The organism is Ruminococcus bovis (genome assembly GCF_005601135.1).
In the GTDB taxonomy this organism is placed as follows: Bacteria; Bacillota; Clostridia; order Oscillospirales; family Acutalibacteraceae; genus Ruminococcoides; species Ruminococcoides bovis.
This window is the reverse complement of sequence record NZ_CP039381.1, coordinates 980,417-1,095,759: the sequence shown is the minus strand read 5'-3', so window position 1 is coordinate 1,095,759 and position 115,343 is coordinate 980,417. Positions and strand designations below refer to the sequence as shown.

Below are 115,343 nucleotides of genomic sequence, written 5' to 3'. Positions count from 1 at the left end.
AACCTCATGACCTAGACCAATCTTTGTGTTAGGATCTTTAGGTGGGATAAATGGACCAAACTCAAAACCATGGATGTCAGAACCACACATTCCGACATATTCAACTTTCATTAATATTTCATTATCTTTTGGCTCCGGAACAGGACATTCCTGGATTTCAAACTTCTTAGGAGTTACCAAAATTGCTTCAGAATTTTTCATAATTATTACTCCTTTTCTTTACCGGAGCCTAGTTGCCTAGGCTCCGAACTCATAAAGATTTACTCAACTTGAGCTTTTGCTCAAGACCTGCTTTTTAATATTTTCTCTCTTAATAAATTTTAATTAGTCAACATTACCGATTTCTTCAACAGATTCGCCTCTTGTTTCAACACCTAGGAAGATGATAGAAACTGCGATTACTGCTGCGATAACTGCGATAACGATAAATACATTACCAGGTGTGTTGAATGATGCTGTACCGTCAGCATTACTTACTGTACCTGCGATTGTTGGGATAAGTGATAGGAAGATAACATTACTTACACGACCCATTGCATTACAGAAACCTGAACCTGATAGCTTAGCTGATGTTGGCCACATTTCTGGAACATAAACTGCTGATGCGTAGCAAACATACATATAAATAACTGTGTTTAGGATGAATGTCATAACGATGATACCTGTAACACCTAGAGATGGAGCTAAAGTACCTGTAGCAATACCTAAACCGGCCATTAATACTAGTAAAGCAACACCGGTAACCTTACGAGGTAGCTTATCCATAATTAGAGAAGCGATGAAGATACCGAATGGAGCACCGAATAGACCAAACATTGTCATAAACTGTGAGTCTTTTGTATCATAGCCCCAGCTTGATAGTAGAGTAGGCATCCAGTTCATTAGTGTGTACTGGATTGTGTTCATACCGATAAGTACAAGTGAACCAACGATTGTTCTCTTAAGTAGTTTGCCCTTGAATAGAGCTGTATAAGGAAGCTTCTTAACTGGCTTTTCTGATACTTCCTGTACTGGAGGAAGAGCCTTGCCTGTTGACTTTTCGATTTCCTTTTCGATCTTTGTCATAATAGCATCTGCTTCTTCTACTCTACCCTGAGATTCTAGCCATCTTGGAGATTCTGGGAATTTAACGTAGATGATGATTGATGCGATAATTGATAGGATTGATGGAATCATAAACTGGATTCTCCAGTTCATAGCCTGGCTAACACCGGCTGAAACGATTAGAAGTGCAATACCATTGCAGATTGGGTGAGCCCAGTTGCCGATGAATGATGTACGGCTTGACCATGTACCACGGTTCTTACCAGGAACATATTCTGTAAAGCCGGCAAATAGAACAACTAGAAGAGCACCAAGAGCCAGACCCTGAATTACTCTGAATACGAATAGAACGTAGATGTTAGGTGAACATGCACCACCGATCATAGCTATGATGTGAATTGCTTCGTAAAGAAGAATACTTTTCTTTCTACCGATCTTGTCACCGATTGGACCACCAATAAGTGCACCGAATAACTGACCAATAGTGTAAGAAGTACCCCACATAGCAAGTAGTCCTGCACTACCTTCAAACCAGCCTAATTCGTTCAAAATATTTTGAACTGCGCCACCGATACCGTTTGACCAGCATACTAGAAGTGCGAATGCTGTAACTAGCCACATTTTGATATGCCATTTAGATTGAGGTAAACGGTCTAACCTCGCACCAATGTTTGCATTTGTTTTTTTACCCATTATTTTCTCCTTTTTATTTTTTAAAAGTTTCCGTAACTTTTAATTCCTCATTTAGATTGCGTCCCTTTCGACACCCTGAAGTTCTGTTTCAACTTCATTTTCCATAATTTCCCAAGCCTTTGAGAAATCTTCATCCTTGTTCCAAAGAGCAGGAGGTCCAAGAATAACCATATCAGCACCTGCTTTATAAAGTGGAGCATATAGTTCCTTGTTCATTGAACCGTCTGCTTCAATTAAGAAGTTTAGATTTCTTTCTTTTCTAATCTTTGCCAACTTCTTAATCTTAACAAACATCTGAGGATCAACTTTCTGTCCTGAAATGCCGGGATCAACAATCATTATCGTTACCTTATCAAGTAATGGAAGATAAAACTCGATTGCTTCCAGTGGAACTGATGGACTTAAAGCAACACCGGCTTTACATCCTAACTCTTTAATCTTGTTGATTGTTACGAAAGCATCACCTTCGATACAATCTGTGTGAGGTGTAATGTAAGTAGCACCTGCTTTAGCGAATGTTTCAAGATACTGTTGAGGATGTTTAATCATTAGGTGAGCATCCATTGGCTTTAGGTTATCAATATGTTTATTAAGATAATCTAAGTAATCAGGTCCAATACCATAACTTGGAACATATACGCCATCTTTAATATCCATATGAAGAAAATCTGATTTTTCATTGATTATCTTCATTTGTTCTTCAACATGAAATAAATCACAGCATCCAACTGAAGGAGCAATCAAAAGTTTTCTCATTTTTATACCCTCTATATAAACCTTATATAAATACCTTTTTAATTAACTATTAGTCGTTGTAATCGTAATGGAAGATAACCTTAATAGCTTTCTTCTTTGCCATTGCATCGAAGCCTTCCTTCCACTGTGAAAGACCAATTCTGTGAGTGATCATTGGCTGAACCTTAATCTGACCTGACTGAAGAAGTCTGATACAGTTTCTCCAAGAAGTTGAGTCATAAGCCATATGACCGATAATGCTCTTGTTCCAAGATGTTACATCGTTGATTGAGAATTCAAGTGGCTTAAAGCCCATACCAACTCTAACGATTTCTGCGTTTGGTCTTGTCATTTCAAGAGCCTGCTTAAGAGCTACATTAGCACCTGAACATTCAATAACTAAACCTAGGTTATCTCTGCCACAGATTTCTGTACATCTAGCAACAACATCTTCCTTAGAACCGTTAACACAATGTGTAGCACCAAGTTCCATAGCAACAGGGAATCTAACTTCTACATCATCGTCAAGACCAACCATAACAATGTTTACAGCACCCATTAGCTTTGCAATCTGTACTGAGAATAGACCAAGAGGACCTGTACCGAATACTACAACATCCTGACCAGGAATTAGGTGAGACTGCTGAGCAACTGCCTTGTAAGCATTACAGATAGGATCAAGAACTGCTGCTTCTTCATACTTAACACCTTCTGGGATTTCCCAAATTGCGTGTTTGTGAATTGCTAGGATTTCACCAGGTACTTTACAGTACTTTGAGAAACCACCACCCCATGTGTTGTTGTCTAGACCAAGGTTAACCTTGTGTTCACAACATAGGAAGTCACCCTGTTCACAAGCTGGGCAAACACCACAAACATGAGCACTGTTGTCTGATACAACTCTCTGACCTACGTGCCAGTCTTTTACATTTTCGCCAACCTTTACGATTTCACCGGCAAATTCATGACCACGAACTGACTGCTGTTGACCTTCACAGTTTGTATCATCATAACCGTTGTCAACACCCCAGTGTTTCATGTCAGCACCACAAATTGCTGCTGCCTTGATCTCAAGGATAATGTCGTCTGGACCACATTCTGGTTCTGGATAGTTTTCCATCATCTTGTAGCCACCAAATGCTGTTCCGAATCTTTTTAAAGCATGCATAAATAAATCTCCTTTATGAATTAATTTTTTGCCCTTTACCGAAGGGCTTTATTTATTTGACACCTATATAATACACCCACTATTTGTTGATTTCAAACATTATTTTCTTTTTTTCGGACTTTTGTAGGCTTGTACAACAAAAGGTTCTTTCGTTTGTGCATTGTGCCAATATAAATATAATAGTTTCCACATATCTGACTATTTTTATACTATTATGACTATGTATTTTTCTGTTAATGAACTAACTGTTAATAAAGTTACCCCTATATTACCTGTATTTAGCAATTTGGATTTCCCACATTTTACCTTTGCTTATTTGTTTTACACAGATTAAATGTTGGAAAACAAAAAGCTAACAATTATTTAACATTCATTTGTATAATTGAACAGTTTAATTATAAACCCCATAAATACTGACTTTTTAATTCTTATATACAATATAAATGCAAGTTGTGGATTTCCCACATTGTATAAATAAGAACTTTAAATCAAACTTTACTTTGTATATATGTCAATTGAATTTTCATATTAAATGTATTATAATAAAACGGTATTAAAATTTAGCCTAAGATATATAGGAGAGTAAGAAATGAAAATTGTAGTATTAGCCGGTGGACTATGTAGTGAAAGAAATGTATCCATAGTTTCCGGTAAGCAAGTATATAACGCATTAAGAAAGAAAGGTCACAATGTTGTTCTTCTTGATGTATTTATGGGTTATGAGGAATCACCTTGTAATATTGACGAACTATTTGAAAACAACTATTCATTTGCCGGTGATATAACCGTTGATGAACTTGTACCTGATTTAAAAGCTGTTAAGTCATCAAGAAAGAATCAGAGTGACTGTTTTCTTGGTGACAATGTTGCTGATATTTGTAGAAAAGCAGATATTACTTTCTTAGCTTTACACGGTGGTGTTGGTGAGAATGGTCAAATTCAAGCTACACTTGATATGCTTGGAATTAAATATACAGGTCCTAACTACCTTGGTTGTGCAATTGCAATGAACAAGGGTGTTACAAAAAGCGTTCTAAAGCAAAACAGAGTTTCTGTTCCTGAAGGTGAAATCTTTACTCCTGCAGATAAGGAAAACGGTGCAATTGATAAGTGGAACAACTTCCCTTGTGTTGTAAAGCCTTGTAATGGTGGTTCTTCTGTTGGTGTTTCTATTGTTGAAGACAAGAAAGACTTTGACAAAGCTATGGCTGATGCTTTTGCTTGGGAAGATGAAGTTGTTGTTGAAGAATATATTAAAGGTAGAGAATTTTCTATCGGTTTAATCGAAGGCAAAGCTCTTCCTATTATTGAAATTATCCCTGAAAGTGGTTTCTATGATTATGTAAACAAGTATCAGGCAGGTAAAACTAAGGATGTATGTCCTGCCGAATTATCAGAAGAAGTTACAAAGAAAATGCAAAGTGAAGCTGAAAAGGCATTCAAGGCACTTAACCTTGACTCTTATGCAAGAATTGACTTCCTACTAGATAAAGATAACAATACATACTGTCTGGAGGCTAATTCACTACCGGGTATGACACCTACAAGTCTACTACCACAGGAAGCATTAGTTCTCGGTACAAATTACGAAGACCTATGCGAACAGATTATTGAAGTATCATTAAAGAAGTACAAGTAATATGAAAGCTATAACTATAAAAGAAATACTAGATAGCTGTAACGGTAACTTTATCGGTGCAGAAGAAAAACTAAATACTAAGGTAACTTCTATTGTTACTGACTCAAGACAAGCAAAAGAAAATTCTATGTTTGTTGCTATTAAAGGTGAAAAGGTTGACGGTCACAAGTTTGTACCTATGACATACAATCAAGGTGCAGTTTGTGCATTAGTTGAAGAAAAAATTGATTGTGATATTCCTCAAATTGTTGTAGAAAGTACATTACAAGCAGTTAAGGATATTGCAGAATACTACAGAAGCCTTTTCACAATTCCTTTCATCGGTGTAACAGGCAGTGTAGGTAAAACCTCCACTAAAGAAATGTTGGCATCAGTATTAAAGGAAAAATTTAAGGTACACAAAACACAAGGCAACTTTAACAATGAGCTTGGTGTACCACTTACACTATTTGCTATGGAAGAAGATACAGAAGTAGCTATTATTGAGATGGGTATTTCCGATTTTGGTGAAATGACCAGACTTTCTAAAATAGTTAAACCTAATATTTGTGTTATCACTAACATTGGCTGTTGCCACCTAGAAAATTTAGGTGACAGAGATGGTGTACTAAAGGCTAAAACAGAAATGTTTAAAAATATACAGAAAGACGGCAAAATCTTCTTGTGTGGCGATGACGACAAGTTAAATACCGTTAAAGAGTACAAAGGCATTGTCCCTACTTTCTACGGTCTAAATGACACCAACAAATATTACGGTGAAATTATAGAAAACAATAGTGAAAATGGCATCAAGTGTAATCTGCATTTTGATGGCAAAAGTATTCCTGTTACTGTACCTGCTATCGGTAACCATATGGTAGCAAATGCAATGGCTTCAGTTGCTATCGGTAAATACCTTGGAATGACTGATGAAGAAATTGTCAGAGGTATCGAAAGCTACAGTACAATCGGTGGCAGAAACAATGTTATCAAAACTGACAAATACACAGTAATTGATGACTGTTACAACGCTAACCCTACTTCAACTAAAGCATCTATTGACACAATTGCTAACTTTAGCAATCCAAGAAAGGTATGTATCCTTGGTGATATGAAGGAACTTGGCAAAGATGAAATCCTCTTGCACAAGGAAGTTGGTGCTAAAGCTGAAGAATGTAAGATTGATGTGCTGATTACAGTTGGTGACTTAGCAAAAGAAATGCAAAGTCAGTTAAAGAATACTAAGGGTTATCACTTTGATAATAACGAAAGTTTGATTAAAGAATTACCAAGTATTCTGAAAGACAATGATGCAATCCTTATAAAAGCAAGTCATTCTATGCACTTTGAAGAAATTGTAGAAGCAATTACAGAATAAATTAACTATCAGCCCTTAGGGGCTGATTTTTTTATTACTTTTTACATACATATAATAATAAGCACATTTATATATCAATGTTGTAACAAGTATTGATATTATATATTGTATAGTGGTATAATTCTATTATGGAATTTTGCTAAAATTCAAGGAGGGTAATTTGATAATATGGGTAAAAAATCTAAAATAATACTTTTCTCTGTAATAGGGGTAGTGGTTGTTGCAGCTATTGCAATAACACTTTATTTTGTATTGAGAAATCCTATGTCACTTAGCGAGTCAAGAATGATAAAGGATTTACAGAATGATAAAGGTCTATCAAGTCAGAAGATTAGTGGTTTTAACTTTGACTTTAAAGTTGATAGTATTGACTATGACAAAGACAAAGCAAATTCAGGTGATGAGGAACTTTCTCTAACTGCAAAGGCTGATTTGACAAATGAAACTTATGAAGTAAAGGGCTTTCCTGTTGACTTAAAATACACTAAAGAAAAGGATTCTAAAGATTCTTACAAGCTAGACTCTATAAGCTATGACTTAAAAAGTATTGAATATACTGCTGTAGGTGGTTTTCCTGAGGATTATGCAAAGGAAGTTGTAAACAAAACTTACAAAAATGCAAAGCTAGATTCTCATACTACAGACCTACCAAAGAAAACAGATAAATTCACTTTTAAAATCAGCAATTCCGATATGTCAGGTAAATTATACTTAAACTACACATTTGACAGTAAAACCGGTTGGCACAACGGTAAGTTCGATACAACAGGTCTTGACATTAAGAGAGGCAAAACTACTACTGTAAAGGTTGATGGTGTTAAGTGCTACACTAACCCTGCAGTTAAAAATATTATTCTGCTAGGTACTGATGCACCTGACAATGGCACCAGCCGTTCAGACTCAATGATTCTTGTATCTATTGACAGCAACAACAAGGAAATTAAGTTCAGCTCATTTATGCGTGACACTTATGTTGATATTGACGGCTACAACAAAGATAAACTAAACGCAGCATTTGCCTATGGTGGTCCAAAGTTAGCAGTAAAAACTATTGAAAAGAACTATGGTATCAAAATTGATAACTACATTTCAGTAGGCTTTAGCAAGTTTAAAGATATTGTAGATGCCCTTGGTGGTGTTGATGTTCAGCTTGATCAGGATGAATGTGGTTACATTAACTGGCAGTTAAACAAGAACGGTCAAGCCGGTACTTATGGCGAAGTACAGGTTAAGGACGGTTCACAGAAATTAAACGGTCAACAGGCACTTTGGTTCTGTCGTGACAGAGGTTCAGAACAATTCTCAGGTTCAGACTTTACAAGAACATCTCGTCAAAGAAGAATGTTAATGGGACTTGTTGAGTCATACAAAGATTCTTCAGTTAAGGAAATTAAGGACATTACAAACAAGCTAAAGAAATATATTCTAACTGATTTAAGCAAGAATGATTTAAACTGGCTAATTAAGTACAGCTACAAATTCTTCACCTACAAAACCAGTGATAAGTGTTATCCGGAAGAAACCTCAGGTTGGACAGATGGAACAACTGATGCAGGTGCATGGATTATCCAAATGAACAGTTGGAAAGACACAAGAAAAGATATTTCTCACTACATTTACACAGATTTAAAATAAAATCTAAAGAAGTTGCCTGACACCTTGTCGGGCAATTTTTTATATGTTATAATAATATGGATAATAAATAAAAAGGAAAGTTTTAATATAAAGGTGATTATATGTCATTTCCACAAGACAAAATTAGAAATTTCAGCATAATTGCTCATATCGACCATGGTAAATCCACACTTGCCGACCGTATTCTTGAACAGACAGAATCAGTTGCAAAGAGAGAAATGGAAGACCAAATTCTGGACGATATGGACCTTGAAAGAGAAAGAGGTATCACCATTAAGGCTCACGCAGTAACACTACTGTACAAAGCAGATGATGGTGAAACTTATCAGTTTAACTTAATTGATACTCCCGGTCATGTTGACTTTAACTATGAAGTATCTCGTTCACTTGCAGCTTGTGAAGGTGCTGTGCTTGTTGTTGATGCCAGTCAAGGTATTGAGGCTCAAACCCTTGCTAACACATATCTTGCAGTTGACGGTGGTCTTGAGATTGTACCGGTTGTTAACAAAATCGACCTACCAAGTGCCGATCCGGACAGAGTAATTAAAGAAATCGAAGATGTTATCGGTATTCCGGCAGAAGGTTGTCCTTGTGTATCAGCAAAGACAGGACTTAACATTCACGATGTTATGGAAAGAATTGTCAGTGATGTACCTGCTCCAACAGGTGACTACAACGACCCACTAAGAGCATTAATCTTCGATAGTTACTACGATAGCTACAAGGGCGTTATTATTTATGTTAGAGTTAAAGACGGTCAAATTCATCCCGGTGATCAATTTAAATTAATGGCAACAGGCAGTACATTCCAAGTTGTTGAATGTGGTTATATGAGAGCAACTTCTCTTGAACAGAGAGATGGTCTATATGCCGGTGAAGTTGGTTATATTGCAGCATCTATCAAAAGCCTACAGGATGCCCAAGTTGGTGATACAGTTACTCTTGTATCCAATCCGGCAGAAGAACCACTACCGGGCTACAGAGCAGCACAGTCAATGGTATTCTGTGGTATTTATCCGGCTGACGGTGCAAAGTACGGCGACTTACGAGATGCACTTGAAAAATTAAAGCTAAATGATGCATCACTAACATTTGACGCAGAAACTTCTGTTGCTTTGGGCTTTGGTTTTAGATGTGGTTTCTTAGGTCTGCTTCATATGGAAATTATCCAAGAAAGACTTGAAAGAGAATACAACCTTGACCTTATTACAACTGCACCATCAGTTAGTTACAGAATTACAAAAACCGATGGTACTGTTGAAATGATTAGTAACCCTACCAACTACCCTGACCCTGCACTTATTGCAAAGGCTGAAGAACCTATGACTGATGCTCATATTTATGCACCATCAGAATATGTAGGTAACATTATGGAGCTTTGTCAGGATAGACGAGGTATCTTTGTTGGTATGGATTACATTGACTCAGACAGAGTTGATATTCACTATGAAATGCCACTTGCTGAAATTATTTATGATTTCTTCGACACACTAAAAAGCAGAACAAGAGGCTATGCATCCTTTGACTATGAACTAAAGGATTACAGAGAAAGTCAGCTTGTTAAACTTGACATTATGCTAAACGGTGAAGTAATTGACGCACTATCATTTATTATTCACGCAGATAAAGCATATGGCAGAGCAAGAAAAATGGCAGAAAAACTAAAGGAAAAAATTCCAAGACAGTTGTTTGAAGTGCCAATTCAGGCTTGTATCGGTGGCAAGATTATTGCCAGAGAAACTGTTAAGGCTATGCGTAAAGATGTTCTTGCTAAGTGTTACGGTGGTGACATTACTCGTAAAAAGAAACTACTTGAAAAGCAAAAAGAAGGTAAGAAGAGAATGCGTCAGCTTGGTTCTGTTGAAGTTCCACAAGAGGCATTTATGGCAGTTCTTAAACTTGATTCAGACTAATTTACAACATTATATAAAGCTAAAAGCCTAGGGTTTTATTCCCTAGGCTTTTTGCTGTAATAGTAGATATATGTTAAATACTTATGCTCTCTTTAATACGCTGACTGTGTCTTTTCTAAAGTCAAGAAAAAGTGCAACAAGTACACCAACAACAATTGTTACGATAGTTTCAGGTATCATATATGTTGCGTTGTATGTTACTGAATATAGCCAAGCAGGTTGTCCCTCAGGTGCCCAAATATACCATACTGCCCAACCTGAAATAAAGTGACAGATATATCTTAATGCACAAGCAAGAAATGAACCTAAAGCAATTTCAAGTGGTTGGTTGTGGAATTTATCTCTAAAAATACCGGCAAAACCTATTACACCAAAAGCTACAAGGTAGTCAAACATAATAATTAATATAACTGCTAAAGCCGATGTACCGTAAGAAAGGTTGTTTGCTCCAAGTACCATTTGTACAAGTCCATAAACAACACCGGTAAGTACTCCCCACTTCCACTTATAACGGTAAGCAATCAGTACTAGTGGCAACATACTGCAAAGTGTTACACTGCCACCAAAAGGTAAGTTCGCAAACTTAATCATACTTAACACAGTAGCAAGTGCAATCATAATAGCACTTTCACACAATCTTAAGATAGTCTTTTTTCTCATTTCCATTATTGTTCCTCCCAAAATAAAAAAGCACTATGCAGACGCACAGTGCCATAAAAATCCTATCTTAAAGCTCCCTACGCCGGCATTATCCGAATCAGGTTAAGGGTCTAAGGCACACACCTTACTCTCAGCCACTTTTGTAGCTCCCCTGTTTGATTTGCAACTATAATATCATTAAAAATAATATTTGTCAAATACTTTTTGTAAAAATATTTAGAAACACAAAAAGGAACATACCTTGTTGGGTATGTTCCTTATGTCCTTCCAAATTAAAATTAAAATTTTATCCGTAAGTATTACATCTTAGTAAGCCACCTATATTTATCACATATGTGACAATGGAATTATAATAAAAGTTAAAATAAAAATTCTTAATTAATTTTTCGTATTAATTAAATTATTTAATTTGTTTGTGTAGATACTTTGAACAATTAAGTTCAATTTTTTAAATATTCAATTGTAATTTACTTGATAAAATTAGGCTTTTTTACCGAACAAAGCCACCATATCAAGGTTTTCAATGTCGGGAATTGGTTGTTTCTTCTTAACATTATCGTTATTTGATTTGCTAATTGTTGGTTTGCTAGATCTATTCATATATAATACAATCCCAACACATGTAGCTAAAAGTAAAGTCATTAAAACCAAAACTACGGCAAGAACTATAATCCCATGGTACATCGGTAATACCTCCTTGTAATACACTGTACGCTTATATAATAACACTCTAGAATGTTTATATCTTGTTTACTATTTCTTTTCTTCTTTAATTAAATAATACCACATAAATATAAAATGTCAATGGTTTTTTTGAAAAAAGTTAAAAATTTTTATATCAAATTCACTAAAGGCTTATAATAGTAAATTTATTCATAGTAAATCTATATTTTGTTCATAAACTAAGCCTTGCAATGGTAGTTCTTCAATGCCATAAGCAGTTGCAACAAGTTTTCATAACCACAGAACTGATATTCAGTCAGCTTACCCATCTTCTGTAATCTTATAGCCAAAATCTCCTTAGTTACACCAAACATATCAGCCATTGCGTTAAACTTTATAAAGTTTCCTTTATCCACAACAGGATTGATAACATTCAACTTATCAACACCATAAACCTTGTTAAAAACTAAGTTGATAGTTTCCTTTGGCATCAATATTTCTAATGCTAAAGTAGAAGTGATACCTTCAACAATATCATCACTTGGTGCATCTCTCAAAGTGATAGACTTTTTACGGTACTTTTCACCATACAAGTCACTATTAATACGGTTAAGAATTAAGAAAGAAATTCCACACATTGTTACAAAGTTTCTGTGACCACTACTGCCCTTTAGCAACTGTTTATTCATATAAACAGTCTTGTTGTTAAGGGTTACTTCCCTTTCACCTATTTCGTCTTTCACATTACACAAAGCAACTTTGCCCAGAACTTCTTTATCGTTAAAGTCAACATACTGAATCTTAATACCCAACATATTTGCTACATTCTCAGGACTAACCTTAAAGACTTCATTACTGCTAATGTTATAAACATTCATATACTGCTGTACAATACTATATGCAATTGTTTCTATATTCTTCTCTGTTAAATAAGCCATAATAATCTCCTTTACAATTTTACTATATAATAAGTTAATTAATTTCTATATTTTTCTAGCTTGGTTATAGTATAGTTCACCACTTTGTTATTACTGTTAGTAACAGTTGAATTATAAATGTGTTTTGTGTGAAAAGAAAAAACACATTACAAAAGGCAAAACACCGAACCTAATGTTCGGTGTTTTTGACTTAATGAAAAAAATGAGGGGTTTTTCAATGTTTTATTTGAGGAGATAAAACAATGTATCTAAAGCTCTGTATCTCTTTAGTACGCTTATAGTATATAAAGTCAATATGTTTTTCATTTTACAAATAATTGAAATATACTTGTAATTTATGTGAAAAGTATTAGAAAAACTATCTGTAAAAATAACAAAGCACTGAGCTTGTGGATAACTCAGTGCTTTGTGTCTTTCATTAAAAATGAGGGGTACAATGTAAATCTTATTGATTACATTGAGGAGGGTAGAACAATATACTGAAATGGTTGCGGCTCCATTTCTTTAGTACGGTTATAGTATAACCCTACAATTTGTTTTTACTGTTATAATAATTTGAAATATATCTGTCAGTTATGTGAAAACTATGAGAAAATTTCATTATTCATCTATGCTAACTTAAAAATATCAATTAAGAATATCCACACCATACCATAGTAAGTTACTACTGCAACAAGGTCATTTATTGTTGTAATCAGTGGACCTGAGGCTACTGCAGGGTCAACCTTAATCTTGCTAAAGAACATAGGAACTAATGTACCTACCAAACTTGAAATAACCATTGAGGCTAAAAGTGAAAATCCAACACAACCGGATACTAAGAAAGAATATCCAAATGTATTACCTTTAAACAAGAAAATATACAATCCTACAAAAATAAATGACATAGTTCCAAGTAAAAGACCATTAGAAAAACCTACTCTTACTTCCTTAAACATCAGCTTAACTTTGTCAGATGCTTTTAAGTTTTCATCCATAAGTACACGAATTGTAACAGCCAGTGACTGTGTACCTACATTACCTGCCATATCAAGGATTAGTGACTGAAAACATATTACAATAGGAATAACTGCAACAACTGTTTCAAACATACCTACAACTGAAGAAACACCCATTCCTAAGAATAACAAGATTATTAACCAAGGCAATCTTTTCTTTGTACTTTGCAAAGTTGTTTCGTTTAAATCTTCTTCAGCAGTCAAACCACCTAGCTTTGCATAATCTTCACCAAGTTCTTCATCAACAACTTCAACAATATCATGGGCAGTAATTACACCTAAGATATGTTTGTTGTCATCAAGTACAGGGATTGAGTCTTCTGCATAGTCCTTTAGTTGTTCAATACAATCAACTATTTTTTCATTGGCCTTTACATATGGGTAGGACTTTATAATCAGTTCATCAAGGGACTGATATTCCCTTGCAACAATCAAGTCCTTTAAGTCGATAGCACCGTAGAAACTGTCATTATCATCAACAACATAAATAGTATTAATGTTGTCATTTTCTCCTGCTTGAGTAATTAGCTGATGGGTAGCCTCTTTAATAGTAAGATTTTTGTTTACAACAATATAGTTAGTTGTCATCTCACTACCGATTTCATCATCTTCATATGACAAAATCATACTAACATCTTGTTTTGCATCATTGTCAAGTAAAGCAACAATTCTCTTTCTGTCAGTATCACTTAACTTCTCCAGAATATCAACAGCATCATCTGAGTCCATTTCTGAAATCAAGTTAGCTACTTTATCGGAATTAATTTCCTTGATATATTCTTCTGAGTCCTCAATATAAGAGAATATCTCAGCCACCATTTCAACACCCAACACAGGGTATAGTGACTTTCTTTCTTCCGATGTCATTTTCTCAAATGCATCGGCAATATCACCCATATGGTAATCGGAAATTTTTTCTATTAGTTCTTCCTTAGGAAGATTACTTCTAAAAATCTTTAGTACTTCATCAGAATACATTGGCTTAGTTACTTTATTCATTATTATTACCTCCTACTACCTAAAAATAGGCATAAAAATACCACCACTATCCATAGCAGTTTCACAAATTATCGTTGCGTAGTATTAGGATAAATACGGTGGTACAGAATAATATTAAATTAAAGTAAACTATCGAAATCAACAGACAGTGCTACAACTTTAACTTCCATATCACCATAAACAATACACCCACCAAAACTATCACAACTGTCCATTAACTTCACCTCCAATATTTTCTTATATCAATTTAGCACCAAAAGTGCATAAAGTCAAGAAGTCACAATACTTTTAACTTAATTTTTACCTAAATTTATCCTACCAAATAACCTCCTTACACAGCAAAGCACCGAGCCTTGTGGATAGCTCGGTGCTTTGTTTTCATTAAAATGAGGGGTACAATGTAAATCTTTTTGTGGATTAACATTGAGGAGGGTAGAACAATGTACTGAAATGGTTGCGGCTCCATTTCTTTAGTACGCCTATATTATATACCCAAAAATCAGTTTTGTTGTTATAGAAAACTGAAAGGTTTTTGTTGGTTGTGTGAAAATTCACTTTGTTTTTCACCTTTTAGTTATCTATTATGTACATTCTAATTATAAATGTACATAAATTCACAATAAAATTATTGGTGTACTTTTAGGTTGTGAATCATTTTAATAAAGTCAGGGTTAGTGTGGTCAACAATTTCACTATGACCTAAATCCAACTTACCGATTTCATTCATATCTTCATTTGAAAGTTCAAAGTCAAATACATCAAAGTTCTGTTCCATTCTTTCCTTATGAGTAGACTTAGGAATAACTACAACACCTCTTTGGATATTCCAACGAAGAGCAACCTGTGCAGGAGTTTTGCCATACTTTTCGCCGATAGCACTTAGAACAGGATGAGTAAAGATACCGTGATTACCTTCGGCAAAAGGACCCCAAGCCTCAGGAGTAACACCATATTCTTTCATAACCTTTAGTGCATTTTCTTGTTGGAAGAATGGATGTAGCTCAACCTGATTTACTGCCGGTTTAACAGAAACAGTTTCACAGAAATCAGTTAAAATATGAGGATAGAAGTTACATACACCTATAGCCTTTAGCTTACCCTCTTTGTACATTTCTTCCATAGCTCTATAAGCACCGTAGTAGTCACCCATTGGCTGATGAATTAAATATAAATCAAGGTAATCTGTACCTAGTTTCTTTAGTGAAGTTTCTACTGCCTTTTTAGCAGATTCATAACTTGCATCCTGTACCCATAATTTAGTTGTAATGAATAGTTCTTCTCTAGGCACACCACACTTTGCAATAGCCTTGCCTACTGCTTCTTCGTTAAAATAAGCAGCTGCTGTATCAATTAGACGATAACCACTGTTAATAGCATCAAGGACTGCTTGTTCACAAACTTCAGGATCAGGCACTTGGAAAACACCAAAACCCAACATAGGCATTTTTACACCATTATTTAAAGTAATATATTCCATAGATAAAACCTCCAAAAATTTTATTAAAACCTTAGTTTCACCTTTATTATATATATTTAAATTTAAAAAGTACAATATTAATTTTGAATTCTACTATTCACTATATGAATAGTAATATTGATTTTTCTCAGAAAAATGTTACACTAATAACAGAGGTGATAAAGATGATTGAAATATACCAACTTGAACAACTGATTGCTTTCCATAAATACGGTACTTTGTCTAAAGCAAGTCAGGTGTTACATATCTCTCAGCCATCATTAAGCAGAACTATGCAACAGCTTGAAAAGGAATTTCAAGTTACACTTTTTGATAGGCACAAAAACAAAATTACATTAAATGATAACGGTATTGTAGCAGTAGAAAATGCCAAGAAAGTTATTAATGAAATGAATAGTATGTATGATAATGTTCGCAATTATAACAGAATACATAACTGTATAAATATCGGTTCTTCTGCTCCAATGCCAATAACCATCCTTACTGAGAAATTCCATAACGCTTTTCCCGATATGGATATTTCATCAGAAATAAATTCAACAGAAAATCTAATCAATGGTTTACAAGATGACACCTACAACATTATTATACTACCCTATGAGCCACAAACTACTGAGGGTATATTTGTGAAAAAGTTTCTTGATGAGCACCTAATGTTTTCTTTACCAAAGGACCACCCAAAAGCAAAAGAAGAAACACTATACCTTTCGGATATTGACGGTCAAAATATGATACTTATGCCTAACTTAGGATTTTGGCAAGATATTATTGACAAGAAAATGCCTAACACTAGGTTTATCACCCAAACTGACAGAATAGCATTTGAAACTTTAATTAGAGCATCTACCCTACCTTGTTTTGCTACTGACCTTGGAATGAGGGAATTTTCTTATCCTGATGGGAGAGTTTTCATTCCTATACTTGACAAAGAGGTTAATGTTTCTTTCTACATTGCTATTAAAAATAGCAACAAAGATAAATTTTTAACTGTTTTAAAGTGAGATAAGTACAAATAATGGGACTTTGACTAGAATTAATCAAACATTTGTTTGATTTTTCTATAATTATATGTTACAATATGTAAAACAGTTGTGAGGTGATTACTATGAAACCACTAACAAAAAGTCAGCAAAAAGTTTTTGACTATATAAAAGAATGTAGTGAAGAAGGCAGAGTGCCATCTGTTAGAGAGATTTGTGAACATACAGGACTAAAATCTACTTCAACAGTTCATCTTCACCTAAAATCCCTTGAGGAAAAGGGTTTAATCGAAAGAGATAAGGGTCTTAACCGTAGTATTAGAATTGCCGGTGAAGAAAAGGTAAATCAAATTCCTATTATGGGTAGAGTTACTGCCGGTTTACCGGTCTTAGCAGTTGAAGATATTGAGGGATATGTACCTGTAACAGAGAACCTAAAAAGAGGCAGAGAGCTTTTTGCCCTAAGAATTGACGGTGAATCTATGATTAATGCCGGTATTCTAGACGGTGATATTGTTATTGTACATAGAACACCTGTAGCAAATAATGGTGACATTGTAATTGCACTTATTGAAGATGAGGCAACTTGCAAAAGATTTTATAAGGAAAACGGTCACTACAGACTTCAACCGGAAAATGAACTATTTGAACCAATTATTGTTGATGAAGTTGTACTGCTTGGTACAGTTATCAGCTTAGTTAGAAATTACGAATAATAGAGGTTATTATGTTTAGAGAAATGCGAAGAAAAAAGCAACAAATTCCTGATAATGAGGCTATTGCTATTCTTGAAAACGGCAAAACAGGAATTTTAGCAGTTAACGGAGATAACGGTTATCCATATACTGTTCCACTTAACTATATGTTTTATAATGGCAAAATTTATTTTCACGGTGCAAGTGAAGGTCACAAATTTGACAGTATCAAGAACAACTCAAAGGTAAGTTTCTGTGTAATTTCTCAAGACAAGATTATTCCTGAGAAATATACAACTGCTTATGAAAGTGTTGTTGTTTTCGGTAACGCAAAGATTATGGATGATAAAGAAGAAATCAGAAAAGTTATTTATGACTTTGCAAAGAAATTTCATCCAACAGATACAGAAGAAAACAGAATGTTTAACATTAATTCCGACATTAAAACAATGGCTATGGTTGAAATAACACCGGAACATATTACCGGTAAAGAAGGACTTGAACTTTACAAAAAAAGAAACAAGTAATTTTATAATCTAATAAACATAAAAAAGGTGTTGCAATAGCAACACCTTTTCTTTATGCATTAATTTGTATTTTAATCTCTTTCATCCATAGGAACATAATCCTGTCTATCGTGAACATTCTGATAAGCAGGACGAATAATCTTACTTGGGTTTACAAGTTCTTCCAGTCTATGAGCAGACCAACCACTAACTCTGGCAATAGCAAAAAGTGGAGTAAACAACTTTGTTGGTAAGTCAAGCATACTGTAAACAAAGCCACTGTAAAAGTCAACATTAGCAGAAATCTTCTTATTTGTCTTTCTTCTCTGCATAATAAGTTCTGCTGCAATTTCTTCAACATTACTGTATAGCTGATACTCTGCCTGTCTGCCTTTTTCTTCAGAAAGAGACTTAACAAAGCCCTTAAATACTCTTGCTCTTGGGTCAGAAATTGTATAAATTGCGTGACCCATACCATAGATTAAACCTGTCTTATCAAATGCTTCTTTGTTAAGAATTTTAATTAGGTATTCACGAATCTGGTCTTTATCGTTATAGTCTGTAACATGTCTTTTAATATGGTTAAACATTTTTACAACCTTAATATTTGCACCACCATGCTTAGGACCTTTTAGAGAACAAAGTGCTGCTGCAATAGCTGCATATGTATCTGTACCTGATGATGTTACAACATGAGTTGTAAAGGTTGAGTTGTTACCACCACCATGTTCTGCATGAAGAACAAGTGCCATATCAAGTAGCTTAGCCTCTAACTTTGTATATTGACAGTCAGGTCGTAGCATATACAAAATATTTTCTGCTGTAGATAGGTGAGGCTGTGGTGAATGGATAAACAAACTTTGCTTGTTGTGGAAATAGTTAAATGCCTGATAGCTATATACTGCAAGTACAGGTAAAAGTGCAATTAACTGAATACACTGACGAAGAACATTAGGAACAGAAGTATCCTCTGCTTTTTCGTCATAACTGTAAAGTGTAAGTACTTCCTTAGACAAAGCATTCATAATATTTCTTGAAGGAGCTTTCATAATAATATCACGAACAAATGTATCAGGTAAAGTTCTGTAGTAACCAAGTAACTGATTAAATTCATCAAACTGTTCTTGATTAGGCAAATCCCCCATTAGTAGCAAATAAGAAACTTCTTCAAATCCATAATGCTTATCATGGATAAAGCCATTTACTAAGTCCTCAATGCTATAACCTCTGTAGAAAAGTTCACCGGGAATAGGAGTTCTGTTTCCGTTTTCATCTTCAATAACAGAGTTAACCTCTGAGATTTCTGTTAAACCTGTAAGAACACCTTTACCGTTAGAGTCTCTAAGTCCTCTCTTAACATCGTACTTATCATAGTTGCTAGGGTCAATAAGACTGTTTTTGCAACAAATTTTACTTAGTTCTATAATTTCAGGAGTAAGGTCGCTATATTTACCCATGAAAATCACATCCTTTAAAATGGTATAGTAATCTAATTTTTAATATGTATATCTTTCATTTTATCACAACTTTTTAACTTTAGCAAGATAAACTCCTATTAATTCTATATGAATAACAAATTTAATTTATGACAAAATGACAGAAAGGTGCTTATCATAAGACAAGCACCTTTGCTAATAATAAATTTATATTTAATTAATCCATTGAAGTAACAATTTCGTTTACTGTTTTTCCCGGAGGAATCATTGGTAATACATTTTCATCAGGACTGATTACACAATCAACAACTACAGGTTCGTTCATATCATATGCCTTCTTTAGCACATTATGAATTTCCTCAGGCTTAGTAATTCTTAAGCCCTTAATACCGTAACCCTGGGCAACCTTTACAAAGTCAGTTGCTCTGTGTGGGTCTGTGTTTGAGAATCTGCAACCGTAGAATAGCTTTTGCCATTGACGAACCATACCAAGAACTGAGTTGTTCATAACGACAACTACAACAGGAATGTTGTATGACTTCATTGTTACAAGTTCGTTAATATTCATATGGAAAGAACCGTCACCTGTTACTAAGAAAACTCTCTTGTCCATATTACCCATACTTGCACCGATAGCAGCACCCATACCAAAGCCCATTGTACCTAAACCACCTGAAGTTAGGAATGTTCTTGGTTCAAAGAAATCTGTTTTCTGTGCAACCCACATTTGGTGCTGACCAACATCAGTTGCAACAATGTCTTCTCTAGCCTTAATCTTGTTCATTTCGTCAAGAATCTGATATGGATGGCAGTAACCTTCTTTGTTAATATCGCTGATAGTGATTTTCTTCTTCCAATCCATAATTTGTTCAATCCAAGTAGGATTGCTCTTCTGTTCTAATCCATCAACAACCTTTACAAGTGAATCCTTTAAGTCGCCGATAACCCAGTTGTCAACCTTAACATTCTTGTGAATTTCGTGAGCATCAATATCAAGCTGAATAATAGTAGCTTGTTGACCAAACTTTTCTCTATCCCCTGCAACTCTGTCAGAGAATCTAGCACCACAAGCAATGATAACATCAGCATTGTCTGTTGCCATACCTGTTTCGTAACCACCATGCATACCGATATTACCAACAAATAGTGGATGGTCGGCAGGCATACAACCTAAAGCCATTAGTGAACAACATACAGGAGCGTCAATTCTCTCTGCAAACTTAACAAATTCATCACAAGCATTTGCAGAAATAATACCACCACCGGCATAAATCATTGGTCTTTTAGCATTTCTTAGAATTTCTTGAGCTTCCTTAATTGCATCATCCTGAGCCTTAAACTCATTATTAGGAACAAACTTTTCCTTTGGAGTGTATTCACACTTCATAGCAGTAATATCCTTAGGTACATCAATAAGAACAGGACCTTTTCTGCCACTTTGAGCAATTTCAAAAGCCTTACGGATTGTAGGAGCTAAGTCCTCCATTTCCATTACTAGGAAAGAAGCCTTTGTAATTGGCTTAACAACTTCTGAAATATTAACTTCCTGAAAAGCATCTCTGCCAAGTAAATCTCTAGAAACATTACCACAGATAGCAACCATAGGAATTGAGTCGATATTTGCAGTAGCAATACCTGTTACAAGGTTAGTAGCCCCAGGACCTGATGTTGAAAATACAACACCAACCTTGCCGGTTGAACGAGCATAACCGTCAGCAGCATGAGCAGCACCCTGTTCATGAGCAGTTAGGATATGAGTGATTTTGTCGCTATACTTGTAAAGAGCATCATATGTATTTAGTGCTGCACCACCGGGATAACCAAATACTGTGTCAACACCCTGTTCAAGTAAACATTCGCATATAATTTCTGCACCTGTTAATTGCATATTCTTTTCCCCTATCTCTTTATTTTTCAAAATAACTAAAAGTTCCTGAAATAAAAAAACACCCCGTCTCATAAGAGACGAAGCTAATAAACCCCGTGGTACCACTCTACTTCGCTTATAAAAAATAAGCCTTACACATCAGGCAACAACCGAATGCTGTTCTGTTAACGGAGAACTACCGTAACACTCTACTGAGTTTCCCTTTGGAATGTTAAGTTCACAGGTTACTTTCACCAGCCAATCATATTGCCTTGCACCATCCGACAACTCTCTGAAAAGATTTTGCTGCTTACTTCTCCTGATCATTACTTTTAGTATCATTAAATTATTTAGAAAAAGCCTTGGTTTTCTGTATAATATTCTACTTTAAAAATATCAACTTGTCAAGTCGTTTCATTTTATATATAATGATTATACATATATTTTTTATTGGGAGTAACTAATGGAACGAAAATTATCCAAAAATGCAAAGAAAGTTTGGCGTACAAGATGTGCTATGGTTTGCTTACTTTTTGCATTTATTAGTGGTGGCATATATATTTTTTCACCTTTAATAGCCTTTATTGTTGCCGGAGTGGATTTGTTAACATTCTTAATTATATACCTTATTGCTGTACCTCTTGTTTATCATGTTACAACACTGGTTGTTAGGAAAGACGGTATCACCATAACCAAAGGTATATTGATGAGAAAAAGAATGAACATAATGGCAAAGAAAATTCAGTATGTTGAACTTATCCAAACACCGGTACAAAGACTTTTCAAAGTTTATACTGTAGCATTCCATACTGCAGGTGCTACTGCTTATGTCAGTCAGGTAGATGCTGACTTAGGAAGATTATTTAGAGCATACAAAGAATAAAGAAAGGATATAGTTGTGAAATTTAGGAACAGAAAGCTATACAAGAAAGCTCACTTCTATACAATTTTATATGACTTAACAAGGCTATTTCCTTTGCTTGTTGTTCCTGTGCTACAAAACTTTTTGTATAAGCCAACAACAACTGCTGCTTTTATCACTAACTTCTCTATTTCTGCTTTGTGTGTTATTTTCTTATTTGCGTATATTATCCTTGAATACAGAAGTACAATGTACCTTGAGAAAGAGAAAAGTGTCTATACAAAGAAAGGATTTTTCTTTAAGAAAAGAGCTGATATTCCCTACAACTGTATTCAGTCGGTTTATGTTGAAAGGGCTTTTACTTACAGAATTTTCAGAGCAAGGAAGGTTATTATAAACACACCGGGTTCTTACACTGCTAAAGGTGACTACAACCTTTTTCTAAGTAAAAAGAACGACCTTGCACTAAAGGCTGAGATTTTCGGCAAACAAGATGTTGACCTAAAGTATAAAGGTGGTTTCCTTAGAATAATTCTAATGGCTGCAACATGGAGTAACGCACTTACAGGTTTGCTTATTATAGCACCTGTCCTATACAAAACTTCCGATATTGTTGTTGACCTTTTCAAAAATTACTTTGTGAATAAGCTGGATATTTCTTCTTATATTATTAAGATTGGTGTACCTCCTGCTGTATCGGGTCTTGCAACATTACTGATAATTTGTTGGGGTATTGCCTATGTGTATCAGCTTTCAAGCAATGCATTTTTCTCAACAAAGATAAGGAATAATATAATCCACATTTCAAGAGGACTACTGAACAGATATGAATTTGTTACAACTACAGATAAGTTAAATGCAATTCAAATAAAGCAAAGTGTACTGATGTTACTTCTTCGTCTAAAAAGTGCCTACATTCAAACAATAGGCAGTGGTGCACAAAAAGGTGACAGAAGTTTGCTTATACCTGCTGACAGAGAAGAAAATATCAACAAAATCCTCAGCAAAATCACTACCCTACCAACAGAAGAAAACTACAAAGTTAAACCTAAAAAGACAGAATTTATGTCCTACCTATGGTTTCCTTTCTATTGTATATTAGGTACTGTTGCAGCAATGCTAATACTTCACTACCTAGGTTATTTTGCAGAGATTGTTAGATTTCCTTTATTCGCTATCCTTGGAGTATTTGTTTACTGGCTATTTTTTAGAATTTATTCCTACACAAAAAGCAGTATAACCATTTGTGACAAGGCAGTACAGATTGATTACTTTGATAGGCTGAACATTACAAGAACTTACATTCCGTATGACAAAATTCAGTATGTACAGATTAGACAAAGTCCTTTCCAAGTTTTTTACAAAACTGCTCACCTAAGAGTTTATGTTTATTCAAACAAAAGAAAATTCTACAAAATCAAGTACCTAAAATACAACAAAGTCCTTGAAGCTGTAGATATAATAGAAACAAAAATGAAATACAAATACTAAAGTAAAAGCCTTACAGGACTCTGTAAGGCTTTCTTAATGCAATGATTATTTTAAAAATTCTTTCATAACTTTAATTGAATGTTCAGCAGCCAAAACCTTAAACTTCTCAAAATCTAAGAATTCATTGTGGTTCATATCGTCACTTATTGAACGAAGAACTGCATATGGCACTTTGTTTCTGTAACAAACATGGCCAACTGCACCACCTTCCATTTCACAACATAAAGCACCAAATTCATCTGCAATAAACTTTCTCTTATCAACATCGGCAATAAAAATATCACCTGTTGCCACTCTACCCACAACAACATTAATGTCATCAATAGTTTTGCAACATTCATATAACTTTTCATATGTAGCCTTATCTGCCGGAATGTCAATTCTTCTTTCATCTGTGTACCAGATTTCACCTCTAGGATCACCGGTTGCAGTACCGTTCATATCATGTTCAACACAATCCTTAGAAATAACAATGTCACCAATCTTTAAGTCTTTACTTAAGCTACCTGCAATACCTGAATTGATAATTACATCAGGCTTGTAGTAGTCAATCATAATCTGAGTACCGATAGCAGCATTTACTTTACCGATACCACATTCAAGAAGTACAACATCCTTACCGTTGATTTTACCACTGATAAAATCAAGACCTGCAATTGTTTTCTTTTCGCTACTATCCATTGCTGACTTTAAACCGTCAACTTCAATTTTTAATGCACAAATAATTCCTGTCATTTTTATTACCTCATTCCATATTGTCTGTTTCATACATAATTAAAGTTAATGCAACCAAAGGTGCAGTTTCTGCCCTTAAAATTCTTTTACCTAGGGTAGCTTTTCTGCCACCGTTTTCTGTAACTAGGTTAACTTCCTCAGAACTGAATCCACCTTCACTGCCAATAAACATACTGATTTCACTTGGCTTATCTTTTAGAATAGTTTTTACACTTTCTCCACCAAGTTCATAAAAAATAACTTTATCACCCTTAGCACTTTTAACTGCATCATTAAAGGAAATGCATTCCTTTACTTTTGGTACAATTCCTCTGCCACTTTGCATAGCAGCTTGTTTTGCAATTTTCTGCCATCTGACTGTTTTTTTGCTTAATGATTTTTTGTCAGGTCTGCTGACACATCTTGAAGAAATAACAGGTACAATCTCACTTACACCGATTTCAACTGCCTTTTGAATAATAAGTTCCATTTTGTCACCTTTAGGTAGTGCTTGATAAAGTGTTACCTTTACATCAGGTTCAGCTTCGGAAATTTTGCTGGAAAGAACATTCACCTTTACCATATCACCGCTGATTTCTTCAACTACACAATTATGAACAGTACCACTTGGTGAACACAAAGTTAGGGACTCACCCTTATTCATTCTAAGACTTTTTGATATATGGCGACCATCTTCACCAAAAAGCGAATATTCCTTTGACTCAATTTCTTCATCAACAAAAAAATGTGGCATAGCTTTGCTCCTTGTATCCTATATTATAAGAGGTAGAGGCAAACAATGTTTGCCCAAATAAAATTACCGTAAAGTTATTTTAGTCTATAACTAATATAACAAAACACAACTGTAATTGCAATAGATAAGGTTTTTTGATAAAATAATAACGAGGTGATAAAATGGCTACTTTAATCACAGATAAAAATTATTATAACTTAATGAAAGATATAGATACTTCTACTTTAGAAAACACCCTTGTAAAGGAACTGACAGAAAGAAATATGAAAATCAGTTCTGCCGAAAGTTGTACCGGTGGTATGATTTCTCAGAGAATTACAAATGTCAGTGGTGCAAGTAATGTTTTTGAACTGGGGGTTTGTTCCTATGCAAACAGAATTAAGAACAAAGTCCTTGGTGTTAAGAATGAAACATTAAACACAGTAGGTGCAGTTAGTGAAGAAACTGCCACACAGATGTGTGAAGGAATCAAGGAACTTGCCTCTTCTGATATAGGGGTATCAACAACAGGCATTGCAGGACCTACCGGTGGAACAGATAAAAAGCCTGTTGGACTTGTTTTTATAGGAATTGCAACAAAAGAAAGTACCACAATATATAGGGCTGAACTTTGCCACTATACACCACATTCTAGGAATGAGGTACGAACAATGACTACAAACCTATGTATGCTACTTGCAATCAAGGCTACTAAGAATTCAGAAGAATAGAAATGTATGTGCTAAAATGATATGACCCAATAAAAAAGAGGAGTAACTTCAAAATATGGTATAATGGAATCGCTAAAAAACATTAACCTAAGAAAGAAGTACTCCTCATGAATATGATAACACAAGAAGCAAAGAAAAGCAAGCCATAGTAAAATACGCACTAAGAAAAGGAAAAAGCAAAGCAAGTAGAGTGTACGGTGTAAGTCTTTCAAGCGTAAAGAGATGGTGTAACCAATATGACGGTACCTGGCAATCGCTATTGCCTAAATCACACAGACCACATAGTCATCCTAACAGGCACACAAAAAGAGAAGAAAGACAAATTAGAAATTCTTTCAAAAAGTGCTATGAAAGATATGGATGGGATGGAGTATACAGTGATTTAAAGAGAAAAGGATATACAAGAAGCTACTCAGGAATGATATATGCAGCTAAAAGAATGGGCTTAGTAAAATATAAAAAGACCAAGAAAAAGAGCCGTAAGCATAGAAGATATCCGGAACTGTTAATACCTGGAGAAAAGGTGCAGATAGATGTAAAAGAAGTGCCATATAATTGCTTAAGAGGTAAGGCTTTAAGGGACGGAAAGCATTTTTATCAATGGACTGCAATAGATGAATGTACAAGGATGAGATTTGTATATGGGTTTGAAGAACATACACGAAAACTCAACCAAATTTTGAACATGTTATTGAAAGAATTTCCGTTTAAAATACAGACTATTCAAACAGATAACGGAAGAGAATTCACATATAAATATCAAAGCAGTGAAGTGAAAAGTCCTTTTGAAATAGAATTAAACAAACTAGGTATAAATCATAAATTAATACCACAACGAACACCTTGGCACAACGGAAAGGTAGAAAGAAGTCATAGAAACGACCAAAGATATTTCTATGAATGGGAAACATTCAGAAATATTGAAGAATTAAACACAAAATTAAAAGGACATTTGGAATGGAGTAATAACAAAACAATGAGAACACTTGATTACAAAAGTCCAATGCAGTTATTGAGTGAAAAGTTAGAATTGAAATCCATTCATTAATTAATATTCATAATCAAAAGTCAGTAAAACAAGCGAAATATTAAATCGTATTTTATTTTTACCCTAAAACGGGTCATATCTATTTACAACACAGACTACTAGGAACTCAGTAGAATAGAAAATACTTGATTTTTGTCAAGATTTATGGTAAAATTTTAGAAGTTGGTTTTTGCCTAAGTTGTGTAGGCAACCGAAACAAACACAACATTTTTAATATTGGTATTCCATTAAACGGAAAATAGACAACTAAATATTAACGAACGGAGTTGACATTATGGCAAGAGAAGCCGGCATTTTAATGCCTATTACTAGCTTACCATCACCTTACGGTATTGGTACACTAGGTAAAGAAGCTCGTGAGTTTGCAGACTTTTTGAAGAAAGCAGGTCAGAAGATCTGGCAGATTCTTCCTGTTGGTCCTACAAGCTACGGCGACTCACCTTATCAGTCTTTTTCAACTTTTGCAGGTAATCCATATATGATCGACCTTGATACTCTCAAGGAAGAAGGTTTACTTACTCAAGAAGATATTGACAAGGGTTACTGGGGCGACTCAGAATTTGAAATCGACTATGCTACTATTTACTGGTACAGATTTGATGTACTAAGAGTTGCATTTGAGAATTTCAAGAAGAATTGCGACAGAAAGCCTTTTACTGCTTTTAAGAGAAAGAACAGCAAGTGGCTAAAGAACTATGCCCTTTATATGGCTGTTAAGAAAAACTTTGATATGAAAGCCTGGACAGAATGGCCGGACGAAGAAATCAAACTTCGTGAGCCTGAGGCTATTAAAAAATACGAAAGAAAGTTCAAGGATGAAATTGACTTCTGGAGTTTCCTACAGTACAAGTTCTATGAACAGTGGGAAGCATTCAGAAAGTATGTAAATGACCTTGGCATCAAGATTCTTGGTGATATGCCAATCTATGTTGCTATGGACTCAGCAGATACTTGGGCAAATCCTGAAATTTTCTGGTTTGACGAAAACAATCAACCTGTAAGAGTAGCTGGATGTCCACCAGACTATTTCTCTGCAACAGGTCAGCTATGGGGCAATCCATTGTACGACTGGGATTATCTAAAAGAAACAGATTATGAATGGTGGTTCAATCGTATTGCTGCTGCATCAAAGCTCTTTGATATTCTAAGAATTGACCACTTTAGAGCTTTTGATACTTATTATGCCATTCCTTATCCGGCCGAAAATGCTATCGGTGGTGACTGGTATGACGGTCCTGGCATTGAATTCTTCAATATGATGAAGGAAAAGCTAGGGGATCTACCAATCGTTGCTGAAGATTTAGGCGACCTTTTTGACAGTGTAAAGGAACTTCTAAAAGAAACCGGTTACCCTGGAATGAAGGTATTGGAGTTTGCTTTTGATAGTGGTGAGGCTAACGATTACTTACCACACAACTACACAGAAAACTGTGTTGTATATTCTGGTACACACGACAACGATACCCTTATGGGTTGGATGGCAGAAGCTAAGCCTGAAGATGTTGCTTTTGCTAGACAATACTGTAAGATGCCTGAATGGGAAGCATTTAACTGGGGTATCATCAGAACAGCATACGAAAGTGTTGCTAACACAGCTATTATCCAGATGCAGGATATTCTTGGTCTTGGTACAGAGGCAAGAATGAATGTTCCATCAACACTTGGTGGTAACTGGGTTTGGAGAATTGATGGCAGTGTGCTAACAGATGAACTAGCAGACCAGCTAAAGGAAATGGTAATCAACAGTTCAAGACTGGAGGAAAATTAAAAAATGAGCATTATTGAAAATCTTGAATTAACAGCAAAAAACGACTACTGTAAGACTCTTAAGGAACTTACACCGGCAGAACTTCACCTTTGCCTAGGTAAAGCAATGATGGGTGAAATCGCTGATACTTGGGAAAAGTGTCAGAAGAAGGAAGCTTCTAAGAGAAGAGCATATTACTTCTCAGCTGAATTCCTAATGGGTAGAATGATGTACAACAATCTATACTGCATGGGTATTCTTGACACAACTAAGAAGCTACTAAAGTCTAAGGGTATTGACATCAATGTATTTGAAGATATTGATGATGCAGCTCTTGGTAACGGTGGTCTAGGTAGACTAGCAGCTTGTTTCCTAGATTCAGCAGCTACTCAGGAAGTTCCACTAGACGGTTATGGTATCCGTTATAAGTACGGTCTATTTAAGCAGTTAATCGAAGACGGTTATCAGGTAGAAATTGCTGATAACTGGCAGAGATTTGAAGATCCATGGTGCATCCGTAGAGAAGAAGATGCAGTTGAAGTTAAGTTCCAGGATCAGACAGTTAAGGCTGTACCTTATGATATGGCTGTTATCGGCTATGGTGCAAAGAGCATTAACACTCTTCGTCTATGGCAGGCAGAAGCAGTTGACGAATTCGACTTCCTAGCATTTAACGCATCACACTATGATGAAGCTGTAAAGGCTAAGAACGATGCAGAAAACATTTCTTCTGTTCTATATCCAAACGATGGTACTCACGAAGGTAAGCTACTTCGTCTAAAACAGCAGTATTTCTTCTGTTCAGCTTCACTACAGGATATTATTAAGAGATATAAGGCTAAGTACGGCAATGACTTCAGCAAGTTCTCAAGTCATGCAGCTATTCAGCTAAACGATACTCACCCAGTTATTTCTATTCCTGAACTAATCAGACTTCTAGGTCTAGAAGGTATTGGTTTTGAAGAAGCTCTTGATATTGCACAGAAGACATTTGCTTATACAAACCACACAGTTCTTGGTGAAGCACTTGAAAAGTGGGACAAGAACCTAATTAGAGAAATTCTACCTGAAATTCTTACAATTATCGAAAGAATTGCTATTCACGAATACAACGATATGCACGCTAAGGGTGTTAGCGATGAACAGTTTGCTAAGAAAATGGCTATCATTGACGGCGACCTAGTTCATATGGCTAGACTAGCTTGTTATGTTGGTTCTTATGTAAACGGTGTTGCTTGGATTCATACAGAAATCCTAAAGGACGATGTTCTAAAGGAATGGTATGAACTATATCCTGAAAGATTCCAGAACAAGACTAACGGTATCACACAGAGAAGATGGTTAGGTCTATGTAACCCAGAACTATCTGACTTCATCACAGAAAGAGTTGGCGATGGTTGGTTAAAGGATCTATCAGTTCTTAAGGGTCTTGAAAAGAACATTGACGCTAAGACTGTTCGTGCATTTAACACAATTAAGAAGAAGAAGAAGACTCAGCTAGCTAACTACATCAAGGATACTGAAGGTGTTGAAATTGACCCATCATTCATCTTTGACATTCAGGTTAAGAGACTTCACGAATATAAGAGACAGCTACTAAACGCATTCTCAATTGTTATGATTTATAACAAGCTAAAGAAGGGCGAACTAAAGGATTGGCAGCCAACAGCATTTATCTTTGGTGCTAAAGCAGCTCCTGGTTATGCTAGAGCTAAGGCTATCATTAAGTACATCAACGAAGTTGCTAAGCTAGTTAACAACGACCCTGATACTAAGGATAAGCTAAAGGTTCACTTTGTACAGAACTACAATGTTTCTTATGCAGAAAAGATTGTTGTTGCAGCTGACTTCTCAGAACAGATTTCTACTGCAGGTACAGAAGCATCAGGTACAGGCAACATGAAGTTTATGCTAAACGGTGCAGTTACACTTGGTACTTATGACGGTGCTAATGTTGAAATCGCTCAGCAGGCAGGTATCGAAAATGAATACATCTTCGGTGCTAGAGTTGAAGAAATTGACGAACTAAAGGCTAACAAGTCTTACAACCCAAGAGAAGTATATGATAACAACCCAGAAATCAAGGCAGTTCTTGATACTCTAGTTGACGGTACATTCTCTGACGGTGGTGCAGTTGGTGAAGGTTCATTTGCTGAACTATACACAGCTATCCTAAATGGTACTGCTTGGCATGACCCAGACCATTACTTCCTACTACTTGATCTTCAGGATTATGTTGATACTAAGATTAAGGGCAACAAGGATTATCAGGATAGAACAGCATTCGGCAAGAAGTGCTTAATCAACATTGCTAATGCAGGTATGTTCTCATCTGACAGAACAATCCTAGAATATGCTAAGGATCTATGGCACGTAAAGTAATTTAAAATTACTTTTCTACTATAAAAAATTATCCCTACTCTTTTGAGTAGGGATTTTTTGTACCTATTTTTTCTATTATCAATTCTATTTATCCACTAAAAGTTTAAAATAATTTAATTTTAGTAAGAAATAAAGTTTATTTTAACTTAAATAAAAAAATAAAAATCTATAATAAATTTAACTTACATTAAAATACCGTTTAGGTTTTTGCCCTTTACTGCTATACTATAGTCACAGTCAAGGAAAGCTTGACAGATATTAAAAAAACAAAAAAACAGAATTGATTATTAAGGAGAAATTATCATGAAAAACACAACAAAGAGATTTACAACATTAGCAGCAACAGCATTAATCGCAGTTTCAACATTAGGTGCAGCAGCAGTAACAGCAAGTGCAAAGAGTGTTGATGTACAACCAAGCACAACTCAGTACGGTGTAGTTCAACAGGTTAAGAATGCAAGAGCTTTTAAGTATAACGCATATGGTATAACATCATACGGTTATGATTACACATACAAGGCAACTAACAACAACATTGATGTTAAAGTTAACTACGATTTCAAAACTAACAAGTATGAATTCAATGTTTTGGGTAAGAAAGCCGGTAATGTTCAGGTAACACTAATCTGGAATGTTAACGATAAGAGAACTAACTCAGCTACATTTAACCTAAAGGTTGATAATAAGGGTAATGTTAATGCTCTAGGTAAAGTAACACCTTCAAACACAAACAATACATCTGTAATCAACAACACTAACACAAATGTTAACAACAAGCAATTCAACAATGCTAAAGCATTTAAGTATTATGCAAAGGGCAAAACAACTTACGGTTATAACTATGACTACAAAGTAACTAACAATATCGTTGATGTTAAAGTTAACTATGATTTCAAAGCTAACAAGTATGAATTCAATGTTTTGGGTAAGAAATCCGGTAACACTCAGCTAACATTAATCTGGAATGTTAACAACAAGAAAACTAACTCAGCTACATTCAACCTAAGAGTTGATAATAAGGGTAATGTTACTGCTCTAGGTAATGTAGTACGATAATTACCTAACACAACAAAGAAAATTTAAATTTCTGAAAAATCCTTTTAAATTAAAAATTTTTTCATAAAACTCCCTCATAAGCTAACCTTTATGGTTAGCTTTTTCCTTTTGTTTTCCACATAAAAAGGCACTTACAAAACTGTAAGTGCCTAAAGTTTATTTTAAAAGACTGTTAAATTCTTTAACAGTTACATCAGCATAACCACTGACTTCTGTATTCTCATCCTTTGCAAATTCTTTGCCAAGCATATAAACCTTGTTGTCAATAATATAAACAAAGAAGTAGTTATTATCATAGTTTTTGTTAACCAATTCAACTTCATAAATCTTGTCAGCATCAGACGCCTTAAAGGTCTTTTCTTTACCCTCACCTGACTTAGTAATAACATTGTTTGTATGTAACATACTATTGATTGTAGTGATTTTGGACTTATCACTCCACTTAATAGCACATAGTTTTTTGCCTTGTTTCTCGCCTGTACCATCATAAACATTGGCAGCAACACTTGTGTTAGCAGATTTAGTAGTTGTTGTTGTGGTTGTTACTGTTGTTGTACTTGAACTTGTATCCGTACTACTGCCACAACCTGTAATACCAATCATCATTGTTGCAAGTAGTGCAATAACAATTAATCTCTTCATATTATACATTCCTTTTTAATTTTTTCTTTATTATAACACAAATTTATGAATTTTAAGTGACAAAACACAAATTATTTCCCCTTTCCCTTAAAAAGTTTAAAATAATTTAATTTTAGTAAGTGGTAAAGTTTATTTTAACTTAAATTAAAAATATAAAAATCTATAATAAATTTAACTTGCATTAAAATACCGTTTAGGTTTTTGCCCTTTACTGCTATACTATAGTCACAGTCAAGGAAGACTTGATAGATATTAAAAAAACAGAATTGATTATTAGGAGAATTTACTATGAAAAACACAACAAAGAGATTTACAACATTAGCAGCAACAGCATTAATCGCAGTTTCAACATTAGGTGCAGTAGCAACTGCAAGTGCAAAGAGCGTTGATACAAACAAAACACCTGTTCAGTACGGTGTAGTTCAGCAAGTAAAGACAGGACAGGTTAAGACTGCTAAGGCTTTTAAATATTATGCATATGGCAAGACATCATACGGTTATGATTACACATACAAAGCAACTAACAACAACCTAGTTGTTAAAGTTAATTACAACTTTAAGACTAACAAGTATGAATTTAATGTTATCGGCAAAAAAGCCGGTACTGTTAAGCTAACACTTATCTGGAATGTAAATGATAAGAAGACCGATTCAGCAACATTTACTTTAAATGTTGACAAGAATGGTAATGTTACTAATATGGATGATGTTCATTCTCCATCAATGAGAGGCTAATTAATAAGTCATTTAGCCCATTGCTCACTTAACAATACACTCTACACTCAACTCAAGCAATGGGCATAAATATATATTTCTGAAAACACCTTTTAACTTAAAAATTTTTTCATAAACTTCCTCATAAGCTAACCTTTATGGTTAGCTTTTTCCTTTTGTAAAACAAAATTGACCCTGCATAAGCAAGGTCAATCTGTATGAGTATTTTAATATTAGGAGAAAGCAGTTTTTATCAATATTATTTAACAACAACTTTGCACTTTAGTACAATGCCATTAGTATAGACTGTAATATAAGCAACACCCTTTTTCTTTGCAGTTACTTTACCTGTAGCACTTACAGTAGCTACCTTAGTATTGCTTGACTTAAATTTAGCAGTACCGATTTTTCCTGTAATTTTAAGTGTAAAGGACTTTTTAGCTTTTAGAGTTACAATATTCTTATTAAGTGTTGGGTTGCTTACAGTGAATTTAACAGTACCGGAAACACCATTATTAGTTACTGTAACAGTTGCAGTACCTTTCTTTAGTGCAGTTACCTTACCTGTTGAAGATACCTTTACAACCTTACTGTTACTTGACTTATAAGTTGTTGCACCTTTACCGTTACTTACATTAGCTTTAATCTGATAAGTACCCTTTACATATACTTTTGCAGATTTATTAACAGTAACGGTTGTAGGTAGTTCCTTGTAACTTACTACACAATATGTACCACCTGATGTTGTAAATGATAGTTTACCGTCACTATATGTTGTATCAACCTTAGTTAACTTACCGTCAACTACAGAATATACTTCTGATGTGCTATCGCCTACTACAGATGCAGTAACATTTGATAGTTTCTTGTAAATTGAGTCACCATAGAATGGTGTTGTTAAACCTGTTTCAACATTATATACTTTACTTTCAAGTGAGTAACCTGACTTTTCAAGTGAAGAAGTATCTACTGTTTCAGTTGACTCACTGACAATTGCTGAGTCAGTAGCAGTAATTTCACTAACATCCTTAGTACCGGCTAATACACCGTACATTGTTGAATAAATGCTTGGGTTAAATCCTGCAATGCTAAAGCCAATGCTATATTTTTTAGATGCAGTATTGATTCTACCAATGCTCATTCCAACATTTTCAGGATCATACTTTGATGAACCTGCTACATAGTCAACATAACTACTGTTCTTTGCACTTCTTAGTGGAGCAATTACACAACTACCACCTGGGAATGTTGAATGTGCAGTACCTTCATTATCATACTGAGTACCACATAGGTCAGCAGAAACAACAACAAGTTTATCTCTATCAACAATACTTTCAAGTCTTCTGCTATAGTACCAGCTCCATCTTGATGCACCACCACGAGAAGTAGCTGTTGGGTTTACAATAAACTTACAGCCCTTAGCACCATAGTATCTTTCCAGTTCAGGATAAGAATAAGTATCTTTACAAATACTTAAACCAATTCCACCGTAAGGAGTTTCGATAATTACCGGATTTGTACCACTCTTACACCATGCACCTTCAACCGGTTGAATCTTTCTGTATGTAGTTACTGTACCGTCAGGACTACAACAGAATGCTGAGTTATATGCCTTGTCAAGTTCATCAGGATTTTCAGATGCCGGAATTTTTTCAGAAGCACCGAAGATTACATACATATCATATTTCTTTGCATATTCAGAAAGTGTCTTAGCATAGTAGCCTTTCTTTGTAATAGCCTTGTCAACTGCAAGTCTATATGTAGCACTTTCAGGATTGCTTGATGAACAATAACCTTGTAGAGCCATTTCAGGGAATACTATAATGTCTGTATCACTCTTACTTGCAGTTACAATATAGTTTTCCATCTGTTCTAGGTTCTTGTCTAAGTCACCCCATACTGCTTGGAAATTAACTGTAGCAATTGTAGGGTCACTTACTGTACCGGAAGAAACTTTGTCTTCCTTAGTGTCATCAGCTAAATCTTTATACCATTCTGTATATAGGTTAGGTTGGAAGATTGAACTGTTTACATCACCACCACGAGCTGATGATAAAGTAATTTCTCCTGTGTACATTCCCGGTTCTTGAACTGATGCACCACCGGCATAGTCCTTTGAATATTTACCTGAGTCACTTGTACCACCTGGGCCAATTACAACACTACCACCCGGGAAGTTGTAAAGCAACTCGCCATTTTCATCATATTCTTTACCGGCTAAATCAGCACTTGCAATGTACATTCCATCTCTATCAACAATAGACTCAAGTCTGTTTTCATAATACCATTGCCAATTAGTTGTATTTAATGAACCATCTTCTTCATCATAGCTACCTCTTGATGTAGCAGTTGGGTTTAAAAGAACTCTACAACCCTGAGCATCATAATATCTTTCAAGTTCAGGAACTGCATATGTATCGTAACAAATACTAATACCTACTTTACCCTCAGCAGTATTTAGAATTGTTGGAGTTGAACCTGCTTTGCACCATATACCCTCAACAGGATGCATCTTCTGATAAGTTGTTACTGTGCCATCAGGAGAACAAGCAAATACTGAGTTATAAGCATGTTTGCTATCATTAGGAACAACCTCTGTTGCACCATAAGCAATCCACATATCGTATTCATCAGCTAACTTTGCAATCTTTGTAGCTGTTGGGCCATCTACAGTTTCGGCAGTTTTAACTGCCATTTTACTTTGTGCATCATCAAGGTCATATGAATAACAATAACCACTGACACACATTTCAGGGAAAACTAAAAATTCAACATTATCTTCCTTTGCCTTTTCAATGTAGTCAACCATTTTTGCTACATTAGCATCAACATCGCCCCATTTTGAGTCAAAGTTAACTACAGAAATTTTTAACTTTCCATCACCACCGGTTTCATCAGCTGAAACATTAATAACAGCCACACTGCATACCATTAAAACAGTTAGCAGTATTGAAACACATCTCTTGAGAAATTTACTTTCCACTTTTTACTCCCTCTTTCTATCTGAACAATATTTCTGACACATTCAGATAAGTAAAAAAGAGGTTATGCACATAGCATAACCCCATTGTCAGCAACAATATACAAGAAAGCAGAAAAGGCATCACACTTCAATGTGTGACGCCTTTGTCATTTCAGTTTCTTGATTTGTCCCTATTATATTCGTGTATTTTGGAAATGTCAACTAAAAAATTGTATTTTAGAGACATTTACATAATAAAAAAATAATGTGAAAAATTTATTAGTGGAAATAAATAAATGTAGTTTATTTATAATATTTTACAATTAAATCACTCAACAACCTGTTCAGAAACCTCAGAATTAATCTCAAGTCCCCAACCATAGTACCATTTGCCATCAATACAGGTATAGTATTCATCAGTTGGAACTAACTCAGAATCATCAAGTCTCTTATCAGAATAGTTAGTATATTTGTAGGATACATTAGCCAGAACTACTTTCTCAATATTAACATCAATATCGTAATATTCCTTAATTTCCTTAATACACTTCTCAGCATACTTGTCTGTCATATCTTTAATTGAATTAATCTTATACTCAGTATCACAAGTATAAAAGTCCTTGATAGCTTCTTTTAGTCCTGCATTGCCACCATATTCGCCCTTAATAAAGTAATCAGGATACATAGCAGCTCTCTCATTAAATGACCTTGTCTTGTATGCCTTTACCATTGTTTGAATTGCACTGTCAATATCGTTGTAATACTTATTACTTTTTACTGAGTCAACAGTAGTGGATACAGTAGTTGAAGTATTTGAACTTGAATTACTTTCAGTTCCACAACCAACAAAAGTAAAGATTGTAACAATAACAAGTGAAATTATAATTAGTCTTTTCATAAATAACATCCTTTATTTTTTTAATTATTATACCATAGAATTATAAGTAATAAAAACAAAAGAACAGAAATAATTAGTATAAATTATTAAAATAATCAATAAATTATTCAGATATAAGTATATTGTATTTTGAAAATGGTGTATATCAGCACCACTCCATTTATATATACCATAATCGCTTCACCAATAACTTAATCGATTATTCTTGCAGATGTAACCCACATAGTTATAAGAGAATTTAAATAATCAAGAATATCTTCCATTATATTAGTGATGTACTAAAATGAATATTAGAATCTTTTTCTATATTCACTTTAACCACGCTTAAAACAATTGAGTATACATAACACAACTAACCTTATACAAAATACCGTTACAAACATATATAACAAAAAAGGCACACTAAGTAGTGTGCCATAATTTATTCAGTAGTGGTTGCTTGGCAACCTATTTAAAAGGGGTTACACCCTGAAAACTGAATAAAGAATTTCTAGCTAACTTAGCTGACCAAAAAAGACTCTTGTGGTCAAGCCCTCGACCTATTAGTACTGCCAAGCTGAACATGTCACCATGCTTACACACGCAGCCTATCAACCTCGTAGTCTACAAGGGGTCTTACTCAGTAAACTGATGGGATATCTAATCTTGGAGTCGGCTTCACGCTTAGATGCTTTCAGCGTTTATCCGTTCCGTACATAGCTGCCCAGCTGTGCCACTGGCGTGACAACTGGTGCACCAGAGGTACGTCCATCCCGGTCCTCTCGTACTAAGGACAGAGCTCCTCAAATATCCTGCGCCCACGACAGATAGGGACCGAACTGTCTCGCGACGTTCTGAACCCAGCTCGCGTACCACTTTAATCGGCGAACAGCCGAACCCTTGGGACCGAATACAGCCCCAGGATGTGATGAGCCGACATCGAGGTGCCAAACCTCCCCGTCGATGTGGACTCTTGGGGGAGATCAGCCTGTTATCCCCAGGGTAGCTTTTATCCGTTGAGCGACGGCATTTCCATTCACATACCGCCGGATCACTAACTCCAACTTTCGTTACTGCTCGGGCCGTCACCCTCGCAGTTAGGCTGGCTTACGCGTTTACACTCTGATGCACGGTTTCCGTCCGTGCTGAGCCAACCTTTGAGCGCCTCCGTTACTCTTTCGGAGGCGACCGCCCCAGTCAAACTGCCCACCTGACAATGTCCCCTGACCAGTTTCATGGCCACAGGTTAGAATTCCAGCAATCTAAGTGTGGTATCCCAACATCGACTCCATTATGGCTGGCGCCATAACTTCCCAGTCTCCCACATATCCTGTACATAAATTACCGAAACCCAATATCAAGCTACAGTAAAGCTCCATGGGGTCTTTCCGTCTTGTCGCAGGTAACCGGCATCTTCACCGGTACTACAATTTCGCCGGGCGGGTAGTTGAGACAGTGCCCAGATCGTTACACCATTCGTGCGGGTCGGAACTTACCCGACAAGGAATTTCGCTACCTTAGGACCGTTATAGTTACGGCCGCCGTTTACTGGGGCTTCAATTCGGAGCTCTCACTCCTCCTCTTAACCTTCCAGCACCGGGCAGGTGTCAGCCCCTATACTTCATCTTTCGATTTGGCAGAGACCTGTGTTTTTGCTAAACAGTCGCCTGGGCCTATTCACTGCGGCTCTCTCGAGAGCACTCCTTTTCCCGAAGTTACGGAGTCAATTTGCCGAGTTCCTTAACTACCCTTCTCCCGCTGGCCTTAGAATTCTCTTCCTGTCCACCTGTGTCGGTTTGCGGTACGGGCACCAACATTACATTCACAAAACTTTTCTCGCCTCTATCTAAGCTTGCTTCCCTACTATTTTTCGGTCCCTTACGCCCGGATTACCAGCACCCGGGTCAAGCCCTTCTAAAGTGTCATTTTGTTTAAGTTGTCAGTGGTTACGGAATATCAACCGTATGTGCATCGACTACGCCTTTCGGCCTCGCCTTAGCTCCCGACTTACTTGGAGCGGACGAACCTTCCTCCAAAAACCTTAGACTTTCGGCCATTAAGATTCTCACTTAATTCTCGCTACTCATTCCGGCATTCTCACTCATGTAAAGTCCACCACCGCTTTCGCTATGACTTCACCCCTTACATGACGCTCTCCTACCATACCTTACGGTATCCCAAGCTTCGGTTTATAGTTTAGCCCCGTTAAATTTTCGGCGCGGAATCACTCGACCAGTGAGCTATTACGCACTCTTTTAATGAGTGGCTGCTTCTAAGCCAACATCCTGGTTGTCTATGCAATCCCACATCCTTCTCCACTTAACTATAATTTGGGACCTTAGCTGTGGGTCTGGGCTGTTTCCCTTTTGACGATGAAACTTATCTCCCACCGTCTGACTCCTGAAAAACGATTATCTGGCATTCTGAGTTTGATAAGGTTCAGTAACCTTTCGGCCCCTAGCCAATTCAGTGCTTTACCTCCAGTAATCTATTTCAAGGCTAGCCCTAAAGCTATTTCGGAGAGAACCAGCTATCTCCGGGTTCGATTGGAATTTCTCCGCTACCCACAACTCATCCGCTACCATTTCAACGGGAGTCGGTTCGGCCCTCCATGAAGTTTTACCTTCACTTCAGCCTGGCCATGGGTAGGTCACCCGGTTTCGGGTCGTATACATCTAACTTGTCGCCCTGTTCAGACTTGCTTTCGCTTTGGCTTCACACCTTAAGTGCTTAACCTTGCTAGATACATACACTCGCCGGACCATTCTACAAAAGGTACCCGATCGTCCTTTGATGGACTTTCGGTGCTTGTAAACACAAGGTTTCAGGTTCTCTTTCACTCCCGGGTGCTTTTCACCTTTCCTTCACAGTACTTCTTCTCTATCGGTCACTAGGTAGTATTTAGGCTTGGAGGATGGTCCCCCCGTATTCCCACCGGGTTTCACGTGTCCGGCGGTACTCTGGATTCAACTGACTGACTCTTCCTTTCGCTTACAGGACTCTCACCTTCTTCGGTTAGCTTTCCCACACTATTCAGCTAGAAATTGTCAATATCGTATGTTGTCCGAACCCCAAAGGTATTTCTACCTCTGGTTTGGCCTCTTCCGCGTTCGCTCGCCACTACTAGCGGAATCTCGGTTGATTTCTCTTCCTCGCCCTACTTAGATGTTTCAGTTCAGGCGGTTCCCTCATATACCTATGTATTCAGTATATGATGACTGTGCATGACCACAGCCGGATTGCTCCATTCGGATATCTACGGATCAATGTTTACTTACAACTCCCCGTAGCTTATCGCAGTTAGTCACGTCCTTCTTCGGCTCCTAGTGCCAAGGCATTCCCCTTGTGCTCTTTATAGCTTGACCATTGAGATATCTTTTTGGTTCTTTCGTTTAAGTAAATTAATTTACTCTACTCGCAGATAAATAGGCTTTATTTCCTATTTACCCTTTTTCAGCTTAATTGTAGTTTTATTACCTGTTAGTTTAAATAAATACTTGAGTTTTATTTTCCTGTTTGTAATAAACTATCTCGCTATCTTTTCTTTATTCAGTTTTCAAGGTGCATTTTAGAGGATCACTGACTTTTAGTCGGCTTTTCCTCTTTGGTGGGCTTAAGTGGACTCGAACCACCGACCTCCCGCTTATCAGGCGGACGCTCTAACCAGCTGAGCTATAAGCCCATATTCTCTGGCTTGGTGCTTCTATTACTCAAGCCTTTGGTGGAGATAAGCGGGATCGAACCGCTGACCCCCTGCTTGCAAAGCAGGTGCTCTCCCAGCTGAGCTATACCCCCATATCTCTTTAGGGTCGGACCCTGAAAATTAAACAACAAACTTGAAATCCATTCTGACCTTGGATATGAGTTACTTACTTTCACTCATTTCTCCATAGAAAGGAGGTGATCCAGCCGCACCTTCCGATACGGCTACCTTGTTACGACTTCACCCCAGTCGCCAATCCTACCTTCGACAGCGCTCTCCTAAGGTTAAACTACTGGCTTCGGGTATTACCGGCTCCCATGGTGTGACGGGCGGTGTGTACAAGGCCCGAACGTATTCACCGCGGCATGCTGATCCGCGATTACTAGCAATTCCAACTTCATACAGGCGAGTTGCAGCCTGCAATCTGAACTGGGAATGCTTTTAGGGTTTGCTCCATATCGCTATTTTGCTTCCCTCTGTTAACATCCATTGTAGTACGTGTGTAGCCCAGGTCATAAGGGGCATGATGATTTGACGTCGTCCCCACCTTCCTCCGTTTTGTCAACGGCAGTCCTATTAGAGTGCTCTTGCGTAGCAACTAATAGCAAGGGTTGCGCTCGTTGCGGGACTTAACCCAACATCTCACGACACGAGCTGACGACAACCATGCACCACCTGTCTTCGTGTCCCGAAGGAAAAATCTATCTCTAGATTCGTCACTCGATGTCAAGACCTGGTAAGGTTCTTCGCGTTGCTTCGAATTAAACCACATACTCCACTGCTTGTGCGGGCCCCCGTCAATTCCTTTGAGTTTCAACCTTGCGGTCGTACTCCCCAGGTGGATTACTTATTGTGTTAACTCCGGCACGGAAGGGGTCAGACCCCCCACACCTAGTAATCATCGTTTACAGCGTGGACTACCAGGGTATCTAATCCTGTTTGCTACCCACGCTTTCGTGCCTCAGCGTCAGTTAAAGCCCAGTAGGCCGCCTTCGCCACTGGTGTTCCTCCCTATCTCTACGCATTTCACCGCTACACAGGGAATTCCGCCTACCTCTACTTCACTCAAGCTCAATAGTTTCAAATGCAGTTCATGGGTTGAGCCCATACATTTCACATCTGACTTACCAAGCCGCCTACGCACCCTTTACACCCAGTAAATCCGGATAACGCTTGCTCCCTACGTATTACCGCGGCTGCTGGCACGTAGTTAGCCGGAGCTTATTCATTTAGTACCGTCATTGTTCGTCCTAAATAAAAGAAGTTTACAATCCGAAAACCTTCATCCTTCACGCGGCGTTGCTGCGTCAGGGTTGCCCCCATTGCGCAATATCCCCCACTGCTGCCTCCCGTAGGAGTCTGGGCCGTGTCTCAGTCCCAATGTGGCCGTTCAACCTCTCAGTCCGGCTACCGATCGTCGCTTTGGTGGGCCGTTACCCCGCCAACTGGCTAATCGGACGCGAGTCCATCTTTGAGCGATAAATCTTTGGCATAAAAGCCATGCGACTTCTATGCTTTATGCGGTATTAGCATCCCTTTCGGGAAGTTATTCCCTCTCAAAGGCAGGTTACTCACGCGTTACTCACCCGTCCGCCACTAAACTTAATCAACTTCCTTCCGAAGAATTCTGTCAAAGAAGTTCCGTTCGACTTGCATGTGTTAGGCACGCCGCCAGCGTTCATCCTGAGCCAGGATCAAACTCTCTAATAATTTGTATATTAGACCTTTCGGTTTAACATCTTATTAAATCGTCAAGCTCATTTCTGAATACTTGCGTGTTTGTGTTTTTTTAGTGTTCACATTCACTATCCTCAACTTGAGTCATTTAACTCAAAGTCATTTTCGGGTTTCTTGTTCGTTGTTTAATTTTCAAGGTCCGTTGTTCCTTCTGACTGAACTTCTTACTCTCGATTTCTCTTAAGTTTTTCCGTTCCCTCAGCGGAACGTGTTTTATTATATGCCTTTTTTCCCCTCTTGTCAACACTTTTTTGAAAAAATTTTCAATTTTTTTAAATTAATTTTAACATTACTATAACTTGTGGTTAATATATTATAACACCACAATATACAGAACATATGATTTTAATTATAGTTGATTTATTAACTAATATCATATATAATTAAGATAAATTCTAAAAAATATTTAGAAAAAATTTTTTAAAGGAGTTTTTTATGTACAATCAAATTAATGTTCAACACATTAAGAACTATTTTAGAAAGCCATCTATATTAGTTCTTACTGTCTGCAAGGCTGTCACCGTTTTTATTTCTTGCTTTTTAGGTATATTTACCGTTGGAGCAGTTAACGACCTTTTGAGAACTTTGGCCACCGTATCCCATGATGCTGATTTATATGAGTTCTCATCTTTATCAGTTGCATCATCCATTCCCAGTGTAATTATTAATTCAGTTATTGCACTTATACCTGCTGCACTTTGGTTATGGATTTACCTTTCAGCAAAAAGTAACAATATTAATAGAAAGCCTGACACAGTTTTTACAGTTAACTTTGTATTCGCAGTTTTAGGTATTGTCGGTTCAGCTCTTTCAATTATTTGTTCCGGACTATTTTTCTTACTTGGTATCGGTATGGCATTACCTTATGATGATATGACTAGTTCTGAACAGGAAATGATGTCCTTTATTTCAGCTTTATTAATTGTTGTTTCTATTATACTATTAATCAATTCTGTTATTTCATTAATCTATAGTATTGCTAAAGCTAAGTTCTTCAGTTCAGCTAAGAAAAGTATGTCCAGTGATAGAGTATATCCATCAGGTACTGTTTACGGTATTTTTTCTATTATCCAAGCTGCAATTAATTTATTAGTATGTTTGGGAACTATTTTCTTCGGTTTTGTTCTATATAACAGTAATGATTTTGCAACTGATATTACTGCTTTATCAGACCTATTACCTTTTATTGCTATTTCAAAGAATATTCCTCTTATCATTATTATTTCCGGTTTTACAGGATTTATCACTGTATTTGCTTTAGTACTTGAAGGTATCATTGCTCTTGGTTACAACAAAATGGCAAAGACAGTACCACCTACACCTGACTTTAACCCTTATAATAATGGTTTCAATCAATTTAATCAGTATAACCAAAATCAGTACAATCCTAATTTCAACGGTCAGTACAATAACTTTAATCAACCTTACCCAAACAACCAAGGTTATAACAATCAAAACTTTGTAAATCAGCAACCTATTCCTAATCAACAAACTACAGTACCAAATCAGCCTATTGATAATAACGCTTATTTTGATGGTTTTGAAAATCCAAGTCAGCAGTTAAGCAATCAAATGAATATGGAAAACCAAATCAACAACGATTTAAACAACAATCCTTACGAATAATCCATAAACTACATAAGCCACTATCAGCTAGATAGTGGCTTTCTTTTTGTCTTATTATATTTATATCCGATAATATTTATCATAGGAATTATATCTTTATACCTATTATATATCATTTAGTACAATGGAAATTTCAGCATATTAAAGGTACAACAATAGGCATTATAAAAGAAAAACCTCTCAATGTAATAAACATTAAGAGGTTAAGTAAATTATTTTGCTTTGTATTCTTTGAAGAACTTTTCAGCATCTGCCTTTTTATTTTCATTCTTCTTTTCTGTACTAGAGTCCTGATAGATAAGTAGGAAATTATCATCAGCACTTAAAGTAGCATCAACCTTTTCATCAGTACCTTCATAAGTAAAGTAACCATGATTCTTAACTTCATCAATAATTCTCTTAGAAAGGTCTGTATTCTTCTTACTATCGTAACGATAAAGTTCAACATTTACATCACTATTGTTGTATTTGAAAGCATATCTTACACCTTCAACTGCACCGATTGATAAGTAGCCACCATATTCATTTTCTTTACCATCAGTACCCTTCTGCTTTACAGGGGACATTTCTGTATTAGTAACATCTTTCTTAGGAATATAACCCTTATCTACCATTTTATCTTTTAGTGTCTGTAAAGTATCAGATAGCTTTACCTTTACATCTTTTTGCTGAGTTGTTGTTGCACAACCTGTAATACATAATGCTAACATTAAAATTGCAGCAACTAGTGTCATTGTTCTTTTCATAAAATCACCTATTTTTTTCAAAGTGTTTTTATTATACCCTATTTCTTTTTTATTTTCAATAGTATATAATAAATGTTATGGATAAGATACTAGGAAAATTTAGAGCTTGTATTGATAAATACAATATGATTGAAGAAAATGACTGTATTGCAGTTGGTGTATCCGGTGGAAAGGATAGTCTTGTACTTCTGTGTGCATTAGCAAGGTTAAGGGACTTTTATCCAAAAAAATTTACGGTAAAAGCAATTACTGTTGACCCTTACTTTGAAAATAAACCGGGTAACTACCAATCAATCAAAGAACTTTGCGAAAAAATTAATGTTGAATATATTATAAGAAAAACTTCCTTATACAACATTATCTTTGAGGACAGAAAAGAACCTAACCCTTGTTCCCTATGTGCCAGAATGAGGAGAGGAATTATTCACAACTGTGCAAAAGAAAACGGTTGTAACAAAATTGCTTTAGGACACCATGGTGATGATGCAATTGAAACTTTCCTTATTAACCTATTTAACGGTGGCAAGATTGGTTGTTTTAGTCCGGTAACATATCTTTCAAGAAAAGATATTACCCTTATAAGACCTATGCTTTACTTATGGGAAAATGAAGTTGCCAATGCTTGTAAAAGAGAAAATCTTCCGATAGTCAAAAGCAAATGCCCTGCCGATGGTGTTACAGAAAGGCAAAATACCAAAGAATACATTACAAATCTTGAAAAAACTTACCCGGATATTAAAGCTAAGCTATTTGGTGCTATGGAAAGAGGTAATGTTTCCGGTTTTCATCAGTAAGTTTTGATTTTTTACTTTATGTTAGATATGTAAATTGGGGTTTTTCAATTTAAATTGTGAGCAACGGTGAATTCGTAAATTAGGGTTTGTAGTGCTATTTGATAGTTTTAACTAATATGGAATTGTAAATGAATTTACAATTCCAATCACTCCTTCCGTCACCATTCGGTGACACCTCCCTCAGCGAGGGAGGCAAAATAGTTTGTGCAAAATTAGAATTAGTACGAAAATTTTTAAATAGTACAGACTAATAAATAATTAAAAATATTAGTAAAGTCAAAGGCTCCCTCGCTGAGGGAGCTGTCGATTGTAAATTGACGGTACGGCAATTTACCTTTTATAAATCGACTGAAGGAGTGGTTGATATTTTAAACTTGTTTAAAATATCATCATAGCTGAAACTTTCCTTTATTTCTAACTACAAAATACAAGAAAAATTATGAATTACAAGTTTCAAATTTATCTTTATATAGGTACTTTGCCCTGTGTAGATATTTTAAATTAGCAGAGATTAGTCAGTCGCCCTTGTGTAAAGGGCGACTGGCGAATGTGTACAAATTCAAAGTAACTACATAGGGCAAAATACCTATATAAATTGCTAATTTGCTCGGTCCAACAGTGTTGGACCCTACACCTGTTAGCCACACTTTTTTAATAATATAAAGAATGATAATTTTGCAGATTTTCCTTTATACTCAACTAAATTTATATCAGTTTCACCTTTATCCACAATCAAAATTAAAAAGACAAACCCAAATTTATCGAACTAACTTTTACCCACAGACAAAAATTTAAAAAGAAAGTTTTCCACATTATCATTTGGTAATGTGGATTTTTATTTTCATCATAAGGTGGTGCAGGTATAAGAAAGTCATTTTCCAAAGTTTTCTATATAACAATTTTTGCCAATAATTTACCCTAAAGGGAACTTTAAATAATGAGGTGCATATACCTGCACTTTTTTATTCCGATTATTTTGTGAAATGAAAATGCTTTTAATAAATATATTTTCTCCCATATTATTGATGATATTGTGTAAAACTTTATGAGTGATGAATAATAAATTAAATAATATAAATTGATAAAAATTTTTGGAAATAAAAGACTCCCCAACCGAAGTTAGGGAGTTTGAAAAATGGAAGTTTTTCCGAAATAATCTTAAGCCTTGTTAACAGAACCGAATAGTTCCATCTTTTCTTTTACTGTAGCCTTGATTGCTTCAAAACCAGGAGCAAGAAGCTTTCTTGGGTCAAAGCCCTTACCTTCTAGATCCTTACCAGCTTCAATATATTTTCTTGTTGCATCAGCAAATGCTAACTGACATTCTGTGTTAACATTAACCTTGCTTACGCCAAGAGTGATAGCCTTCTTAACCATTTCATCAGGGATACCTGAACCACCGTGAAGAACTAGAGGCATATCACCTGTCTTCTGCTGAACAGCGTCTAGTGTTTCAAATGATAGACCCTTCCAGTTTGCTGGGTACTTACCGTGGATATTACCGATACCTGCTGCAAGCATTGTTACACCTAGGTCAGCAATTCTCTTACATTCTTCAGGATCAGCACATTCACCGGCACCGATAACGCCATCTTCTTCGCCACCGATTGAACCAACTTCAGCTTCAATTGATAGACCCTTTTCGTTACAGATGTTAACTAGTTCAGTTGTCTTTGCAACATTTTCGTCAATATCATAATGAGAACCATCAAACATTACTGATGAGAAACCAGCTTCGATACAAGCCTTTGCACCTTCGTATGAACCATGGTCTAGGTGAAGTGCTACAGGAACTGTAATGTTAAGTTCTTCTAGCATACCGTTTACCATACCAACTACTGTCTTGTAGCCACACATATACTTACCTGCACCCTCAGATACACCAAGGATTACAGGGCTGTTTAGTTCTTCTGCTGTTAGAAGAATAGCCTTTGTCCATTCTAGGTTATTAATGTTAAACTGACCAACTGCATAATGACCAGCTTTTGCTTTTGTAAGCATTTCTTTTGCATTTACTAATGGCATTTTGAATTCCTCCGTAAATTAAATTGTGACATAATAATTTATTGTCTTACAATGGTATTATACAATATAGAAAATACATTATAAATCATTTAAAGAAATATAAGTACAAAAAGGGCCTTATTTCGATATTTTTTTAACAAACTTACATATTTCTAAAAAATGTTGAATAATACACACTATATTGTTTGACTTAACATACTTTAATATGCTAAAATTATTTAAGTATAAAAGAAGTATATTTAATTTCGGGAGAATATTATGGATAATGTAACATTTACACCTCCTGCAATAGCTAATTTGAAAGATATGCTTAACAAATCAGCTATGCTCTACGGTGAAAAAGACGCTTATCAAATAAAGAACAGTGATGGTACTTTTACACATTACACATATAAAGATGTACTGAATATGGTACAGGGTCTTGGAACAGGTCTTATAAATATGGGACTTAAAGGTCAGAAAATTGCAATTATCGGTGAAAACCGTATTGAATGGGAAATTGCTTACCTTGCCATTGTATGTGGTGTGGGCATTGTTGTTCCTATTGATAAGACTTTACCGGAAAATGAACTTAAAAGTGTTATTGAGCGTTCAGAAGTCAGTGCAATTTTTTATTCAGAAAAATATAAGGATGCATTGACCAGAATTAAGTTTGGTGGACAAAACAACCTAAGACACCTTATCTCTATGGATCAAGAAAAGCATAGTGGTGGTGTTTATAGTCAAAAAGAATTGACTGAATACGGTAATCACCTAATTGATGCCGGATTTAATGAATACATTGATGCAAAAATCAATCCTTACACAATGAACATTATGTTGTTCACATCCGGTACAACCAGTCAATCAAAGGTTGTTGCACTTTCTCAGTACAATATTTGTTCTAACCTTTTAGACATTGACAAAATTCTGGATATTAGTTATGAAGATATTTTTCTATCTTTCCTACCATTAAACCATGTTTTTGAATGTACAGTAGGTTTTCTGTTCCCTATTTATAAGGGTGCAAAAATTGTTTTTGCTGATAGTGCAAGAAGGATTGTTAAAAACTTACACGACTACAAGGTTACTTTCCTTGCTTGTGTACCGGCTATGTATGAAAAAATCTTTGAACATGTTAACAAAGCACTTGATAAAGCCGGTAAGCAAAAGAACATTGTTAAGCTAAAGAAACTACATAAGCATGATTCTATGGAAAAGAAAAAGGAAATTTTCAGCTACATACACGATATGCTTGGTGGTAATATTAGATACCTAATCAGTGGTGCTGCACCACTTGATAGGGATTATGAAAGAAGATACAGAGAACTTGGTCTTAACCTACTACAAGTTTATGGTCTAACAGAAACTTCACCTGTTGTATCTATGGCAAATGAAGAAAACTATAAACTTGGTTCAGTTGGTAAACCTGCTCCCAGTGTTGAGGCTAGAATTGCTAATCCTGATGCTAACGGTATTGGTGAATTAGTGGTAAAAGGTCCTAATGTTATGATGGGCTATTACGCCAATGCTGAGGCTACTGCACAAGTTTTGCAAAATGGTTGGTTTCATACCGGTGACCTTGCAAAAATTGATGAGGATGGATTTATCTTTATTTGTGGTCGTCAGAAGAATGTTATTGTTCTTAAGAACGGTAAAAACATCTTCCCTGAAGAAATGGAAGCTATCGTAAACAAAATTGAAGGTGTACAAGAATCACTAATCTACGGTAAACAACATGGTGCTGACAAGGATGACCTTCGTATTCATGTTAAGATTGTTTACGATCCTGAAACTATGGAAAGAGTTTACCACCTAACTGATGAAAAAGAAATCCAACAAGCATTGTTCCAAGAAGTTAAAGCCATTAACAGAACATTGCCTGTATATAAAGCAATCAGAGGTGTTGTGGTTTCTAAAGAACCACTAATCAAAACTGCAACTAACAAGGTTAAAAGACTTGAAGAAATGAAAACACTTTAATTTTCCACATATAAATAAGGACTCTTAGATTACTAATAATCTAGGAGTCCTTTTCTTTGCTTAAAAAGTTTTCCACATAAAAAACAGAGTAACCATGAGCTACTCTGTAATCAGTTATAAATTATAGAACATAAATTGTTACATTTCTTCTACCAAATGCAGCGCAGTCAGCATAGGAATCCATAAATAAGTCAACAATTGCTGAACCATCCATTAAAGCACCACCTGTATCAATAGCAGTTGCATAACCATATACATAACTACCGTCAGATGCTTTAATATAAAGCTTACTGCCATAAGGGATAATGTTAGGGTTAACTGCTACACCACCAACCTGTGCTAGGTTACCTGTTGCAGTACCTGAACCTGCAGGAGCAGTATAAGCAGTACCTGAACCTGTGATAATCTGTTTGTAAGAAACTGTGTTACCGTTGTTATCTACGAATGTATTACCACCGTTGTTACTACCACCACTTGTGTATGAGTTAGTTTTCTTAGTAGTTTTCTTCTTAGTAACCTTAGTACCAACTGTCTTTTTCTGTGGTACAGGTTTCTTTGTTACCTTAGTTGAAACAACCTTTGAAGAAACAAGAACACCATCTTCATATGTACATTTCTTAGTAACTACCTTTTTGCCTTCAACACCATACTGAGTGATAACTGATGTTCCCTTTTTCATTGAACTATCCTTAGTTACCTTAGTATCAAAGTCAATAGTCTTTGTTTCCTTTACATTCTTAACAGTAACCTTAGTTACATTAACTTCCATACCGTCATAAACTTTTGCATTAGCCTTTACATTTAGCTTGTCAGCCTTCTTATAACCAAGGTCAAGACTTTCTAATGCTTCCTTAACTGTACCCTCAGGTACTTCGTAAGAATCAGTTTCGCCACTTACTGTTACAGTAATGTTTACTGTTTTGTTAATAACAATCTTAGTATTCTTATCAACTTCTGTTGTAAGTGAAGGGCTAACCTTCTCGTCATTTGCTACTGTAATACCGGCTTTATCAAGTGCATCGGCAACTGTACCACTTGCCATAGTAACTGATGTTGTCTTTCCATTGTGTTCAATAGGAAGTTGAAAAGCCTTTAAAATAGTAATACTGATAAGACCGTTGTTGTCTGTTCTGATAACTTCATCATCATCTGAAAGCTGAAGACTGGCCTTATCCAAAATGTTATCTGTATTAATGTCTGATGTGGTAGGAGTATTCATATCTGTGCCATAAGTTGCTTCATCATTAGTAAGAGCAGCAACTGAAAGAACTGTTGCAAAAGTAATAACCAATGTTAACACTATTGAAACTAATACAAACAAGCTCTTCTTGTTAATAGCCATAATAATTAACTCTCCTTTTCTTAATTTTTCATAGACGCAAATTGCCTACGGTCTATAGTATATCCGTTTGATTTGTTTATGTCAAACATATAACGACCCTTGAATTTGTGCATAATATACAACAAAGAGGGTAAATCCTTTGGACTTGCTAAAATTATATTCTTTAAAAGAATTATTAATGGCTTTTTGTTGTGCAAAATAGAGAAAGTTATCTGTAACTTTTCTGTAATCTTTAGTTCTGATTTAGAAACAAATTTATTACAAAAATTTGAGAAAGCCCATTAAATCTAGGTTTTCTCCATTTAATTTATTAAATGCAAGAAAAATATTTGTTACAACTCTGTAACAAATACTGTTTTCTCCCCTATTTTGGGCTGATTTTTTATTCTTTTTCTGCAAAAAGAGCTATTTTTATTGAATTTTTCGTATAGACTTTTAAGGTAAATGGGTATATAATGAAGTTGATTTTTGGGTGTTTTTATGACAAGAAACACTCACAATTTTATAAGACATTTTTCTATTACTTTTATCGTAGAAACGAACATTATTAATCTAATTTTCTTTCTATTATATATAGTATATAGAGGGTGTTAAAAACGGGGGTTAAAAAATGGATTTTATTGATCTAACAAGTTTGCATAGTTACAGCTATCTTTTAGTTTTAGCTGCAATTTTGCTAACTACAAAACTACTTGGACTTTTCTCACGATGGGTTCGTTTGCCACAGGTTCTTGGTGCATTGGTTGCCGGTGTTATTCTTGGTCCTGTTGTAAATGCTATTGTAGGTTGGAGTACAGGTGATGGTTTCTTCTCACAAGCAGCCGGTTCTGATCAGCTATTCGGTATGCTTTCCGAACTTGGTGTTATTGTACTGATGTTTGGTGCAGGTCTTGAAACTGATGTTCAGGAAATGAAAAAATGTGGTAAAGCCTCATTGATTATTGCAGTTATCGGTGTTGTCACACCACTTATCTTTGGTGCTTTTGCAAGTTACTTCTTTATTGACGACCCTAATAGCCAAGAAAGATTACTAAAATCTATTTTCATTGGTGTTGTTCTAACTGCTACTTCTGTTTCAATTACTGTTGAAACACTAAAGGAACTTGGCAAGTTAAACACTCCTGCAAGTAATGCAATTCTTGGTGCTGCTATTATAGATGATGTTCTTGGTATTATTGCTTTAACAATCATCACAAGCTTTAAGAGTAAGGATGTAAACATTTGGTTCGTACTAATCAAGATTGTTCTATTCTTTATCTTTGCTGCAATTCTTGGTTTCATTATGCTAAAGATATACAAGTGGATGAATAAGCATACTTCAAGAGATAGCAGAAGACATGTTATTATTGCTTTTGCTTACTGCCTGGTATCTTCATTCGTAGCTGAAGTATTCTTTGGTGTTGCTGATATTACAGGTGCTTATGTTGCAGGTCTTGTACTTTCAATGACTAACCGTAAGAGATACCTGGTAAACAGATTCTCAACACTATCATATATGTTACTTTCTCCAATCTTCTTTGCTTGTATCGGTCTGACAATCGAAATGCCTGAATTAACAGTTTCGCTACTGGTATTTGCAATTCTAATTACTATTGTTGCTGTAGCAACTAAGTTATTCGGTTGTGCTTTAGGTGGTAAGATTTGTGGCTACTCAACAAGAGAATGTTTCCAGATTGGTGCAGGTATGATTTCAAGAGGTGAAGTTGCTCTTATCGTAGCCAAGAAAGGTGAAAGTTGTGGTCTAATGGATCCTAAGCTATTTGGTCCACTTGTTATTGTTGTTGTACTTACAACTATCATTGCTCCTATTATCCTAAAGGTTCTATTTGCTAAGGATAAAGATAATGGCGAAAACGGTCCTCGTCTAGAGGATAAACAACCTGCTTAAAACATATACTACTAAAGCCTTCTAGTGATAGAAGGCTTTACTTATACTAATATATAAAGACTAACTATTAAAAGTCAAGGCTATAATGAAGATATTTTGAATTAATCAAAAAAATCCTTTAGATCGTATTGGAATCGTAAAAATAGCATGACAAAAAAGAGCATCATAAATGGTGCTCAAAAATAAGATATTTATGAAAAGAATTAAACTGTTGGTTGGTATGGTTGTTTAGATTTCTCCATTGCAAAAATTAAGCGAACAAGTTTCTTTGTTGCATGGGATAATGCAACATTGTAATGTTTGCCTTCTGAGCGTTTCTTACCAAGATATACACCGAAAGATTCATCCCAGTAACAAACATATTTTGTTGCATTGTACAGAGCGTATCGTAAGTACCTTGAACCACGCTTTTCCATATGAGAATGGCAGTTCTCTAATTGACCGGATTGGTAGGTAGAAGGTGACATACCTGCATATGCAAGTATTTTATCAGCTGAATCAAAGCGATTGAAATCTCCAATTTCAGCGATAATCATAGCTCCTGTATTATAACCGATACCTGGGATTGTAAGTATTGGAGAATCAATTTTATCCATAATAGATTTGATTTCTGTTTCAATTTCATTAATTTCAGTAGTTAATTCTTTGATAAGCTTAATAGTGTGTTTTAGTTCTAAGGATTTTGCCGGCATATGTGAACCAATAGAATTTCTGGCAGCATTACGAATTAGATTGGCTGTATCTTTACCATATCGTCCATGTGAATTTTCAGATAGCAAATTGGTAAGTCTGGTAAGGTGTGAAGATGCAATAGCATTAGCAGATGGAAATTCAGATAATAAGGCATAAACTGAAGCCATATGAAGTGTAGGAACGAGTTTTTCTAATTCAGGAAAAAGGATACATACAAGTCTAGAAATAGAAGATTTTAATTTTGCTCTTTCTTTTACTTTATCAAAACGGTATCTAGTTAGTGACTTTAGCTCCTCATTGTGGTATGATGTATTTGTGTAGGACTTTAAGTTCACATCAGACATAATCATAGAAGCAATTGTACGGGCATCAACTTTATCTGTTTTCGTCTTTCTAAGACTTAAACTTTTTCTGTATAGATTTGTATGTAATGGATTGATAATGTAGGTCGGCAAACCTTTATCAAGAAGAAATCCCAGAAGATTGTAACTATAGTGTCCGGTAGCTTCAAGTCCTACTTTTACTTTTGTTAAATCATCTGAAATGGATTGTACTTTTGAAATAAGGTTTCAAAGCCTTCACGATTGTTAGAGATAGTAAAAGATTTAAATAAGACTTCACCATCTGAATTGGTAATAAAACAGTCGTGTTTATCTTTAGCAACATCAATTCCAATATAAATCATAATGAAAACTCCTTGTGAGTGTATTTTTGATACTGTTTAGACCACTGGTACTCCTTGCGATTGTAACCTCGTTCTAAATAAACCGTCATGCGGTATCTAACTAATTAACAAATATACAAAGAGACTGTGGTTGTAGCCTTTATTAAACCATCAAGTGGTAGGAGATTGTAAACAATCCACAGTATCTCTATCATTATAGCACACAGACCTTGGAGAGGGTCTATAAATACTACTACTTTATTATACGAGGAGATTTGATATGTTATATAATCTTCATACACATACATTCAGATGTAATCATGCTACAGGTGAGGACAAGGCATATGTTGAATATGCTATACAATCAGGTGTTAAGGTTCTTGGTTTTTCCGACCATTGTCCTCAATTCTTCAAAAAGCCTAACTACTACAGTCACTTCCGTATGCGTCCTATTTTTGTGGAAAAATATGCACAGTCAGTTAGAGATTTAGCTGAGGAATACAAGGATGACATTAAAATTCTTTTAGGCTTTGAAACTGAGTATTATCCTGAAACTTATGATGAACTTATTAAAACTATTAGAGATTTAGATACAGATTACTTAATTCTTGGTGAACACCTAATCGGTAATGAATATGATGAAGAACAGTTTTATACCGGTGAGCGTGGTGGTGATGATTACCTAAAGAAATACACTGACCAAGTAATTGAAGGACTTGAAAAAGGTGTATTCACCTACCTCTGTCACCCTGACTTAGTTAATCATAAAGGCAGTAAAGAAGTATATATTAAGGAAATGACAAGACTTTGTGAAAAAGCAAAGGAACTTAATATTCCTTTAGAATACAATATGCTAGGTAAATATTACGGTAGGAACTATCCTAACAAGGTATTTTGGAATATTGCTAAGGAAGTTGGAAATACTGCTGTAATCGGTTTTGATGCACATACACCTACATTTATGTTAAAGACAGATTTACGGGATGAATGTGTAAATGAGCTTAACGACTTAGGTATTAAGCTACTTGATTTTGATGAAATCAACATTATTAAACCATAATAAGATATAGAAAAGGTGGGTACTTTAATTAGCACCCACCTTATTTTTATTTAAAAATTTCTTTAGCTACCTTAGGTAAATCAGAGAACTGTTCCAGTACAAACTCACTATCAGTATCACCAAAACCATACTTAGCATAGATAAATGGAACATTAGCAATAACAGATGCCTCTTTATCCATAACAGTATCACCAACATAACAAGCCATATCAAGGTTGTTTCTTTCTGCAACCATCTTAATATTTTCACCTTTACATTTACCGGTTCTACCTGCCATTTCAAAGTCCTCAAACAAATAACCTAGGTGAGAAACCTCCATAAAAATTTGAACATAACCATTCTCACTATTACTTACACAATAGAAAGAATATTCATCCTTCATACTGTTAAGTGTTTCTTCAACCTTAGGGTAAATTTCTCCACAACTTGAGTTTAGCACCTTATAACTGTTTTTGTCACACTCTTTAGCTATTTTCATTCTTGTATCATAGTCAAGGTCAGGCATATGAAGTTCTGCAATTTGCTCCAAAGTTTTGCCCATATAACTTTCCATTAGTGGTCTTGTTAATAATTTGCAAAAGTCATATTTGCTTAAAACTTCATTCCAACCCTTTACTGTAAGGTTAACGGTATCCCAAAGTGTACCGTCTAAATCAAATATTATCCCTTTCTTCATAACATTCTCCTATTCTCCTTGACTGCCAAAATTGTTTTCTATATCAACACCTGTTTCGGCATAATCATATAGTTCTTTGTCAATTTCCATATCTCTAAAATAATAATTTCTGTCTTCCTCGGTAATTTTCCTTATTACTCTACAAGGATTACCAACTGCAACTACATTGTCCGGAATATCCTTAGTTACAACACTCCCTGAACCAATAACAACATTACTACCGATAGTAACACCCGGATTAATTACTGTCTGAGCACCTACCCATACATTGTCACCAATAGTTACAGGAAAATTGTATTCAATCCCTAAATTTCTTGGATGAGGATGAACAGGATGACCTGCAGTATAAATACCTACATATGGAGCAAGAAACACATTATCACCGATAGTAACCTTTGCACCATCAAGAATAGTTACGCCTGTGTTGGCATAAAAGCCTTCTCCTACATATGTATTCTTGCCATAATCAAAGTAGATAGGTCTTTCCATCCATACTCTTTCACCTGTTCCCCCTAGCATTTCTTTAAGAAGTGCAATTCTACCTTTAAAATCATCAGGGTCAAGGTTGTTAAACTTAAACTGCAATCTCTGTTGATGCTGTCTTTCTTCTGCTAATTCTTTTTCGAATGTTAAACAAGGCTTACCGTTTAGCATTCTTTCTTTCATATCTAAACTCATAATTATATCTCCTAAGTTTTCCACATTAATATGGTTTTATTATTAATCATCAATAACAGTTTAACAACTCTAAACAGTAAATGTCAAGTTATAAAAACTAAAAAGTTTTCCACATAAAAAGGCATCCTCTCTGAGAATGCCTTTAGTGTTATATATAAATAATTAAATTACTGTTGTTCCATCTTTTTAGGAAGGATAAGGTTAAGAATAATTGCAGTTACAAACACAAGAGCAACACAGTTCTCGGCAAATACTGTCTTAACAAGTGTTGGGAAAATATCGAAAATTTCCGGACACTGAGTAAAGCCAAGACCTACACTAAGGGATAGTGCTGCAATAGTAATGTTACGCTGAGAGAAACCACATTTACCAATCATCTGTACACCACTGATAACAATTGTACCGAACATCATAATAGTACAACCACCAAGAACTGCACTAGGTAAAGTAGCAAGTAGTGTACCGATATAAGGGAAAAATCCGGCAAGAATCATAATCCCTGCACCTGTAGCAATAGCATATTTATTAACAACCTTAGTCATAGCTACAAGACCAACATTCTGGCTAAATGATGTGATAGGTAAGCAACCAAATACTGAGGACAAAGAACTTACAAAGCCATCACAAGCAATAGAACCGGAAGTTTCTTTAGTTGTTGCATCTCTGTTTAAACCTGAAGATGCAAGTGCTGATGTGTCACCGATAGTTTCTGTAGCTGAAACCATAAAGATTAGTACGAATGCAATAATTGCGTTTATATTAAATTCAGGTTTAAATGGAAGAATATGAGGTAATGAAACAATACTAACATCCTTAAATGCTGAGAAGTCAACCATACCCATACATAAAGCCAAAATATAGCCTACAACAAGACCGAATAAAACTGAAAGTTGCTTTAAGAAACCTTTTGCAAAAATGTTGAACAAAATACAACTTACAAGTGTAACCATACCAAGAATCCAATGTTCAACTGCACCAAAGTTATCAACACCTGAACCACCACCAAAGGACTGAGCACCTACTGATAGAAGTGAGAAACCAATGGCAGTAACAACTGTGGCTGCAACAATAGGAGAAACTATCTTAATCCAATACTTAGCAAATAGTCCCAACACACCTTCTACCAAGCCACCAATAAGTACAGAACCGATAATAGTGCCGTAACCATACTGTGCACCTACTGTACAAGCTAGGGAAACGAATGTAAAGCTAATACCCATAACAATAGGAAGTCCCGAACCTACTTTCCAAAGTGGAAATAGCTGAATAAGTGTACCGATACCGGCAATTATCATTGCACTTTGAAGTAACATACTGGCATCTTTAGTGGATAAACCTGAAGCACCGGCAACAATAATAATAGGTGTAATATTTGCAACAAACATTGCAAGGATGTGTTGTAGTCCAAATGGAAAAGCTTTTAAAAGACTTATCTTTCCATCAAGGGTGTATATTGCATCCATTTCTTTATTATTAACTTTTTCTTTAGTCATTATGTACCCCTTACTGTTCTCTAAAAGTAATCTTGCCTGTTTTTTCATCCATATCTTCAACAATAGCAAGTGACTCCAGCTGATAACCAAGATTACGAATAATATTGCCACCAACCTGGAAACCTTTTTCAATAGCAATACCGATACCTTCAACAGTACCACCGGCTTGGTTAATAATAGATATAAGTCCCTGTAATGCACAACCGTTAGCTAGGAAGTCATCAATAACAAGTACATGGTCATCTTCGTTTAAAAACTTCTTAGAAACAATAACTTGGTTCTTACATTTATGTGTGAAAGACTCAACCTCAGCAATATACATTTCACCCTCAATGTTAATGCTCTTAGACTTTTTAGCAAAAACAACCGGTACACCAAAGTGCTGAGCTACTACACAAGCAATACCGATACCGGAAGCCTCAATAGTAACAATCTTGTTGATGTTCTTGCCTTCAAATCTTCTCTTAAATTCTTCACCCATCTGATTAAATAGGTCAATATCCATTTGGTGATTTAAGAAACTGTCAACCTTAAGAACATTACCCTCTTTTACAATACCGTCTTTAACTATTCTTTCTTCTAAAAAATTCATAGTATATTATCCTTTTCCCATAATCCTTATATTTATAAACAATTCTTTATAAAAGAAATTCCCTTGGAATAACTCCAAGGGAAAATAATATTTGTTGTGCAAAAATTATCTCTTTGAGAACTGTGGTGCACGACGAGCAGCCTTTAGACCGTACTTCTTTCTTTCCTTCATACGAGGGTCACGAGTTAAGAAGCCAGCTTTCTTAAGAGCTGATCTTAGGTTTTCGCTATCGTACTGTAGAAGTGCTCTTGAAATACCGTGACGGATTGCACCGGCCTGACCGGTAACGCCACCACCTGCAACTCTACATACAACATCGAACTTTTCGCCTGTCTCTGTTAGTTCAAGAGGCTGACGAACGATTAGCTTTAGTGTATCAAGACCGAAATATTCGTCGATATCTCTGTCGTTGATTGTGATCTTACCAGTACCCTGATATAGTCTTACACGAGCTACTGATGATTTTCTTCTACCTGTGCCATAGAAAAATGGTGTCTTATCGTACATTATAATAGCCTCCTTCCTTAAATTTCATATGCTTCTGGTGACTGAGCAGCATGATTGTGTTCTGCACCAGCAAATGGTCTTAGTCTTAGAATCTGTGCTCTACCTAGTGAGTTATCAGGTAGCATACCCTTAACAGCAAGTTCAACAGCCTTTTCTGGGCGTGTAGCCATAAGTGTATCATAGCGTGTAGCTTTTAGATGACCGATATAACCTGTGTGTCTGTACCAAACTTTCTGAGTTAGTTTATTACCAGTTAGAACGATGTCCTTGCAGTTTACAACGATTACGTGATCACCGCAGTCAACATGTGGTGTGTATGTTACTTTGTGCTTGCCTCTTAGAAGAGTAGCAGCTTCAGCAGCAACCTTACCAAGAGTCTTGCCCTTAGCGTCAATTACATACCACTTGCGTTCAACTTCGCCTTTTTTAGCCATATAAGTTGACATAAAATTGTCCTCCTTGTTCGTTAATCTTTAATTGCAAAGATGATTTTATCACCTTTGTAAAGAGAAGTCAACACTTTTTTGAAATATTTTAATTTATCTTTATACAATCTCTTAAATACTCCTTTATTCTCTCGTATACTCACTTATACTCATTTGCTATTTTAAAAAATAATTCAGCATTTATCCCATTTTCTGATGATTACCATTGAAAATAGTACCTATTTGTGGTATAATTCTTAGCATAAATAATAGGAGGTTAATTCCCATGAACGAATATAAAATAGGTATCGACCTTGGTGGTACAAATATTGTTGCAGGTGTTGTAGATAAAGAATTTAACATTATTGCAAGAGCAGAGTGTAAAACTGCTATTCCTAGACCTGAAAGTGAAGTATGTGACTCAATGGCAGAAATCGTTAGAGAAGCTATTGCAAGAGCAAATCTAACAATGGATGATATTGCACACATTGGTATCGGTGTACCGGGTGCAGTAAATCCTGAAACAAGAATTGTAGAAACTTGTCCTAACTTGCGTTTCCAAAACTGGGAAATCAGCAAGATGCTAGAAGAAAGACTTCATAAGTATGTAAAGATTGAAAATGACGCTAATGCTGCTGCTTGGGGTGAATTCCTAGCAGGTTCAGCAAAGGGCTGTAAAAATGCTGTAGCTATTACACTTGGTACAGGTGTTGGTGGTGGTATCATCATTGACGGTAAGCTATACAGTGGTAGCAACTATGCCGGTGCAGAACTTGGTCATATGGTAATCGTTAAAGATGGTCAAGAATGTGGTTGTGGCAGAAAAGGTTGTTGGGAAGCATACGCATCAGCTAATGCACTAATCAGAATGACTAAAGAAGCTATTATGAATGAAAATGCTGAATTCTCATATATGCTAAAGTCTGTTGGTGGTGACATTAACAAGGTTAACGGCAAGACACCATTTGACGCAATGCTTGCAGGTGACTCAACAGGTAAAGAAGTTATTAACAAGTATGTTGGCTACTTAGCAACAGGTCTTGTAAATATCGTAAACATCTTCCAGCCTGATATTATCTGTATCGGTGGTGGCGTTTGCAGACAAGGTGAAAACCTACTTGCTCCTGTAAGAGCTATTGTTGAGAAAGAAAGAATCACAAAATACAATGAAAAGCAAACTGTTATTTGTACTGCATCTCTAGGTAATGATGCCGGTATTATCGGTGCAGCAATGCTATAATTTTTGAAACCTAAATAACACTAAGCCATCCATAATTTTGGATGGCTTTTTTATTGACTTATATATTCTAAGATTGTACAATATAATCAAAGTACCTTATGAGGTGAGTATATGAAAAGACAAGATTATATAAGCTGGGACGAATACTTTATGAGTATTTCTTTACTTGCAGCACAGAGAAGTAAAGACCCTAATACTCAGGTAGGTTGCTGTATTGTCAGTGGCAAGGACAGTCCTTATCCTGAAAATGTTATTATATCAACAGGCTACAACGGTTTTCCTTACGGTTGTTCAGATGATGAATTTCCTTGGGACAGAACCGGTGCACCAAATGCAACAAAATATCCTTTCGTAGTACATTCTGAGTTAAATGCAATTCTTAATGCCGGTGGCAAGTCTCTTGTTGGTGCAAAGTTATATGTATCACTATTCCCTTGCAATGAATGTGCAAAGGCTATTATTCAGTCAGGCATAAAGGAAATTGTATATCTATCTAATAAATATAAAGATACCGATGCAACTAAGGCATCAGAAAGAATGTTAACATCAGCCGGTGTTAAGCTGACACAGTTTAAACCTACTAAGGACAAGATTGTTCTTGACTTTAACATTGAATAAAAATAGGCAGTTCAAGTTTTCCACATTTGAACTGCCTTTTTATTTATAATTTATGGTTTTTCTTTAGTTAAGAATTCGATGTTTCTTTCAATAACATTGATACTCTTTCCCCAATCCTTGCCTTGGTTACGATAATCAAACATACTGCAAAAATATGTTGTATCTTCTTTTAATTCAAGAAGATAGTTTTTGAAAAGATTTGTTGTTGTTTCGTAGAAATCGGTTAAATCCTTACCCTTTAACTTTCCACTTGCATTTTCAAGTACCTTTCCGTAATGTTCAAGACAAATAAAATCTTGGTCTTTGTAAAGATTTTGAAGGTCATTGCCCTTTTTCCATTCTGTAAAAACAATTTGGATAAGATGATTCATATTGCTTTCTATTCTGTCACAAACATAACAACTGTGAGTCAGCTCTTTTATCTTTGCTAAGAACTTTTTGTCAGGCTTTTTACCTTTAGGCAATGCATCAATAATTTCTTGTAGGTGGCTTTCCATAATAAGTGCATTAGGTAGCTTTTTACCTGACTGTTGCATCATTGAAAAGTGTCTATGACAAAAACCTTTTTTGTTGGTTTCTATTCTGGTATTAGGCTCCATCATAGCGTCACCTATAATATAGTCAACTTGAATTTTCTCAAGCATTTTTTCCATAGTGCAAAAAGGACAACCCTTTTTCTCCATAAAAATATCATTAATTGGTATTGTGCGAATATCTTCTTTCATAGCTTACATCCTTAATTTAAGATACATTAAGTATATCATATAACTTTTATTTATGCTATAATAATTGTGGTGAATATAATGATTTATGAATTAATTAACAATAATGTTGTGGTACATAATGTTACTGCACTAAATTTAGCTGAAACTTTAGATTGTGGTCAGTCCTTTAGATGGGTTGAAAACTCTGACAAATCTTTTACAGGTGTTGCCTATGGCAAGGTCGTTACTGTTAGACTTAAGGGCAATGACTTTATAATTGAAAACAGTAGTATAGAGGACTTTGAAAATATATGGAAAAGGTACTTTGATCTTGAACTTGATTATGACAAAATCAGAAAAGAAGTTAGTGAAATTCATCCTATATTAAAGGAAGCCTCAGAATATGCATCAGGTATTAGAATTTTGCAACAAGACTCTTGGGAGGCACTTTGCACCTTTATAATAAGTCAAAACAACAATATAAAACGAATTAAAGGTATTGTAGAAAGGCTATGTGAAACCTTTGGTGATAGGATTGGTGATACAGGTTACTTTTCCTTTCCTACTGCTGAAAGGCTGTCACAACTAACACCTGAGGACTTATCCCCTATTAGAGCAGGATTTAGAAACAAATATATAATTGATGCAAGTAAAAAGGTTGCAACCGGTGAAGTTGACCTTGATAAATGCAGAGAAATTTCCTATGATGAGGCAAAGGCTGAATTGTGCAAAATCAAGGGTGTTGGTGTTAAGGTAGCCGATTGTACTTTACTTTTTGGCTTTCATAGGATTGAGGCATTTCCTATTGATGTGTGGATGAAAAGAGCAATGGAAAAGCTATTTCCTAATATGACAGGTAGCGACTTTGGACCTTATGCCGGTATTGCACAACAATATATTTTCCACTACTCAAGAATGCATCCGGAATTATTTGAATAAAAATTTAGAGTGTGACTAATAATAGCCACACTCTTTTTTTAATACAATGTATTTGTCTTTACATAATAGTAATTATTCTTATAGCACACATAGGAGTAACCTTTTTTCTTACCCTTATTGATAGCAGAAACAAGTTGTACTCTTGTGTTGTATGATAGGAACTTTACTTTATATTTATTACCACAAGGCTTAGTATATAGATAAGTACCCTTATAATTTACCTTTTTATTAACATACTTTGAGCCATATGCAAGGTTAGTAAGGTTGTTTTGTACATAGCCTTTTTTGTTGGAAATCTGTACATATGACCAACCGTTAAAGTTATCTCTTAAGAAAGTAACCTCTTGACCTTTAGATATTTTCTGAAGTTTCTTGCTACTGTTTCCATATTCATCAACTATATCTTTAGACCATACATACAAATCACTTTTAGCCTTGATTTTCTTATGATATGTACCGGACTTTAGGTCAGGGTTTTTATCAATTTCATAAATCTTTTTCTTTACGGTATTTCTAAAGTCATTCATATTCTTACCGTAAATTTTTAGCCAATGGTCAATGTCACCATGGGCACTACCATAACCCTCTGCACAAGCACCTGCATGACTGGTAACCTTAGTATATGGCAAGCTATATCTTAAGCATAAATATGCACAGAAGTCAGTTGCCTCATCATACACTTGATTAAAGTATGTTCTGTTGTACTTACTATCTTCGCAACATTCAAATTGAATATACCCAGGGTCATAGTTGTATGAACCTTTAGGTCCACCACCTACACCCCAACAAGCCATTTCAAAAGGCAGTACTTGCCATACTTCTAACTTTCCCTTAGAATTTTTACCTAGAAATGCATGAACACAAACCTCTCTACCTCCGGGAGTTGGAACATTCCAAGCCGGTACATAAGTTCTTAGGTATGGTGCATTAACGCCTGTTGAATGAACTACAATGCCCTTAGGGTCAATAGCCGTTCTCTCCTTATAACAATTATTGTTTGTAAAAATGTATTGGTATAGCTGAAATGATGTAACTATAATTTTCATCTTATTTGATGTTTTGTTACTACCATCTGTTGACTTGCAATAAACATAGCAAGTACCCTTTTTCTTAGCTTTTACTTTACCATTACTATCAATTGTTGCAATATTCTTATTTGTGGTAAACCACTTTACCTTTTTATTTGTAGCAATACTAGGATTTAAATTAGCCTTAACTGTAGTAGTCTTTTCCTTGCAAACAACTTCCTTAGTATTTAAAGTAATACTGCTAATCATTAAGATAACATTATTACCGTTTACTCTGGCATACTTATAAATAGGAGTGTTTGTACCATAACATTGAATTTTAGTAGTTTTAGGAATTGTATAGCCACCAAAATTAATTGATAAATTGGAATTTAAAACCTTAATTAAAGGTGTTTTACTGTCCTTAAATGCATCTACATTAATTCTGGAAATATTCTGGTTTAAAGTTATTGCAGTTAATTTTTTAGTATTTAGAAATGCACATTTGCCAATAGATTTTAAATTTTTGCTATAATAAATTTTCTGCAAGTTAATCATATCGGCACACATATATGAACCGATGTTAGTTAGGTTAGTTGCCTTATTAACATATACTGCCTTAACATCACTTGCAAAGTTATGCCATGGTGGTAGGTTCTTTTCTGAATAGTTATTCATTGTAGCACCTACACCTGAAATATGCAAAGTACCGTTATTTCTGTTGAAATAATATTTTAAATTAACACCTGCAACACCGGAATACTTAATTGTTGGTTCTGTAGGTTCAGTAGGCTCTGTTGAGTCAGTTGGTGTTGTTACAGTAGGGTCACTACTTTCCGTAACAGGTTCAGTTGTTGTAGTAACTGTTGTTTCTGTTGTACTAACCTCTTCCTCATTATCCACAGCGAAAGCTGTTGTAAAAGTTGAAAGCACAATTACTGTTGCAATAACTATAGACAACAACTTGCTAAAACTATTGTTCATAAAAATCACCCTCATTACTAATATAATATTATTTTACAATATAAAAGTAATATAGTCTAGTGAAAAAATGACAAAAGAAAAAAGACACCTAAAAAGGTGTCTAAACCGATATGCTGATGTTACACAAGGTAGTCCCAGCATTTGGTGCTGGTGACCGGACTTGAACCGGTACGGATTATTAGTCCGAGGGATTTTAAGTCCCTTGTGTCTGCCTATTCCACCACACCAGCGAATTTTGGTGACCCGGACGGGAATCGAACCCGTGTTACCGCCGTGAAAGGGCGGTGTCTTAACCGCTTGACCACCGGGCCATATTGGTAGCGGAAATAGGACTTGAACCTACGACACTTCGGGTATGAACCGAATGCTCTAGCCAGCTGAGCTATTCCGCCGTATTTTGCGCTTTCTTTTGGAAGTCAGCATAAATAATTATAAACTAAAAGTTTGTATTTGTCAATACTTTTTTAAGAATTTTTTTAAAAAATTTCTTATTTCTTTTAGTAAAGACTTCAAAAGCGTCTTTTCGTCTTATTTCCTCTCTAAGACGAATGTTATTATACTATATAAAAAAGAGAATTGCAAGTGTTTTTTGAAACTTTTTTTATTTTTTTATAATTTTATATACTATCAGTTTTCCTTTACACTTTGAACACCTATAAAGTTGAGGATTTGTGATTAATTTCGACTTTTTCATTCTATACATTTTGGTGTTACAGTTCTCACACATAACAAGGTACTTCGCTTCATTCTGAATTTGAGTTACTTCTTTCCCCTTATATGTTGTTGTAACATTGTAGCCAAGTTGATTTATCTTATCACAATAGTACTTAAACCTTTTTCCATGGTTGAAACAACCATAACAAGTGTGTATTAATTCATGGGCAATGGTGTTCATTATCTCTTCTTTTGAATAATTAAAAAGAAAGTCAGACACTTCTATTACAAAACTACCATTGACCTTTCTGCAACAACCATGCATTCTCTTTGCTCTGGTATTTATTTTTATTTTTACATTCTTAGTATAAGGTATCTTTATTTTGTCCATATCTGCCTTTACTAATTCATAAAGGCTATATAAATATGTAAGTTTATTTTCCATAATAACATAAGTACAGGGCTCTCAAACGAGAACCCTGTTTAAAATCAAAGTTTTTAATTATACATTAAAGCTATAGTTAGGAGCTTCCTTAGTAATCTGAATGTCATGTGGATGGCTTTCCTTTAGACCTGCACCTGAAATCTTACAGAACTTAGCCTTTTCGTGTAGGTCTGTAATTGTAGCACAACCTGTATAACCCATACCGGCTCTGATACCACCAATCATCTGGAATACTGTATCAGCTAGAGGTCCCTTGTAAGGTACTCTACCTTCAACACCTTCAGGAACAAGCTTCTTGTTACCACCCTGGAAGTATCTATCAGAAGAACCCTTGCCCATTGCAGCAAGTGAACCCATACCACGGTAAACCTTGAACTGTCTGCCCTGATAAATTTCTGTTTCACCAGGAGATTCCTTACAACCTGCAACAAGTGAACCAACCATTACTACTGAACCACCGGCAGCAAGAGCCTTAACAATGTCACCACTGTACTTAATACCACCATCAGCAATAATAGGCACACCGTACTTTTCAGCTTCTCTTGCAGCATCAAAGATAGCAGTAACCTGAGGTACACCAATACCTGCAACAACTCTTGTTGTACAAATAGAACCAGGACCAATACCAACCTTAACTGCATCAGCACCGGCTTCAATTAGGTCGTGAGTAGCTTCAGCAGTTGCAACATTACCGGCAATAAGCTGAACATCAGGATAAGCAGCCTTAACCTTAGCAACACTCTTAACAATGTTACTATTGTGACCGTGAGCAGAGTCAAGAACAAGTACATCAGCACCGGCTTTTACAAGTGCTTCTACTCTGTCAAGTACATCAGGAGTAGCACCGATAGCAGCACCACATAGTAGTCTACCCTTTTCATCTCTTGATGAATTTGGATACTGAATTGACTTTTCAATATCCTTAATTGTGATAAGACCACCTAGGTTGCCATTTTCATCAATAAGAGGAAGTTTCTCTACTTTATGCTTCTTTAGTAGTTCTTTAGCTTCTTGAAGTGTTGTACCAACAGGAGCAGTGATTAGGTTTTCCTTAGTCATAACTGCTGAGATTGGTTGGTTAAAATCTTCTTCACTTAAGAATGCCATATCTCTGTTAGTAATAATACCAACAAACTTTCCATTTTCACAAATTGGAACACCTGAGATTTTGAACTTACCCATAAGTTCATCAGCTTCTGCAACTGTCTTTTCAGGTGATAGATAGAAAGGATTTGTGATAACACCATTTTCTGAACGCTTAACTCTGTCAACCATATCAGCTTGTGCTTCGATAGACATATTCTTATGGATAATACCGATACCGCCTTCACGAGCAATAGCAATTGCCATTTCAGACTCAGTAACTGTATCCATAGCAGCAGTCATAAGTGGTGTGTTTAGCTTGATTTTCTTAGTAAGATGAGTAGAAATGTTAACATCTTTAGGTTCTACATCTGACTTACCAGGAATTAGAAGTACATCGTCAAAAGTGAGTGCTTCTTTAACAAATTTTTCTTCATTAATCATGGCTCATTTCCTCCTAAATATATACTTACCTATTTTATTTATTGACAATTATTATACCATTAATGCCCTGTAAATTCAAGATAATTTTCAACATTTTCCTTGTTATTTTGTTGAAAAATACACCGTAATATGATATATTAAAAGTAAAGTATTTGTGAGGTGAACACTTTTGAAAAATAAGGAAATTAAACTACCAACAAGTGTTGAAAATAACATTATTTCTATTATAAATACAATTGAAAAAATTTATGAAATTAAGTTTACAGAGTTTAGCTTATTGACTACTAAAATTGACAACAACACAGAGGAAGTCCGTAATCAAATTCTTGAAGTCAGAAATCTTCTTCGTAATCAAATGGAAATTTGTGATGAACAAATTACTGTCCTATTTGAAAATGAAAACTATACCGGAAAGCAGTTTCTAAAGAACTTTATTGAGGAATTTACTTTGGTTGATGCTAAGCCTAAGAAAAGATATGCTTACTATGATGCTGAAAGACTTATTCGTGATGAATATGAATTCTGTAAAAATCGTAAAGTAAGAAAAGCTATCAACAAAATGGAAAAGCAAAGAAGAAAGTTCTACAAGCTTTCTAACAACTATACTAAGAAAACTCAGGTTAAAAAGATACTTACAAATAGCTGAAGTTTTCATCATTTTGAGAATTTAATAAGGAAAACTATTTATAGTTATAAAGAATGCCTATCCGTTTGGATAGGCACTTTTTTTATCATTATTTCTTTGGAACCATTTTTTCCATACCACCCATATATGGACGAAGTGCTTCAGGAATATTTACAGAACCATCTTCATTTAGGTTATTTTCTAGGAATGCAATTAACATTCTTGGAGGTGCAACAACTGTGTTGTTTAGTGTATGTGCAAAGTACTTACCGTCTTTACCTGATACTCTAATCTTTAGTCTTCTAGCCTGAGCATCACCTAAAGTTGAGCAAGAACCAACTTCAAAGTACTTCTTCTGTCTTGGTGACCATGCTTCAACATCAACAGACTTAACCTTTAGGTCTGCTAAGTCACCTGAACAACATTCAAGTGTTCTAACAGGAATATCCATTGAACGGAATAAATCAACAGTATTCTGCCATAGCTTGTCGTACCATTCCATACTATCTTCAGGCTTACATACAACAATCATTTCCTGCTTTTCAAACTGGTGAATACGATATACACCTCTTTCTTCAATACCGTGAGCACCCTTTTCTTTACGGAAACATGGTGAATATGAAGTTAGTGTATAAGGTAGGTCTTCTTCCTTTAACATCTGGTCTTTAAACTTACCAATCATTGAGTGTTCTGATGTACCGATTAGATATAGGTCTTCACCTTCGATTTTGTACATCATAGCATCCATTTCAGCAAAGCTCATAACACCTGTAACAACATCTGAACGAATCATAAATGGTGGTACACAGTAAGTAAAGCCTCTGTTAATCATAAAATCTCTTGCATAAGAGATAACTGCACTGTGAAGTCTTGCAATATCACCCATTAGATAATAGAAACCATTACCGGCTACTCTACGAGCAGAATCTAGGTCAATACCATCAAATCTTTCCATAATATCTGTGTGATATGGTACTTCAAAATCAGGTACTTTAGGTTCGCCATAACGCTGAACTTCCACATTTTCGCTATCATCTTTACCGATAGGAACTGACTTATCAATGATGTTAGGAATAACCATCATTCTGCTTGTTACTTCTTCCTGTAGCTCAGCTTCTTGCTTTTCAAGTTCTGCAAGTCTGTCACCCTGTTCAGTAACAAGCTTCTTCATTTCTTCAGCTTCTTCTTTCTTGCCCTGACCATATAAAGCACCAATCTGCTTACTAAACTTATTTCTGTTTGCTCTTAGCTGGTCAGCTTCCTGCTTAACTGCTCTTGACTTCTTGTCAAATTCAATTACTTCATCAACAAGTGGAAGTTTGCTGTCCTGAAACTTATTCTTAATATTCTGTTTTACAACATCTGGGTTTTCTCTTAGAAATTTAATATCAATCATTTTTGTTCTCCTTATTCCTTAACCTCTAATTTATTTGCAATTTCAATCAAGTCATCTTGACTGTAAAATTCAAGTGTAATAGTACCACCCTTGCCTTTACTCTTTTTAGAAACAGAAACTTTTCTGCCTAAGTTTTCATTTAGTGCAAGTTCTACTTCTTTAAAGAAGTTTGGCTTTTCTTCTTTCTTTGGTGGTTCTTTCTTTTCTTTCTTTAGATTCTGAGTAATCTTTTCTGTTTGTCTAACTGATAAGTCCTTATCAAGTATTTCTTGGGAAATAGTAATCATATCAGCTACATTTTCTAGGGAAAGCAATGCTCTTGCATGACCACTGGAAATTCTACCGTCAGCAAGTAAGATAAGTACTTCTTCCGGCAAGTTAAGTAGTCGTAACGAGTTAGCAACTGCCGATCGGCTCTTCCCTACAGACTCAGAAACTTGTTCTTGAGTAAAACCATAAGTATCCATCAATGTTTTGTAACCCTTAGCTTCTTCTACAGGAGTTAGGTTTTCTCTCTGTAAGTTCTCAATAAGGGCAATTTCCATTGTTTCTTTGTCGTCAAGTTCTCTAATAACAACCGGTACTTCTGTTAAACCGGCCATTCGTGATGCTCTGTATCTTCTTTCACCGGCTACAATCTGATAACCACCATAAAGTAGTGGTCTTACTAGTAGTGGTTGTAAGATACCATGTTTACTGATGCTTTCAGCAAGTTCAGCTAAAGATTCATCATCAAAGTCCATTCTTGGTTGGTCTTTGTTAGGTTCAATCTCTGAAATATTAAGTGTTACAGTGTTGTTCTGGTCTTCACTTTCATTTTCCATAAAGATTGCCGACAAACCCTTGCCTAGTCCACTTTTTTTAGCCATTACTTTTCTCCTTCTTTATAATTTCTGTTGCAAGAGAAAGGTAAGCCTCAGTACCTTTACATTTCTTATCAAAATAATAACAAGGCATACCAAAGGAAGGTGCTTCTGATAATCTAACACCTCTAGGAATAACTGTGGCAAATACTTTCTTAGGAAAGAACTTCTTTACTTCAGCTACTACTTGTTGTGTCAAATTAAGTCTTCCGTCATACATTGTAAGCAACACACCCTCAATATCAAGGTGTGGATTGTACATTCTTTTTACTCGTCTAACTGTAGCCATTAGCTGACTTAAACCTTCAAGTGCATAATATTCGCATTGAATTGGCACTAGAATTGTATCTGCCATAGTTAGAGCGTTAGTTGTGATAACACCAAGAGATGGTGGGCAGTCAATTATAATATAGTCAAATTCTTGTTTAATAGACACTACAGAATTCTTCAGAATTGACTCTCTGTGTGGATAATCGGCAATTTCAAGCTCAGCACCGGCAAGGTTAATATCACTCGGCAAAAGTGAAAGACCTTGAAACTCTGTTTCAACTATACATTCTTCTGCCGATATTCTCTCTGTTAAAATTGTATATGTACTGTTCTTAACATTTCTTCTGTCAATACCCAGTCCACTTGTTGAATTTCCTTGAGGGTCAACATCAATTAGTAATACTTTTTTATTATATAAACCAAGGGATGCAGCTAAATTTACTGCAGTGGTAGTCTTGCCTACACCACCCTTTTGGTTTGCAACTGCAATTACTTTTGTCATTTTTTCACCTTAAAAATTCATAATATTCTTTCGTACCCTTAAATTATACCATACCTATAGTGAAAATTAAAGTATTTACAGTGATTTCTATTATATATTTTCAGATTTTTCTCTCTGTTTCACACTATTATTGTTTCACGTGAAACATAACGCCAAAAGGCCACACATTGCTGTGTGACCTTTGGCAAGGGGTTCAGATAAGGAAATGGGTATGAGTGGATCGGATAAAGAAATAAATTTCTCCATCCTAAGAGGAAAGCATTTTTAGGCATCTGGATTTCTCCAGTGCAGTTTCTTTGGGAATTTTCACTGTATATTCTATATAGTCCTCAGTTTCTTCTTTGTTACTAACTGCGTCAATTCCCGACATACGCATAGTATCTACTGCTCGACTTATGGTATTGACAAATATTCGTACATCCTTAACCACAATCTTTTTATCAGTATTGTTATGTAAGGGTTGTACCTTTTTATTATCAAGTAATGAAGCAATGTACTTTTCTGTTTCTTTTACATTTAAGTTTTCTGCAATAATATGTGACAATACTTCCTTTCTACTGTCCTCATCCTGAATTTTTAGCAAAGCTCTTGCGTGTCTTTCAGTTAATCCGGCTTGAGTTATCCAGTCCTGTTCATCATATGAAAGTCTAAGTAACCTTAGCTTATTGGCAACAGTAGATTGCTTTTTGCCAAGTTGTATTGCAGCTTGTTCCTGAGTTATGCCATATTTTCTAATCAAACGGTTAATACCACGAGCTTCTTCAAACATTCCTAAATCTTTTCTTTGGAGATTTTCAATCAAAGCAAATATAGCTGAGTCTTTGTCGGAACACTTCATTACTATACAAGGAATCTTAGTAAACCCTGCCATTACACTTGCCCTTAGTCTTCTCTCCCCTGCTATCAGTTCATACTCATCATTTTTTAGTTTACGAACTGTTAGTGGTTGCAGTAAACCATTGTTGGAGATTGACTGAGAAAGTGAACGCAAGTCCTCTTCATAAAAGTCTTGTCTTGGCTGAGTTTTATTAGGTCTGATTTTTCTTGCTGGTATTTCAATAACTTTCTTATTGTATTTAGTCAGCAACTTCATTTCTTAATCATTCCTTTGTTTTCCCTGTGACTATATAATACACCATTCCATATAAAAACCTTGTCGTTTTAGCACCGAATAAAAAATTTTGTTTTGTAACTATATATATTAATTTGTCGGAAAATAAAAAAACATTCTTACTAACATTAGTTAATAAGAATGTTGAAAACTTTATTTAAGTGGATTGTTCTTTATTTTGCCACCTTGTCTTGGATACTGCATTGGTGTATGGGATTTTTTATTTACAACAATGATAGTTCTTTCATCACCGTTAGGTAATAAGAATTCATCACACTTTACAATTTCACCGTTAAGAGTTTTAATTGCACCTTTTGCATTTTCAAGTTCCTCAGCACCGTTTTTGCCTTTCATAGCAACCATTTTGCCTTTTACCTTAACGAATGGCATTAAATATTCTGAAAGTGTATTCATATTGGCAACTGCACGAGATGTGGCAATATCGAATTTCTCTCTTAAATTCTTATCTCTGCCACCTTCTTCTGCTCTTTTATGAATAATCTCAGCATCAATACCTATATTATCGCAAACTTCTTGTAAAAATATAAGTCTTTTATTAAGGCTATCAAGCAAAGTTAATTGAATGTCAGGTCTCATAATTTTTAAAGGTATACCGGGAAAACCTGCACCTGTACCAACATCAATTACTTTTCCACATTCTTTTATATCTGTGTGGAAAAGAAAAGTGATACTATCATAAAAGTGCTTAATTGCAACTTCTGTTGGTTCAGTTATTGCAGTAAGGTTCATTTTTTTATTCCACTCTATAAGCAACTGATAATACTTTTTAAATTGGCCTATTTGAGTATCATTTAATGTAACATTTTCTTTTGCAAGAGCATTTACCAGAGTTTCTATCATTTTCTTTTCTCCATAAAAGTTCTGTTAATAGCTGTACCATCATTTTTACATTCATAGATAACAGCTTTGGTAGCTACCTTTTTATCTACATAGTTACCGTTGTCATCCATATAGAATATTTCAGAGTAGTCACCACCATTAGGTGTAGGTCTGTTATACCTTTCGTGAGTGACCTTTTCTTCAATACCATCAAGATTTATAATTTCTCTATCCATATTAACCTCTTTGAGTTAGCCAAATAAGTAGTACACTAATATCTGCCGGTGAAACACCACTGATCCTTGATGCTTGACCAATATTATCAGGTTTAACATTGTTTAGCTTTTCTTGAGCCTCTAGTCTTAAACCTGTAACAGTCTTATAGTTAACATCTTTAGGTAGTAGCTTTTTCTCTAACTTACGCATTTTCTCAACTTGTTCAAGTTGTTTCTTAATATAACCCTCATATTTTATCTCAATTTCAACTTGTTCAAAAATATTATGGTCAATATTAGGTCTATCCTTATCAACCTCAGTTAAACAATCATAATTTAGCTGAGGTCTTTTTAATAGGTCAATCATTCTAACACCTGTAGTTACCTGAGATGTTTCACGTGAAACAAGTATGTTGTTTAACTCATCAGTTGGAGAAAGAACAGTATTCTTAATACGCTTGTACTCTTCTTTCTTAAGTTCTTGTTTATTAAGATATTTATTCCATCTTTCATCAGTAATAAGACCAATTTCTCTGCCAAGTGGTGTAAGTCTTACATCAGCATTATCTTGACGAAGAATAAGTCTGTATTCACTACGGGAAGTCATCATTCTATATGGTTCATTACAACCTTTAGTAACTAGGTCATCAACTAAAGTACCAATATATGATGATGCTCTGTCTAGAATAAATGGTTCTCTGCCTTGTACCTTTAGTGCAGCATTTATACCGGCAATTAAACCTTGGGCAGCAGCCTCTTCATAACCACTACTACCGTTAAACTGACCTGCACCATATAACCCTGAAAAATCTCTAAACTCAAGAGTATTATCCATCTGAGTTGGGTCAATACAATCATATTCAATAGCATAAGCCGGACGCATAATAACTGCATTTTCAAGACCCTTGATACTATGATAGAATTCTGTTTGTACTTCTTCAGGTAGTGATGAACTCATACCTTGCAAATACATTTCTTCTGTTTCAAGACCACAAGGTTCAATAAATAGCTGATGTCTTTGCTTATTGCTGAATCTAACAATCTTATCTTCAATACTTGGGCAATATCTAGGGCCTACACCCTCAATTTTACCGGCATATAGTGGACTTCTCTGAATATTATTCAAAATAATTTCCTTAGTCTTTTCGTTAGTCCAAGAAATATGGCATACTACCTTGTTATCACCTAGACTTTCAGTATCATAACTAAATGGTACAGGTGGCACATCACCCTCTTGTACTTCAAGGTCAGAAAAATCAATAGAACTTCTAAGTACTCTAGCCGGTGTACCTGTTTTAAATCTTCTTAACTTTAAACCAAGATTTTTTAGACTTGCACCTAAGAATTTTGCCGGAAAAATACCGTCAGGTCCACTTTCATAAGAAGTTTCACCTACAAAAATTCTACCACCTAAATAAGTACCTGTAGCAATAACTACTGCTTTCGCAGTAAAAATCGCATCCATTCTTGTCTTTAGCTTCCAAGTACCGTCATTATCTCTGTCAAGTTCAGTGATTTCAGCTTGACGAAGGATTAGGTTCTCTTGAAGTTCAATCTTATGCTTCATAGTATCGGCATATTTTCTTCTGTCAATTTGTGCTCTTAGAGAATGTACAGCCGGTCCTTTACCTCTGTTCAACATTCTCATCTGTAAGAAACACTCATCAGCAGTCTTACCCATTTCACCACCAAGGGCATCAATTTCTCTTACTAAATGTCCCTTTGCAGTACCACCGATTGATGGATTACATGGGCAGTTACCAACTGCATCATTGTTAATTGTGAAAATTATTGTTTTACATCCTAGTCTAGCAGATGCAAGTGCTGCCTCAATTCCGGCATGACCTGCACCAATAACTGCTACATCAAAATTACCTGCATTATATCCCATATTACTTACCTACACAGAAATTATGAAATACTGAATCCACAATTTCTTCTCCTGCCTTTTCTCCGGTTAATTCTAATAAATAATCAATAGTTTCTTGTAAAGAAACAGTAATAGCATCCATAGTCATACCCATTGCTAAACTTTCTTTTGCTTCATAAAGACTATTTACTGCATTTCTGATTGCATTTCTTTGTCTTTCATTGGCAATAATACCAGCACTAGGGTCAAAGTCCTCTGTACCGGCTATTTTTTCAATCATACTCTTCAGTTCATCAATATTATCCTGTTGTTTAGCTGATATATAAACTACATTTTCTATATTATCTGTAATATACTTTTTGTCAACCTTATCATCCAAATCAATTTTATTGATTACGGCAATACAAGGCATATCCTTTATTTTATTAATAAGGTCAATATCTTCGGTATTAAGTTCTTCATTATTATCAAACAGTGCAATTACTAAACCTGCACCGTTGATTTTATCAAAGGTTTTTTGTACACCTATCTTTTCAATTTCATTGTCGGTATCACGAATACCGGCAGTATCAGATAGTTTTAGCATTACATTACCAACTAAAACTGTATCCTCAACTACATCCCTAGTTGTACCGGCAATATTGGTTACAATTGACTTTTCTCTACCTACAAGTAAATTCATCAAAGTTGATTTACCGGCATTAGGTCTACCGGCAATAACTGTGTCTATTCCCTCTTTCACTACTTGTCCCATATCATAAGTTGAAAGTAGTTTTTCAAGGATAGAAATACTTTCTTCTATTGCTTCTATTATAGAGTCCTCAGATACTTCTGGAATATCCTCTTCCGGATAGTCTGCCCAAGCTGAAAGATGAGCTGCTTTATCAAGTAACAACTGTTTTACTTGCTGACTTTTCTTAAACAAAGCACCATCCTTAACAAACAAAGCAGCCCTTGCTGCACTTTTTGACTTAGCTGAAATAATATCCATAACCGACTCAGCTTCTGTTAAGTCCATCTTGCCGTTTAGGTATGCTCTCTTTGTAAATTCTCCCGGTTCAGCTAAAGATGCACCTGACATAATAACTGCATTTAAAACTTCTTTAGTAATATACATACCACCATGACAAGAAATCTCAACTACATTTTCACCTGTAAAACTTTTTGGTGCAACATACTTTAGAACAACTGCCTCATCCAGCACTTCTTCATTATTATATATATGTCCGAAAAGGGCAGTGTAGCCCTTAATATCCATAATTTTTTTTCCACTGACTGACTTAAAAATTTTATCTACAATAGTAAATGAATCTTCGCCACTTACTCTGATTACACCAATTCCACCTTGTCCTTGGGCAGTAGAAATTGCTGCAATAGTACTCATAAAACCACAACCTTTTATAAAAAAATAGAGACGATAAAAATCGCCTCTATCATTAGTAATCAATTATAATTTTCCGTAAAGGCTACCTTCGTTGATTGGCTCTCTGGTTGGTGTGCTTGTTGTGCTTTCACCACTTCTGTTATAACCACCACGTCTGCCTCTATTATTATTGTTATTTCTTCTGTCATATCTTGGTCGAGCATCAGGGTCAGGACCGATAACAACATGACGGTTCATATTTTCACCTTCACTCCAAGATGTAGCACCTCTAACCTTTTGAACTGCTGTATGAATGATTCTTCTTTCATATGGGTTCATTGGTTCAAGGGCTGTTTTTGCACCTGTTTTAGCTGCTTTAAAAGCAAGTTTTCTACCTAGAATTTCAAGAGTTTTTTCTCTCTTTTCTCTGTAGTTACCTGTGTTAATTGAAATTCTGTAATAGTTATTCTCTACATGATTTGCAACTAAACCTGTTAGGTACTGTAGAGCATTTAGAGTGTCACCTCTTCTGCCGATTACATAACCGATACCTTCACCTTCAAGGTTTATTTCAGCACCGTTTTCATCTTCTTTAACTGTCATTTCAATTTCAGTTAAACCAAGTGCATTTAAAATATTTCTAAGATATTCTGTAGCTACCTTTGCAGGTGACTCTTTTTCTTTAAATGTTACCTTAACCTTAGCATCCTTACCACCAAAAAGACCTAGCTTTTTCTTTTCAGGTTGCTGTACAACTTCAAAGTCCACACCTTCAGTTGTGGAGTCAATGCCAAGTTCATTATAGGCATTTTGAAGGGCGATTTCTATGGATTCGCCAACACCAATAGCTTCCTTAATCACTTTTTCACCTTCTGAAATAATTACAATTTTCTTTCATTCTGTTCAAGCAAAGCAACATGTCTTGCTTCTTGATTTGCAATCATTGTAACCGGGTTGTAGAACTTGTGCATAACAATGGACTGTACTAAACCTAGTAGTGTAGAACAAATCCAGTAGAAACCTACGGCAGCAGGTACATTATAAGCAATCCATGCTGAGAATAGTGGCATTGCTAACATCATTGCCATCATACAACCCTGCATCTGTGTGCCGTTTAGCTTCATTGTTAGAATCTGAGTTACAACTGATGAAACAAAACACAAAACAGGAATAATTGTATAGAATGAGCCAAAGAAACCATATGTTGATGGTAACTGTAGCATACTAATTCCACTACCAGGAATTAATTCAAAACCATTAGCTAACATTTCAATATGACTTATTTCTGTCTGTGTAAAACAGTTATGAACAAAATCAGTATTAAGCATTGCACTAAAGTTATTTAAAACTTCAATCTGCTGATAATATGTATTTACACCACTATGTAGAGGCATACCCGGAATATGTTGTGCATATGTTACTGCAGAATTTACTAGGTCACCGTTTAGGTGTAATGTATTTGTAAGAGGAGAAGAAATACTGTAGAAGATACCTAGCATAACAAGCATAGGTACGATACTGGTTAAGCAACCGGAAGAAGGGTTAACTCCCTCTTTCTGATAAAGCTTTTGCATCTCCTCATTTGCTTTCACTTTATTATTTTTATATTTTTCTTGAATTTCTTTTTGCTTTTTCTGAAGTCTAGCATTATTGGCCATAGCCTTCTGTTGCTTGATTGAAAACGGAAAAAGAACAATTTTAGCTAAAATTGCAAAAATGATAATTGCTATGCCGTAGTTTTGTACAACATAGAAAATAGGCCACAAAACATAACCGAATATACTTCCGAAGAAGTTAAATATTGCCATCATTTTGGATTTCTCCTCTTTATTTTCTCTTTCTTTGGTGGTACAGGGTCATATCCCCCTTTGGAGAAAGGATTACATCTTAAGATTCTCCAGATTGTCATTAAACCACCTTTAAATGCACCATGTACAGAGATAGCCTCTAATCCATATGAAGAACAAGTGGGATAGTACTTACACTTTGAACTGGTTAATGGAGAAATGCATTTTTTATAAAACTTAATAACTGCTATAAAAATCTTTTTCATTATTTACGCAGTCCTCAAAACCTTCGCTTTTTTCAGATGATCAGTCATTTCTTTCTTTACAACATCACTTTTTACATAAGGAGTCTTGCCCCTAGCTACAAAGACAATGTCATAACCCGGAATAATATCACTGTACAGATCATAAAGAGAAGCTCTGATAACTCGTCTTGCTCTGTTTCTCTGCACAGCCTTACCAATTTTCTTACTGGTTGTTATTCCGTACCTTTTTTCATTACTTCTGTTTTTCAGAACATAGGTTACAAGGGAAGAACTAACATAACATTTACCCTTACGATAAAGTCTGAGAAAATCCCTGTTCTCTTTTAAAGTAACATTTTTTCCCATAGTGTTCCCCTTTTGATAAAATAAAAGAAAGACCACTTTGTAATAAAGTGGCCCTTATTTTAGTAAGACAACTGCTTTCTACCTTTAGCTCTTCTTCTTGCTAAAACTTTACGGCCATTCTTAGTTGCCATTCTTTTTCTAAAGCCATGTTCTTTCTTTCTATGAAGCTTCTTAGGCTGATATGTTCTCAACATTAGGAAACCCTCCTTTCGGATTTAAATACATTACCTTGCAATATAGAATTATATATTATTTTGCAATAACAGTCAACAAAAATTTTCTTTTTTTTCATTAAAATTTTCTTTAAACTCAAAAACAAGTGTAAAACCCACCACATATAGTATTAACTTAAATTTTAAATACTACCTATATGACCTAAAAAATAAATAATTCGGTATATATTTTATAATAGTAATATATACATACATAATACAGAAATTATTTGTTGCAAATTTTTTTGATTTTTGTTATAATACATAGTGAATTTGTATGGGTGGGATTTTGCCCTTTTTTATTTGATACAAATAATTGATACTATAGTACGACTAAGGAAGTGAAAAAATGGATTCGTTTAATGAGGCGTGGAATATTATATGTGAATATTGTAAAAACAACACAACTACTTTTGCATATGATGTTTGGATTAAAAAGATTGAACCTGTAAGTCTTGACTTTGATAAGGGAGAAGTTACTCTTTTAGTTCCAAATGATTTTCACAGACAAACACTCCAGAAATGTTATATTCCACTTTTAAATGATGCATTTGATAGTGTTTTTGGAACTCATTTTCAAATTGTTTTTCAAGTTCCACAAGAAGTAAATAACATTCAAGAAAAAGAACAGAAGTCAACGGCTGAAACAGGATATGACTTTACATTTGATACTTTTATTGTAGGTTCATCCAACAAGTTTGCTCATGCTGCTTCAATTGCAGTTGCTCAAAACCCAGCCGGTGCTTATAACCCTCTTTTTCTTTATGGTCACAGTGGACTTGGAAAAACTCACTTGCTTTGTGCCATTAGTAATGAAATAAAGAAAAATCATCCTGAAACTAATATAGTATATGTTAAGGGTGATGATTTTACTAACGAACTTGTTGAGGCTATCAGAAAAGGTTCAACTTCAGGACTTAGAAACAAATACAGAAACGCTGATGTTCTTTTGGTGGACGATATTCAGTTTATTGGTGGTAAGGAACAGACTCAGGAAGAATTCTTCCATACATTTAATGCTCTTTATGAAGCTAATAAACAGATTGTTCTTACATCAGATAGACCTCCAAGAGAAATTAAGACTTTGGAAGAAAGACTTCGTTCTCGTTTTGAGTCAGGTTTACTTGCTGATATTCAGCCACCTGATATTGAAACAAGAATTGCTATTGTAAAAAGAAAGTCTGAGATTCTTGGTATTAACCTAAGTGATGATGTTTGTGAATATATTGCTAAAAATCTAAAAACAAATATCCGTCAGCTTGAGGGTGTTGTAAAGAAACTAAAGGCTAAAATTCTTCTTTCAGGTGAAGAACCATCTTTATCAGTAGTAAAAGAAGGTATCAGCGATATTCTTAATGATGACACACCACCTGAACTGACAGTAGAAAAGATTATTGAAGAAGTTGCCAGAAACTATGGCTTTAGTCCTGATGAAATTAAAAAGTCAAAGAGCCGTAGAGCTGACTTAAGCCAAGCAAGACATATTGCAATCTACATAGCAAGAAATATCACTAACTTAACTGCTGTAGAAGTTGGTAAAGAATTCGGTGGTATGCACTACTCATCTGTACTGTATGCAACAGAACATATTGAGAAAGATATGAAGACAAATAATGATATAAAAGAGTCTGTTGAGGACATAATTAAGAATATTAGAGACAGATAAGTTTTCCACATTTCCTTACACATTAACATCACATAGATTCACATAATGTTGAAAACTTTAGAATTTTAAAAAGTTATCAACATTCCGAAAAATTATCAACATTTTCTGTGAGGAGTTAAAAATGTGATGATAACTAATCTACTGTGAGTTTTTCTACAAATTCACACACTCTAATACTACTACTATTTTAATTTACATATCAATTCATTTAAAACGGAAAATCTGCAAAAACGGAAGAAAGGTACTAAAATGAAATTTACTTGTTCAAGAACAGATTTAAGCAATGCTGTTACTTGTGTTCAAAGAGCAGTAGCAACTAAAGCATCTACACCTTCCCTAGAAGGTATATTAATAAAAGCATATGACAGTAACCTAAATTTATCAGGTTATGATCTTGAAATAGGAATTACAACTGACCTTGAAGTTCAAATTGATACTGAAGGTGAAATTGTAGTTTCTGCTAAGCTATTTGGTGACATTATCAGAAAGTTACCTGAAGAAGTTGTAACTATCGAAACTGATGAAAGAATGGTTACTTATATTACAAGTGGTAATGCATCTTACCAAATTGTTGGTTTGTCAGCTGCCGAATATCCTGATTTACCTAAGTTTGAAGAAACAGATAAGATTGTTATTAACGGTGGTATCCTAAAGGATATGATTCGCCAAACTATATATGCAGTTTCTGATAACACATCAAAACCAATTTATACAGGTTCTTTGTTTGAAATCAAAGACAAAATTATGACTATTGTTGCAATTGATGGTTACAGAATGGCTATTCGCAAGGAACAAATTGACAGTGACTCAGAAAACAGCTTTGTAATTCCTAAGAAAACTCAAAGTGAAGTACTAAAACTTATTACTGATGAAGAAGAAAATGTAGAAATTGTAATCGGTCAAAGACACACTTTGTTTAAAGTCGGTTCATTTTATGTAATCTCCAGACTAATTGAAGGTCAGTTTATTGACTATAATTCAACTATTCCAACAGGTACTGCAACCGAGGCAGTTGTAAATACCAGAGAAATCAGCTCAGCAGTAGAAAGAATGAGTCTTCTTGCCAGTGAAAAGATTCCATCCCCTGTTAAATGTGAATTTAGTAGTGATGAAATTAAATTAACTTGTAAAACATCTATGGGTAAGGCTAACGACAGTATCAGAACTACCATTGCAGGTGATGATGTTGAAATTGGCTTTAACAACAGATATTTACTAGATGCAATTAAGAATTGTGAAACAGACGAAATCAGACTAATCTTAAATGGTGGACTTTCACCTATGATTATTAAACCGGTTAAAAGTGACGACTTCCTATATCTAGTCGTACCAATGAGAATATCATAATGGAAAAACAAATAATTTTTATAGATACAGAATTTATTAAACTTCAGGATTTGTTAAAGTTTGCAGGACTGGTTGAAACCGGTGGACAAGCAAAAATCTTAATTCAAGACGGTTTTGTTACAGTTAATGGAGAAATTTGCACAATGAGAGGCAAAAAAATTCGTAACGGTGACAGAGTTACTCTTGATGATGACATTTTAGAGGTAAGACAGTCTTGAGAGTAAATTCTTTAGAATTTGAAAACTTTAGAAACTTAGAAAAAAATAAAATTTTTACTGACAAAAACACCAATGTTATCTTTGGAGAAAATGCTCAAGGTAAAACAAATTTACTTGAATGTATATGGCTTTTTTGTGGTGGACACTCCTTTAGAGGTTCTGCCGAAAAGGAACTGATAAATTTCAATGAAAAATTTGCAAAAATAAAACTTGAATTTACAAGTGAAGACAGAGAGCAAAATGCAGAAATTCGATATACAGGTAACAAAAAGGAAGTTTTTATTAACGGTGTAAAGAAAAAAAGTGGTGCATCCCTTATAGAAAAATTTTCTTGTGTGGTGTTTTCCCCTGAACATTTATCCCTTGTAAAGGCAGGTCCCGGTATTAGAAGAAAGTTTCTTGATGGTGCTTTGTGTCAGCAAAAACTTAAGTATGCAAAATATTTTTCTAAGTACAATCAAATCTTAAACCAAAGAAATGCCCTACTTAAAGATATAAACAAACATCCTGAACTACAGGTTACTTTAGAAATTTGGAATGAAAACCTTGCCTCTTTCGGAGCATATATAATTGCAGAAAGAATCAAGTATGCAGAGAAGCTAAAAGAAAATGCAAAGTTCTTTCATTCAGGTATTTCTAATGACAGAGAAACTCTTGACATTGAGTATGTTTCCACAATTAAAGATCTAAATGTGGATAACCTTGAAGAAATTAAAGAAAAGTTCTTAACTGAACTTAATAATAAATTAAAGGATGATCTCTATAACGGCTACACAACAGTTGGACCTCATAGAGATGATATAAATATTTTAATCAATGGAATGAAAGCAAAGAATTTTGGCAGTCAAGGTCAGCAGAGAAGTGCAGTACTTTCCCTAAAACTTTCTGAGGCTACAGTTTTAAGTGAAATTTTGGAGGAAAAACCTGTACTGCTACTTGATGATGTTCTTTCAGAACTTGACTCAAAAAGACAAGATTATTTGCTTAATAAAATAGATGGCTATCAAGTTTTTATAACTTGTTGTGAACATAACGACAAAAAGCAACTTCAAGAGGGTAAGTTGTTTGTTGTAAATCAAGGAAAAATTACAGAGGAATAGTTATGTATCTGCATTTAGGTGAAAATACAGTTGTTAGAACTGACAATATAATTGGGATTTTTGATATGGATACATCCACTATTTCAAAGTGGACCAAAGACTATTTATCTAATGCAACAAAAAATAAAAGGGTAATCAATGTTTCTATGGAATTACCGAAGAGCTTTGTTGTATGTAATGAAAATAATGAGATAAAAGTTTATGTTAGCCAGATTAGTAGCCAAACTCTAATGAAGAGAAAGAGTAATTTTTGAAAGGAAGTATTGTTATGAAATTAGCAAAGTGTCCTTATTGTGGAAGAAGAATGTCATATTCTTCAGCTTTTATGAGTAAATCAAAAGGTGAATACAAGTGCAGTAGATGCAAGAAAGAAAGCAATATTTATATTAACAAAAAGATATGGCTTGCTTTTATCCTTACCTTTATGGTAGCTGCAATTATAATGACTATTGTTATTATGAAAACTGCAACAAAAAGCCCATTTATGTTTTTGTTTGTAATGATACCTTTCCTTATTTTCTATATTTTTGTGCCATTCTTTGTAAGACTTAGACCACTGAAAAAATATAGAGAATTTGTCAGTCAACAACAGAAATTTATTAAGCCTGAGATTTTGCCACCTATTACAGACAGTGAATTTGAACAGAGTGGTCCTGTAATCAATACAGATGTATTCAATCAAATTAAGGCAAAAAGAAAAATCATTACTGAGGAAGAACAAGCAAGAACTAAGGCTTTCATTGAAGATGATGAGCATAAGGTAGAATCAGATACAATATCTAGAAATTTATTCAAAGACAAAACTGCGGCTTTTAACTTAAACGATAGAAAGTAAGGCAAAGTTATGTTTAGAAAACCTACCTGTCCATATTGCAAGGCAATATATACAAGTGATGAAATAAAGAAACAATACAATAACGAAAAAATAAAGTGTCATAACTGCAAAAAAATTTTTGTGGTAAAGAAAAACGGTGGATTGGTGTTGCTTATGACAATGGCAATTCTACTGGCTATTTTGATAAATATTTTTATGATGTCCGTAATTGGTGTAAGAAGTGTTATTCCTATGTTTATTGTGACAACAATAATAATAGTTATTGCACTTTTAATGAGGTCATTTTTCGTTAAATATAAGAAAGAAGATTATAAAAAGTAATTTGTGGTCTTTTTGGAGGAATTATCTTGGATAATATAAATGAATTAGCAAAAGTAGAAAATGAATATGGTGCTGACGAAATACAGGTACTTGAAGGACTGGAAGCTGTTCGTAAAAGACCCGGTATGTACATAGGCTCAACCGGTGAACAAGGTCTTCATCATCTTGTTTATGAAATTGTAGATAATGCTATTGATGAAGCTTTGGCAGGTTACTGTACAAAGATTGAAGTATCAATTTTGCCGGGAGATATTATCAAAGTTAAGGATAATGGTCGTGGTATTCCTGTTGGTATCAATAAAAAGATGGGTTTACCTGCTGTTACCGTTGTATTTACTGTTCTTCATGCCGGTGGTAAATTCGGTGGTGGTGGCTACAAGGTTTCCGGTGGTCTTCACGGTGTTGGTGCATCTGTTGTAAACGCACTTTCTGAATATTTGGAAGTTAAGGTTTGTGATGGTAAAGATATTTATTTTCAGCGTTATGAGCGTGGTAAAATAATGAATGACCTTGAGGTTATAGGTCATGGAACAGAAAAGGGTACTGAAGTTACATTTAAGCCTGACCCTGTTATGTTTACCGATACTACAGTTTATAAATATGAAATCCTTGAAAAAAGACTTCGTGAACAAGCATTTCTAAATGCAGGCGTTAGAATTGAATTAAGGGATGAAAGAGATCCTGAAAATATTATCTCAAATGAATATTGTTATGAAGGTGGCGTAAAGTCATTCGTAAACTTTATTCGTGAAAAGAAGAGTAAGACTAAAGAAATCAATCCTCTACATGATGAGGTTATTTATTTTGAAGCAGAAAATGAGGACCAGACAATGTCAGTAGAAATTGCTATGCAATATACTGATGCAATCACTTCTGATGTTCGTTCTTTTGCAAATAATATTCACACTATTGACGGTGGTACTCATGAAGAAGGTTTCCGTAGGTCATTAACTAAGGTTATGAATGACTACGGCAGAAGATTTAATAAGCTAAAAGAAAAAGACAGTGACCTAAAGTACAGTGACTATGAAGAAGGTCTGTTTGCAATTATTTCTGTTAAATTGACAGAAGCTGAATTTGAAGGACAGACTAAGGCAAAATTAGGTAATACTGAAGTTCGTTCAATGGTTTATAAATTAATCAAAGACAAACTTTCTCAGTATCTTGAAGAAAATCCTGCTATCGGTAAGATTATTTTTGATAAGGCTATGATGTCTTTTACTGCAAGAATTGCAGCACAAAGAGCAAGAGAAAATGTAAGAAGAAAGTCTGCACTTGACGGTGCAAGACTTCCCGGTAAACTTGCCGATTGTCAAAGTAAAGATTCAAGTGAAACTGAAATATATATCGTCGAAGGTGACTCTGCCGGTGGTTCTGCTAAAGAAGGCAGAGATAGAAAAATTCAGGCTATCCTCCCTCTTTGGGGTAAAATGCTAAATGTAGAAAAGGTTAGAGAAGACAAAGTTTATGGCAATGATAAATTAACACCTGTTATTTTGGCACTTGGTACAGGTATCAAGGATGACTTTGATATTTCTAAGTTGCGTTATGACAAGGTTATTATTATGGCCGATGCCGATGTTGACGGTTCTCATATCAGAACTTTGTTACTAACTTTCTTCTTCCGTTTTATGCGACCACTAATTGAAGAAGGTCATGTGTATATTGCACAGCCTCCTCTATATAGAATTACCAAAGGTAAAAAACATAAATATGCTTTCTCCGATCAAGAGAGAGACGCAATGCTTGCTGAAATTGAAGGTAAAACTGAAATTCAGCGATACAAAGGTCTTGGTGAAATGGACCCTGAACAGTTATGGGAAACAACAATGAACCCTAAAACAAGAACAATGCTTAGAGTTGAACTTCATGATGCTGAACAGGCTGATGAAACATTCTCAATGTTAATGGGTGAAAAGGTTGAACCAAGAAGAGATTTTATTGAGCAAAATGCTCGTTTCGTAGAAAATCTAGATATTTAAGGAGGGATAGAAAATGGCTGATAATAAAGATAATGAAATTTCAATGCCGGAAGCAAAAACCATTGAAGTAGATATTGACAGAGAAATGAGAAAGTCATTTCTTGACTATTCAATGTCAGTTATTGTATCCCGTGCACTTCCTGATGTAAGAGATGGTCTAAAGCCTGTACACAGAAGAATTTTATATACAATGCACGAAAAAGGACTTGAACCTAACAAACCATACCATAAGTGTGCCGATACTGTTGGTGCAGTGCTTGGTTCTTATCACCCACATGGTGATGCATCTGTTTATGATGCACTTGTAAGACTTGCACAAACTTTCTCAATGAGATATATGCTTGTTGACGGTCATGGTAACTTTGGTTCTGTTGACGGTGACCCTCCTGCTGCTTACAGATATACAGAAGCAAGAATGAGCAAAATTTCAACAGAAATGCTTACAGATATTGAGAAGAATACTGTTGACTTTATGCCTAACTATGATGACAGACTTGAAGAACCTACTGTTCTTCCTGCTAAATTTCCTAACCTACTTGTTAACGGTTCATCAGGTATTGCCGTAGGTATGGCTACTAATATTCCACCTCATAACCTAGGTGAAGTAGTAGATGCAATGTGCCTATTAATTGACAATCCGGATGCTGAAGTTGCAGACCTTATGGAGTGTCTTCCCGGACCTGACTTCCCTACCGGTGGTATTATTATGGGTAGAAGTGGCATCAGAGCTGCTTATGCTACAGGTAGAGGCAAGATTGTTCTTAGAGCAAAAACAGAAATTGAAGAACAGAAAAACGGTAGATTTAAGATTATCGTTAGTGAACTTCCATATCAGGTTAATAAGGCAAGACTTATTGAAACTATTGCCGATATGGTTAGAGATAAGAGAATTGAAGGTATCTCCAACATTGAAGACCATTCCGACAGAAATGGTATGCATATTGAAATTGATATTAAGAGAGATGCCTCTCCTCAGGTTGTACTTAATTTATTATTTAAGAATACTCAGCTACAAACTACTTTTGGTGTAATTAACCTTGCTATTGTTAATGGTGAACCTAAGATTCTTACACTAAAGGAAATGTTGCAACATTACATTGACTTCCAGGTAGAAGTTATTGTAAGAAGAACAGAATTTGATCTAAAGAAAGCTAAAGAAAGATGTCATATTCTGGAAGGTTTGAAGATTGCTCAAGATAATATTGATGAAGTTATCAAGGTTATCAGAGAGTCTAAGGACCAGGCAACTGCTAAGGTTAATTTGTGTGAAAGATTTGGTCTTGATGATATTCAAGCTCAGGCTATTGTTGCAATGCGTCTTGGTCAGTTAACAAATCTTGAAAGAAACAAGATTGAAAATGAACTAAATGAACTACATCTAAAGATTGATGATTTAGAGGATATTCTTGTACACAAAGAAAGACAGTTAAAGATTGTAGAAGAAGAAACTATTGCAGTTCGTAATAAGTATGCCGACCAAAGAAGAACAGAAATTTGTGCAGTATCAGGTGAAGTTGATATTGAAGACCTTATTCCTGTTGAAGATTGTGTTGTTACTTTAACACAGTTCGGTTATATTAAGAGAATTCCTGCCGATACTTACAAGATTCAAAATCGTGGTGGTAGAGGTGTTTCCGGTATGTCACGAAGAGAAGAAGATGTGGCAAAGGAAATGTTTGTTGTAAATTCTCACGATTTAATCTTGTTCTTTACCGATAAGGGTAAGGTTTATAAGATTAAGTGTTACGAAATTCCTGAGGGTTCTCGTCAGAGTAAGGGTATGAATATTGCCAACCTACTCCCTATTGACCAGGATGAAAAAGTTACTTCTATGATTAAAGTTGACAATATGGAAGATGACAAGTATCTTGTTATGGTTACAAAGCAAGGTATCATCAAGAGAATTGAACTTTCTGCTTACAATACTGCCCGTAAAGGTGGCCTAATTGCCCTTGAACTAAATGAGGGTGATGAACTTGCTTGGGTTAGAATGACTGATGGTAACGATAATATTATTGTTGCTACCGAAAAGGGTATGGCAATCAGATTTAACGAAAACGATATTCGTGCAATGGGTCGTCAGGCTCGTGGTGTTAAGGCTATGAAACTTGCTGAAGATGACCAAATTGTAGGTATGTGTGTTGCCCAAGATGATGATATGATTCTAACTGTTTCCGAAAAGGGTTACGGTAGAATTTCTAAGGCTACTGACTACAGAGTACAGTCAAGAGGTGGTAAAGGTCTAACCAATTACCACACAGATAAGTACGGTAAGGTTGCTGTACTACAGTCTGTTAACCTTGATGATGATATTATTATGATTTCTGAGTCCGGTATTGTTATTAGAATTGAAACTTCTTCTGTAAGAATTTGTAACAGACCAAGTAAGGGTGTTACTCTTATGAGAATCGGTGAGGATGATAAGGTTGTTACTATTGCTACAACACCTCACGAAAATGAAGAAGAAGCTGAAAAAGTTGATAATGAAGAAATAGCTGAAAATTCAGAAACTACCGAAACAGTAGAAGATACTGAGAATACAGAAAACACAGAAGAATAATTAAAAAACGAGGTGGCTTTTTAGTCACCTCTTTTTTATGTAAAAAATAAAAATTTCCACATTTTATGAGTATAATGTGGAAAACAAAAAGGCAGAGAATTTTATTTTCTCTGCCTTTAAAATTATATATGATTTTATATTTCTTTACATTGAGATAAATGCACTGCCCTTAGCCGGTACAACAACTCTGTTCTTAATAACTTCAGTACCCATATAAGGTGTACTTTGTGATGCTGAGAAAGGAATATCCATAATTACATCAACATCACCTGAATTAAATGCACAGTAAATGCCTGACTTGTTGTCATATCTTAGGTAAGAAATTACATTACCCTCAGCATAAACAGGTCTAAATTCACCGTCACAAAATGCTGAGATTGAACCTCTCATTTGACCTAGGTCTCTGTACCATTCTACAAGGTCTTTGTCTTCCTTACCCCATGGGAAACCACATCTGTTAAATGGGTCACGATAACCTTCCATACCGGCCTCATCACCGTAGTAAACACAAGGAAAACCCGGTAATGTGTACTGAATACCGGTAGCAATCTTAACTAACTGCAAACCAATTTCTCTTTGTTTCTTAGTTAGTTTTGTTTCTGCCTGCCACTGACGGTCACGACCGTTTAGTGGTTCACCGGCAATAACTGTTAAGATTCTCTCTGTATCGTGGGTAGAAAGTAGATTCATAAGAACTCTGATTACAGGTCTTGGATAATTTTCAAGTACATTTAAGATATTACTCATAACATACTTTGCATCAACACCCTTGCAGAAATCAATAATTGCATTTCTGAAAACATAGTTCATTACTGAGTCTAGCTGGTCGCCAAGAATAAACTTTCTTCTTGCACCATAGCTTTCTTTATTTGATGCATCTTCCCATACTTCACCAATAACAATGCCCTCAGGGTTTTCTGCTTTAACTGCTTTTCTTAAATTTTCTAGGAAAACATCAGGTAGTTCATCAGCAACATCAAGTCTCCAACCTGAGTTACCGTCTCTCATCCATTTTCTTACAATACCGTTTTCACCATTAATATATTCATTAAAGTTAGGGTCTTCTTCGTGAACTTCCGGTAGTGTGTAGAAACCCCACCAACTGTTGTAGTTGTTTGGCCATTCGTTAAATTTATACCAACTAAAGTATGGTGAATTTCTATCTCTATAAGCACCACCATCACCATAGTTGCCAAATCTGTTGAAATATTTTGAGTCGCAACCTGTGTGGCTGTAAACACCATCATTAATAACATGAATACCTAGCTTTTTGGCCTCTTTACATAGAGTGATAAAGTCCTCTTCTGTACCAAGCATTGGGTCAACTTCTGAATAGTCACCTGTGTCATAACGGTGGTTACTGTATGACTTTGAAATTGGGTTAAGATAAATACAAGTAACACCAAGTTTCTTTAGGTAATCAAGTTTCATTGTGATACCCTTTAAGTCACCTTGGAAAAAGTCGGTATTTGTAATTTCACCATTTTCATTAGGCCACCATTGTGGAAGACCATACCAATCATCCATTATTGTAATATCGTTTCTGCCTATATCTTTCTTTTCACCACTAAAGAAAAATCTATCAGGGAAAATCTGATACATAATACCACCAACAGGCCACTTTGGAGTATCAAATCCTTTTTTGTAGGAAGTAATCTGCCATGCTCTGCCCGGTGTATCGGAAATACAAGACTTTGTATCTACATCGGTAGGTATAATGTACTTTATGCCCTCAGGTGTATGAAGTCTGAAACCATGCCAGTAAAGACCTATTCTCTTTGGTACAAATTCACATTGCCACTTGTCATATTGGTCTTCGTGATTACAGTACCAGAACATTTTGTGGTATTGCCAGTTGTAATCGTAATCATACTTTATTGCTAATTCGGCAAAAGAACAGTTAAGGTCGTGTGGAACTCTAATTGTAATTCGTATTGCAGTACCTACTTCTACTGCACCGAATGGTGAACGATATGCTTCATTCCTTGAATCATATGGTGCTATCATTATTACCCCTCCTACTTCTGTTTGTACAGAAATCAACTATTATTATACTCTTGTTTATTATATATTTCAACATAATACTATTTAAAATAGGGAAAATTAAGTCTGTGTTGTAAATAGATATGACCCATTTTAGGGTAAAAATAAAATACGATTTAATATTTCGCTTGTTTTACTGAATTTTGATTATGAATATTAATTAATGAATGGATTTCAATTCTAACTTTTCACTCAATAACTGCATTGGACTCTTATAATCAAGTGTTCTCATTGTCTTGTTATTACTCCATTCCAAATGTCCTTTTAATTTTGTGTTTAATTCTTCAATATTTCTGAATGTTTCCCAATCATAGAAATATTTTTGGTCGTTTCTATGACTTCTTTCTACCTTTCCGTTGTGCCAAGGTGTTCGTGGTGGTATTAATTTATGATTTATACCTAGTTTGTTTAATTCTATTTCAAAAGGACTTTTCACTTCACTGCTCTGATATTTATATGTGAATTCTCTTCCGTTATCTGTTTGAATAGTCTGTATTTTAAACGGAAATTCTTTCAATAACATTTTCAAGAATTTGGTTGAGTTTTCAGGTGTGTGTTCTTCAAACCCATATACAAATCTCATCCTTGTACATTCATCTATTGCAGTCCATTGATAAAAATGCTTTCCGTCCCTTAAAGCCTTACCTCTTAAGCAATTATATGGCACTTCTTTTACATCTATCTGCACCTTTTCTCCAGGTATTAACAGTTCCGGATATCTTCTATGCTTACGGCTCTTTTTCTTTGTCTTTTTATATTTTACTAAGCCCATTCTTTTAGCTGCATATATCATTCCTGAGTAGCTTCTTGTATATCCTTTTCTCTTTAAATCACTGTATACTCCATCCCATCCATATCTTTCATAGCACTTTTTGAAAGAATTTCTAATTTGTCTTTCTTCTCTTTTTGTGTGCCTGTTAGGATGACTATGTGGTCTGTGTGATTTAGGCAATAGCGATTGCCAGGTACCGTCATATTGTTTACACCATCTCTTTACGCTTGAAAGACTTACACCGTACATTCTACTTGCTTTGCTTTTTCCTTTTCTTAGTGCGTATTTTACTATGGCTTGCTTTTTCTTTGCTTCTTGTGTTATCATATTCATGAGGAGTACTTCTTTCTTAGGTTAATGTTTTTTTAGCGATTCCATTATACCATATTTTGAAGTTACTCCTCTTTTTTATTGGGTCATATCATTTTAACACATACAATACTATTTAAAATAGGGAAAATTAAGTAACAAAACCGATAGAATGATTACAATATTAATACATTACTTTTTCTTATGAAGAAAAAAGATTATAATGATATTATAGAAAATATGCGTAAAAGAAAGGTAGTGTCCATTATGGGAAGACAGGTAGTTTTTGTAGGGGGAAAAAGATTTACTATTATCACTGATGAAAGTGAAGAATATATGAAGAACATTGTGGAAAGACTTGATACAAGACTTCGTTCTATTATTTCCACAAATCCTAAGCTGGATAAGGACTCAGCAGCACTTTTGGCTTCTCTTGATTACTGTGATGAAGAATACAAAATCAAGAAGAAACTTGATGAAAACAAGGACCAGATGAAACAGTATCTTAGTGAGATTACTCGACTACATATGGAAATTGACAGCCTAAAGAGAGAAAAGAAAGAAATGCAAATGAAAATCAACAAGATTCTTAATGTTGACCCTGATGATGTTGTTACTGAAAAACCATCAGAAAAGAAAATTATTGCAACAGGAAAAATTGAAAAGTCTGTACCTAAGATTCTTGGTGGTGCAGTTCAGCAAAGTCTTTTCAACAATACTAAGAAATAAGAGTAAAGTATATGAAAAAAATTGAAATTTTAGCTCCGGCAGGTAGCTTTGAGTCAGTTATTTCTGCAGTAAGAAGTGGAGCTGATGCAGTTTATCTTGGTTTACAAGATTTTTCTGCAAGAAAAGAAGCAAAGAACTTTTCTTTTGAAGAGTTAAAAGAAACAACTTCATATTGTCATATTAGAAATGTTAAAGTCTATGTAACAATGAACACACTTATCTTTGACAGAGAATTGGAAGATGCATTAGAGTGTGTGAAAAAGGCTTGTGAATGTAACATTGATGCACTTATTGTACAGGATATTGGTTTTGCTAATATGGTACACAAGGCTTGTCCTAGTCTTCATTTACATGGTTCAACTCAAATGAGTGTTCATACTTTAAGTGGTGCAAAATTACTGAAAGAAATGGGCTTTACCAGAGTTGTCCTTAGTAGAGAAATGTCAAGAGAAGAAATTAAGTATATTGCAGATAACCTTGATATTGAACTTGAAATATTTGTCCACGGTGCATTATGTATGTGTGTCAGTGGTCAATGTTATTTTTCTGCTATGCTTGGTGGTAGAAGTGGCAACAGAGGTTACTGTGCTCAGACCTGTAGATTGCCTTTTAAGGTTGACGGTTGTGACCATGCACTAAGTCTAAAGGATAATTCTATTATTTATTACCTTGATGATATGGAAAGTATAGGTGTAACTTCAGCTAAAATTGAGGGTAGAATGAAACGCCCTGAATATGTTGCATCAGCAGTTAAGGCTTGTTATGAAAAGAGAGAAAAAGGCTTTATCTCTACTGCTACAATGGAAAACCTAAAAAATGTATTTTCTCGTACAGGTTTTACTGACGGTTATTATACAAATCATTTAGGTCACCATATGTTTGGCTATAGAAAAAAGGAAGATGTAGTTTCTGCTACAGAAAAGTTGTTTAGAGAAATCAGGACTTCTTATAAGGATGAAATGCAGAGAGTACCTTTAAAGGGAAAGTTTACACTTAGAGAAAATGAAAGTCCTACCTTTGAAGTAACTGACGGTAAAAATGTAGTTATTACTACTTGTGATGATGTTAAGGGTGAAAAGGCTCTAAAAGTAGCTTTAAGTGAAGAAAAAGCAGTTTCTCAGCTTTCTAAGACAGGTGGTACACCATATTACTTTAGTAATATCGAAACTGAAATTGATGAGGGTATTACTGTGCCAATCTCTTTCCTAAACAAAATCAGAAGAGAAGTTCTAGGTATTATGGATAGTAAAAGGGATTTTGATTATAATTATAACTTTACTATGCCTGAAATTGACTTTACACCGGCAGACCAGAGAATTACCGAAAAAAGAGCAGAAGTAAGAAAAATTGATGATAAAATCGGTAATGACTATGACTTAATCTTTGTACCTATCACAATCAGTGATGAAGATTTAGAAAAAGTTAAGAAAAAATGCAGTAAAATCGGTATTTCTGTACCTAGAGGACTTTTTGGCAGAGAAGATAAGATTATAGAAAAGCTAAAAGAATTTAAGGCAAAGGGTATCAATGATACTTTGTGTAATAATTTAGGTGCAGTTTATTTTTGTAAAGAACTTGGTTTTAATGTTCATGGTGGAGAATTCCTAAACATCACAAATACTGCATCTGTTTTGTGGGCAGAAGAATATGGACTTGATGATATTTTGGTTTCTATTGAAATTACTGATGAACAAATCAACGCTTTAGGTGGTAATATTAAGCGAGGATTAGTAAGTTATGGCTATATTCCACTAATGCTAACAAGAAATTGTCCTGTAAAGAGTGGTAGAAAAGACTGTAGAACTTGCAAAAAACATGGAAAAATGCAGGATAGAAAAAAATACGAATTTTCACTTTATTGTGACGGAAACTGTGTGGAAGTATTAAATTCCGTACCACTTAATATTCTCTCAGAGATTAATAAAAAGTTTTTCACATTTTTCACAATGGAAAAGTTCTATGTGGAAAACTCTGTGGAAAAGGTGGAAAACTACGGGGAAAACAATGGAAAACGGAGTCAAACCACAACATATACACGTGGAATGTACTTCAGGGGCATAAAATAGTGTGGAAAACTATTTTTGAGGAATGATAATAACTTAAGTTTTCCACATTATTAACATTGCAATGTGAGGGAAACTTTACAACCTTGTAATACTTCTTAAAAAGCATTAAAAAGTTGTAATATTTTATATAAGTAAAATTATTATTTTTTTGATAAATAAATTTAAAATTCAACATAGTTTTATTTTTGCAAGATTTAATGTAATTTTGCAAGAAGGAGTAGAAAAATGAATGTTCTTAAGATAAAAAAGTTAAAAGAAAATGCAGTTATTCCTAAAAGAGCAACTGAGGGTTCAGCCGGTATGGACCTTTATGCTTGTATTGACAGTAGTGTGGTTATTAATCCCGGTGACCTTGTAACTATTCCTACCGGTATTGCAATTGAACTACCTAGTGGAGACTTTATGGCAAATATTTATGCAAGAAGTGGACTTGGTATCAAACACGGTATTTGTTTATCAAACGGTGTTGGTGTTGTGGATAGTGACTACCGTGGTGAAGTTTGTGTCGGTCTTTGTAATGTTTCTAACAAACCATACACAATTGAACCTAATGAAAGGGTTGCACAGATGGTTATTGCACCTGTTTCTCTAATGAATGTGGAAGAAGTATCTTCCCTGGAAGATACAGTTAGAGGTGAAGGTGGTTTTGGCTCAACCGGTAAGAAATAATTACGGTTTTGTCACACTAATATTCGACTTGTTATTGTTGAAAACAAGGTGTTATTAATGTATAATACTTAAGCATTAAAAATGATGATTATTATACCATCAGGATTTATGAGATTATTATTTTTGGAAGACTAACTATTAAAAGTCAAGGCTATAATGAAGATATTTTGAATTAATCAAAAAAATCCTTTAGATCGTATTGGAATCGTAAAAATAGCATGACAAAAAAGAGCATCATAAATGGTGCTCAAAAATAAGATATTTATGAAAAGAATTAAACTGTTGGTTGGTATGGTTGTTTAGATTTCTCCATTGCAAAAATTAAGCGAACAAGTTTCTTTGTTGCATGGGATAATGCAACATTGTAATGTTTGCCTTCTGAGCGTTTCTTACCAAGATATACACCGAAAGATTCATCCCAGTAACAAACATATTTTGTTGCATTGTACAGAGCGTATCGTAAGTACCTTGAACCACGCTTTTCCATATGAGAATGGCAGTTCTCTAATTGACCGGATTGGTAGGTAGAAGGTGACATACCTGCATATGCAAGTATTTTATCAGCTGAATCAAAGCGATTGAAATCTCCAATTTCAGCGATAATCATAGCTCCTGTATTGTAACCGATACCTGGGATTGTAAGTATTGGAGAATCAATTTTATCCATAATAGATTTGATTTCTGTTTCAATTTCATTAATTTCAGTAGTTAATTCTTTGATAAGCTTAATAGTGTGTTTTAGTTCTAAGGATTTTGCCGGCATATGTGAACCAATAGAATTTCTGGCAGCATTACGAATTAGATTGGCTGTATCTTTACCATATCGTCCATGTGAATTTTCAGATAGCAAATTGGTAAGTCTGGTAAGGTGTGAAGATGCAATAGCATTAGCAGATGGAAATTCAGATAATAAGGCATAAACTGAAGCCATATGAAGTGTAGGAACGAGTTTTTCTAATTCAGGAAAAAGGATACATACAAGTCTAGAAATAGAAGATTTTAATTTTGCTCTTTCTTTTACTTTATCAAAACGGTATCTAGTTAGTGACTTTAGCTCCTCATTGTGGTATGATGTATTTGTGTAGGACTTTAAGTTCACATCAGACATAATCATAGAAGCAATTGTACGGGCATCAACTTTATCTGTTTTCGTCTTTCTAAGACTTAAACTTTTTCTGTATAGATTTGTATGTAATGGATTGATAATGTAGGTCGGCAAACCTTTATCAAGAAGAAATCCCAGAAGATTGTAACTATAGTGTCCGGTAGCTTCAAGTCCTACTTTTACTTTTGTTAAATCATCTAAAATGGATTGTACTTTTTGAAATAAGGTTTCAAAGCCTTCACGATTGTTAGAGATAGTAAAAGATTTAAATAAGACTTCACCATCTGAATTGGTAATAAAACAGTCGTGTTTATCTTTAGCAACATCAATTCCAATATAAATCATAATGAAAACTCCTTGTGAGTGTATTTTTGATACTGTTTAGACCACTGGTACTCCTTGCGATTGTAACCTCGTTCTAAATAAACCGTCATGCGGTATCTAACTAATTAACAAATATACAAAGAGACTGTGGTTGTAGCCTTTCAAAAACCATCAAGTGGTAGGAGATTGTAAACAATCCACAGTATCTCTATCATTATAGCACACAGACCTTGGAGAGGGTCTATAAATACTACTACTTTATTATACGAGGTAGATTGTATGTTTACTAAAGACATTGGCATTGACCTAGGTACTGCTAATACTCTTGTTTATATGAAAGGAAAAGGAATTGTTCTTCGTGAACCTTCTGTTGTAGCAGTTGATGTTCGAGAGGATCAGGTTCTTGCAGTTGGTGCTCAAGCAAAAGAAATGATTGGCAGAACACCCGGCTCTATTGCTGCAATTAGACCATTAAAGGATGGTGTTATTGCCGACTTTGAAATAACTGCAATTATGCTAAAACACTTTATTAGGAAAGTTGTTCATAGCAATTTCTTTTCAAGACCAAGAATAGTTATCTGTATTCCAAGTGGTGTTACTCAAGTTGAGAAAAGAGCAGTTGAAGATGCTGCCCGTCAGGCCGGTGGCAGAGATATTGAGTTAATAGAAGAGCCTATGGCTGCTGCTATTGGTGCAGGTTTGCCTGTTGGTGAACCTACCGGCAGTATGGTACTTGATATTGGTGGTGGTACATCAGAAGTAGCAGTTATTTCCCTAGGTGATATTGTTGCCCACAATTCTGTAAGAGTTGCCGGTGATAAATTTGATGATGCAATTATGACCTATGTTAAGAAAAAGTATGGTTTGACTATTGGTGAAAGAACTGCTGAAGAAGTTAAAATTAATATTGGTTCAGCATATCCTCATGAAAATGAAAAGACTATGACAATAAAGGGTAGAAATACTGTTGATGGACTTCCTAAGGATGTTACTATCTCAGCAGAAGAAGTTAGAAATGCCTTAGCTTCACCACTTGCAACAATTATTGATGGTGTTATTGATACTTTGGAGAAAACACCACCGGAACTTTCTGCCGATATTATTGACAGGGGTATCACCTTAACAGGTGGTGGTGCTTTGCTAAAGGGTCTTGATTTATTAATCAGTAGACAAACAGGTATGCCGGTGCATATTGCAGACAGACCACTTGACTGTGTTGCTGACGGTGCAGGTAAAAGGCTGGAAACTGTAATGCCTAAGGATTATTATAGAGATAGAAGAAGATAATTTTGCTATAAACCCCACTTTGGTGGGGTTTAATTAAAAGTATGGGTTACTGAGGTATAGTATGAGAGAAATTTTCAGAACAAAAAGTTTTAAAATTTTAATAATAACTGTAGTTGTGTTGGCACTTTGCACTATTTCTTCAACTGCATTTGGTACAAATATTATTTCCTCAGCAGTGGGATATATAACTACCGGTATGCAGAGAGTTTCTGCCACTGTAACAGAAAATAAGGGTAAAAAGACCTATAGTGAGTTGTTGGCAGAAAATGAAGAACTAAAGAAAGAAATTGCCACTTTAAGAACTCAACTTGCCGATTATAGCGACACTAAGGTTGAAAATGCCAGACTGTGGAAATTCTATGGCTTAAAGAAAAGTGATGACAGTTACGACTTTGTACCATCAACAGTTATAAGAAGGGATAGCCAAAGTAAATTCTATTCTTTCACAATTGACAGAGGTACTAGTGACAAAATTAGTGTTAATGACCCTGTAGTTTCTGAAAATGGACTGGTTGGTTATGTAAACAGTGTTAGCAGAAACCACAGTACAGTAACTACTATACTTTCACCGGACCTTTCTGCCGGTGGTTTTGATGTGAAAAGTAAGGATAAAGGCTTAATTTCCGGTGACCCTGAATATAGCGACAAAGGACTTGTTACTTTTAAGAAATTAGAAGAAAATAACAAAATAAAAGTAGGTGACCAAATCTCTACAACAGGTGTTGGTGGAGTATATCCTAAGAATATTTCAATTGGTAAAGTAAAAGAAATAAAGTACAATGACTTTGATACTTCTCTTTATGCAGTAGTTGAACCTTATGAAAATGTAAAAACCGTTTTTGATGTAGTGGTTATTACTTCTTTTAAGGGTCAAGGTGAAGTTTCTGCTAAGGAGGATTAGTATGGGTGAAAGAAAATATACCTTTCTAAAGTTTTTTGCCTATGTAATAGAGATTGTAATTTTTTACATACTTGAAGGTGTACCAAACCTTTTTCCGGAAATATTGCAAGGAAAACCACTTTTCCTCTTGCCTATTGCTTTATCAATAGGATTTTTTGAAAAAGAAATTCCTGCTATGGTTTATGGTATAGTTTGTGGTAGTTTAATTGATTTTGGTGTAAGTAGTCACTTTGGATTTTATACTTTTAGTTTGGCAATACTTTGCTTTTTTATAGGTTATATTGTGGAAAACTTTTTTAATTTATCATTAGTTTTCTTTTTGATAGTCAGTGTTATTGCCGTACCTGTTCTTATAAGTTTAAACTTTGTATTTAATTATATTGTTTTAGGTTATAGTGATTATATTACTTATTATGTAAATCATATTGTGCCTATTATGATTTATACATTTATTATTTCACCGATTTTCTATGGTATTAATAAGGTGATTCATAATAAATTCAGTGTTGTAAAATAATAATTAAAATTAAAAATTTTCCTTACAATGGAGGTGATTATGTGGAAAACAAATTGAACCGTAGAGGTATCCTTGTACTTGTAATTGCAATAGTTATTTTTGTCGGTTTTATGGTAAGACTTTTCTTTTGGCAAGTTGTAGATGGTGAGAAGTATAAAGAAATTGCAAAGAACAACTCCACATATTCATTGACTTCTAACAGAACAAGAGGAGAAATTCTGACAAGTGACGGTAAACCACTTGCCACAAACAAAACTGTATATAATGTGGTACTGAAAAAAGGTTATATTGATGATAATAAGCTGAATGATACTATTATTAAGGTACTTGATTTGTTAAAAACAAGAAATGAAAAGTGGATTGATAACCTACCTATTTCATACAAAAATAACAGTTATAATTTTAAGAATGACGATAACAGTAAGAAAAATTTGTCATACCTAAAAAGTAAAGAATTTTTAGGTTATTTGGATATTGATAAAGATGATTCAGCCGATAACTTTATAGAAAAGTTAGCTGATAGATATGATTGTAAAAATATTAAAAATGAAGAAGAAAAAAGAAATGTAATTTCAGTTAGATTTAATATGGAAAAAAGTAATTTCTCAACTACTAACGACTATGTTTTAGCTGAAAATATTTCTAATGATATGATGCAGATTGTGTCAGAAAATACCCAGAGTATGTCAGGTGTTGAAGTAGATACAGAAGTTGAAAGAGTTTATAAGAACGGTACTTTAGCACCTCATATTGTAGGTACAGTCGGTAAAATAAATGAAGAAGAATATAACGAAAATAAGGGTTATGAACTTAATGACCTTATCGGTAAGTTTGGTATAGAAAAAGCCTTTGAAAGTGAACTTCGTGGTGAAGTTGGTAAGGCTTATGTGGAAAAAAATTCTAAAGGTAATGTTATCGGTACAGTAGAAACTGAAAATGCAAAACCCGGAAATACTGTTTGGCTAACTATTGACAGTGGTCTTCAAAAGGTAGCTTTGGAGTCTTTGGAATATAATATTAATCAGTGTCACAGTTTAGTTGCCAATGATTGTGTAGCCGGTGGTGTTGTTATGCTGAATGTTAAGGATTTTTCGGTTTTGGCAGCAGCATCATTCCCTACTTATGATATTTCTAAGTATAGTGACTATGACTACTACACTTCACTTTCTAATGATGAAACAACTCCACTTTACAGCAGAACCTTTGATGGTGCATTTGCACCTGGTTCGGTTTTTAAGCCTTGTGTTGCTTTAGCCGGTCTAGAGGAAGGTAAAATTACTAAAGATTCTGTAATAACTTGTACCCAAGATTATGACTACTACCCTACTGATATTGTTAAATGTATGGGTTATCATGGTGATACTTCGCTTAATAAAGCACTTGCAGTTTCTTGTAATTATTATTTTGCAGAAGTCGGCAGAAGATTAGGTATAAACACTATTTACAGTTATGCCGAGAAATTTGGTTTAGGTCTCCCTACAGGTGTGGAAATTAATGAAAGTACAGGTATCCTTGCCGGAAGAGATAGTAAAAGTTGGACTGCCGGTAATACTGTACAAGCTGCTATCGGTCAAAGTGATAATGCATTTACACCGGCACAACTTGCAACTTATGTTGCCACAATTGCTAATAACGGTACCAGACTGCAAACTCACTTAATGAAGAAAATTACTTCATATGACAGAAAAAAGACCATTAAAGAAAATAATGAAAGCAATGTAGAGGTTAAGTCAACACTAAAGGTAAATGAGGAAAACTTAAAGGCAGTACAAAAAGGTATGTGGAGTGTTTGTAACGAAAGTGACGGTACTGCCTATGATGTATTCAGTAATTACGGTGTAACTGTTGCCGGTAAAACAGGTACTGCTGAAAACAGTGGTACAGACCATACAGTATTTATGTGTTATGCTCCATATGAAAAACCTGAGGTTGCAATTGCTGTTGTAGTTGAACATGGTTCAATGAAAAAATATTCAACAGATGTTGCAAAAGCACTTCTTGATAAATATTTCTATAACAAAGACTATACTCCAAGTGAAGAGTAATTTTGGCAAAAATTTTTATTTTGATGATTTATTTGTTATTTTGTAAGAAAATTTTTAGTGATTTGACAAAATACCAATGATTTTTTAAGATTTTAGTGTATAATATTTATGTAATAATTAATATTTTACATATAAAATTAATATTGATTATGAACATTAGTGTATATTTTATTCAATATGCCTAAATTTTAATTAATTTATTCTACACTATAAAATTTGTTTATCTTGCGATTTTGTGATAGAATGTACTAGAGGTGTACTATGAGTCAGATTATTGTTTTAGCTTCCGGTAAGGGTGGTACAGGTAAAACAACTGTTACCGTTAACCTTGCAGTAGCTTTGTGTAATAAAGGAAAAAAAGTATTATTAATAGATTGTGACTGTGGAATGAGAGGTCTTGACCTAATGCTTGGTCTTGATAAGAACCTTGTCTATGACACCAGTGATGTTATTGCCGGAAACTGTTTTACAGAGGATGCTATCTATAAGTATGAACCGGTTGATGGTTTGTATCTGTTACCGGCACCAATCGACACAGATGATGAGATTTCACCACAGGTTATGAAACAGTTTACTGATACTATTAAGGATAGTTATGACTATATTTTGATTGACTCCCCAGCCGGTATCGGTAGTGGATTTATAACAGCAATTACACCTGCTGACAGAGCAATTATTGTTACTAACCCTGAACCTACAAGTGTTAGAGGTGCAGTAAAGGTTAGACAAGCATTGCTAAAACATAATGTTGATAATATTAGACTTGTTATCAATAGACTGAATGTTAAAAACTTTAAGGAACTTGGTGTTTATCAAGATTTAGATGAAGTTGTTGATAAAAGCGAAACACAACTTATCGGTGTTGTACCTGATGACTATAGACTTGTTAGCTTTAGTCAGACAGGTAAGCCAAACTTAAACAATTCTATTTCTAAAGAAGTTTTTGATAGAATTGCCGATAGATTAACAGGCAAGAATTTACAACTTGCCTTTCCTAAGAAGTTTTAAATTTTTTTGATATATAGATAAGAAAAGGTATTTTAAGGATATATGGAGGTTTTACGATGAATATTGCACTTATTGCTCATGATGAAAAGAAAGAACTTATGGTTCAGTTTTGTATTGCTTATTGTGGTATTCTTAGCAGAAATATTATTTGTGCTACAGGTACAACAGGTAAACTTGTTGAAGAAGCAACAGGTCTAGAGGTACAGAAGTTCCTTGGTGGTAGCCAAGGTGGTGACCAGCAGATTGCTGCAAGAATAGCTTGTAACGAAATTGATATGCTACTATTTTTCAGAGACCCACTAAATCCAAAGCTATCAGAACCAAATGATATGAACCTTCTAAGACTTTGTGATATGCACAACATTCCTGTTGCTACAAATATTGCTACAGCAGAAGTTCTTATTCATGGTCTTGAAAGAGGCGACCTTGATTGGAGAAATATTGTTAAATAATTTACTTTATATATAGTATAGGCTATTTGTGCTTATTGAAAGGAAAGAGAAATGGGAGATATTATTAGAAAGATTAAAGGTACAGAAGACATTATGCCTAAGGATGTTTACAAGTGGCAATTTGTAGAAGATATTATGCGTCAACAGGCTGAGTCTTTTGGTTACAAAGAGGTTCGTACACCTGTTTTTGAACAGACTTCTCTATTCTCAAGAGGTGTTGGTGAAACAACTGATGTTGTTCAAAAAGAAATGTACACATTTTCAACTAAGGGTGACGCAAGTATTACACTTCGCCCTGAAGGTACTGCCGGTGCAGCCAGAGCATTCCTTGAACATGGTGTTCAAAATGACGGTTTACCATCAAAGCAGTATTACCTAACTACTTGTTATAGATACGAAAAGCCTCAGGCAGGTAGACAGAGAGAATTCCACCAGTTTGGTATGGAAGTTTTCGGTACACAAAACCCTGCAGCTGATGCAGAAGTTATTTGCCTTGCAAACGGACTATTTGAAAGATTGGGTCTATCAAATATCAGACTTGAAATTAACTCAATCGGTTGTCCAAAGTGTAGATCAGAATATCACAAAAAGTTAAAAGAATATTTTTCTAATTACAAAGATCAGTTGTGTGAAACTTGTCTTGGCAGATTAGACAGAAACCCTATGCGTATTATTGACTGTAAAAGTCCTATTTGCAGTGGTATTGCTAAGGATGCCCCTAAGGTGATTGATTTTCTTTGTGACGAATGTAAAGAACACTTTGAAAGCGTTAAGTCTTATCTTGATGTTGCAGGTGTTAAGTATGAAGTTAATCCATCAATCGTAAGAGGTCTTGATTATTATACAAAGACAGTTTTTGAATTTGTTTCAGATAATATCGGTGCACAAGGTACAGTTTGTGGTGGTGGACGATATGACGGCTTAATTGAAGAATTAGGTGGTCAGCACACTCCTTCACTTGGTTGTGCAATGGGTATTGAAAGACTACTGTTGTTAATGGAAAACAGTGGTGTTGAAATTCCTAAGCCTGAAACTTGTGACTTATATGTTGCATCAATGGGAGAAAAAGCTCAGCTAAAGGCTTTCTCAATTGTAGAAGAAGTTAGAAAGTCCGGACTATTTGCTCAGAGCGATATTGTTGGCAGAGGTCTTCGTCCACAGATGAAGTTTGCTGACAAAATCGGTGCTAAGTTCTCAGTTGTTATTGGTGACAACGAAATTGAAGAAAATAAAGCAGAAGTTAAAAATATGGAAACAGGAGAAAAAACTGCTGTTTCATTAGATGACTTTGTTTCAGATTTTCAGGATGTACTTATTGATGCTGAAACAAAGAAAATAGCAGAGATGTAAGAAGTAGGAGAAAATTATGGCAGAATATATGGGAGAACTTCGCCGTACCCATTATTGTGGCGATTTAAGAGAATGCAATGTAGGTGAAACAGTTGTTGTTTGTGGCTGGGTTGCAAAACAGAGAGATTTAGGACAGTTAATTTTCATTGACTTGCGTGACAGAACAGGTGTTGTTCAGTTAGCTTTTAATGAAAGTACAGAAAAAGAAATTTTTGACAAGGCTTTTTCTGCCAGAGCAGAATTTGTACTTTGTGCAAAAGGTGTAGTTCAGGAAAGAAGTTCTAAGAACCCTGACATAAAAACAGGTGATATTGAAGTTCTTGTTGAGGACTTGAGAGTTCTTTCAAAGGCTCAGACACCACCTTTTGAAATTGTTGATGACTGTAAGACAAGTGAAGATGTTAGACTAAAGTATCGTTACCTTGATTTAAGAAGAAAACCTTTACAAGATAACATTATTATGCGTTCCAAGATTGCAAAGGTTGCTCGTGACTATTTCTATGAAAACGGCTTTATTGAAATTGAAACACCAATGTTAATTAAGTCAACTCCTGAAGGTGCAAGAGATTACCTTGTTCCATCAAGAGTACATAAGGGTAGCTTCTATGCCCTACCTCAGTCACCACAGATTTATAAGCAGTTACTAATGCTTTCCGGTTTTGACAGATATATTCAACTTGCAAGATGCTTCAGAGATGAAGACTTAAGAGCTGACAGACAACCGGAATTTACACAGATTGATATGGAACTTTCATTTGCTTCTATGGAAGAAATTATGGAAATCAATGAAGGTTTATTTAAGAGATTGTTCAAGGATATTCTTGGCAAGAATTTGGAAACACCATTTGAAAAGATGACATATGCCGATGCTATGAACCGTTACGGTTCTGACAAGCCTGATGTTCGTTTCGGTATGGAAATTTGTGATGTTTCCGATGTTGTTAAGGATTGTGGTTTCGGAGTATTCTCCGGTGCAGTTAAGAACGGTGGTAGTGTTCGTTGTATCGTAGCAAAGAACTCTGCATCTGTATTAACAAGAAAAGAAGTAGATAAATTAACTGAATATGTTAAGGGTATCGGTGCTAAGGGTCTTGCATTTATCCGTTGGGTAGATGATGAACCATCTTGTGGCTTTAAGAAATTCTTAACAGATGAAGAATTTAATAGTATTATTAGCACTTGTGGTGCAGAAAAAGGTGATGTTGTACTATTTGTTGCAGATAAGAATTCTGTAGTACTTCCAACTTTAGGTGCATTAAGATTAAAAGTTGCTAAAAAACTGGATATTATTCCGGATGTATTTAAGTTTGTTTGGATTGTTGACTTCCCATTCTTTGAATTTGACGAAGAAAGTGGTGAATGGGTTGCAATGCACCATCCATTTACAATGCCTAAGGAAGAATGTTTGCAGTATCTTGATACTGATAAGGGCAAGGTTGTTGCTAAGGCTTATGACCTTACACTTAACGGTACAGAACTTTCATCAGGTTCAATCAGAATTACCGATTATGAACTTCAGCAAAAAATGTTTAAGGCACTAAAGCTTACTGATGAAGAAATTGAAGCTAAATTTGGTTTCTTAGTAGAAGCATATAAGTATGGTGCTCCACCACATGGTGGTATGGGTATCGGCCTTGACAGAATTGCAATGTTACTTTCCGGTGCTGAAAGCCTAAGAGATGTTACTGCATTCCCTAAGGTACAAAATGCCTCAGAACTAATGAGCCAAAGTCCTGCTCCGGTTGATCAGGAAAGTCTTGATGTTCTAGGTATTGAAGTGGTTTCGGAATAATACACAAAACCGATAATAGTTAGTTAGTAGTGCAAAACTACTAATCGTACATAAAAATTTAACATTTTTTGTTGCTTTTAATATAGATTTTTATGGGCGAATATTATATAATAATAGTACTGAGAAATTTAATTTTAGGATGTGAATTTTTATGAAAAAGTCAGTATCTTTGCTACTAACAGTTTTAATGGCAATGTCTATTATCACTGTAGCAGCAACATCAGTTTCAGCAGCTGAAACTGCAAAGGTAAATAATCAAAACTGCTATGTTGGACAGAAAGTAGTTTATACTTACTTCCTACAAGCTCCGGGTAAGGCAGAAGACTTCCAAGGTCATCTGGAATATACAGATGGTCTAAAGTTAGAAAAGGTTGAACTTTCTGATGTTACCGGTGTAATGGCAGACGGTCAAAAGGGTGTTATGGTTAACACAGCAATTAGTAACAATGTTTACTACAGTGGTGTTAACATCAACGAAGGTTATGACTACACTACTAAGTCAGCTTTCATCACAGCAGAATTTTCAATTGAAAAGTCAGGTGACCAGACAGTAGCTAATAAGCTAGAAATTCTTTCAGGTTCAAATGGCACACAGTATGTTGAAGATTACAAGGCAATTGAAGGTGTTCAGTCTTCAGAAGAAACAACTGTACAGGCTGTTGACGCTGAAAGCGTTAAGCTTGATGTAACTGCAAAGACAGTTTACACAGGTTCTAAGTTTACTCTAAAGGCTACAGTAACTCCTGAACTTGCTGCTGCAACTAATGATGTAGAATGGTCTTCATCAAATGAAACAATTGCAACAGTTGACAACGGTGTTGTAACAGCTAAGAAAGCCGGTTCAGCAGTTATCACTGCAAAGGTTGGTGCAGTTTCTGCAACATGTAAGGTTACAGTTAGACAGCATGTAACAAGTGTTAAGCTAAATGCAACAAGCAAAACTCTTTACAATGGTAAGGCAACAACTCTAAAGGCAACTGTTTATCCATCAAATGCTTCTGTTAAGACAGTAACATGGAAAACATCAAATAGCAAAGTTGCTACAGTAAATGCAAAGGGTGTTGTAACAGCTAAGAAGCCTGGTTATGCTTACATTACAGTAACAACTAAGGATTCTAACAAGACTGCAAGATGCAAGATTACTGTTAAGGCTCAGAAGGCTACAAAGGTAACAGTAAATGTTAAGAAGTCAGTTTCTCTACAGAAGAAGGGTAAATCAGTAAATATTAAAGCAACAGTTACTCCTTCAAATACATATAACAAGACAATCACTGTTTCAAACTCAAACAAGAAAGCTGTTAAGATTTCAGCAACAAAGATTACTTCAGGCAAGACAGTTAAGGTAACTGCTCTTAAGAAGGGTTCTTCAAACATTAAGTTTACTGCTGCTGACGGTTCAAGAAAGTCAACTACAGTAAAGGTAACAGTTAAGAAGTAAAAATCTTAAATTAATAAGCTATCGGCACCTCCGGAGAAATTCGGAGGTTGCCGTTTAGAAAAAAGAACAATAAAAAGAAAGGAAAAGACGCCAATGAAAAAAATACTTTCAGTAGTGCTATCTGTTGTAATCTTGATGTCTATGATGGTTACAGGTTTCACCGTAGGTGCAGCTTCAACAGATAAAGCAACTATCAATGGCAAAGAAGTTTCTGTTGGTTCAAAAGTAACTTACAAGATTGACCTAAAGACTGCTTCAAAGATTGAATCAGTTCAGGGTGTTGTAAACTTTGATTCAGCTATTCTAAAGCTAGATTCATTTACTATGCCAAACACAACTTCTAATTATCTAACAAACACTAATATTGCAGGTGAAGTTCACTATTCTGCATATAGTGTTGACGGTGATTTTGATTTTTCTTCACAGAAAAATTATATCACTGCAGAATTCACAGTTATTAAGGCTGGTACATCTTCAATTACTCATAACTATGAAGTTCTTGATGATGCTAACTCAAAAACATTACTAGACAGTAATAATAAGCCTAATAGCAGTGTACAGGAAACAACAACTACAACAGTAGGTGAAGTAGTACCTTCCGATACTGCTATCATCAACGGTGTTAAGTGTAAAGTTGGTTCAACTGTTACATTTAATGTATGGCTAAAAGCTCCTAGAACTGCAGAAGATTATCAGGGTAGAGTTTTCTATACTAATGACCTTCTAGAACCAAAGTCAGCTACTTTCAAGACTAATGGTGCTTCTGCTTTCTATAACTTACATGATGTAGTTTCTTTCCCAGATAAAGATGTTATTTCTTACGACTGGGCAGACTTCCAGCATCCTGTAGATTTTACAACAGAAGATAAGCTTGTATCAGTAGTATTTGATGTTACTGCATCAGGTACAGGTACAATTGAAAGCTATATTGAATGTTTAGATGATGTAGATGACAATATTATGATTGATTACGGTAATATTGTACTTGACGGTGTTACTGTAAGAACAGAAGTTGTTCCATCAGAAGTTCCACCTGAACCTACAACAACATCTTCAACAACTGCAACAACAGCTCCTCAGCCAACAAAGACTACTTTCAATGGTAAAGAAGTAAATGTTGGTGACGAAGTTACTGTTACATATATGATTCAGGCTGATAAGCTATGTGAAGATTTCCAGGGTTACTTTAACTATGGTAACAAAACAGTTGGCGACACATCAGGTATTGAACTTACAAATTTTGAACTAAAGAATATGCCTGGTACAATGGTAAATACAGATCCTGACGGTCAGGTTGTATTTACAGGTTCATCATTTGCCGATCCATATGATTTCAGAACAAAGACTCAGTTTGCAACAGCTACATTTAAGGTAACTAAGGCTAATTGTGCATATTTTGCTGAAGCAGAAATGTATATCCTAAGTGCAGTAGATGGTACTGATTATGTAAACCAGGGTGTTGTTAAGAATCCATTTACATGGGAAGGTTCAACATCAACAGAACCTACAACTACATCAAGCACAACAAAGCCATCAGGTGACTATGCTATCATCAATGGTGTTAAGTGCAAGGTTGGTTCAACAATCACATATAACCTATATGCAAAGACTCCTTATGAAGTTGGCGACTATCAGGGTTATGTTCTATATTCAAATGACCTACTAAAGGCAACAGACTTATATGTTAAGCAGACAACAACTTCTGCATTCACTAACCTAGATGATACAGAAGATTATCCTGGTCAGAGTGTTGTAACATTTAACTGGCAGGATTCTATGACAACTCTAGACTTCTCTAAGGAAGACCTATTTGTTTCAGTTAAGTTTAAGGTAACTGCTGCCGGTACAGGTTCTATCGAAGATTACATTGTATGTTTCGATGATAAGGATATGAATTACCTAATCGACTACGGTGTAATTAAAGATCCGGACACATCTCTAAGAGATGAAGTTATTGCAGAAGAAGAACCAACAACTACTTCTTCAACAACTGCAACTACAGCAACAACTGCTACAACTGCAACAACAGCAACTACTGCTCCTCGTCCATCAAAGACAACATTCAATGGTAAGGATGTTAAGGTTGGCGATGAAGTAACAGTTACATACTACATCCAGACAGAAAAACTTTGTGAAGACTTCCAGGGTTATTTCTACTATGGTAACAAGACAACTAGTGATACTACAGGTATCGAACTTAAATCATTCTATATTAGAGAAGATTTACCTGGTCTAATGTGCAACACTGCTCCAAAGGGCAAGATTGTATTTACAGGTGTATCACCTCTAAATCCATATGACTTTAGAACAAAGGGTAAGTTCATTAGTGCTACATTCAAGGTTAATGAAGCAAACTATGACTACTATGCTAACGCTGTATTTGAAGTTCTAAGTGCAGTAGATGGTACTAACTATGTAAACTTTGGTAAGATTGAAAATCCATTCGTATGGGAACAGGAAACATCTGTACCAACCCCTACAACTACATCATCATCAACAACTGCTACAACAACTTCTTCAACAACAGCAACAACAACATCTTCAACAACAAAACCAACAACTTCTACAACTGAAACAAGTACAACAAAGCCTGTTGAAAAGGTAAAGGTTAGATACAACCTAACTAATGTTGTTTCTTCAAACAAGGTTGAAGAAATTGAAAAGAATGATGTTTATACAACAGTACTTTCTCCTGTTAAGGGTTACGAAATTTCTTCAGTAATCCTAGTAGTAAACGGTAGTGTTGTTCCTGTTAATAAGAATGCTGATGGTACATACCTAGTAACTGTACCTGCAACAGGTGACATTACAATTTCTGCTTATGCAAACGAAATCGTAATTCCACCAACAACATCATCAACAACAGAAACAAGCACAAGTGCTACAACTGCTACTTCAGCAACAACAGCAACAAGTGCTACAACTGCTTCAAGCACAACTAAGCCTCCTGTTAAGACATTTAAGGTAACAAACAACCTAACTAATGTTACAACAAACAATAGTGCAACAACTATTGAAGAAGGTAAGGTTTATACTGCACTTCTATCCCCTATGAAGGGTTACGAAATCTCAACAGTAGTTCTAATCGTTAATAACGAAGTTGTTCCTGTAAGTAAGAATGCTGATGGTACATATCTAATCAGTGTACCTGCAACAGGTGATATTACAATTTCTGCTTATGCAAATGTAATTCCACCAGAACCTACAACAACATCTTCATCAACAATAAGTACTACTTCAACAACAAGCACAACAACAGTTCCACCAAGAACTACATTCAAGGTAACAAACAACCTAACTAATGTTGTTACAAATAATAACGCTACAACTGTTAACAAGAACGAAGTTTATACTGCAGTTCTTTCACCTGTTAAGGGTTATGAAATCTCAACAGTAGTTGTAGTTTCAAATGGTGAAATTGTTCCTGTTAATAAGAACACAGATGGCACATATCTAATCAGTGTTGTTGCTTCAGGTGATATTACAATTTCTGCTTATGCAAGTCTAATTCCACCAGAACCTACAACAACATCTTCAACATCAACAACAACTTCTTCAACAACAAGTACAACCGGTACAACTGCTCCAAAGACATATGCAGTTAATGCAATGCTAACTAATGCAGTTTCAACAAATAATGCTAAGACAGTTGAAGAAGGCTCAATGTATAGTGCAATCATTGCACCTGTTGAAGGTTATGAAATGGTAACATTCGTTGCTACAATGAACGGTCAGCAGATTGAACCTGTTAAGAGTGGTAATGCTTATATCATCACTGCTAAGGTAACAGGTGACATCAACATTGTTGCTTATGCTGAAAAGAAGGTTGAACCAACAACTACTTCTTCAACAACTGCAACAACAAGTTCAACAACAGCAACAACATCTTCAACAACTGCTACAACAAGCTCAACAACAGCAACTACTTCTCCGGTTCCAACTTCTGAAACAACTCCAACAACAAAGCCTGGTCAGGTTATCGAAATTAACAAGATGGCACTTGACAAGACTACTGTAACAGTTAAGGAAGGTCAGAAGTTCAACATCGTTGCTAGTATCTGGCCTGGTTACACAACTGAAAAGACAGTTACATGGTCAGTAACTAACTCAAGAGTTGGTGTTGTTTCTCAGACAACTAATACAGTAAACGGTCTATATGACAGTGAAGGTAAGCTATACTGCACAGAAACTGCTACATTTACTGCTAAGGCTAGTGGTCAGACAATCATCAAGGCTGTTTCAAACACAGGTATGGTTGTTAAGTGTGTAGTTAATGTTCAGAAGGTTGCTACTTCAATCTCTGTTAACAAGACAAGTGTTACTCTAAATGCCGGTAAGACAACAACTGTTAAGGCTACTGTAGGTCCTACAAACATCCCATCACAGTATAAGGGTGTAAATTGGACTTCATCTAACAAGAAGATTGCTACAGTTAACTCTAAGGGTGTTATCAAGGCTGTTGCTAAGGGTGTATGTTATGTAACTGCTCAAAGCAAGGATAACACAAGCCTAAGCAAGAAGATTAAGGTAACAGTTAAGCAGCCTGTAACAAGTGTTAAGTTCAACAAGTCATCTGTTAAACTAACAAAGAAGGGTAACTCAGCTACTCTAAAGGCTACTGCTTATCCATCAAATGCTAATGTTAAGAAGCTAACAATTAAGTCTGAAAATACTAAGGTTGTTAAGGTTTCTAAGTCAAGCATCAATTCCGGTGCAACATTCAAGGTAACTGCAGTTAAGAAGGGCACAGCTTATGTTCGTGCAACTGCAACTGACGGTTCTAAGAAGTACGCTAGAATTAAGATTACTGTTCAGAAATAATAGTTTTCTAAATACTACAACCCCCTAGTAATAGGGGGTTGTTTTTTATGCCTATTATATTGTGGAAAACTTTTTAGTTTTCATTAATGAGAAATATGAATAGATAATCAAAATAATAATGATTATATGGTTAATTGAGAGATTTACAAAATTACTTTGCTGATATATAATGTATTTAGAAACTAAAGGAGCATAATTATGGCTTTCAATGAAATTATTATTGATGATAAAATTAAAGAACTTTTGGCTAAAATAGATAGTGGTGATGCTAAGGCTAAAGTCACTTTAGGTGACTATTATAACACTTTAGGTGTACAGTACTTTTCATCAAATGAAGAAGATAATGTGGAAAAATCTATTTATTGCTTTGAAGAAAGCAGTAAGCTAAATGATGAAAATGGTAAGGAAAACCTTGCTATCCTATATAATCAGCTAGGTGTAAATTACTATAATGGCAAGGATAATTATAGTATAGATTATAATAAGGCTGAGGATTACTTCAAGAAGTCACTTGAACTAGGCAATGAAAATGCTAAGAAAAACTTAGGTGTGCTATATAATCAGTACGGTAAGCAGTATGGAACAGGTAATCACGCAAATATTAACCATGAAATGGCCGAAAAATTCTTTGAAATGGCAGTTGAAATGGATAATGATGAGGCAAAATATAACCTTGTAAAGGACTATACCAATTGCTTTTTTAACTTTAGATATGGTGTTAACGGATACTTAAAAGATATTGAAAAAGCAAATCAAATGCTAACTAAGGCGAAAAATACCGACATAAATATGGTTAATAAAATCGCTGAAGAATATTATGAAAAGGCTAAAAATTTAGTAGCAAGTGGTATTGATTACGATAACTACAGAAAGATAAACGGATACCTTAAGAGAGCCTCTAAATTAGGTATGACAGGCATAAACAGTGACCTAATATCTTTCTATAAGTATGTTAGTAATTGCTACAGTAAGGGCAAAAAAGGCTTTACAAAGAACAAGGTTAAGGCTAACTTCTATATGGGTAAAGCCGGTGAACTTGGAGATGCCGATGCAATTAAAAAGTATAAGCCTGAAAAATAATTTTTAATATGTTAGGCAAAATCTTGAAATGCTACTATCTAATTAATAAAGTATATCAATAAAAATTAAAAGAAATAGAAAAATGCGACTATCAATGATAGTCGCATTTTTCTTGTTATATTTTAGGATGTTTAGGAAAAATCTTATTTAAAGTATTTAACACCTGATTCAAAGATTTGCATATCCTTTTCAAATGGAACATTTGCGTAAAGGTTAGCACCCTTTCTTTCACAGTGACCCATCTTACCTAAAACTCTACCGTCAGGAGAAGTGATACCTTCAATAGCACATACAGAACCGTTTAGGTTGAACTGAATGTCCTGACTTGGGTTACCGTTTAGGTCAACATACTGAGTAGCTACCTGACCGTTTTCAATTAACTTCTTAACTGTTTCATCAGTAGCAACAAATCTACCTTCACCGTGAGATACAGGAACTGCAAATACATCACCGGCATTAACACTTGAGAACCAAGGTGACTTTGTACTTGTAACTCTTGTGTATGCCATATGGCTGATATGTCTGCCGATTGTGTTAAATGTTAGAGTTGGGTCATTTTCCTTGATTTCAACGATTTCACCGTTAGGTACAAGACCTAGCTTAATAAGTGCCTGGAAACCGTTACAGATACCAAGTGCAAGACCGTCTCTGTTCTTTAGTAAGTCATTAACTGCTTCGCTGATAACAGGGTTTCTAAATGTTGTAGCGATGAATTTACCTGAACCGTCAGGTTCGTCACCACCTGAGAAACCACCTGGGAACATTAGAATTTGGCTAGACTTAATAGCTTTTTCCATTGCCTCAATAGTTTCTTCAATGTCAGATGGCTTTAGGTTCTTAACAATAAGAA

General features: G+C 35.2%; 92 protein-coding genes, 5 tRNA genes, 2 rRNA genes, 1 pseudogene, 1 riboswitch and 1 other annotated feature (2 of these 102 running past the window's edge). Of the genes and pseudogenes, 47 read left to right on the top strand and 53 right to left on the bottom strand.

Going from position 1 to position 115,343, the window contains the following annotated elements:
• From E5Z56_RS05115 to E5Z56_RS05100, 4 genes are all read right to left on the bottom strand, one after another.
• On the bottom strand, positions 1-201 hold the 5' end (the start) of the coding sequence (locus tag E5Z56_RS05115) for an NAD(P)-dependent alcohol dehydrogenase (RefSeq protein ID WP_022504926.1). The gene continues 855 nt to the left of window position 1, outside the view; only the first 201 of its 1,056 coding nucleotides appear in the window; the start codon lies at positions 199-201; its stop codon lies beyond the left edge, outside the window.
• Positions 202-324: 123 nt separating this feature from the next.
• Positions 325-1,737, bottom strand: coding sequence for an MFS transporter (locus E5Z56_RS05110; protein ID WP_138156845.1), 1,413 nt, complete (start codon positions 1,735-1,737; stop codon positions 325-327).
• Between the two features lie 51 nt (positions 1,738-1,788).
• Positions 1,789-2,493, bottom strand: coding sequence for a beta/alpha barrel domain-containing protein (locus E5Z56_RS05105; protein ID WP_022504928.1), 705 nt, complete (start codon positions 2,491-2,493; stop codon positions 1,789-1,791).
• 49 nt (positions 2,494-2,542) lie between these two features.
• Positions 2,543-3,640, bottom strand: coding sequence for a zinc-binding dehydrogenase (locus tag E5Z56_RS05100; protein ID WP_022504929.1), 1,098 nt, complete (start codon positions 3,638-3,640; stop codon positions 2,543-2,545).
• Positions 3,641-4,229: 589 nt separating this feature from the next.
• Between E5Z56_RS05100 and E5Z56_RS05095 the strand changes: the two genes are divergently transcribed.
• The 4 genes from E5Z56_RS05095 to lepA all read left to right on the top strand — a co-directional run bounded on the left by E5Z56_RS05095 (position 4,230) and on the right by lepA (position 10,184).
• Positions 4,230-5,279: a D-alanine--D-alanine ligase family protein gene (locus E5Z56_RS05095; protein ID WP_138156843.1), complete on the top strand. Its 1,050-nt coding sequence runs from the start codon at positions 4,230-4,232 to the stop codon at positions 5,277-5,279.
• Between the two features lies 1 nt (position 5,280).
• Positions 5,281-6,636 (top strand): UDP-N-acetylmuramoyl-tripeptide--D-alanyl-D-alanine ligase, encoded by a 1,356-nt coding sequence (locus E5Z56_RS05090; protein WP_138156841.1) that lies wholly within the window; start codon positions 5,281-5,283, stop codon positions 6,634-6,636.
• 168 nt (positions 6,637-6,804) lie between these two features.
• Positions 6,805-8,271, top strand: a complete 1,467-nt coding sequence (locus E5Z56_RS05085; protein WP_138156839.1) for an LCP family protein — start codon at positions 6,805-6,807, stop codon at positions 8,269-8,271.
• 101 nt (positions 8,272-8,372) lie between these two features.
• Positions 8,373-10,184: a translation elongation factor 4 gene (gene lepA, locus E5Z56_RS05080; RefSeq protein ID WP_138156837.1), complete on the top strand. Its 1,812-nt coding sequence runs from the start codon at positions 8,373-8,375 to the stop codon at positions 10,182-10,184.
• Between the two features lie 81 nt (positions 10,185-10,265).
• On the opposite strand, the gene thiT is transcribed toward lepA, so the two are convergent.
• The 4 genes from thiT to E5Z56_RS05060 all read right to left on the bottom strand — a co-directional run bounded on the left by thiT (position 10,266) and on the right by E5Z56_RS05060 (position 15,919).
• Positions 10,266-10,850: an energy-coupled thiamine transporter ThiT gene (gene thiT / locus E5Z56_RS05075; protein WP_138156836.1), complete on the bottom strand. Its 585-nt coding sequence runs from the start codon at positions 10,848-10,850 to the stop codon at positions 10,266-10,268.
• Positions 10,851-10,901: 51 nt separating this feature from the next.
• A riboswitch (TPP riboswitch) is annotated at positions 10,902-11,007 on the bottom strand.
• A gap of 739 nt (positions 11,008-11,746) precedes the next feature.
• Positions 11,747-12,445: an ImmA/IrrE family metallo-endopeptidase gene (locus tag E5Z56_RS05070; protein ID WP_138156834.1), complete on the bottom strand. Its 699-nt coding sequence runs from the start codon at positions 12,443-12,445 to the stop codon at positions 11,747-11,749.
• 608 nt (positions 12,446-13,053) lie between these two features.
• The gene (gene mgtE, locus E5Z56_RS05065; protein WP_138156832.1) at positions 13,054-14,442 is read right to left on the bottom strand and encodes a magnesium transporter; all 1,389 of its coding nucleotides are present in this window, start codon (positions 14,440-14,442) and stop codon (positions 13,054-13,056) included.
• Positions 14,443-15,067: 625 nt separating this feature from the next.
• Positions 15,068-15,919, bottom strand: coding sequence for an aldo/keto reductase (locus E5Z56_RS05060; RefSeq protein ID WP_138156831.1), 852 nt, complete (start codon positions 15,917-15,919; stop codon positions 15,068-15,070).
• 164 nt (positions 15,920-16,083) lie between these two features.
• On the opposite strand from E5Z56_RS05060, the gene E5Z56_RS05055 reads away from it, so the two are divergent.
• The 3 genes from E5Z56_RS05055 (at position 16,084) to E5Z56_RS05045 (ending at position 18,121) form a co-directional block, all read left to right on the top strand.
• Entirely contained in the window at positions 16,084-16,920 is an 837-nt protein-coding gene (locus E5Z56_RS05055) for a LysR family transcriptional regulator (RefSeq protein ID WP_175405382.1), read from the top strand.
• Positions 16,921-17,024: 104 nt separating this feature from the next.
• A complete protein-coding gene (gene lexA / locus E5Z56_RS05050) occupies positions 17,025-17,615 on the top strand; it encodes a transcriptional repressor LexA (protein ID WP_022505243.1) in 591 nt (196 codons plus the stop codon).
• Positions 17,616-17,626: 11 nt separating this feature from the next.
• A complete protein-coding gene (locus E5Z56_RS05045) occupies positions 17,627-18,121 on the top strand; it encodes a pyridoxamine 5'-phosphate oxidase family protein (protein ID WP_138156828.1) in 495 nt (164 codons plus the stop codon).
• Positions 18,122-18,192: 71 nt separating this feature from the next.
• On the opposite strand, the gene E5Z56_RS05040 is transcribed toward E5Z56_RS05045, so the two are convergent.
• Complete coding sequence (locus tag E5Z56_RS05040) at positions 18,193-19,557, bottom strand: citrate/2-methylcitrate synthase (RefSeq protein WP_175405381.1); 1,365 nt, start codon at positions 19,555-19,557, stop codon at positions 18,193-18,195.
• 196 nt (positions 19,558-19,753) lie between these two features.
• Positions 19,754-21,424, bottom strand: coding sequence for a biosynthetic-type acetolactate synthase large subunit (gene ilvB, locus E5Z56_RS05035; RefSeq protein ID WP_138156824.1), 1,671 nt, complete (start codon positions 21,422-21,424; stop codon positions 19,754-19,756).
• A gap of 70 nt (positions 21,425-21,494) precedes the next feature.
• Positions 21,495-21,739 (bottom strand) — a binding site (T-box leader).
• A 127-nt stretch (positions 21,740-21,866) separates the two neighbouring features.
• Here ilvB and E5Z56_RS05030 point away from each other — a divergent pair.
• Entirely contained in the window at positions 21,867-22,286 is a 420-nt protein-coding gene (locus tag E5Z56_RS05030) for a PH domain-containing protein (RefSeq protein WP_138156822.1), read from the top strand.
• Positions 22,287-22,301: 15 nt separating this feature from the next.
• A complete protein-coding gene (locus tag E5Z56_RS05025; RefSeq protein WP_138156820.1) occupies positions 22,302-23,756 on the top strand; it encodes a PH domain-containing protein in 1,455 nt (484 codons plus the stop codon).
• A gap of 45 nt (positions 23,757-23,801) precedes the next feature.
• On the opposite strand, the gene E5Z56_RS05020 is transcribed toward E5Z56_RS05025, so the two are convergent.
• Entirely contained in the window at positions 23,802-24,491 is a 690-nt protein-coding gene (locus E5Z56_RS05020; RefSeq protein WP_175405380.1) for a 5'-methylthioadenosine/adenosylhomocysteine nucleosidase, read from the bottom strand.
• A 10-nt stretch (positions 24,492-24,501) separates the two neighbouring features.
• A complete protein-coding gene (locus E5Z56_RS05015) occupies positions 24,502-25,224 on the bottom strand; it encodes a 16S rRNA (uracil(1498)-N(3))-methyltransferase (protein ID WP_138156817.1) in 723 nt (240 codons plus the stop codon).
• 161 nt (positions 25,225-25,385) lie between these two features.
• Here E5Z56_RS05015 and E5Z56_RS05010 point away from each other — a divergent pair, with 161 nt between their 5' ends.
• From E5Z56_RS05010 to E5Z56_RS04990, 5 genes are all read left to right on the top strand, one after another.
• On the top strand, positions 25,386-25,934 hold the full coding sequence (locus tag E5Z56_RS05010; protein WP_138156815.1) for a CinA family protein: 549 nt from the start codon (positions 25,386-25,388) through the stop codon (positions 25,932-25,934).
• Positions 25,935-26,124: 190 nt separating this feature from the next.
• On the top strand, positions 26,125-26,982 hold the full coding sequence (locus E5Z56_RS05005; RefSeq protein ID WP_138156813.1) for a DDE-type integrase/transposase/recombinase: 858 nt from the start codon (positions 26,125-26,127) through the stop codon (positions 26,980-26,982).
• A 274-nt stretch (positions 26,983-27,256) separates the two neighbouring features.
• Positions 27,257-28,750 carry a 4-alpha-glucanotransferase gene (gene malQ, locus E5Z56_RS05000; protein WP_138156811.1) on the top strand — a complete coding sequence of 498 codons (1,494 nt, stop codon included), beginning with the start codon at positions 27,257-27,259 and terminating at the stop codon, positions 28,748-28,750.
• A gap of 3 nt (positions 28,751-28,753) precedes the next feature.
• A complete protein-coding gene (locus E5Z56_RS04995) occupies positions 28,754-31,111 on the top strand; it encodes a glycogen/starch/alpha-glucan phosphorylase (protein ID WP_138156809.1) in 2,358 nt (785 codons plus the stop codon).
• A gap of 303 nt (positions 31,112-31,414) precedes the next feature.
• Positions 31,415-32,167, top strand: a complete 753-nt coding sequence (locus E5Z56_RS04990; protein WP_138156807.1) for a hypothetical protein — start codon at positions 31,415-31,417, stop codon at positions 32,165-32,167.
• Positions 32,168-32,323: 156 nt separating this feature from the next.
• Here the strand turns inward: E5Z56_RS04990 and E5Z56_RS04985 are convergent, their stop codons facing one another.
• The gene (locus E5Z56_RS04985) at positions 32,324-32,809 is read right to left on the bottom strand and encodes a hypothetical protein (protein WP_138156806.1); all 486 of its coding nucleotides are present in this window, start codon (positions 32,807-32,809) and stop codon (positions 32,324-32,326) included.
• Positions 32,810-33,097: 288 nt separating this feature from the next.
• Between E5Z56_RS04985 and E5Z56_RS04980 the strand changes: the two genes are divergently transcribed.
• On the top strand, positions 33,098-33,544 hold the full coding sequence (locus E5Z56_RS04980; protein WP_138156804.1) for a hypothetical protein: 447 nt from the start codon (positions 33,098-33,100) through the stop codon (positions 33,542-33,544).
• A 238-nt stretch (positions 33,545-33,782) separates the two neighbouring features.
• On the opposite strand, the gene E5Z56_RS04975 is transcribed toward E5Z56_RS04980, so the two are convergent.
• The 6 genes from E5Z56_RS04975 to E5Z56_RS04950 form a co-directional block, all read right to left on the bottom strand.
• The gene (locus E5Z56_RS04975) at positions 33,783-36,506 is read right to left on the bottom strand and encodes a nitrilase-related carbon-nitrogen hydrolase (RefSeq protein WP_138156802.1); all 2,724 of its coding nucleotides are present in this window, start codon (positions 36,504-36,506) and stop codon (positions 33,783-33,785) included.
• A 307-nt stretch (positions 36,507-36,813) separates the two neighbouring features.
• Complete coding sequence (locus E5Z56_RS04970) at positions 36,814-37,383, bottom strand: hypothetical protein (protein WP_138156801.1); 570 nt, start codon at positions 37,381-37,383, stop codon at positions 36,814-36,816.
• A 522-nt stretch (positions 37,384-37,905) separates the two neighbouring features.
• Positions 37,906-40,727, bottom strand: a 23S ribosomal RNA gene (locus tag E5Z56_RS04965).
• A gap of 240 nt (positions 40,728-40,967) precedes the next feature.
• Positions 40,968-41,044, bottom strand: a tRNA-Ile gene (locus E5Z56_RS04960).
• A gap of 37 nt (positions 41,045-41,081) precedes the next feature.
• Positions 41,082-41,157 (bottom strand) — tRNA-Ala (locus E5Z56_RS04955).
• A gap of 98 nt (positions 41,158-41,255) precedes the next feature.
• Positions 41,256-42,775 (bottom strand): 16S ribosomal RNA (locus E5Z56_RS04950).
• Together the 16S and 23S rRNA genes with 2 tRNA genes alongside form the textbook arrangement of a ribosomal RNA operon.
• A gap of 462 nt (positions 42,776-43,237) precedes the next feature.
• On the opposite strand from E5Z56_RS04950, the gene E5Z56_RS04945 reads away from it, so the two are divergent.
• Entirely contained in the window at positions 43,238-44,428 is a 1,191-nt protein-coding gene (locus E5Z56_RS04945) for a hypothetical protein (RefSeq protein ID WP_138156799.1), read from the top strand.
• A gap of 212 nt (positions 44,429-44,640) precedes the next feature.
• Here the strand turns inward: E5Z56_RS04945 and E5Z56_RS04940 are convergent, their stop codons facing one another.
• Positions 44,641-45,174, bottom strand: a complete 534-nt coding sequence (locus E5Z56_RS04940; RefSeq protein ID WP_138156797.1) for a hypothetical protein — start codon at positions 45,172-45,174, stop codon at positions 44,641-44,643.
• A 77-nt stretch (positions 45,175-45,251) separates the two neighbouring features.
• Here E5Z56_RS04940 and E5Z56_RS04935 point away from each other — a divergent pair, with 77 nt between their 5' ends.
• Positions 45,252-45,968, top strand: a complete 717-nt coding sequence (locus tag E5Z56_RS04935) for a tRNA lysidine(34) synthetase (protein ID WP_138156795.1) — start codon at positions 45,252-45,254, stop codon at positions 45,966-45,968.
• Between the two features lie 1,158 nt (positions 45,969-47,126).
• On the opposite strand, the gene fba is transcribed toward E5Z56_RS04935, so the two are convergent.
• Positions 47,127-47,993, bottom strand: a complete 867-nt coding sequence (gene fba / locus E5Z56_RS04930) for a class II fructose-1,6-bisphosphate aldolase (protein WP_138156793.1) — start codon at positions 47,991-47,993, stop codon at positions 47,127-47,129.
• Between the two features lie 258 nt (positions 47,994-48,251).
• On the opposite strand from fba, the gene E5Z56_RS04925 reads away from it, so the two are divergent.
• Positions 48,252-49,955: an AMP-dependent synthetase/ligase gene (locus tag E5Z56_RS04925; RefSeq protein ID WP_138156791.1), complete on the top strand. Its 1,704-nt coding sequence runs from the start codon at positions 48,252-48,254 to the stop codon at positions 49,953-49,955.
• A gap of 121 nt (positions 49,956-50,076) precedes the next feature.
• Here the strand turns inward: E5Z56_RS04925 and E5Z56_RS04920 are convergent, their stop codons facing one another.
• On the bottom strand, positions 50,077-51,297 hold the full coding sequence (locus E5Z56_RS04920) for a 3D domain-containing protein (protein ID WP_138156790.1): 1,221 nt from the start codon (positions 51,295-51,297) through the stop codon (positions 50,077-50,079).
• A gap of 634 nt (positions 51,298-51,931) precedes the next feature.
• On the opposite strand from E5Z56_RS04920, the gene E5Z56_RS04915 reads away from it, so the two are divergent.
• The gene (locus E5Z56_RS04915) at positions 51,932-53,185 is read left to right on the top strand and encodes a cation:proton antiporter (protein WP_138157944.1); all 1,254 of its coding nucleotides are present in this window, start codon (positions 51,932-51,934) and stop codon (positions 53,183-53,185) included.
• 203 nt (positions 53,186-53,388) lie between these two features.
• On the opposite strand, the pseudogene E5Z56_RS04910 reads toward E5Z56_RS04915, so the two are convergent.
• Positions 53,389-54,563 (bottom strand): annotated as a pseudogene (locus E5Z56_RS04910) (IS110 family RNA-guided transposase).
• A 259-nt stretch (positions 54,564-54,822) separates the two neighbouring features.
• Here E5Z56_RS04910 and E5Z56_RS04905 point away from each other — a divergent pair.
• Entirely contained in the window at positions 54,823-55,602 is a 780-nt protein-coding gene (locus tag E5Z56_RS04905) for a histidinol-phosphatase (protein WP_138156789.1), read from the top strand.
• 46 nt (positions 55,603-55,648) lie between these two features.
• Here the strand turns inward: E5Z56_RS04905 and E5Z56_RS04900 are convergent, their stop codons facing one another.
• The 6 genes from E5Z56_RS04900 to rplM all read right to left on the bottom strand — a co-directional run bounded on the left by E5Z56_RS04900 (position 55,649) and on the right by rplM (position 59,994).
• Entirely contained in the window at positions 55,649-56,278 is a 630-nt protein-coding gene (locus E5Z56_RS04900; protein WP_138156788.1) for an HAD family hydrolase, read from the bottom strand.
• 9 nt (positions 56,279-56,287) lie between these two features.
• Positions 56,288-56,956: a sugar O-acetyltransferase gene (locus E5Z56_RS04895; RefSeq protein ID WP_175405379.1), complete on the bottom strand. Its 669-nt coding sequence runs from the start codon at positions 56,954-56,956 to the stop codon at positions 56,288-56,290.
• A 167-nt stretch (positions 56,957-57,123) separates the two neighbouring features.
• On the bottom strand, positions 57,124-58,449 hold the full coding sequence (locus tag E5Z56_RS04890) for a uracil-xanthine permease family protein (RefSeq protein ID WP_138156787.1): 1,326 nt from the start codon (positions 58,447-58,449) through the stop codon (positions 57,124-57,126).
• Between the two features lie 10 nt (positions 58,450-58,459).
• Positions 58,460-59,041, bottom strand: a complete 582-nt coding sequence (locus E5Z56_RS04885) for a xanthine phosphoribosyltransferase (RefSeq protein WP_138156786.1) — start codon at positions 59,039-59,041, stop codon at positions 58,460-58,462.
• 105 nt (positions 59,042-59,146) lie between these two features.
• Positions 59,147-59,548, bottom strand: a complete 402-nt coding sequence (gene rpsI / locus E5Z56_RS04880) for a 30S ribosomal protein S9 (protein WP_022505906.1) — start codon at positions 59,546-59,548, stop codon at positions 59,147-59,149.
• Positions 59,549-59,565: 17 nt separating this feature from the next.
• Positions 59,566-59,994: a 50S ribosomal protein L13 gene (rplM, locus tag E5Z56_RS04875; RefSeq protein WP_022505905.1), complete on the bottom strand. Its 429-nt coding sequence runs from the start codon at positions 59,992-59,994 to the stop codon at positions 59,566-59,568.
• Positions 59,995-60,259: 265 nt separating this feature from the next.
• Here rplM and E5Z56_RS04870 point away from each other — a divergent pair, with 265 nt between their 5' ends.
• Both E5Z56_RS04870 and E5Z56_RS04865 read left to right on the top strand, forming a co-directional pair.
• A complete protein-coding gene (locus E5Z56_RS04870) occupies positions 60,260-61,213 on the top strand; it encodes an ROK family protein (protein ID WP_138156785.1) in 954 nt (317 codons plus the stop codon).
• A 111-nt stretch (positions 61,214-61,324) separates the two neighbouring features.
• Complete coding sequence (locus E5Z56_RS04865) at positions 61,325-61,831, top strand: deoxycytidylate deaminase (RefSeq protein ID WP_138156784.1); 507 nt, start codon at positions 61,325-61,327, stop codon at positions 61,829-61,831.
• A 50-nt stretch (positions 61,832-61,881) separates the two neighbouring features.
• On the opposite strand, the gene E5Z56_RS04860 is transcribed toward E5Z56_RS04865, so the two are convergent.
• Positions 61,882-62,556, bottom strand: a complete 675-nt coding sequence (locus E5Z56_RS04860; protein ID WP_138156783.1) for a DUF6062 family protein — start codon at positions 62,554-62,556, stop codon at positions 61,882-61,884.
• A 78-nt stretch (positions 62,557-62,634) separates the two neighbouring features.
• Between E5Z56_RS04860 and E5Z56_RS04855 the strand changes: the two genes are divergently transcribed.
• Positions 62,635-63,474 carry a DNA-3-methyladenine glycosylase family protein gene (locus tag E5Z56_RS04855; RefSeq protein WP_138156782.1) on the top strand — a complete coding sequence of 280 codons (840 nt, stop codon included), beginning with the start codon at positions 62,635-62,637 and terminating at the stop codon, positions 63,472-63,474.
• Positions 63,475-63,512: 38 nt separating this feature from the next.
• Here E5Z56_RS04855 and E5Z56_RS04850 read toward each other — a convergent pair whose 3' ends face one another.
• The 6 genes from E5Z56_RS04850 to guaB all read right to left on the bottom strand — a co-directional run bounded on the left by E5Z56_RS04850 (position 63,513) and on the right by guaB (position 68,091).
• Positions 63,513-65,465, bottom strand: coding sequence for an N-acetylmuramoyl-L-alanine amidase (locus E5Z56_RS04850; RefSeq protein WP_175405378.1), 1,953 nt, complete (start codon positions 65,463-65,465; stop codon positions 63,513-63,515).
• A 142-nt stretch (positions 65,466-65,607) separates the two neighbouring features.
• Positions 65,608-65,695, bottom strand: a tRNA-Leu gene (locus E5Z56_RS04845).
• A 6-nt stretch (positions 65,696-65,701) separates the two neighbouring features.
• Positions 65,702-65,776 (bottom strand) — tRNA-Glu (locus tag E5Z56_RS04840).
• Between the two features lie 4 nt (positions 65,777-65,780).
• Positions 65,781-65,857, bottom strand: a tRNA-Met gene (locus E5Z56_RS04835).
• Between the two features lie 209 nt (positions 65,858-66,066).
• On the bottom strand, positions 66,067-66,564 hold the full coding sequence (locus tag E5Z56_RS04830; RefSeq protein WP_138156780.1) for a SprT-like domain-containing protein: 498 nt from the start codon (positions 66,562-66,564) through the stop codon (positions 66,067-66,069).
• 57 nt (positions 66,565-66,621) lie between these two features.
• On the bottom strand, positions 66,622-68,091 hold the full coding sequence (gene guaB, locus E5Z56_RS04825) for an IMP dehydrogenase (protein WP_138156779.1): 1,470 nt from the start codon (positions 68,089-68,091) through the stop codon (positions 66,622-66,624).
• A 169-nt stretch (positions 68,092-68,260) separates the two neighbouring features.
• On the opposite strand from guaB, the gene E5Z56_RS04820 reads away from it, so the two are divergent.
• Entirely contained in the window at positions 68,261-68,737 is a 477-nt protein-coding gene (locus tag E5Z56_RS04820) for a hypothetical protein (protein ID WP_138156778.1), read from the top strand.
• 88 nt (positions 68,738-68,825) lie between these two features.
• Here E5Z56_RS04820 and serS read toward each other — a convergent pair whose 3' ends face one another.
• From serS to rpmH, 13 genes are all read right to left on the bottom strand, one after another.
• A complete protein-coding gene (gene serS / locus E5Z56_RS04815) occupies positions 68,826-70,112 on the bottom strand; it encodes a serine--tRNA ligase (protein WP_138156777.1) in 1,287 nt (428 codons plus the stop codon).
• An 11-nt stretch (positions 70,113-70,123) separates the two neighbouring features.
• Positions 70,124-70,981: a ParB/RepB/Spo0J family partition protein gene (locus tag E5Z56_RS04810; protein WP_022505895.1), complete on the bottom strand. Its 858-nt coding sequence runs from the start codon at positions 70,979-70,981 to the stop codon at positions 70,124-70,126.
• Complete coding sequence (locus tag E5Z56_RS04805; protein WP_138156776.1) at positions 70,974-71,747, bottom strand: ParA family protein; 774 nt, start codon at positions 71,745-71,747, stop codon at positions 70,974-70,976. Before E5Z56_RS04805 ends, E5Z56_RS04810 begins: the two co-directional genes overlap by 8 nt.
• A gap of 247 nt (positions 71,748-71,994) precedes the next feature.
• Entirely contained in the window at positions 71,995-72,840 is an 846-nt protein-coding gene (locus E5Z56_RS04800; protein WP_138156775.1) for a ParB/RepB/Spo0J family partition protein, read from the bottom strand.
• Between the two features lie 171 nt (positions 72,841-73,011).
• Positions 73,012-73,719: a 16S rRNA (guanine(527)-N(7))-methyltransferase RsmG gene (gene rsmG, locus E5Z56_RS04795; protein WP_138156774.1), complete on the bottom strand. Its 708-nt coding sequence runs from the start codon at positions 73,717-73,719 to the stop codon at positions 73,012-73,014.
• Positions 73,716-73,934, bottom strand: a complete 219-nt coding sequence (locus tag E5Z56_RS04790) for a hypothetical protein (protein ID WP_138156773.1) — start codon at positions 73,932-73,934, stop codon at positions 73,716-73,718. The genes rsmG and E5Z56_RS04790 overlap by 4 nt, the downstream gene beginning before the upstream one ends.
• A 1-nt stretch (position 73,935) precedes the next feature.
• Positions 73,936-75,804, bottom strand: a complete 1,869-nt coding sequence (gene mnmG, locus E5Z56_RS04785; protein WP_138156772.1) for a tRNA uridine-5-carboxymethylaminomethyl(34) synthesis enzyme MnmG — start codon at positions 75,802-75,804, stop codon at positions 73,936-73,938.
• A gap of 1 nt (position 75,805) precedes the next feature.
• Complete coding sequence (gene mnmE, locus E5Z56_RS04780) at positions 75,806-77,167, bottom strand: tRNA uridine-5-carboxymethylaminomethyl(34) synthesis GTPase MnmE (protein WP_138156771.1); 1,362 nt, start codon at positions 77,165-77,167, stop codon at positions 75,806-75,808.
• A 63-nt stretch (positions 77,168-77,230) separates the two neighbouring features.
• On the bottom strand, positions 77,231-78,007 hold the full coding sequence (gene jag / locus E5Z56_RS04775) for an RNA-binding cell elongation regulator Jag/EloR (RefSeq protein ID WP_138156770.1): 777 nt from the start codon (positions 78,005-78,007) through the stop codon (positions 77,231-77,233).
• Positions 78,008-78,027: 20 nt separating this feature from the next.
• Positions 78,028-78,957, bottom strand: a complete 930-nt coding sequence (locus tag E5Z56_RS04770; protein WP_138156769.1) for a YidC/Oxa1 family membrane protein insertase — start codon at positions 78,955-78,957, stop codon at positions 78,028-78,030.
• Entirely contained in the window at positions 78,954-79,199 is a 246-nt protein-coding gene (gene yidD, locus E5Z56_RS04765; RefSeq protein ID WP_138156768.1) for a membrane protein insertion efficiency factor YidD, read from the bottom strand. Before yidD ends, E5Z56_RS04770 begins: the two co-directional genes overlap by 4 nt.
• A gap of 3 nt (positions 79,200-79,202) precedes the next feature.
• Entirely contained in the window at positions 79,203-79,544 is a 342-nt protein-coding gene (rnpA, locus tag E5Z56_RS04760; protein WP_022505885.1) for a ribonuclease P protein component, read from the bottom strand.
• Between the two features lie 59 nt (positions 79,545-79,603).
• Positions 79,604-79,738, bottom strand: a complete 135-nt coding sequence (gene rpmH, locus E5Z56_RS04755) for a 50S ribosomal protein L34 (protein ID WP_022505884.1) — start codon at positions 79,736-79,738, stop codon at positions 79,604-79,606.
• A gap of 367 nt (positions 79,739-80,105) precedes the next feature.
• Here rpmH and dnaA point away from each other — a divergent pair, with 367 nt between their 5' ends.
• The 9 genes from dnaA (at position 80,106) to gyrA (ending at position 89,785) form a co-directional block, all read left to right on the top strand.
• The gene (gene dnaA, locus E5Z56_RS04750) at positions 80,106-81,422 is read left to right on the top strand and encodes a chromosomal replication initiator protein DnaA (RefSeq protein WP_138156767.1); all 1,317 of its coding nucleotides are present in this window, start codon (positions 80,106-80,108) and stop codon (positions 81,420-81,422) included.
• A 249-nt stretch (positions 81,423-81,671) separates the two neighbouring features.
• Positions 81,672-82,769, top strand: a complete 1,098-nt coding sequence (gene dnaN / locus E5Z56_RS04745; RefSeq protein ID WP_138156766.1) for a DNA polymerase III subunit beta — start codon at positions 81,672-81,674, stop codon at positions 82,767-82,769.
• Positions 82,769-82,987, top strand: coding sequence for an RNA-binding S4 domain-containing protein (locus E5Z56_RS04740; RefSeq protein WP_138156765.1), 219 nt, complete (start codon positions 82,769-82,771; stop codon positions 82,985-82,987). The genes dnaN and E5Z56_RS04740 overlap by 1 nt, the downstream gene beginning before the upstream one ends.
• Positions 82,984-84,087, top strand: coding sequence for a DNA replication/repair protein RecF (recF, locus tag E5Z56_RS04735; protein ID WP_138156764.1), 1,104 nt, complete (start codon positions 82,984-82,986; stop codon positions 84,085-84,087). The genes E5Z56_RS04740 and recF overlap by 4 nt, the downstream gene beginning before the upstream one ends.
• Positions 84,088-84,089: 2 nt before the next feature.
• On the top strand, positions 84,090-84,341 hold the full coding sequence (gene remB / locus E5Z56_RS04730; protein WP_138156763.1) for an extracellular matrix regulator RemB: 252 nt from the start codon (positions 84,090-84,092) through the stop codon (positions 84,339-84,341).
• 14 nt (positions 84,342-84,355) lie between these two features.
• Positions 84,356-84,922 carry a hypothetical protein gene (locus tag E5Z56_RS04725; protein WP_138156762.1) on the top strand — a complete coding sequence of 189 codons (567 nt, stop codon included), beginning with the start codon at positions 84,356-84,358 and terminating at the stop codon, positions 84,920-84,922.
• A gap of 9 nt (positions 84,923-84,931) precedes the next feature.
• The gene (locus E5Z56_RS04720) at positions 84,932-85,243 is read left to right on the top strand and encodes an NnrS family protein (RefSeq protein WP_138156761.1); all 312 of its coding nucleotides are present in this window, start codon (positions 84,932-84,934) and stop codon (positions 85,241-85,243) included.
• A gap of 26 nt (positions 85,244-85,269) precedes the next feature.
• Entirely contained in the window at positions 85,270-87,225 is a 1,956-nt protein-coding gene (gyrB, locus tag E5Z56_RS04715) for a DNA topoisomerase (ATP-hydrolyzing) subunit B (RefSeq protein WP_138156760.1), read from the top strand.
• 13 nt (positions 87,226-87,238) lie between these two features.
• Positions 87,239-89,785, top strand: a complete 2,547-nt coding sequence (gene gyrA / locus E5Z56_RS04710; RefSeq protein WP_232842482.1) for a DNA gyrase subunit A — start codon at positions 87,239-87,241, stop codon at positions 89,783-89,785.
• A gap of 144 nt (positions 89,786-89,929) precedes the next feature.
• Here the strand turns inward: gyrA and E5Z56_RS04705 are convergent, their stop codons facing one another.
• Both E5Z56_RS04705 and E5Z56_RS04700 read right to left on the bottom strand, forming a co-directional pair.
• On the bottom strand, positions 89,930-91,792 hold the full coding sequence (locus E5Z56_RS04705) for a glycoside hydrolase family 13 protein (RefSeq protein ID WP_138156759.1): 1,863 nt from the start codon (positions 91,790-91,792) through the stop codon (positions 89,930-89,932).
• Between the two features lie 196 nt (positions 91,793-91,988).
• Positions 91,989-92,927 carry a DDE-type integrase/transposase/recombinase gene (locus E5Z56_RS04700; RefSeq protein ID WP_175405377.1) on the bottom strand — a complete coding sequence of 313 codons (939 nt, stop codon included), beginning with the start codon at positions 92,925-92,927 and terminating at the stop codon, positions 91,989-91,991.
• A gap of 249 nt (positions 92,928-93,176) precedes the next feature.
• Between E5Z56_RS04700 and E5Z56_RS04695 the strand changes: the two genes are divergently transcribed.
• The 3 genes from E5Z56_RS04695 (at position 93,177) to dut (ending at position 96,373) form a co-directional block, all read left to right on the top strand.
• On the top strand, positions 93,177-93,638 hold the full coding sequence (locus E5Z56_RS04695) for a cell division protein ZapA (RefSeq protein ID WP_175405376.1): 462 nt from the start codon (positions 93,177-93,179) through the stop codon (positions 93,636-93,638).
• A gap of 11 nt (positions 93,639-93,649) precedes the next feature.
• The gene (locus tag E5Z56_RS04690) at positions 93,650-95,704 is read left to right on the top strand and encodes a U32 family peptidase (protein WP_138156756.1); all 2,055 of its coding nucleotides are present in this window, start codon (positions 93,650-93,652) and stop codon (positions 95,702-95,704) included.
• A 225-nt stretch (positions 95,705-95,929) separates the two neighbouring features.
• The gene (gene dut, locus E5Z56_RS04685; protein ID WP_138156755.1) at positions 95,930-96,373 is read left to right on the top strand and encodes a dUTP diphosphatase; all 444 of its coding nucleotides are present in this window, start codon (positions 95,930-95,932) and stop codon (positions 96,371-96,373) included.
• A gap of 274 nt (positions 96,374-96,647) precedes the next feature.
• Here dut and E5Z56_RS04680 read toward each other — a convergent pair whose 3' ends face one another.
• The gene (locus E5Z56_RS04680) at positions 96,648-97,823 is read right to left on the bottom strand and encodes an IS110 family RNA-guided transposase (RefSeq protein ID WP_138156754.1); all 1,176 of its coding nucleotides are present in this window, start codon (positions 97,821-97,823) and stop codon (positions 96,648-96,650) included.
• A gap of 258 nt (positions 97,824-98,081) precedes the next feature.
• On the opposite strand from E5Z56_RS04680, the gene E5Z56_RS04675 reads away from it, so the two are divergent.
• The 11 genes from E5Z56_RS04675 (at position 98,082) to E5Z56_RS04625 (ending at position 114,493) form a co-directional block, all read left to right on the top strand.
• Complete coding sequence (locus E5Z56_RS04675; protein ID WP_138156753.1) at positions 98,082-99,089, top strand: rod shape-determining protein; 1,008 nt, start codon at positions 98,082-98,084, stop codon at positions 99,087-99,089.
• A gap of 61 nt (positions 99,090-99,150) precedes the next feature.
• Positions 99,151-99,990 carry a rod shape-determining protein MreC gene (mreC, locus tag E5Z56_RS04670; RefSeq protein WP_138156752.1) on the top strand — a complete coding sequence of 280 codons (840 nt, stop codon included), beginning with the start codon at positions 99,151-99,153 and terminating at the stop codon, positions 99,988-99,990.
• A gap of 1 nt (position 99,991) precedes the next feature.
• Positions 99,992-100,507 (top strand): rod shape-determining protein MreD, encoded by a 516-nt coding sequence (gene mreD / locus E5Z56_RS04665; protein WP_138156751.1) that lies wholly within the window; start codon positions 99,992-99,994, stop codon positions 100,505-100,507.
• A gap of 41 nt (positions 100,508-100,548) precedes the next feature.
• Entirely contained in the window at positions 100,549-102,552 is a 2,004-nt protein-coding gene (locus tag E5Z56_RS04660) for a peptidoglycan D,D-transpeptidase FtsI family protein (RefSeq protein WP_138156750.1), read from the top strand.
• A 261-nt stretch (positions 102,553-102,813) separates the two neighbouring features.
• Positions 102,814-103,560 (top strand): septum site-determining protein MinD, encoded by a 747-nt coding sequence (gene minD, locus E5Z56_RS04655; RefSeq protein ID WP_138156749.1) that lies wholly within the window; start codon positions 102,814-102,816, stop codon positions 103,558-103,560.
• A 56-nt stretch (positions 103,561-103,616) separates the two neighbouring features.
• The gene (gene mgsA, locus E5Z56_RS04650) at positions 103,617-104,012 is read left to right on the top strand and encodes a methylglyoxal synthase (protein WP_138156748.1); all 396 of its coding nucleotides are present in this window, start codon (positions 103,617-103,619) and stop codon (positions 104,010-104,012) included.
• Between the two features lie 51 nt (positions 104,013-104,063).
• Positions 104,064-105,362, top strand: a complete 1,299-nt coding sequence (gene hisS / locus E5Z56_RS04645; protein WP_138156747.1) for a histidine--tRNA ligase — start codon at positions 104,064-104,066, stop codon at positions 105,360-105,362.
• Positions 105,363-105,378: 16 nt separating this feature from the next.
• Positions 105,379-107,154, top strand: a complete 1,776-nt coding sequence (aspS, locus tag E5Z56_RS04640) for an aspartate--tRNA ligase (protein ID WP_138156746.1) — start codon at positions 105,379-105,381, stop codon at positions 107,152-107,154.
• Positions 107,155-107,305: 151 nt separating this feature from the next.
• Positions 107,306-108,592, top strand: a complete 1,287-nt coding sequence (locus E5Z56_RS04635) for an Ig-like domain-containing protein (RefSeq protein WP_138156745.1) — start codon at positions 107,306-107,308, stop codon at positions 108,590-108,592.
• Between the two features lie 93 nt (positions 108,593-108,685).
• The gene (locus tag E5Z56_RS04630; protein ID WP_138156744.1) at positions 108,686-113,413 is read left to right on the top strand and encodes an Ig-like domain-containing protein; all 4,728 of its coding nucleotides are present in this window, start codon (positions 108,686-108,688) and stop codon (positions 113,411-113,413) included.
• Between the two features lie 198 nt (positions 113,414-113,611).
• Entirely contained in the window at positions 113,612-114,493 is an 882-nt protein-coding gene (locus tag E5Z56_RS04625; protein WP_138156743.1) for a tetratricopeptide repeat protein, read from the top strand.
• 143 nt (positions 114,494-114,636) lie between these two features.
• Here the strand turns inward: E5Z56_RS04625 and E5Z56_RS04620 are convergent, their stop codons facing one another.
• A protein-coding gene (locus E5Z56_RS04620) for a phosphoribosylformylglycinamidine synthase (RefSeq protein ID WP_138156742.1) crosses the window boundary here: on the bottom strand, positions 114,637-115,343 show its 3' portion. 3,067 nt of this gene lie beyond the right edge of the window; 707 of the gene's 3,774 nt are visible here — the last part of the coding sequence; its start codon lies off the right edge, out of view; the stop codon is at positions 114,637-114,639.

Coding starts and splice junctions, on each gene's coding strand:
- yidD (WP_138156768.1), bottom strand. CDS start 79,199: ATGAAAAAGATTTTTATAGCAGTTATTAAGTTTTATAAAAAATGCATT.
- E5Z56_RS04805 (WP_138156776.1), bottom strand. CDS start 71,747: ATGACAAAAGTAATTGCAGTTGCAAACCAAAAGGGTGGTGTAGGCAAG.
- E5Z56_RS04695 (WP_175405376.1), top strand. CDS start 93,177: ATGGGAAGACAGGTAGTTTTTGTAGGGGGAAAAAGATTTACTATTATC.
- mgsA (WP_138156748.1), top strand. CDS start 103,617: ATGAATATTGCACTTATTGCTCATGATGAAAAGAAAGAACTTATGGTT.
- rpsI (WP_022505906.1), bottom strand. CDS start 59,548: ATGTACGATAAGACACCATTTTTCTATGGCACAGGTAGAAGAAAATCA.
- E5Z56_RS04810 (WP_022505895.1), bottom strand. CDS start 70,981: ATGGCTAAAAAAAGTGGACTAGGCAAGGGTTTGTCGGCAATCTTTATG.
- E5Z56_RS04725 (WP_138156762.1), top strand. CDS start 84,356: ATGAAATTAGCAAAGTGTCCTTATTGTGGAAGAAGAATGTCATATTCT.
- E5Z56_RS04830 (WP_138156780.1), bottom strand. CDS start 66,564: ATGGAAAATAAACTTACATATTTATATAGCCTTTATGAATTAGTAAAG.
- E5Z56_RS05020 (WP_175405380.1), bottom strand. CDS start 24,491: ATGACAGGAATTATTTGTGCATTAAAAATTGAAGTTGACGGTTTAAAG.
- mgtE (WP_138156832.1), bottom strand. CDS start 14,442: ATGAATAAAGTAACTAAGCCAATGTATTCTGATGAAGTACTAAAGATT.
- E5Z56_RS04905 (WP_138156789.1), top strand. CDS start 54,823: ATGTTATATAATCTTCATACACATACATTCAGATGTAATCATGCTACA.
- E5Z56_RS04865 (WP_138156784.1), top strand. CDS start 61,325: ATGAAAAGACAAGATTATATAAGCTGGGACGAATACTTTATGAGTATT.
- fba (WP_138156793.1), bottom strand. CDS start 47,993: ATGCCATTAGTAAATGCAAAAGAAATGCTTACAAAAGCAAAAGCTGGT.
- E5Z56_RS04870 (WP_138156785.1), top strand. CDS start 60,260: ATGAACGAATATAAAATAGGTATCGACCTTGGTGGTACAAATATTGTT.
- E5Z56_RS04895 (WP_175405379.1), bottom strand. CDS start 56,956: ATGAGTTTAGATATGAAAGAAAGAATGCTAAACGGTAAGCCTTGTTTA.
- E5Z56_RS05015 (WP_138156817.1), bottom strand. CDS start 25,224: ATGCCACATTTTTTTGTTGATGAAGAAATTGAGTCAAAGGAATATTCG.
- gyrA (WP_232842482.1), top strand. CDS start 87,239: ATGGCTGATAATAAAGATAATGAAATTTCAATGCCGGAAGCAAAAACC.
- rsmG (WP_138156774.1), bottom strand. CDS start 73,719: ATGATAGAAACTCTGGTAAATGCTCTTGCAAAAGAAAATGTTACATTA.
- E5Z56_RS04985 (WP_138156806.1), bottom strand. CDS start 32,809: ATGAAGAGATTAATTGTTATTGCACTACTTGCAACAATGATGATTGGT.
- E5Z56_RS04890 (WP_138156787.1), bottom strand. CDS start 58,449: ATGACTAAAGAAAAAGTTAATAATAAAGAAATGGATGCAATATACACC.
- mnmE (WP_138156771.1), bottom strand. CDS start 77,167: ATGAGTACTATTGCAGCAATTTCTACTGCCCAAGGACAAGGTGGAATT.
- E5Z56_RS04925 (WP_138156791.1), top strand. CDS start 48,252: ATGGATAATGTAACATTTACACCTCCTGCAATAGCTAATTTGAAAGAT.
- E5Z56_RS04990 (WP_138156807.1), top strand. CDS start 31,415: ATGAAAAACACAACAAAGAGATTTACAACATTAGCAGCAACAGCATTA.
- E5Z56_RS04920 (WP_138156790.1), bottom strand. CDS start 51,297: ATGGCTATTAACAAGAAGAGCTTGTTTGTATTAGTTTCAATAGTGTTA.
- E5Z56_RS05070 (WP_138156834.1), bottom strand. CDS start 12,445: ATGGCTTATTTAACAGAGAAGAATATAGAAACAATTGCATATAGTATT.
- E5Z56_RS04800 (WP_138156775.1), bottom strand. CDS start 72,840: ATGAAGTTGCTGACTAAATACAATAAGAAAGTTATTGAAATACCAGCA.
- E5Z56_RS04900 (WP_138156788.1), bottom strand. CDS start 56,278: ATGAAGAAAGGGATAATATTTGATTTAGACGGTACACTTTGGGATACC.
- rpmH (WP_022505884.1), bottom strand. CDS start 79,738: ATGTTGAGAACATATCAGCCTAAGAAGCTTCATAGAAAGAAAGAACAT.
- E5Z56_RS04855 (WP_138156782.1), top strand. CDS start 62,635: ATGATTTATGAATTAATTAACAATAATGTTGTGGTACATAATGTTACT.
- lexA (WP_022505243.1), top strand. CDS start 17,025: ATGAAACCACTAACAAAAAGTCAGCAAAAAGTTTTTGACTATATAAAA.
- E5Z56_RS05060 (WP_138156831.1), bottom strand. CDS start 15,919: ATGGAATATATTACTTTAAATAATGGTGTAAAAATGCCTATGTTGGGT.
- E5Z56_RS04980 (WP_138156804.1), top strand. CDS start 33,098: ATGAAAAACACAACAAAGAGATTTACAACATTAGCAGCAACAGCATTA.
- dut (WP_138156755.1), top strand. CDS start 95,930: ATGAATGTTCTTAAGATAAAAAAGTTAAAAGAAAATGCAGTTATTCCT.
- aspS (WP_138156746.1), top strand. CDS start 105,379: ATGGCAGAATATATGGGAGAACTTCGCCGTACCCATTATTGTGGCGAT.
- E5Z56_RS04680 (WP_138156754.1), bottom strand. CDS start 97,823: ATGATTTATATTGGAATTGATGTTGCTAAAGATAAACACGACTGTTTT.
- thiT (WP_138156836.1), bottom strand. CDS start 10,850: ATGGAAATGAGAAAAAAGACTATCTTAAGATTGTGTGAAAGTGCTATT.
- E5Z56_RS04935 (WP_138156795.1), top strand. CDS start 45,252: ATGGATAAGATACTAGGAAAATTTAGAGCTTGTATTGATAAATACAAT.
- E5Z56_RS04690 (WP_138156756.1), top strand. CDS start 93,650: ATGAAAAAAATTGAAATTTTAGCTCCGGCAGGTAGCTTTGAGTCAGTT.
- E5Z56_RS04860 (WP_138156783.1), bottom strand. CDS start 62,556: ATGAAAGAAGATATTCGCACAATACCAATTAATGATATTTTTATGGAG.
- E5Z56_RS04850 (WP_175405378.1), bottom strand. CDS start 65,465: ATGAACAATAGTTTTAGCAAGTTGTTGTCTATAGTTATTGCAACAGTA.
- E5Z56_RS04945 (WP_138156799.1), top strand. CDS start 43,238: ATGTACAATCAAATTAATGTTCAACACATTAAGAACTATTTTAGAAAG.
- mreD (WP_138156751.1), top strand. CDS start 99,992: ATGGGTGAAAGAAAATATACCTTTCTAAAGTTTTTTGCCTATGTAATA.
- E5Z56_RS04740 (WP_138156765.1), top strand. CDS start 82,769: ATGGAAAAACAAATAATTTTTATAGATACAGAATTTATTAAACTTCAG.
- E5Z56_RS05045 (WP_138156828.1), top strand. CDS start 17,627: ATGTTTAGAGAAATGCGAAGAAAAAAGCAACAAATTCCTGATAATGAG.
- malQ (WP_138156811.1), top strand. CDS start 27,257: ATGGCAAGAGAAGCCGGCATTTTAATGCCTATTACTAGCTTACCATCA.
- dnaA (WP_138156767.1), top strand. CDS start 80,106: ATGGATTCGTTTAATGAGGCGTGGAATATTATATGTGAATATTGTAAA.
- E5Z56_RS05040 (WP_175405381.1), bottom strand. CDS start 19,557: ATGGGTAAATATAGCGACCTTACTCCTGAAATTATAGAACTAAGTAAA.
- serS (WP_138156777.1), bottom strand. CDS start 70,112: ATGATTGATATTAAATTTCTAAGAGAAAACCCAGATGTTGTAAAACAG.
- ilvB (WP_138156824.1), bottom strand. CDS start 21,424: ATGCAATTAACAGGTGCAGAAATTATATGCGAATGTTTACTTGAACAG.
- E5Z56_RS04630 (WP_138156744.1), top strand. CDS start 108,686: ATGAAAAAAATACTTTCAGTAGTGCTATCTGTTGTAATCTTGATGTCT.
- E5Z56_RS05110 (WP_138156845.1), bottom strand. CDS start 1,737: ATGGGTAAAAAAACAAATGCAAACATTGGTGCGAGGTTAGACCGTTTA.
- E5Z56_RS05055 (WP_175405382.1), top strand. CDS start 16,084: ATGATTGAAATATACCAACTTGAACAACTGATTGCTTTCCATAAATAC.
- E5Z56_RS05010 (WP_138156815.1), top strand. CDS start 25,386: ATGGCTACTTTAATCACAGATAAAAATTATTATAACTTAATGAAAGAT.
- E5Z56_RS05085 (WP_138156839.1), top strand. CDS start 6,805: ATGGGTAAAAAATCTAAAATAATACTTTTCTCTGTAATAGGGGTAGTG.
- dnaN (WP_138156766.1), top strand. CDS start 81,672: ATGAAATTTACTTGTTCAAGAACAGATTTAAGCAATGCTGTTACTTGT.
- E5Z56_RS04625 (WP_138156743.1), top strand. CDS start 113,612: ATGGCTTTCAATGAAATTATTATTGATGATAAAATTAAAGAACTTTTG.
- lepA (WP_138156837.1), top strand. CDS start 8,373: ATGTCATTTCCACAAGACAAAATTAGAAATTTCAGCATAATTGCTCAT.
- guaB (WP_138156779.1), bottom strand. CDS start 68,091: ATGATTAATGAAGAAAAATTTGTTAAAGAAGCACTCACTTTTGACGAT.
- E5Z56_RS05105 (WP_022504928.1), bottom strand. CDS start 2,493: ATGAGAAAACTTTTGATTGCTCCTTCAGTTGGATGCTGTGATTTATTT.
- minD (WP_138156749.1), top strand. CDS start 102,814: ATGAGTCAGATTATTGTTTTAGCTTCCGGTAAGGGTGGTACAGGTAAA.
- E5Z56_RS04885 (WP_138156786.1), bottom strand. CDS start 59,041: ATGAATTTTTTAGAAGAAAGAATAGTTAAAGACGGTATTGTAAAAGAG.
- E5Z56_RS04995 (WP_138156809.1), top strand. CDS start 28,754: ATGAGCATTATTGAAAATCTTGAATTAACAGCAAAAAACGACTACTGT.
- E5Z56_RS04705 (WP_138156759.1), bottom strand. CDS start 91,792: ATGATAGCACCATATGATTCAAGGAATGAAGCATATCGTTCACCATTC.
- E5Z56_RS04940 (WP_138156797.1), bottom strand. CDS start 45,174: ATGAAAAGAACAATGACACTAGTTGCTGCAATTTTAATGTTAGCATTA.
- E5Z56_RS04635 (WP_138156745.1), top strand. CDS start 107,306: ATGAAAAAGTCAGTATCTTTGCTACTAACAGTTTTAATGGCAATGTCT.
- E5Z56_RS05090 (WP_138156841.1), top strand. CDS start 5,281: ATGAAAGCTATAACTATAAAAGAAATACTAGATAGCTGTAACGGTAAC.
- E5Z56_RS04770 (WP_138156769.1), bottom strand. CDS start 78,957: ATGATGGCAATATTTAACTTCTTCGGAAGTATATTCGGTTATGTTTTG.
- E5Z56_RS05100 (WP_022504929.1), bottom strand. CDS start 3,640: ATGCATGCTTTAAAAAGATTCGGAACAGCATTTGGTGGCTACAAGATG.
- E5Z56_RS04970 (WP_138156801.1), bottom strand. CDS start 37,383: ATGAAAAGACTAATTATAATTTCACTTGTTATTGTTACAATCTTTACT.
- E5Z56_RS04675 (WP_138156753.1), top strand. CDS start 98,082: ATGTTTACTAAAGACATTGGCATTGACCTAGGTACTGCTAATACTCTT.
- mreC (WP_138156752.1), top strand. CDS start 99,151: ATGAGAGAAATTTTCAGAACAAAAAGTTTTAAAATTTTAATAATAACT.
- E5Z56_RS05030 (WP_138156822.1), top strand. CDS start 21,867: ATGGAACGAAAATTATCCAAAAATGCAAAGAAAGTTTGGCGTACAAGA.
- E5Z56_RS04700 (WP_175405377.1), bottom strand. CDS start 92,927: ATGATAACACAAGAAGCAAAGAAAAAGCAAGCCATAGTAAAATACGCA.
- rnpA (WP_022505885.1), bottom strand. CDS start 79,544: ATGGGAAAAAATGTTACTTTAAAAGAGAACAGGGATTTTCTCAGACTT.
- remB (WP_138156763.1), top strand. CDS start 84,090: ATGTATCTGCATTTAGGTGAAAATACAGTTGTTAGAACTGACAATATA.
- mnmG (WP_138156772.1), bottom strand. CDS start 75,804: ATGGGATATAATGCAGGTAATTTTGATGTAGCAGTTATTGGTGCAGGT.
- rplM (WP_022505905.1), bottom strand. CDS start 59,994: ATGTCAACTTATATGGCTAAAAAAGGCGAAGTTGAACGCAAGTGGTAT.
- E5Z56_RS04790 (WP_138156773.1), bottom strand. CDS start 73,934: ATGGATAGAGAAATTATAAATCTTGATGGTATTGAAGAAAAGGTCACT.
- hisS (WP_138156747.1), top strand. CDS start 104,064: ATGGGAGATATTATTAGAAAGATTAAAGGTACAGAAGACATTATGCCT.
- E5Z56_RS05095 (WP_138156843.1), top strand. CDS start 4,230: ATGAAAATTGTAGTATTAGCCGGTGGACTATGTAGTGAAAGAAATGTA.
- E5Z56_RS04720 (WP_138156761.1), top strand. CDS start 84,932: ATGTTTAGAAAACCTACCTGTCCATATTGCAAGGCAATATATACAAGT.